The following is a 112,238-nucleotide window of genomic DNA, read 5'->3' as shown; positions in this document are numbered from 1 at the left end:
CGCAACGCGGCCTTGCTGGCGGGTTTCGTCACGAATGTCGAGTTCGGAATGCTCGCCGGGACGAGCCTGAGCGCACGGTGTCGGATTGTTCGCCGTGCATGCCGAACCCGGAGCACAACCGCTGCCTGGCCTGGCATGCACGACGGACGGCGCGTTAGCGCTGACCGGCACGAATTACGACCAGTGAGGTCATTGGCCACGATGCGGTGACGCGCTGGCGCGGTTGGCTGGTCCCGCTGGAAAGCTCTGGTGCCGTGGCCGCGGAGACGTTGTGCTGGAAAGCGTGTACCGGCGGGCTCTCGCCGGACGGACCGGAAGGATGAGGGAATGTTCGGCAAAGTGATGGTGCCCGCGTTCGTGCTGGCGGCGGGCGCGATGGTGCCGATGGCGCTGAGCGCGTCAGCGGATACCCACAGCGTCCAGGATTGTGTGTTTCATGCGGCGTATGAGGGAACGGCCGATCCGGATATCGCCGTTGACGCTTGCCGCCAAGACTCGCTCCTGGATTGCTACCGGATTTTCCGTGAGGAGTACGGCCGGCAGCAATGGGCGTTGGAAGCCTGCAAGCTTCGGGACTAAACCCACCGGGAACTCCCACTCCCGCCGACGTTGGTGGATCAAGGTCGGCGCGCCCGGTTTCTGGGTCCTGGCAGCGCTTAGGGCTTGACGACCTCGAGCGCGCGGTGCGGGACGGACCGCACGCCTACTGGCGGTTCATCGAACCCCTCGGCCTGGAACCGCGTCCTGCGCGACGCCACTCCTGTCACGCGTAGAGATAACTGGTGGGCACTTCCCACCCCGAGTTCCAGCCCGGTCACTGATCGAGGGCCCCAGGCGTTTCGACGGCGCTGCCAACCGGAACCGCTACCGTTCGCGCGGGCGAGTGTCCGTGCTCAACAGGCCGACTCACAATTGAGTCGACAGCCAGATCGCCATCCACAACAGGCATCCCAGCGCTCCGCCGACGCCGAAGGCGAGCAGCATTCGCCGGACGGCGGCGATGTTGCCTGCCCTTCCGGTTGTTTCGGTCATCCCCACGTGCGCGCTGGCTATCTGGGTCATGCACCTGGACTTCCCCGCCGAACCACGCCCTACACCTGAATCACCGTTTACGGTGAGGCTGATGGTGCGTGCGATGTCCCGCTGGTCTCCCCCGTGGACGCCGAGATCGATGTAATAGCCGGTGTCGCTGATCGGTAACGGCTGCTGGATGCGGTGCCGCCGCGGCGGCACCCCGTGCCCAGGCCCTTGGGGTGTTCGCGGCGGCAGCGACTCGGTCGTGGACCGGACACCAGAGAAGTCGTCGCCGGAGTACTTGCTGTGACAACACTGTCGGTGTCTGTTTCGTTCGCGATGGCGGTCGAGCCCGTGCCGCGCCCTGGCTCACTGCTCACAGCTTTGCATCCTGAGCCGGGACGGACACGTCAAAGACTCTTCCTGCGCGTTACTGCCCGCGACCAGTCTGGTTCTGGAGTTGATCGATCAACTTTGACGCTTGTGCCTTGGTCAAGTTCTCCGGGACGGTTTCGCCCGCCTCCTGGGCGAGTGTGCCCAGATAGGAACGCTGCGGTCCGGTCATCGGCTCGTCGCCGGTCGCCCAGTCTTCGCGGGGTTTCTCCGGACTCGGAGTGTCGCTCGGCTGCGTGTTGTCACTCATCTGATGTTCCTTCGGCTGGGCACACACGGTCGTGCGGTGGATACCCAGTCAGGGGCGAAAACACACCTCCAAGCGGTATGGACGGCAAGATCGAATCCCATGCTCGCGTACTCTCCGCACGTGGCGGGTGGATCGTGGCTGAGGCGCCAGGGCACGATGCCGTCGCGACAGCAGCCGGAGAATCTTTGGCATCGTGAGCAGGACGTGTTCACGGGCGAGGCGCGGTCGGGGTGGTGTCACTGGCGCCTGCGCCCGGTACCGCAGGCCCACGGACAAGGCGCGTGGACGTCCTGGCGATCACACCCCCCGGGGCACCGGATGGCGGCGGGCCGCCGCGGACGCGATGGCGCCGAGGGCGATCACGCCGATGGTGAGGCCGAGATGCAGCCGGTTGTCGAGCAGGAACACCGCACCGACAATGGCGGCATCTCCTCGGGCTCGATGACGGAACGGTCTCTGCCCCGCTGTACCAGTTCGTGTCCCCGTCGATCCATGCGATGACCGCATCACGGAAAGAATGTCACTGATGTCCGGCAGGTGAATTCGTCGCGGCGCGACTCAGCGGCCCCTGGGGTCGCTTCCCGGACCTTGGTCGTCCGGCTGGGTGGCCGCGGCGGCGAGTTCGGCCGGGTCCGCGACGTCCTTCGGATGTCCCGGACCGCGGTGGGCCTCCGCGCGTATACGTTCGATCATGTGCGGATAGTGCAGTTCGAAGGCGGGGCGTTCGGAGCGGACGCGGGGCAGGTCGAAAAAGTTGTGCCGCGGCGGCGGGCTGGTGGTGGCCCATTCCAGTGAGTTGCCGAATCCCCACGGGTCGTCGACGTCGACCGGTTCGCCGTAACGGTAACTTTTGACCACGTTCCAGAGGAACGGCAATACCGACAGTCCGAGCAAGAACGCGCCGATCGTCGAGACCATGTGCATGCCGGTGAACTGATCACTGTGCAGATAGTCTGCGTAGCGCCGTGGCATGCCGGCGTTGCCGAGCCAGTGCTGGACGAGGAACGTCGTGTGGAAGCCGAGGAACGTGGTCCAGAAATGCCATTTCGCGAGCCGTTCGTCGAGCATCCGGCCGGTCATCTTGGGGAACCAGAAGTAGATCCCGGCGAAGGTGGCGAACACGATGGTGCCGAACAGCACGTAGTGGAAGTGCGCGACCACGAAATAGCTGTCGTGCACATGAAAATCGAGCGGCGGGGAGGCGAGGATGATCCCGGTCAACCCGCCGAGCAGGAACGTCACCATGAACCCGACCGACCACAGCATCGGCGATTCGAAGGTCAGCTGTCCCTTCCACATGGTGCCGATCCAGTTGAAGAACTTGATCCCGGTCGGCACCGCGATGAGGAACGTCATGATCGAGAAGAACGGGAGCAGGACGGCGCCGGTGGCGAACATGTGGTGCGCCCACACCGCGATCGACAGCGCGGTGATCGAGATCGTCGCGAACACCATGGTCTTGTAGCCGAACAACGGTTTCCGGCTGAACACCGGAATGATCTCCGTGACGATGCCGAAATACGGCAACGCGACGATGTAGACCTCCGGGTGGCCGAAGAACCAGAACAGGTGCTGCCACAGGATCACCCCGCCGTTGGCCGGGTCGAAGACGTGCGCCCCGAGATGCCGGTCGGCCATCAAGCCGAACAGCGCCGCGGTCAGGATCGGGAACGCCAGCAGGATCAAGATACTGGTGAACAGGATGTTCCAGGTGAAGATCGGCATTCGCCACATCAGCATTCCCGGGCAGCGCAGGCAGACGATCGTGGTGATCATGTTGACCGCGCCCAGGATCGTCCCCAGTCCGGTCACTATCAGCCCGGCGATCCAGAGGTCACCGCCGACACCCGGGCTGTGCACGGCGGTCGACAGCGGGGTGTAGGCGGTCCAGCCGAAGTCCGGCGGTCCGCCGGGTGTCAGATAGCCGCTTAGCACGACCATCGCGCCGAACAGGTAGAGCCAATAGGAGAAAGCGTTCAACCGCGGAAACGCCACGTCCGGCGAGCCGATTTGCAGCGGTACCAGGAAATTGGCGAAGGCGAAGACGTTCGGCGTCGCGTAGAGCAGCAACATGATGGTGCCGTGCATGGTGAACAACTGGTTGTACTGCTCCGGGGAAAGGAATTGCAGGCCCGGCCGCGCCAGTTCGCCCCGCATCAGCAGCGCCGTGAGCCCGCCGATCAGGAAGAACCCGAACGACGTGACCATGTACAGCACGCCGATCGTCTTCGGATCGGTCGTCCTCATCAGCTTCAACAGGGTGTTTCCCCGCTTGCCTGACTGGCGAGGTGGGTGCTGGACCGGTGCGGCCCGTGCCGGCGTCTGGGTCATGGAACTACCTGTCCTTCGTCCCGGGGCGTCGCACGCGTGTACCCGGGTTTTTCGGCTTTCACACCTTCGCGGTGAGGTGTGCAGCAGGGTGATCCGGGAACCCTTCGGCAACCGGACATCCAACCCCGGACAAAGGAGAAGATGATGCCCGACAACGAAAACGAGGACGTCATCGCCCTGTTGCACCGGCAACACGACGAAATCCGGCAGTTGTTCACCGACCTGGAGACCGCGGAGGGAGAACGGCGCCGGGACCTGTTCCGTGACCTCGTCCGGCTGCTCGCGGTGCACGAAACCGCCGAAGAAGAGGTGATCCACCCGGAAGTGCGCCGCCTGCGGGGTGGCGAACATGTCGTCGAAGCCCGCGTGGGGGAAGAACACCGCGCCAAGCGATTGCTCGTCACCCTGACCGAGATCGGCCCGGAGGCCGAGGGCTTCGACACCTTGCTCGTCCAACTGCGCGAAGACGTTCTCGCGCACGCCGAACACGAAGAAAAGGAGGAATTCCCCCTGCTCCGGGCGGCACACGGGCCGGACCGGCTCCGCGCCATGGCCGCGACCGTCCGAGTGGCGGAGGCGATTGCTCCGACCCGGCCCCATCCCGGAGTGGAGAGCGCGACGGCGAACTTTCTGCTCGGCCCGCCCGTCGCGATCATGGACCGGGCCCGAGACGCCATCCGCGACGTCCTCGGCCGCTGAATCTCACGGCCGGTCAGGACCCATTCGGCTCTCTGGTCCTGACCGGCGTCGTAGGTGTCGTACAGAGCGGGGGCACGGTGCGAGTCCGCCGTGGGCTTCGGGCTCCACCGGGTAGGTGCATCGTCAGCGAGGTGGCTGAGCCCGGTCCAGTAGTTCCTGCAGCCGTAGTCCGTGCCACACGTCCAAGGCCGGAGGCCGCCCGGAGCGGACGGCGGCGGCGAACTCCCTCCGCAGAACCGGCCAGCATTCGGCGTGGTCAAGTTCGGCGGTGTCGTAGTGGAGCTGGCCGTCGGGCCCGAACAGGTCCACGACTGTGCTCGCGCGCCGCAGGCCGATGGAACCGGAGAGGGAGGCCTGGCTGACCACCCCGTTCTCGTGCTCACAGGTCAGTTCCAGCCAGTGGCGCGGATCCCCGGTGCCGCGGAGTGAGGCGATGGGACCCACCGCGGCTTCGAGCAGGTCGAGCAGATGCGGTCCCAGATCCAGCAACGCGCCGTGTTCCAAACGCCAGGACGTCGCTTGCTCGCCACCGAGAAAAGCTCCGTGCAGATAGCAGGAACGCGCACCGGTGGCGGTGAAGGTGGCGGCCCGTTCGAGGAAGTCCCGGGTCCGCGGGTGGTAGCGCTTGGTGAGAACCAGTTGCGACACCACCCCGGCTTCCCCGACGGCCTCGGCCACCCGGCGGGCGTCCGGCACGGTCAGCGCCACCGGCTTTTCCAGGAGCAGCGCCTTTCCCCGGTTCGCGGCGCGCACCGCCAGCACCGCTTGCACCGAGGGCGGCACGGCGAACGCGACGGCCTCGCAATGATCGAGCAGTTCGTCGAACGAGGCGACGGGAACGCTCCCGTGCGCTTTCGCGAGGGTCTCGGCGGCTTCCCGCCGGCGGGTCCACACCGCGGCGAGCGTGGTCTCCGGCCCCTTGGCCAGCGTCGGCGCGTGCATCGCCCCCGCCCACGGCCCCGCTCCGGCAAGCCCCACCGCGAGCGGTTTCATGCTTCGAGCGCGTTCATCAGTTCGAGCCGCTGGTCCACCTCGGCCGGTGAATACACGGAGTCCACCACCAGCGCGCTCAGACCGAGTACTCCGGCACGGTCACCGAGAGCGCTGGTCACCACTTCGAGGTTCCGCGTCGCTCTCGGCAGCGCACGCTGGTACAGCACCTCCCTGACTCCGGTGACGAACTGGGTGCCGGCGAGATCCCCGGCCAGCACGAGCACCTGAGGATTCACCAGACTGATCACCGTGCTCAGGACGACGCCCACCAGTTGCCCGGCTTCCCTCGCCAGCGCGGCGGCTTCGGGCCCGCCCTCCGTCAGCCGCGAGACGAATTCGCGGCCCGACGCGGCGGGAATCCCGGCGGCGGTGAGACGTTCGGCCAGCGCGGCACCGCTGGCCAGCGCGGCGAGGCAGCCGGAGGCACCGCACATGCACCGGGCTTGAGAGGTGGCGTCGACGCGGATGTGCCCGATGTCCCCGGCGCCACCGTCGATGCCGCGGTACACCGAACCGTCCAGGACCAGCCCGGCCCCGATTCCCGTGGCCACCTTCACCAGCACGAGTGACGGGCAGTCCGGGTAGGTGCTCGTGTACTCGCCGAAGGCCATGGCGTTGGCGTCGTTGTCCACCAGCACCGGCACGTTCCATCGCCGCCGCAGGGAATCGGCGATCGGGAAACCGTCCCAGCCCGGCATGATCGGCGGCTGGTGCACGACGCCGGTGGTGAACTCCACCGGGCCGGGCACGCCGATGCCCAGCCCGCGTACTTGGTCGTCGGCGTGCCCCGACCGCCGCAGCACTATGCGGAGTTCGCCGTCCACCCAGTCCAGTACCGGCTCCGGGCCGTCACCGATGTGCAACGGCATGACCGAATCGGCCAACAGGGCGCCGGCGAGGTCGAAAACCGCGAGCCGGGCGTGGGTGGCGCCGAGATCCGCGGCGAGCACCACCCCGTGCCGGTGGTTGAACTCCAGTCTCGACGGCGGACGGCCTCCGGTGGAGGTCGTCACCCCGTTGGCGTGCAGCAGCCCGGCGTCCCGCAAGGCGTCCAGCCGCTGCCCCACGGTGGACCTGGCCAAGCCGGTCCGCCGCTGGAGTTCCGCGCGGGTGGTGGCCCGGCCCGTCCGTACCAGCCACAGCAGGTGTCCCGCCGAATGCTGCGACGATCCGGCCGGTGGCCGGTCAACCCTTGTCAGCACCGCTGGTCAGCCCTTCGGTCAGCATCCGTTGCGCAGCGTAGAACAACAGCACGATGGGGACGGTCAAGAGCACCGAGCCCGCCATCAGCACGGTCTTCGGCACCTCGATGCCTCCCGAGAGCTGCGCCAGCCCGAGTGAGACCGTCCACTTCGAACGGTCCGCCACCAGGAAGAGGAGAGCGAACAGGAACTCGTTCCACGCGATCATGAAAACGTACAGTGCGTTGGCCATGATCGCCGGAGCGGCCAGCGGAACGGTGACCCGCCACAGCACCTGCCCGCGGGAACAGCCGTCGATCGCGGCCGCCTCTTCCACGCTCTCCGGGATCGTGGACAGGTAGTTGCGCAGCATGTAGATGGAGACCGGGATGGTCTGCGCGATGTAGACGATGGTCAGCCCGATCAGGGAGTCGCGCAGGCCCAGCTTGGTGAACAGCACGAACAGCGGCACCGCCAGCAGGATCGCCGGGAACAGGTAGACCGCCAGGAAGAGGAAGTGCACCTGCCGGTGCCCGGTGAACCGGAGCCGGGTGACCGCGTAGGCGCCGGGGATCGACACGGCCAGGGTGAGGAGCACCGTGCCGACCGAGACCAGTGCCGAGTTCACCAGCAGCGCCAGCATGCCCTGCCCACCGGACTCCTGGGAGACCAGGACCTCCTCATAGGTCGCGGTGGTCCAGTCGGCCACGCTCACCCACAGCGCGCCGGGATCGCGCAGCAGGTCCTCGATCGGCCGGATCGACAGCAAGACCATGTAGTAGAAGGGGAACAGGGTCATCAGCGCGAGTGCGGCGAGCACGACCCAGCGCAGGACCCCGAAAATCCTGGTCTCGATGGCGTCGCGGTTCATGACCTGGACTCCGGCTTCGGGGCGAAGAACTTCAGGTAGACCGCGAGGAACACCAGCAGCACCGCCGCCAGGGCGAGTGCCTGCGCCGAGGCGGCGCCCACGTCGAACCGTGCGGTGATGAAGTCGTAGACGCGCACGCTGGCCACGTCCGTGCCCGCGCCGCCGCCGGTGAGCAGGTAGACGTCGTCGAACTTGGTGAAGTTCATGACGAACCGCAACATCGCCAGCAGCGCCATCACACCGGCCAGTTGCGGCAGCAGGATGTGCCGGAATCGCTGGGTGGGGGTGGCTCCGTCGACGCGGGCGGCCTCTTCCAAGTCCGCCGGTACCGCCTGCAGCCGCGCCAGCAGGAAGAGGAAGGCGAACGGGAAGTACCGCCAGCCTTCGAACACGATGACCGTCAGCAACGCCACCGGCACCGGGATCTCCAAGCCCAGCAAGGAGATCGTGGTCTCCCGCTGGGTGAGGAAGGCGATCGGCCGGTCCCAGCCGAGCAGCCGGGTACCCCATTCGTTGATCACCCCGTACTGCGGGCTGAGCATCACTTCCCAGACGAAAGCCACCGCCACCACCGGCGCGACGTATGGCAGCAGCATCGTTCCGCGCAGGAAAGCCCGGCCACGGAACGGTTTCCGCAACGCCAGCGCCGCGACGAGCCCGAGTCCGAGCGCCAGCACCGTGCCACCGATCGCGTAGGCCAGCGTGGTGGCCACCGAGCTCCAGAAGCCCGGTGAGCCGAACACGGTGACGAAGTTGTGCAGGGTGTAGCGCTCGAACAGGCCGGTCTCGCGGACGTTGATCAGCCGGATGCGCTGGAAGGCCAGCACCAGCGTCCACAGCATCGGCAGGACCACGATCGCCAGCACCACCAGCAAGGTGGGTGAGATCAGGGCCAGACCGGCCCGGTTCTCCTGCTGCCGCAGCGTACGGCCGCCCTTCGGACGAGTTCTCCGCACGCCGCTCACCTCAGCGAAGTCTGAATGGAACGGACCTCTTCCGCGGCCTCTTCGGCGGCTTCGCCCGGCTCGGTGCCCCCGAGCATCGCGTCGACCGCCTTCGGCACCGGCATTTCCGCCAGCGTGGCTCCCATCAGCAACCCCTGTCCCTGGTCGAATCCCCAGCGGCGGAACCGTTCCGGGCTTTCCCGGAGCGCGCGCAGGACTTCCGGTGGATAGATCTCGGCCAGCGGTCGTTTGGTGTCCACGCCCGCCGGAAGCCGTTCCCACGCGTCGAGGAAGCGCTCCGGATCGGACGGATCACCGCGGCGGGCGGGGATCTTCCCCTCCGGGGCCATCCCCAGCCAGTCGACGTAGGCCTGGTTCTCCATCATGTACTGGACGAATCGCTGGGCCTCCTCGCGTTTTCCGCCCACCGGCACCGTCCACGAGGTGAGCTCGCCGTACTGCGCGGGTTCGGCCGCCGTCCCGGCGATCGCGCTGACCACCCCGCTGTTGCGGGCCAGGAAGCCGGGATCGCCGACGCATTCCGCGCAGGCGGGCAAGGCGTCTTCGCGCAGTCCGCCGAGTTCGTCGAGCAGGAACGAAGACCAGACGATCATCGCCGACCTGCCGGCGAAGTAGGTGGCCCTGGTGCTGTCGACGTCCTGCGCGCCGGGCGGGGAGTAGCGGGCCGCCAGCTCACCGAGGAACCGGAAGGTCTCGCGGCACGGTGGTGCGTCGAGCCCGATCGCGCCGTCCGCGGTCACCAGATCGCAGCCGTTGGCGACGGCGAAACCCTCGAAGGCCTGACCGGTGGCCGCGTCGTTGGCCGCGGTCGCCAACGAGATTCCGGTGAGGCGATCCCGCGAGAGCGCCGCCGCGGCCCGGCTGATCCGCTCATAGGTGTCCGGCGGAGCCAGCCCGGCGGCGGCGAACAGATCCTTGCGGTAGACGAGAAGCTGTGTCCAGCCGTCGGAGGGCACGGCCAGCTGCCGATCCCGGTCACGGGTCAGCTCCAGCGCGCGGCGCGAGAACGTGCCCGTGCCGAGCCGGTCGACCACGGCCTGGACCGCGCCCGCGTCCAGCAGCTCGTTGCCCGCCAGCTGCCAGATCGTGGTCAACGGCAGCGCGCCCATCACGTCGGGCAGCTTCCCGGCCGCCGCCGAGGACATCACGAGCTGACTGAACTGGTTCTCGTCCACTGCCACCAGCTCGACCGGGATACCGGTCCGCTCGGTGAACCCCGCGGCGAGTCGCTCGGTGACCCGGACCCGGTCCGGGAGGTTCTCCATGCTCCACACCACGAGTGGCGAGCCGGATTCGCCGGAATCCCCGCCGCAGCCGGTGAGCAGGCTCGTTCCCACCAGCGCGGTCAGCACCATGGCCGCGGCCCGCCGGGTGATCGACATCGGCCCTCCTGCGGTTTCGACTGCTGTGAAGCCTTTCACCCCCACTTATGTATGGCAAGCGGTCATAAGTGGGTATAGTTTCGTTCCTATGCGTTCAGAAGAGGAGCGTGCTGTGTCTCGTGTCGTCCAATTCACCGGGCCCCGACAGGTCGAACTCGCCGAGGTGCCTCCGGAACCTGTCGGTACCGGGCAGGTGCGGGTCCGGACCCGGTTCTCCGGTATTTCGGCGGGCACCGAGCTGACGGCCTATCGCGGCACCAACCCCTACCTCACGCGTTCCTGGGATCCGGAGCGACGGCTGTTCACCTCGGCGGCCGTGCCGGGCCAGCGCTATCCCGTCGTCGGGTGGGGCTATTCCGAGGTCGGCGAGGTCATCGAAGTCGCCCGTGACGTCCAAGACCTCGGCGGTCCCCGGGTCGGTGACACGGTGTGGGGAATCTGGGGACATCGCAGTGAGGCCGTCCTGCCCGCGGAAAAGGTCCGTCCGGTGCCGGACGGGGTGGACCCGCTGGCCGCTTCGTTCGCCAGGGTCGGCGCGGTCGCGCTGAACGCGGTGCTGGCCGCGGACATGCACCTCGGCGAGGTGGTCGCGGTGTTCGGCCAGGGCGTCATCGGGCTGCTCGCCACCCAGATGGCGCACCGAAGCGGGGCCGAGGTGATCGCGGTGGACGCGCTGGCGCCCCGGCGGGCCGCGGCGCTGAAGGCAGGCGCGGCACTCGGCCTGGACCCGGTGACCGATCTGGTCGCGGAGCGGGTCCGCGAGTACAGCGGAGGCTCCGGCGCCGACGTCGCCGTCGAACTCAGCGGCTCGTACCTGGCGTTGCACGAGGCCATCCGCACGGTGGCGCCCGGCGGCCGGGTGGTGGCCGCCGGTTTCTACCAGGACGAGGGACGGGGACTACGGCTCGGCGAGGAGTTCCACCACAACCGGGTGGAACTGGTCAGCTCGCAGATCGGCGGGGTGCTGGCCCGGCTCTCCGGCCGGTGGGACCAGGCCAGGCTGAACGACACCTTCCTGCGGCTCTGTGCACAGGGGCTGCTGGATCCGGCCTCGCTGGTCACCCATCAGCTGCCGCCGTCGCGCGTCGCGGAGGCGTACGAGGTCCTCGACGCCTCGCCCGCCGACGCCTTGCAGATCGTGCTCGATTTCGACCAGGAGTAGGACTTGTCACGCTTCGCCTGCCAGGAACAGCTCCTTCCGGGAGCCACACTGGAAGAGAAATGGGAGTTCGCCGTCGGTGCCGGCTTCCAGGCCATCGAACTGCGAGGGCGTGGTGGGTTCGCCTTCCGTGATCGCCTGCCCGAACTGCGCAGGGCGGCCGCCGCCGGGGTGGTGATGCCGACGGTGTGCGTGGAAATGGCACATTTCTTCGGTGCCTTCGATCCCGGGCTGCGGGCGGACGCCATCGAGCAGCTGAAATCGCAGTTGTCGGTGATCGCCGAGATCGGCGGCCAGGGGGCGATGACGCCGGCCTCGTACGGGATGTTCTCCCGGCGGCTGCCGCCCTTCGAACCACCGCGCGACGAAGCGGGTGACCGGGAAGTGCTGCTCGCCGGCCTCGCCGAACTGGGCGAGCACGCCGCCGCCGAAGGTGTCCGGCTCTATCTCGAGCCGCTCAACCGGTACGAGGACCACATGGTCAACCGGCTGGAGCAGGCCGCGGACCTGATCGAGGCCACCGGGCTGGATTCGATCCGGATCGCCGCCGACACCTACCACATGAACATCGAGGAGGACGATCCGGCGACCGCGCTGCTGCGCGCCGCCCGGTACGTGGGACACGTGCACGTCAGCGAGTCGAACCGGGCCCAGCCCGGTACCGGGCACATCGACTGGCCGGCGGTACTGGCCGCGCTGACCGCCACCGGCTACGACGGCTATCTCGTGCTGGAATGCCGTCTCCGGGGCGAGGCCGCCGCCGCGCTCGGCGAGGTGCCCACGTTCCTCCGGCGCGCGTCGTGACGGCGGCGCTGCACCGGCGCGCCGGCCACGTCCTCCTGGCGAACTGGCGCGGCCAGTCCACCGTGCCGGCCGCCGGTCTCTATCCCCATCAATGGAGCTGGGACTCGGCGTTCATCGCACTCGGCCTGCGGCACCTGTCGCCGCTGCGGGCGCAGAGGGAACTCGAGGCGCTTTTCGGGGCCCAGTGGCCGGACGGCCGGGTGCCGCACATCGTCTTCGACCGGATCGTTCCGGCGGTGGCGTACTTTCCCGGACCGGAGTTCTGGCGGTCCGAGAGGGAAACCGGCCCTCGGCACCCGGCGACGTCCGGGCTGATCCAACCGCCGGTCCACGCGCTGGCGGCGTGGAAGACCTTCCTCGCCGACCCGGGCCTGGCACGGACACGGGGGTTCCTGCCCAGGCTGTACCCACGCCTGCGGGCCTGGCACGCGTACCTCACCGGCCGTCGCGCGTTCGGTTCGCGTGGGCTGGTTTCCATCGTGCACCCGTGGGAGTCCGGAATGGACAACAGCCCGGCGTGGGACGTGCCGCTGTCGAGAGTGCGCCCGGTGCCTCCGGACCGGTTCACCCGCCGTGACCTCGGCCATGCGAGAGAGGCGGAGCGGCCGACCGACGACGACTACGGACGCTACGTCCGCCTGGCCGCCGCCTACCGCGATCACGGATACGCCGACGAGCTGTCCAGGCACGCCTTCGCGGTGGAAGATCCGCTGACCAACGCGTTGCTCGCCGCTTCCGAACAGGCGATGTCCGAGATCGCGGCCGAGGTCGGCGCGGATCCGGAGCCCCATGCCGCGGAACTGGAACGGCTGCGAGAGGCACTGGTTAACGGGCTCTTCGACGGGGGCGACGGCGTCTTCCACGCCCACGACGTCCACAGTGGACTCCCGCTGCGAAGCGGCAGCATCGCCGGGCTGACCCCCTTGGTGGTGCCGGGTCTCCCCGTCGCCGACGCGGTGGTGAAGACCGCGCTGGGGGACCGGTTCCGGCTCGGGGAGACCGGGTTGCCGCCGAGCTTCGACCTGACCGACCCGTTGTTCGAGGCACACCGCTACTGGCGGGGCGCGGTCTGGTTCAACATCGGCTGGCTGCTCTGGCACGGGCTGCGCCTGCACGGCGCGACCGAGGTGGCGGCCACGGTGCGGAACGCGTTGCTGACAGCCGCCGACAACGCCGGATTCCGTGAGTACGTGGATCCGCTGACCGGCAGCGGGCACGGTGTCCGCGACTTCAGCTGGACCGCGGCGGTCGTGCTGGACCTGCTGACACAGCGGGCGAACTGACGTGACGGAGCCGGTACTGACAGCGGGAACCACCTTCCTGCTCACCGACGAATCCGGGGACGTCCCGCCGGGCCGGACCACGGGCCTGTTCGCCGAGGACACCCGTCACCTCTCGGTCTGGCAGTTGCGCGTGGAGGGGCAGCGACTGGTGCCGTTGTCGGCGCGCCGGGACACCGAAAGCGCGGAAACCGTGCTCGTACCCTCGGCCGCGCGGGGTGGCACACCGCCGTTCGCCGTCTTTCGCACGCAGGCACTCGGGAAGGACGGACTGACCGAGCGGCTGCGCGTCCGGGAACTGCTCGGCCGTCACCAGACCATCGAGTTCGGCTACCGGGCCGAGGCCGACTTCGCCGACCAATTCGAGCTGCGCAGCGACCGGAGTTACGACAAGCCCGGCGGACGGCGCACCGCGGAGGTGACCGACGGCACCACGGTGTTCTCCTACCGGCGGGCGGACTTCGTCAAGGTGACCACCTTGTTCGCCGGAGCCGCCGCGACCGCGGCGCCGGGTGGGCTGCGCCTGCGCGCCGAACTGGCCCCACACGCCGAGGCCGTCTACGAGATCGGCGTCTCGGTCTCCGGTCACCGTCCGCCGTCCACCGCCCGGCTGCGCGCGGCCCGCCGTGCGGTGCACCAAGAGTTCCGTGCCGGGTTCACCTTGCCCGCGATCGGGGATCGGCATCTGCGCGAGGCCGTCCACCGGGGAGTGGAGGACCTCGCGTCGTTGCTGGTACCGGTACCTGGCGTGCCGGGGGCACGGGTCCCGGGCGCGGGAGCACCGTGGTTCCTCACCCTCTTCGGCCGGGACAGCCTCATCACCGCACTCGCCGCGCTGCCCTACGCGCCCGGGCTGGCCGTCACGACGTTGCGCGCGCTGGCCGCCTGTCAGGGCGCCGAACTCCGGCCGGACCGGTGCGAGGAGCCGGGGAAGATCCCGCACGAACTCCGCTCCGGAGAACTGAGCGTGTTCGGCCAGGTGCCCTACTCGCGGTACTACGGCACCGTGGACGCGACCCCGCTTTTCCTGGTCCTGCTGGGAAGACTGCAGGAACGGGGCCTGGCGGGAACGGCCGCCACGGAGCTGGAACCGGCGGCACGGGCCGCCCTCGGGTGGATGGAACGCCACGGTGGCCTCGACAGCCACGGCTATCTGGTCTATCCCACCGACACACCCGGGCTGATCCACCAGTGCTGGAAGGATTCCGCGGACTCGATCGCCTTCTCGACCGGGGAAGCGGCCACCGGCCCCATCGCGGCGGCCGAGGTTCAGGGTTACGCCTACGAAGCGCTCAAGCACACCGCCCGCCTCGCCCGCGAAGTCTGGCGGGACGCTGCGACGGCCGAGCGTCTCGAGAGAGCCGCCGACGACCTCCGCATCCGGTTCCGCACCGATTTCTGGCTCAGCGAAGCGGATTTCCCGGCCATCGCGCTCGACGGCCGATGGCGACGGGTGGACCGGCTCGGCTCGAACGCCGGTCACCTGTTGTGGAGCGGACTGCTGGACCGCCCGCAGGCCGCCGCGGTGGCCCGGCGCCTGTCGGCCAAGGAGTTCTCCAGTGGCTGGGGACTGCGCACGGTGGCCGCCGGACAGCCTGGATATCACCCGCTTTCGTATCACAACGGTGGTGTCTGGCCGCACGACACGGCGCTGGCCATCGCCGGACTCGCCCGCTACGGCTTCACCGCGGAGGCCGCCGCGATGGCCGGGGATCTGCTCGCCGCCGCCGCGCGATTCCAGTACCGGCTGCCGGAGGTGATGGCCGGTTTCGGCCGTGACGAGACTCCGGAACCGGTGCCCTACCCGCATTCGTGTTCACCGCAGGCGTGGGCGGCCGCGGCACCGCTGTTCGTCCTCGACGTGCTCGGAGGCGGGCAGGACTGAGCTTTTCGGAACCGGCGCGGTTGTCTCGTCCGGTGGCGGGTATCCGGAGACGATGACTGTCCATCGACCCCGGGGAGTTGCCGTGGCGGGATGCCGGATCGGTTTTGTGGGTGCGGGTGGGGTGGCCCGGCGGCATGCCGGGATGCTGGCGGAGTTCGACGACACGCGGCTGATCTCGGTGACGGATGTCGATCCGGACCGGGCCCGGTCCTTCGCCACGGATTTCGGGCTTCGTGCGGTTCCCGACGCCCAGGCGGTGCTGGACTCCGGTGTCGACGCCGTTTACGTGTGCGTGCCGCCGTTCGCGCACGGGCCGGTGGAACTCAGGGTGGCCGAAGCCGGCGCGGCCCTGTTCGTGGAGAAGCCGCTCGGCCTGGACGCCGCCACCGCCGAGACGATCGCGGAACGACTGGAGCAGACCGGGGTGGTGGCCTCGGTCGGACACCACTGGCGGTACTCGCCTGCCGTCGGCTGGGCTCGTGAAGTGCTCGCCGACCACGACGTGCGCTTACTGATGGGCGCCTGGCTGGACAAGATCCCTCCGGTGAGCTGGTGGGCGAACCGGAGCCGGTCCGGGGGGCAGGTCATCGAGCAGGCCATCCACGTGCTGGATCTGGCTCGTCTCCTGGTCGGCGAGGTGGCCGAGGTGCACGCCTTCGCCGACGGCAGGCCCCCGGATTCGCCCGGCACAACGGACTTCGACGTCGACGGTGCCACCGTGGCGAACCTGCGGTTCCGCGACGGCGCGGTCGGCACGCTCGCGGCGACCTGTCTTCTGCGCTGGAAACATCGGGCGGGTCTGGAGATCTGCGCGGACGGCTTGGCGCTGACGCTGACCGAGGACGCGCTGGAGATGCGGAACGGGGACGCAGCGCCCCAGATGCGGCCGATCGATCCCGAAGGTGCGAAGCGGGCAGCGGACCGCGCGTTCGTCGACGCCGTGCTCGGTCGCGGGGAAGACCTGCGCACACCGTACTCGGACGCGCTGCGAACCCATCGGCTCGCCTGCGCGATCGCTCGTTCGGCGCGCGAGGGCGCGCCGGTCCGGCTGCCGGAGGCCCACGATGTCCTCCGGTGACCGGGTACTGGTCGTGACCGGCCCGGGGGAGGTGGAACTGCGCACCGAACCGCCGCGTCCGCCGTTGCCCGAGGGCGCCTTCGACGTCCGGACGCTCTACAGTGGACTGTCCGCCGGTACCGATCTGAGTTTCTTCAAGGGCAGCCATCCGCAGCTGCATACTCGCTGGGACAGCGAAACCGGACTGTTCCACCGCGACGGCGCGAATTCCGCGGCGTTCCCGGTGCTGCGATGGGGATACATGCAGACCGGTCTGATCGCCGCCAGCAGAGCACCCGGTTTCGAGGCGGGCACGGTGGTGGCGATGACCTACGGCCACCGCGGCGGGCACCGAGCGGACCCGTTGGCCGAGCGGGCCGTGCCGGTGCCCCCGGACCTCGACCCGGTGCTCGGCATCTACATCGCCCATATGGGCCCGATTTGTGCCAACGGCCTGCTGCATGCGGCGGCGGACGTCCACGGTGGTGATGTCCGCTCCCTCGCCGACGGGGTCCTCGGCAGGCGGGTGGCCGTCACCGGAGCCGGCGTGGTGGGGTTGCTCACCGCCCTGTTCGCCCGGCGCCACGGGGCCGCCGAGGTGGTGCTGGTGGAGACCACCGCGCGTCGCCGGGAGGTCGCCGAGGCGCTGGGCTTCACCACCTTCGACCCGGGCGCGTGCGATCCGGCGGCCGAACTGAAGGCGCGCTGGCGGCACCGGCCCGGCGACCGCGGCGCGGACGTCGTGTTCCAGTGCCGGGGGCAGGCCGAAAGTCTGGCGACCGCGCTCCGGCTCCTGCGACCGCAGGGCACCGTGGTGGATCTGGCGTTCTACCAAAGCGGAGCGGACGCCGTCCGGCTCGGTGAAGAGTTCCATCACAACGGCCTCGCCCTGCGGTGCGCGCAGATCGGGCGCGTGCCACGCGGGCTCGGCCATCTGTGGGACCGTGAACGGCTGTCCGCGGAGACGATCGATCTGCTGCGTGCCGAGGGCCAGGGGATCCGGGACCAGGTCGTCACCGACCTGGTCCCGGTGGAGAAGGCGCCCGAACTGCTCTCCGACCTCGCCGAGCGACGACGGCACGTCCTGCAGGCGGTGTTCACCTTCGACTAGATGAGTGTGAAGTGCGGTCCTGCGGGGAATACCAAAGCGTGTGAAGGCCTTTTTCCTTGCGCCTGGCGCAAGGAAAAAGGCCTTCACACGTCGAACCGCTGATACTTACGCTCCGGCATTGGCCCTGAGCGTAGGCAACGAGGCCTTGCCGCACGGAAACACGGCCATCAGTAGAACGATTGGACTCGGAAAACTTCCTCACAGACAGTCACAGTGCCTACAGAGCTGCACATGATTCACTGATCAACCGTCTAAGGCGTGTCCGGTTGTCCGTGCCGAGGGAGGACGGCGGTCACGCCGGTGCCGCGACCGCCGTTTCCGCCGCCAGCGGGCTGCCGTCGGAGACGGCTGCCCGGTCCAGCACGGTTTCGTACAGCTCCAGATACCGTTCAGCCATCACACTCGGCGCGAAGCGACGGGCCGCCGCGCCCCTGCACGAGGCCGAGGTGAGCGCGGTGGCCGCTCTCAAACCGCGCACCAGCCCGTCCTCGTCGCCGGCGTCCACCAGGAAGCCGGTCCTGGCCTCGTCGATCAACTCCGGCAGGCAACCGCGGCGATAGCCGACCACCGGGGTGCCCAGCGCCAGCGACTCGACCACGGCGGTTCCTCCCGGCTCCTCCCACTCGAGCGGGAACACACTGGCCACCGCGCGGGTGAGCAGTTCGTCGCGTTCCCGCGCGGGCAGGGAACCGACCCAGCGGACACGAACGCCATCGACCCAGGGCCGCACCTCGTCGCACCAATACCGGATATCCGGATTGCTCGCGGCGTCGGGATCCGCGGCCAGCGCCGCGGACAGCTCGGCAGGCCCCCGGTAAGGGCCGACAGGTCCGGCGAGGATCAGGTTCAGCCCCGCCGAACGCGCCAGGCGTGCCGCGATGTGCTGCCCCTTGCCCGGAGTGATCCGGCCCAGCACCGTGAAGTAATCGGCCTTCGCGGGCTGCGGCTTGAGGTGGGCGTCCTCGGCCAGCGGCGTCGCCAACAGCACCGGCCCGAGACTGGCCGCACGCAGCGCTTCGGGCGCCCTGGCCAGCTGCGAGGCGGAAACACCGTTGACGAACATCCGGCCGCCACCGTCGAACGAGCCGTAGAACTCCGGATGTTTGGTCAGATCCCAGTGCAGGGTGTGCAGCACCGGCGGACCGGAGGCACCCATCGCCCCCAGCACCGCCGGGCCGACCGCCTCGAGATGGTCATGCACCAGGTCGATGTCCGCCCGCTCCCGCACTGTCGCGACCACGCGCTGCATATGGGCGGTGGCGCAGCCCATCACCCGGTTGTACGGCCGCTGCAACTGATGGAACTGCGGCTTGTCGTAGGCGGACACGACTTCGTCGACGGGCAGGCCGCCCTCGCCGACGGTGGCCAGCACGACACGCACCCCGCGCCGGCGCAGCTCCGGGACCAAGGTCGCGACGACGTTCTCGATGCCGCCGTATCCGTTGGGCGGGACGGTGAGCCAAGGCCCGGCGTTGATCAGCACTCGCATGGTCATGCCCTCACCGGTACTTTCGCCGCACGCTCTCGCACGGTGGCCAACGGGGGTCTTTCGGGTACTTCGATCTCGTTGAGCACCACCTGGCGTTCCGTGCCCCCGCCGGTGGTGGGGACGTGGCGGAACTGCGCGAGCGTCGCCGTCGCGGCATTCAGACCGTCCCTGCCCTCCCGCGCCAGGCGGGCGAAAGCGGTCAGCATGATCTGCGTCGACATCACCGCGAGCGCCTCGGTCTCTTGATGCCGATGCCGTCTCTGGCCCAGATCCACCTGGGCCAGCGCGTCGAGTCCGGCCCGGTTCAGCAGATCGATGAGCAGCCCGATCTCGACCCCGTACTGAGTGGCGAACGGCACCGACTCCAGCACTTCCCGGCGGCCGGCGTACTCACCGCCCAGCGGCTGGACGAATCCGGCCAGCCGTGGCCAATACAGGTTCAGCAACGGCCGTGCGACCAGTTCGGTGACGCGGCCGCCCCCGTCCGGCTCCACCCGCCCCTGGTGTACCAGCGGGCGGCGATAGCATCCCTTCACGTAGACGATGCCGGGATCGGCCAGCAGCGGCCCGAGCAATCCGGTGACGAACTCCGGCGGACAGCCGATCAGATCGGCGTCGATGAAGGCGACCAAGTCACCCGATGTGGAGGCGAGTCCCTTCCACAGCGCCTCGCCCTTGCCGCGTTGAACACCCAGTTCCGGTAGCGCCTCGTCCTGGCGCACGACGCGGGCTCCCGCCTCGGCGGCCACCCTCGCCGTCGCGTCCGTCGAGCAGGAGTCGACCACGACCAGCTCGTCGATGAGCGGGTACCGGCGCATCAGGGACTCTCGGATCATCTCCACGATCACCCCGACCGTGGCGGCTTCGTTGCGGGCCGGAAGCACGACGCTGATCGTGGTGTCGCCTTTGGCGGCCATCAACCTCGAGGCAGGCCAATCCGCGGCCGTGCTGGTGTGCGAGCGTAGCCAGTCCCGTACGTCGCCGGGCAGTGTCGCGGCGTCGCGAGTCGGTAGGTCGGCCATGTGGTCCTCCAGCGGCAGGCGAGTGGGGCAACTCTCTGGATTTACCCCGTGGTGAAGCGGATACTCCTGACCACCGGAATTGGTGGCCGGGGGGCGAATGCGCCTGGAGGCGTACGCCCGCGCTACGCCGGGCGGAGCCCGCCGAAGGCGATGGCCGATCGACCGGCCGGACCGCGTCGAAGCCGGAAACAGGCGATGGCAAACCGGCACGAACTCGCCACCGTCAAGCCAGTGGCATGCCGCTGCTGTCTTCGTTGCGGTCCTCTATTGATTCGGGGTTCTCGCCCGGATCCTGGTCGCCGAGGGTCGGTTCCGTGTGTTCCTCGTCTTCCTCCATGCTTTCGGCGGTGACGGGGTCGATTTCCGGGGTGCTCATGATTCCCTTCAGCCGAGACCGCGATGGTTCTGCTCGGCGGCGGTCGCCGTGCTCACCCGCGAGCCACCCGTAGGCGGCGGCGCGTTCTCCGGCTGCCGTCGCTGATCCCCGGCCGAAGGTGCATTTCGATGACCGCCGGGCGATCCGCGTGGCCGCGCTCGTAGTCCAAGATCCGCCGGACATCGTCGTCGTCCAGCGCGCGGACGCGATCTGCCAGGGAACCTTGCGGCAGATGGTCGTAGCCAGGAAGGGGCAAGTCCAGAGGCTGTGGCACAAAGCGATTCAAGTCATCCGTCGACGCGAACCAGCCCCCAGGCGATCAGTCCGGAAAGAGTGTGCCTCGACCGGAGGCCGAGCGGATGTTTTCCCGCCGCCGAGATGGGTAAACGCCGCTTATGACTCCAGCACATCCCTCCGCCCGACGGCATCCGCCCCAGAAAGCCGCGGTCGCCGTCGGCGCGGTCTTCCTGGTGATCGGCTTGGCTGGATTCGTCCCGGGCATCACGACCCATTTCGACCTGCTCGAGTTTTCCGGCTCGCATTCAGGCGCACGGTTGTTCGACGTATTCGCCATTTCGGTGCTGCACAACGTCGTGCACTTGGCCTTCGGCGCCATCGGGATTCTGGCGGGAGCCGCTTCGCCAGCAGCGTCCCGCGTGTTCCTCATGGTGGGAGGGGGGATCTACCTGCTCTTGAGCGTCTACGGCCTGGGCACGGCCGACCACCCCGGTGCCAACTTCCTGCCGGTGAACCACGCGGACAACTGGCTGCACCTCGGGCTCGGGGCCGGGATGATCGCTCTGGGTCTCCTCACCACCGCCATCGAGCGCAAGCGAGGCGATTACCCCGAACCCGAGATCCAGCACCAGTGACCATCCGTCCGTGCAAGATGGGCTCGGCCCTCACAGCAGCGGACCCGGCCCCCTCCACGTGTCGCGAAAGCCACTTTCGGAACATCTGATGTCCCGAAAGTGGCTTTCGCGACACGCGGCCACTCGGCATTGGACGCGGCGAAGGACGCCTTCATCCCGTCGCCAGCCTCGCCCACTAACACGGCGGCATCTGACTTACCCTCAATAACAGCCGACAAGGTGGCTCGTGCTGGGCGGGTGTTCTGCGCTGGCAGTCGTGCCCTGTCCCGTCGGGTGTCTCAGGCGAGTCCCCACCACCACGCGATGGCCGGTATCGGCAGGGGACCGGCGCGGTGGGTCGTCGGCTGGTCGGTGCACCCGACGAGGGGGTGCCGGGGGCCTGACTGGGCTGGAATGCCGTCGATGTCGTCGTAGCGTGGTGCCCCGAGTGCCCAGTCGATGTTGCCCCGGATCGCGTGGCCGAGACCTTCCAGATAGCGGTGCAGCGCGCGGCTCGCCGGGCGGCGGGTCCGGCATTCGCGCAGTTGCAGGAAATGGCTCATGACCTGGTCTCGCAGGACATAGGCCTCGTCGACGGCCTGCTCGGTGTCCCAGTCGTGGGCCGCTTTCAGGACGTTGACCAGGTTCTGGTCCGTGTTGGCTTCGTCGGCCTCTTTGGCGTAGGACTGCAAGTCGTTGTCCCACGACGCGACCAGGATCGCCATCTCCGTGAGGCCGCGGACGACGAGGCTGTCCATCTCGGCGGCGGGTACTTCCTCGCCGTTCGCGATTTCCAGCATCGCCAGTGTCGGCGGGCCACCCGCGCTGCCGAGCCGCATCGCGGTGTATTCGCCGAGGCTGGGCATCCGCCCGTGAGCGCGGTTCGCGAGCTGCCACGCGACACCGAACAGCCAGGTGCGGTGGGCGTCGGTGAAACGCCGTACCTGTACCGGGGTCGCGCATCGGTGGAAGTCCCGCCCGATGTCCTGCAGGGCGGTCACGAACCGGTCGTTCTCGCACACCGGGTCCCACGGGGCCTCCAGCGCGCGCTGCATCAGACCGGCCATCGTGAGGAACTCCGACGGGTCGGCACTCAATTCACCGCGTCCGCAGCGGGCATCGTCGAAGGCGAAACCCCAGTACACCCAGTGTGCCGCCACCTCGAGGCTCGCTTCGTCACCTGACGGGGCGAACCGGCAGTAGAATTCGGCGCTGTTGGTGCCGACGAGCCGGGCGCGTTGCCGCTCGTCCCGGTGGAGACGGACGCGGTCGAGCCACCCGACGCAGCGGCTTTCCATGGCGTCGACCGACGGGTGTATTGCGGGTTCGAGAGGGCAGAAGAAGGGGCGCAGGGCGAACTTCGCGCTTTCGCGGCGGGATGCCGGAGCGGGCCCGGCAGTCAGAGGCGCGAGCGCCACTGGCGCGCTGTTGTCCATGCGATTCCTTCCGGCGGCCCGGGAATGGTTCATTCCTGTGAATGACTTCGAATATGATCGTCAGCGTCGCCGAATTCAAGAGCCACGGCCTTTTTCACGGGAATGGGTGTCGGCGTGCACCGGGCGTCGAAGGTATCGGAAACGTTACCCCGCAGGAAAAAGCCCACAGCCGAAAACTGTTCGCAATCCTTTTTCGCGACAGGGCGACCCGAGTCGGGTGAAGTGGCCGGACCGTCGGTTGTGTGCGGTGAAATGGGTGACCGGCAAATCCGCGGTGCTGATGACCTTCACACGCGAACGGGCGAACTCACCCGAGCGAGAGGTGCTGGACGAGCCGCACGGGAATGCCAGTCTGGACGACGAGGGCGCGGGCCTGCTCCGCGCGATCATCCAGCGTACCGCGGCGGACACGGCGGTGGCGGAGCTGATCGACCACCGGGTGCGGTAGTGCCGGTCCGTAGTGGACGACGCACCCATCGCCGAATCGGTCCGGCATGCCCTCGCCGCACTGGTCGGCTTCGCGACCTAATGCGTGCACACCGGGGAAACCTGCCACCGTCGGGCGGGCGGCGCTGACGTGGGAGAGTTCGCGGCCACCGACCCTGTGATCCCTTTCGGGACTGCTTTCAAGGATCAGCCTCGTCGGAGGACCGCTTTGGCTTTGCCGATCACCGGATCGATCAGGTTTCGCGGGTGGAAACCTTTTTGTTTCGGTATGGCGGGTTTCGCGGGGCTGGGAAGTTCGTGGTCCTGCTCATCCGACACTCGCGCGGGTTCCGGGTCCACGGGCAGCTCCCCGGCGATCGCTCCCGTTGCCGCGGGCCGTTGCCGCGGCACCACGGTGTCGGCCCGAGGTTCAGGGTTGTCCGTCGGTGGTGACACCGCAGGGGTGGCTTCGTGGATCGGGGCGGTGTGCGCCGTGGGGTCCGGGCTCGCGGACGGTGGACGCGCGTGCGCGGCGGCCGGCCTGGGTGGCGTGAGTGGTCGCAGTTCGGCACCAGGTCGCGCGGGCCCGGGTGGCCGTTCTCGGTCCGGGGGAGGAGTCCGCAACGGTGCCTGGTCGGCAAGTGCCGCCGGGGTGATCGCCGGGGTCATCAGCGGAGTGTGCGCGGCGTCGGCGTTCGGCAACGCCGGTCCGCGGGCCAGGGGATAGCGCGCGAACACCTCCTCAGCCGGCTCGTGATGTCGAGCGTCGTTCCGCTGGCGGAATCGGACCAGACCGTAACCGCCGAGTAGCCCGAGCAGCCCGGCCAGGCCCCACCACGCTGTCATCGCCATCCTCACTTTCGTCGGTCACCCGTTCTGTCCAGGTTTCCCCCACACGGATCCTCGAACCCGAAATCCCCCGAGTAGGTGAGTCGGCTACCGCGCTAGACGTAGATTCCGTGAAAGTCGTGGAGGCCGTGAGGCGCTGCGACTGTCTATGGAGGAGACTTTTCGAGTCAAAGCGTCCTGTCGGCGGCCGTATGTCCGCACGTCAAGGCCTCGTTGCCCACGCTCAGGGCCAATGCCGGGAACGCAAGGTACAGCGGCTGCGGCTCTCGGACTATCCACAAAGGATGCCAAGGGAGCCCTGCGGGGGTAACCCGTCCAGGTTCTGTCGCCGTCCTCCTGAACGCCCGTCCGACCAGGAGAAACACGTCCGCGCCATCAACCTTCACGATCCTCGCATTGCCCCTCAAGGCAGGCCTCACGGCCTTGGTACGCGCCGAAGGCATTTCACGCGATCCCACGGAATTCACTCTTCTAGAGGTCGGGAAGGTCCTGCTCCACGCCGAGCAACGCCGCGAAGGGGTCGCCGCGTTCGGCCAGCCGGCCGGGCACGTCGCGGATCGTCCACCGATCGGGTGTGAGCCCGGGGTCGTCCAGTTCCTCCCAGTCGAGCGGGACCGATACCGGGGCGCCTGGCCGCGGACGTGCGCTGTAGGGCGCCACGAGTGTCTTGTTGACAGCGTTCTGTGTGTAGTCCAGCCGGGCGCGGCCCTCGCGTTTGTCTTTCGTCCAGGCCCAGCTGACCAGGTCCGGAAGGACCCGGCCGATCGTCTTGGACACGGTTTCCGCCCACTGCCGGGTCTGGGTGAAGGTCAGCCGCGGTCTGATCGGCACCCAGACCTGGATTCCGCGCTGCCCGGTGACTTTCGGCCTGCCGGTCAGGCCGAGATGATCGAGGGCGGTGCGATGCAGCCGCGCCAGCTCCAGCACCTCGTCGAAGGTCGTCGCCGGGCCCGGGTCGATGTCGAACAGCACCCAGGTCGGGTGGTCGACGTCGCCGCCGCGAGAGGTCCAGGCATGCAGTTCCAGCGCACCGTAGTTGGCGAGCCAGGCCAGCGTGGCTATGTCGTCGGCGACGACGTAGCGCCGGGTCTCCCCCTTCTTCGCACGTTCGTTGTGCCAGGTAGTCAACCAGTCCGGGGCGTGGGCGGGGACCTCCTTCTGCCAGAAGCCGGGTTCGGTGACGCCCTGCGGGAAGCGATGAGTGTTGAGCGGCCGGTCGGCCAGGTAGGGCAGCATCGCCGGGCCGACGGTGACGTAGTACCGGATGAGGTCACGCTTCGTGACCGGCTCGCCGTCGCCTGCCGAGGGAAAGAGCACCTTGTCGAGATTGGTCAGGGCCAGGTCCCGCCCGTCGACCGACCACTTTCCCTTCGTGCCGAGATCATCGAGGGCCGCCAGCTCCTCCTCGGTCGCTGCCTGCCAGGTCGTCCTCACGGAGACCTCCGCCTCCGCGGCGGGCCGGTCCCCATGCCACAGTGCGTCAGGTGCGGCAGCGACCTCGTCGTTGGTGCGGCCACTCTTCACCGAACGCGGATGGTCCTCGGCGTTCCATCCGGGCAGGGCGTGGTCATCGCGCTTGTGAAGGAGGAACCAGTGTTCCTTGTCGCCACCGCGATCGGATCGCACCAGTACGAACCGCCCGGTCAGCTTCTCGCCGTCGAGGTCGAAGTGGAGAGTGCCTGCTTCGATCGCGCGGGCCGGGTCGGCCTCGACCGGGTACCAGGTCCCGCGATCCCAGACGATGACGTCGCCGCCGCCGTACTCGCCACGGGGGATCACGCCCTCGAAGTCGGCGTATTCCACCGGGTGATCCTCGACGTGGACGGCCAGGCGCCTGGCCTTCGGGTCCAGCGTCGGTCCCTTCGGCACCGCCCAGCTCACCAGCACACCGTCGAGCTCCAACCGGAAGTCGTAATGCAGCCGCCGCGCCCGGTGCCGCTGGACCACGAAACGGTGCCCGTCCGACGGCGGCGCACCTCCACCCGCCGGTTCCGCGGTGCGGCCGAAGTCGCGCATGTCCTGGTAGCGCCGCAGCTTGCGAGCAGGTGCCGCTGTCATGGCAGGGGAATACCCATTCAGCACGCCGTCTCACCACGGACGGCCATCGGGAACGCGCGGACGCAGTGGCGATGGAGCTGCCTACGGTGTGCGATCTGGATGAGCTGGTACGCCTGTTCGAGTCCGAGGGGCGGCGAGGAACATTCGCTGTCCCAGGACTTTCGTCGGTTTCGGCTGGGTGGTCTGGTGATCGTGATGAAGGGGTGACGCGGCCGTTTTCGCGATCACGCTGGACGCTGCGATCGACGAGTCCGGGCTGTCCTCGGAACGACTTCGGCACCACCTCGCCACCCGTGGTGCGCGAGTGGGATGCCGGGTTGATCGACGCACCCCGTTCCGGCGGCGGCCGGGGTGGGCTGAATCGGAAGCCGCCCGGGGTGTCGTTCAGAAGCGCGGAAGCTCCAGCAGGTTGTTCTTCCAGATGCCGTCCGCCCGCGTGCGCAGGAATTCGGGCCCGAAGGTCGGCTTGATGATCTCCACGGCCACCCGGTGGATTCCTTCGTCGACGTAGGCCTTCCCGTCGTCGTCCTCGATCCACGCCACGATCGCCGAAACGAAACTCTCGCCGGTTTCGCCGCTGCCGGGGTTGGTCCAGCGCAGTTTCGTGATGTTTTCGTGGAACTTCCCACTTTCGAGCCGCGCTGCGATGATCTTGATGGCCATGGTGTTACCTCTTCGGCTGGATGCCCGCTAAGCGAACAGGGGTAATGCTGTACTCGCCACCTGTCCGCACCCCGTTACGCCGCCCCGGGGCCGTGCCTCGAACGTTACGAGTTCGAGCACGGGGCGTCCGTTCTGAGTCAGATGACGCAGACCTCGGCCGTTCCGCCGTGTCAGGGTCCTCCCGCCGGCGGGGAACACCAGCCGGCGGAGAGGGGAAAAAGGACATGTGCGCTGCCCACAAGACATCGGCCGGACTCCTGGGTGCGGCGGGAATCGCCCTGGTCGCGATGGTGCTGGCCGGTTGCGCGCCGGACCCGGCACCGCAGGCCGCCCCGGCGGCGCCTTCGCCGTCCGTCGCGGATTCCGCCGCCGCGGTGACCTGGATGAACGGATTCTGCGGCGCGGTCAAGGATTTCGTCGACGGCAACAACAAGATGCCCTCGGCGAGCGGGGAAACCGTTGAGGCCATCAAGAAGAGCACGAGCGATCAGCTCGGGCACTACGCGGCCATTCTGGCCAAGACCGTCGATGATCTCAATGCGCTGCCTGCCTCGCCGGTCCCGGCCGGAGAGGCCGCGAAGCAAGACTTTCTCGGGAAGTACACCTCGGCACGTGACAAGACCGTGAAGGCGAAGACCGGCCTGGACGCGGCGGGGAAGAACGACACGGCGGCGCAAGGTCGTGCGGTCGAGGGACTCATCGCCGCCCAGAAGGACACGCACAGCGCACTCGATCCGGTCGCGGCCGTTCTCGGGGCTCCCGAGCTGAAAACGGCCGCGGCGACCGCGGAACGCTGCCGCCCTTGAGCCGTGAGTGGTAAGGACGGTTCTGGTGGATCCGTACTCGCCTCCCCGCTCGACTGTGCCGGGCCCAAGCTTCGAGACCGGCGCGACCTCGTGGGGCCGGCTCAGGGAGGCGAATGCCGGTCCGCTCCCACCGTCCTCACCACTCGCGACTCACTCGGCCGAAGCGGTGAGCGCGGCCATCCCGGGTGTCGCGAAAGCCACTTTCGCGACGTCTGGTGTCCCGAAAGTGGCTTTCGCGACACGGCCACGGGGGAGTTGGCGAGGAGACCTCAGCAGTCCCTGCCCCTCACGGGTTTTCCATGAGGATCTTGCGGAGTCGCGTCAAAGCCCGGTGCTGGGCGACGCGCACCGCGCCCGCCGTCGAACCGACGGACTTCGCGGTTTCCTCCGCCGACAAACCGACGACGATGCGCAGGACGACGATCTCGCGTTGTCTGTCCGGCAGGATCCGCAGCAACTCGCCCATCCGGTCGCTCAATTCATTGTGCAGCACGTGTTGTTCCGGGCCCGCCGAATCCGAGACCCCGTCGGGGACTTCGGCGACGGGGTCGGAGCGGTTGCGGGCGGCGGCACGGCGGGCGTCGGCGACCTTGTGCTGGGCGATGCCGTAGACGAAGGCGAGGAACGGGCGGCCTCGTTCGTGGTAGGTGGGCAGTGCGCGGAGGATCGCCACGCAGACCTCTTGCGCGACGTCGTCCGCCGAGGCGTATGTCCGTTCCTGTCGGCCGATCCGCGCCCGGCAGTACTTGATCACGAGCGGGCGGATGGTGGTCAGCAGATGGTCCAGCGCCCGGCGGTCACCTTGTCCGGCGGCCGCGACGGGTGCGTCGAGCGAGTACCAGTGGGCGGGAGTCACCTGTTCGGGCTCTGCCTTCGCCGGTGCGCCCGGCTCCACCAGGGCGAGTTCCCGGACCATCGCGCGGTTCTTGATCCGGGACAGGGTGTCTTCGACGTCGAGCCCCACCCTCAGCGCGTCGACGAAGGCTTCGTTGGCGTTGTCCAGGCGGCCGACGAACTCGGGGTCGTCCTCCTCCAGTCTGCCGCGCGCGTGGCGCAACGTCGCGCTGACCGCCTCGTCCGCGATCCCGAGCACCCCGGAGATCTCCCGCGACGTGAAACCGTCCAGCGCCCAGGCCATGCCGAGTTGCTGGCGTTTCGGCAGCCTCCCCAGCATCGTCAGGACGGACGACGCCTCGTCGGCGAGAACCGTGAGTTTGTCCTCCCTGCCCGCGTCGGTGAAGGCCCAGTCCGCCCGGACGGCGGTCTGCTCCTTCGCTCGCCGGTGCCCGACGCGGCGGACCCAGATTTTCGGCTGGGTGATGGTCCGCCAGTCTTCGTAGGCGTTGAGCATCGCCTCCGCCGCCGCGTCCCGCGCCGGGTCGAGTGCGAACCCCGCCTTGCACAGGAAGCCGGTGAGCAGCGGAAATTCGGCGTGGAAGAACTCGTCGAACTTGTCGTGGCCCATCACCCGCACTCACCGCTCTCAATCGCCTGACGCGAATGCCCTCTCCAGAACAGGTGCAGTGAGCCGGCCGCTGAGTGTAACGATTCGGTCAAGGTGATGTTTGAGCCACCGCCGTGCGTGGTTAACCAGGTGCGAGCGGAAGTCGTTTGACGCGGAAGGGAAAATCGAAGAAAAGGAGGTGATAGGAAAATGGAAACGAGGATGGTGAGCGCCCTGAGCGAGGCCGCTTGCCGAGGTGAGGATCCCGAACTGTTCTTCCCGGTCACCGAAACCGGTCCCGGCGCACGGCAGGCTGCCAGGGCGAAGGCCGTTTGCGCACGCTGCCCGGTCACTTCGGCCTGCCTGGCCTACGCGCTGGACAACGGACTGGCCCATGGCGTTTTCGGCGGGCTGACCGGCAGTGAACGGCGCCGTCCGATTCGCGTCGGTAATGCCGCCTGAAACCACTCGAACGCGCGACTGAATTTGCCCCGGTGGTTTTCGCGCGCGAAAAAGAGGGGCCCGGTTCGGCGAACCGGGCCCCTCGCTTCGTGGTGGGTCAGGCGACCGCGTCGGCCGCGGTCTCCTCGGCCAGCCGCTCGTTACCCGACTGGGTCTTCAGCGGCTTGTGCTTGAGGAAGGCGACGGCGACGATCACCAGCAGCGCGATCGGCGCGCTGATCAGGAACAACTCGCTGGTCGCCTCGCCGTAGGCCTCGCGGACGACGTTCGCGACCGGCTCGGGCAGCGTGGCGATGTTCGGCACCGCGCCACCGCCTTCGCCGCCACCGGGCAGCGGTCCGAGCTTCTCGCTCATCAGCGCGACGACCCGGTTCGCGAGCACCGCGCCCAGCGCGCTCACGCCGATCGAGCCGCCGAGACTGCGGAAGAACGACAGCGTGGAGGTCGCCGTGCCGAGATCCTGCGCGTCGACGTCGTTCTGCGCCACCAGGACCAGGTTCTGCATCAGCATGCCGACGCCGACCCCGAGGACCACCATGTACGCGCCGAGCACGACGAGGTTCGTGTTCGCGTCGAGCGTGCCCAGCAGGGCCAGGCCCACGGTCATCAAGGCCGAGCCGAGCAACAGGTGGCTCTTCCACTTGCCGGTCCGGCTGATCAGCTGGCCCGAGATCGTGGAGGAGACGAGGAGGCCGAAGATCATCGGCAGGCTCAGCAGCCCGGCCACCGTCGGCGACTTGCCGAGCGACAGCTGGAAGTACTGCGACAGGAACACCGTCCCGCCGAACATCGCGACACCGACGAGGAAGCTCGCGAGGGTGGTCAGCGTGACCGTGCGATTGCGGAACAGGCCGAGCGGCAGGATCGGCTCGGCCACCTTCGACTCGACGTAGACGGCGAGGGCGAGGATGACCACGCCCGCGCCCACCAGGCCCGCCGTCCACCACGAGCCCCACGCGAACTGGTGCCCGGCCAGCGACGACCAGACCAGCAGTGTCGAGACACCCGCCATGATCAGGAACGCGCCGAGGTAGTCGACCTTCACGTCACGCCGGATCGTCGGCAGGTTCAGGGTGCGTTGCAGCAGCAGGATCGCCGCGACCGCGAACGGGACGCCGAGGAAGAAGCACCAGCGCCAGCCGAGCCACGAGGTGTCCACCATGACGCCGCCGATCAGCGGGCCCGCGATGGTCCCGACGGCGAACACGGCGCCGAAGATCCCCGAGTACTTCCCGAGTTCACGCGGCGAGACGATGGCCGCCATGATCACCTGTGCGAGCGCGGTGAGCCCGCCCGCGCCGATGCCCTGCGCGACCCGGCTGGCGATCAGGAGTTCGATGTTCCCGGCGAACCCGGCGACCAGCGAGCCGACCACGAACAGCCCGAGCGAGAGCTGGATCAGCAGTTTCTTGTTGTACAGGTCGGAAAGTTTGCCCCAGAGCGGAACCGTCGCGGTCATCGCGAGCAGTTCGGTGGTGACCACCCAGGTGTAGGACGACTGGGAGCCGCCGAGTTCGGAAACGATACGCGGCAAGGCGTTCGCGACCACCGTCGAGGCGAGGATGGCCACGAACATGCCCATCATCAGCCCCGACATGGCTTCGAGAACCTGTTTACGGCCCATCGTGCCCGGTGCGGCGTCCGGTTCTCGTGGTTCGGTCATGGATACGGACATGGCTGTCCCCCTTCGTGTTTCTGTGATGCCGGGCGCGTCAGCGCGCGCGGCCGCCGGGCTCCGGGAGCCCGGCGAGAAGCATTTCGACGGCTTCGTCCAGCAGGTCGAGCGCGGACATCCGGCCGTCGTGCTGGTACCAGAGGAGGAGTGCGGCGTTGACCGCGCCGCCGAGCGCGGACAGCAGCAACGTCGGGTAGAGATCCGCCTTGGAATCCACCCCGACGCGCTGCGCGATTGCCTCGATCGTCGGCGCGATGGTGTCGTGGTTCATGGCCACCGCGCGCGAATGCAGGGTGGGGTTCTCGTGGATCGCTTTCATCCGGCCGAGCCACTCTTCACGGTTCTCGTCGATGTGGACGATTTCCTCTTTCAACGCGTCGATGAGAGCGCGCGGAGCACTGACTTCCTTCGGTGTGGCAAGGAACTTTTCGATGATGCGCCGCGATTGCTCGGCGGTGTCGGCGTGCGCGATGACGACGGCGTCCTCTTTGGACGCGAAGTAGTTGAAGAAGGTACGCGGCGAGACCCCCGCCGCCGCGCTGATGTCCTCGACCGTCACCTGATCCAGACCGCGTTCGGCGACGAGCCGGACGGCGGTGGTCGCCAGCGCGCGATGGGTTTCCAGCCGCTTGCGCTCGCGGAGACCGAGGATGGGTTCGGACATGAGCACCACGATACGCACAAAGATGCAGAGACTGCAAAATTGCAGTTTGTGAACCGTGCCACTCGCAGGCGGGCAGATCCCGCCTGGCAGACTGCGGCGGGTGAGCGGAACGGTGCTGGTACTGGGCGGGCGCAGCGAGATCGGCCTCGCGGTCGCGGAGCGGCTCGCCAGAGGCGGGGCACGCGAGATCGTGCTGGCCGCGCGGCGGAGTGCGGACCTCGGCGCCGAATCGGAGCGAGTGCTGGCGGCGGGCGCGGAGAAGGTCGCCGCGGTCGAGTTCGACGCCGACGACCTCGCCGGGCACGGTCCGTTTCTGGAGAAGGTCGTCGCGGAGCACGGGCCGCTGGACGTCGTCGTCACCGCTTTCGGGATCCTCGGCGACCAGGCGCGTGCCGAAACGGACGCCGGCCACGCCGTCGCGATCGTGCACACGGACTATGTGGCTCATGTGAGTGTGCTGACTCAGGTGGCCACTGTGCTTCGTGAGCAAGGAAACGGGAGCCTGGTGGTGTTCTCGTCGGTCGCCGGGGTGCGGGTCCGGCGGGCGAACTACGTCTACGGATCGGCCAAGGCGGGCCTCGACGGCTTCGCGAGCGGATTGGCCGACGCCCTGCACGGCACCGGGGTGCACCTCCTGCTCGTCCGGCCCGGTTTCGTGATCGGCCGGATGACCGAGGGCATGTCTCCGGCGCCGTTCTCGAGCACGCCCGATCAGGTCGCCGACGCGACGGTCGCCGCGCTCCGGAAACGCCGGGACACGGTGTGGGTGCCGGGACTGCTGAGGCTGGTGTTCGCCGTGATGCGTGTGGTGCCACGGGCGATCTGGCGCCGGCTGCCCCGCTAGGAAGCGCAGCGCGGTCGGTCCGGCACTGGGTGTCGCGACGGGTTGTCTGCTTGCTCACTTCCGCTGGTCCGAACGGGCTTTAAGACCCGTTCATGACGAGTTTCTCAGGTAATTCCCAGCTAACGCGGTGATCCTCGATTGCGGGGGATCATTCACGGAAGCGGGGAGAAGGTCGTGCTGCTCACGTCGCGAGGACGGCGGATCGGCGGCCGCGTCGCACTGGGCCTGGTGTCGACAGCCGTACTGGGGATCACGGGGTACGCGTGGACCCAGTTGAGCCGTTTGGACGACGGGATCGTCACGGCCGACGTGATCGCGCCCTCCGCCCAGGTTCCCCACGGCCCGGCGGGTGAACCGCTGAAGGTGGCGCAGAACATCCTGCTCGTCGGCATCGACTCCCGCACCGACACCAACGGTAACCCGTTGCCGCAGAACGTCCTCGACACGTTGCACGCCGGCGCCGGCGATGACGGCGGCGACACCACCGACACGATGATCGTCGTCCACATCCCGGTGGGCGGGGCCGCGGCGAGCGCCGTCTCCATCCCGCGCGATTCCTATGTGGACATCGCGGGCGGCTTCGGCAAACACAAGATCAACTCGGCGTACAGCCGTGGCAAGAACGCCGCGATGAACTCGCTGCGCGCCCAGGGCCTGACCGGCGCGCAGCTCGAGGTCAAGGCCAACGAAGCGGGCGCCAAACTCACGATCCAGACGATCGAGCAGTTCACCGGCCTGTCCATCAACCACTACGCCGCCGTCAACCTCGCCGGGTTCTCCGCACTGAGCGAAGCCATCGGCGGGGTCGAGGTCTGCCTCAAGGAACCGGTGCAGGACAAGCGCTCCGGGGCCTCGTTCCCCGCCGGGAAGCAGCTGCTTTCCGGACCGCAGGCGCTCGCGTTCGTGCGGCAACGGCACGGGCTGCCCAGCGACCTCGACCGCATCGCGCGGCAGCAGGCGTTCCTTTCGAGTATGGCCAAGACCATGCTGGACGCCGGGACGTTCACCGACCCCACGAGGCTGAGCGCGCTGGTCGGCGCCGTCCAGGGTTCGGTCGTGCTCGACCGCGGCTGGGATGTGGTGAGCTTCGCGCAGCAGCTGCGGGGGATGAGTTCGGGTGCGCTGAAGTTCCAGACCATCCCGGTACAGAGCCTTTCCCTGCCGACGCCGTCCGACGGCGACGCGGTGAAGGTGGACCCCGCCGAGGTGAAGGCGTTCGTGGAGTCCGCGCTGACGTCGACGAACGTCGCCGCGGTGGGAGAGCCGACCGGCGGGATCGGGATCAAGCCGGTCGCGGCCACTTCCTCTGTCGCCGCTCCGCCTTCGCCGACGCCTTCCGCGCCGCCCGGCTGCGTGAACTGAGGAGTATGTGCCTGGCCGTCCGCAAGTAGTCCTCTACTTGCGGTCGGCCGGAGCCGCAAGTAGAGGACTACTTGCGGCTCAAGCGTCGACGGCAAGAACTTCAGTGACGACGAGCCGTCGCCGAGATGCTGACGCGGAACAGCCTGGTCGCCGGGGACGTCCGGGACGGGAAGTACCGCTGGCAAGTCCGTGAAGGCCTCCTTCCCTACCTCAAAGTAGGAGAGGAGGCCTTCACGGCAACAGTGCTTATACGAAGGCGCTCTGGCCGGTGATGGCCTTCCCGACGATCAGCGTGTTCATCTCCCGCGTGCCTTCGAACGAGTAGATCGCCTCGGCGTCGGTGAAGAACCGCATGATGTCGTTGTCGAGCACGATCCCGTTGCCGCCGAAGATCTCGCGGCCCCAGGCGACGACCTCACGCATCCGCGACGTCACGAACGCCTTGGCCAGCGACGAGTGCTCGTCCTTGAAGACCCCCGCGTCCTGCAACCGGGCGAGCTGCACGAGCATCCCCCACGAAGCGGTGATGTTGCCGAGGCTCTTCACCAGCATGTCCTGCACCAGCTGGAACCGTGCGATCGGACGGCCGAACTGCTTGCGCTCCTTGGCGTAGTCCAGCGCGAGTTCGTAGGCGCCGATCATCACGCCCAATCCCTGCCACGCCACGCCGCCGCGGGTCGCGCGCAGGATCTCCGCGACGTCGCGGAACGAGTCGATGCCTTGCAGCCGGTTGGCCTCCGGAACCCGGACGTCGGTCAGCGTGATCTCCGCGTTCTCCACGATCCGGAACGCGAATTTGTTCTCGATCTTCACCGGCACGAACCCTGGGGAGTCCTTCTCGACCACGAAACCCTTGACGTTGTTGTCTTCCTCGTCGCGGGCCCACACGATGACCAGGTCGGCGAAGGTCGCGTTCCCGATCCACTTCTTGGCGCCGTTGAGGATCCAGGTGTCACCATCGCGTCGAGCGGTGGTGCGCATGCCGCCCGCGACGTCGGAGCCGCCGAGCGGCTCGGTCATCGCGAACGCGCCGATCTTGTCCATCGCGGCCATCGACGGGAGCCAGCGGTCACGCTGTTCCTGGTCGCCGCCCGAATAGATGCTGTACATCGCGAGTCCGTTGTGGACACCGAAGAACGTGGCCACCGACGGGTCCGTGCGGGTCATCTCCATCGCCATCATGCCGCTGAGCAGGTGGCTGGTGGCCGGAAGGTGCTCGCCGTAGCCCTCGTAGGGCAGCCCGGCGAGACCTTGTGCGCGGAACTTGCCGACGAGTTCGTGCGGGAACTCGCCCTTCGCCCAGTACTCGTTCACGAGCGGCTTGACCTCGGTGCGCATGAAGTCGCGCGCCTTGAGCAGCAGCTTGCGCTCCTCCTCCGGCAGCAGGGCCTCGTAGTCGTAGAAGTCGGCGGTCATGTCAGTTCTCCTCCGTACGGGCACTGTCCAAAGCGGACAGCACCGCGAGCTGCTTGCGGTCGCGCGCCTCGGCGAGTTCCGAGTACGTGGAGGAGCCGTAAGCGGATTCCACGGCTTCGATGAGCCGTTCCTGTTCTTCCGGGTTCTGCGAGGGCTGGCCGAGGCCCGCCCACATCTTCTTCATCGACTTGCCGATGTGCTCGGCCATGTGCCGATAGCCGCCGGGGCCGCCGCCCAGATGCGAGCCGAGGAACGGCCCGACGGCCGACCAGCGGATGCCGAGCGAGTTCGTCATCACGGCGTCCACTTCGGACGGTGATACGACACCCTGTTCCACCAGGTAGATCGCCTCGCGGCTCAGCGCGTTCTGCAACCGGTTGCCGACGAATCCCGGGATCTCCTTGTGCTCCACCACCGGCGTACGGCCGACGAAGCGGTAGAACTCGACAGCCCGCTCGACCGACTCGGCGCTCGTGCGCTCACCGGGCACGACCTCGACCAGCGGGATCAGGTGCGGCGGGTTGAACGGGTGCCCGATCAGGACACGTGACGCGTCGCCGAGGTCCCCGGCGAACGCCGTTGAGGGGATCGCCGAAGACGAGCTGAGCAGCAGTGCGTGCGAGGGAGCCTCGCGGACCAGCGTCGCGAACAGGTCCTTTTTGAACTCGACGTCCTCAGGACCGTTCTCCTGCACGATATCCGCGTTCCGGACGGCTTCCTTGACGTCCACGGCGAGGTGGACACGAGGGGCGAGGTCCGCGGCGGCCTGGCCGAGGTGCGGGGCGAAGGCCTCCAGCGCGCCGGTGACAGCGTCGGCGAGGTCCGGCCGAGGGTCCGAGACCCGGACGTCCATCCCGTGCGAGGCGAACAACGCCGTCCACGAAAGGCCGATGGTTCCCGCGCCGATCACCGCGGCAGTGCGAAAAGTCATGACCGTGCTCCCTTCAAGTAGTCGAAGACCGGCTTGACCGGGGCGAGCGTCAGGTCGGTGAGGATGTGGCTCGCCGAAACGACCTTCAGCACCGGGAGATCGGCCAGCGGGGCCAGGACGTGCTGGAACAGTTGCAGCCGTGCCGGCCCGGTCCACGCTTCCTTGACGACCACGTCGGTGATCTCGGTGCGGACCAGTTCGAAGACCCGCGGCGAACCGTCGTAGTCCGGGATGGTCTTGAGCATGAACGTCGGCACGGTGATCTGCGCTTCGGCTTCGCGGGCGTCCAGCCGATGGTGCTTGTAGCCCATGGTCGCGGTCGCGACCCGCTGGCTGCCGTAGTCGAGCGTCCCGACGAGCGCGCCGTTCTCGGCGAACAACTCCGGTGAGCCGATCGTCTTCGGGTAGGCGCTGATCTCGCGGCCGGACGCGGTGGCCGGGAAGTTGTCGAGGTACATCGCGTGCAGGTACTCGCCGCGCTCGCCCTCGAAGCTCACCGGGATCGCCTGGCCGGACTCGGTGTACGGCCCGTAACCGCTGACGTCGCCCATCTTCATCACCTCGAACCGCACGAGTGGCTCGTCGATTTCCAGGGGCTCCGGGACGACGGCGCGCAGGGCGTCGGCGTCGGTGCGGTAGACGATGTTGAGGTACTCGCGGTTCGTGAACCGGGGCACCACCGGCGCGTACGCCGGATTGGTGAGCGGGGTGGTCACGTGCCGGAGGACTTCTTGCTGCTTCATGTCACTCACCTGTCCACTGTGGAGTCCGACGCTCGGCGAAGGCCCGCATGCCCTCGCGGACGTCGGCCGACTTCATCAGCGCCGGCAGTTCCGAACGCTGGGTGGCAAACGCTTGCGCGTCCGGGACGCCGTCGGCGGCGCGGACGATCTTCTTGACCAGTGCCAGCGCGAGGGGCGCGTTGGCGGCGATCTGTTCGGCGAGTTGCAGTGCGACGGCGGCGGCCTCACCGGTCGGGACGACGCGGTTCACCAGGCCGAGGTTTCCGGCGCGTTCGGCGCTGATCGGCTCGCCGGTGAGCAGGAATTCCATCGCCAGGTGGTGCGGGATCCGCTTCGGCAGCCGGATCACGCCACCGCCGGCGGCGATCAGCCCGCGCTTCACCTCGGGCAGCCCGAACCTCGCGTCTTCGGCGGCGACGATCAGGTCGCAGCCCAGCGCCAGTTCGAAACCGCCGCCCATGGCCCAGCCTTCGACGGCCGCGACCAGCGGCTTCGACAACTCGGCCTCGGTCAGCCCGCCGAAACCGCGGCCGGGGACCTCGGGCGACTCGCCCTTCAACGCGGCCTTGAGGTCCATGCCCGCGCTGAACGAACCGTCCGCGCCGGTCAGGACACCGGCTCGCAGCGCGGGATCGGCTTCCAGGAGGTCGAGTGCTTCGGCCAGGCCTGCCGCGACGGCGGCGTTCACCGCGTTGCGGGCCCGCGGCCGGTCGATCGTGATCAGCAGGGTGCCGCCGACCCGTTCTGTCCTTACTTCTGTGGTGCTCATGTTTCTTCCTCAGCGAGTGGTGGCGAGTTCGCGCAGGACGTCTTCGGTGTCCTGGCCCGGCAGGGGAGCCAGGCGCCGCACGGAACCTGGGGTCGCGGAGAACTTCACCGGGATGCCGATGGTGCGGATCGAGCCCTCGCTCGGGTGCTCGACGACGTCGAGCAGGTGGCCGTCGCGGACGTACTCGTCGTCCTGCGCGGTGTCCAGTTCCAGGACCGGGGCCATCGGGATGCTGTGCTTCGCGCAGACCTCGGTCCACTCTTCGGTGGTCAGTGCCGGGGCGCAGTCGGCGATCATCTCGGCGAGCGCCTCGTGGTCGGCGCCGTCGATGGCGTCGCCGTTGACCCGCGGGTCGACGGCCAGGTCCGGCCGTCCCGCGGCCTGGAAGAAGTCACGGAAGTTCCGCGGGTTGTACGGGATCACGCAGGCCATGCCGTCCTTGGTGTGCACGGCCTTGTGCCCCGGGTTCATCGACGGGCCGAAGCCGGTCGGGCTCTCCGCGGGCTCGAAAACGTGCCCGGCCAGGTGTTCGACGAGGTTGAACGCGATCAGCGTGTCGGTCATCGGGATCTCGACGCGCTGGCCCTCGCCGGTCTTGTCACGGTGCACCAGCGCGGCGAGCACGGTGTAGGCGATGGTCAGGGAAGAGACCTTGTCACCGATGATCGTCGGCAGGTAGACCGGCTTGCCCAGCGCGCGGTTCGCGACGTCGACCAGGCCGGACGCGGCTTGCACGGTCTCGTCGTAGGCGGCGTGGCCCGCGCGGTCGGAGTCGCTGCGGAAGCCCTGCGCGTGGGCGTAGACCAGGCCGGGGTTGCGCGCGGCGACGTCGGCGTAGTTCATGCCGAGCCTGCTCAGCGCGCCCGGTCGCATGTTGGTGATCAGGACGTCGGCGGTGTCGATCAGCTCGAGGGCCCGCTCGCGCTGCTCCTCGTCCTTGAGGTTGAGGGCGACGCTGCGCTTGTTGCGGTTCACGTTCAGGTTGAGCGGGGTCATGCCCGGCGTCGTGCGGAACTTGCCCACGCGCACGGTGTCGGCGGGGGACTCGATCTTGATCACGTCCGCGCCGAGGTCGCCGAGGATCTGCGCGGCGTACGGGCCCATGACCACCGTCGAGAGGTCGATCACGCGAACGCCGTCCAGTGGTCCGGTGGCGGTCTGAGTCATTTGCTTTCCCTTCGCCGTTGTTCGCTCTACCTTCCAAGTTAGGCTCGAATAGCGATAAAGGGAATGATCAAGAAAAGAAGAATGGTGTGACCGGGGTGGTCATACCATTCTTGTGTCCGTTTTGAGCTATGCGCCCAGCGGCTGTGTCGCGAAAGCCACTTTCGCGACATACCGGGTTCGCAGCCGAGGTGAAGGCGTGCGGTGCGGCGTCACCTCGATCAGGTCGAAAGCGGTTCGGCGAAGATCTCGCGGACGCCTTCGATGAGTCCGGCGAGGTCGCCGTCCTCGGCGCGGTCACGGCGCCAGACCAGGGCGGTCTCCAGCCGGGGCCGGAAATCCGCGAACGGCAGGATGGTGGCGCCGTCGACGAGGAAGAGATGCATCGGGCTGGCCGGATCGAGCATGGTGATCGAGAACGACGAACCGTTCGCCACCAATTCCGAGATACCCGAATATTCGGTTCCGCCGACTTTGAGCCTTTTCTTGATGCCCGCGTTCGACAATGTGCGGTCCATGTCGTCCGAATAGGCCGGAATGCTTTCCGAAGCCGACGGGATGTAGGACAGATCACTCAAATCGGTGATGTCCACCGTTTCCCGTCCGGCGAACCGGTCGGCGGGCACGACGGCGCCGAGCTGCTCGACCTGCACCGGGATCAGCTCCAGCGCGGGATCGGTCACCGGCATCCGGACTAGCGACAACGCGAGTTTGCCCTCGTGCACCGCGGCGACCAGATCGGGCGTCGTCCCCGGCCAGCGTTTGAGTTCGAACCGGTCGTGACAGCGTTCTCCGAGCCGTTTGACCCGTTCCCGCAGTGCCGGGTGCACGCCGGCGGGCATCCCGATGAACACGGTGCTCCGCCGCGGCTTCACCGCCTCCTGGAGCCGCCAGGGAATCGCGTTCACCTGGTCGAGGACGTCCCGCGCGATCGGCAGCAGCGCGGAACCCGCCGCGGTGAGCGTCACGTGGTGCGTGCTGCGGTCGAACAGTTTGTGCCCGAGTTCGTGTTCGAGGTCCTTGATGCGCTGGCTCAGCGGGGAGGCGGCCATGTGCAGCTTCCTGGCCGCCTGGGAGAAGTTCAGCTCCTCGGCGACGGCGACGAAATACCGCAGGTGCAACATCTCCACCTGATCACCCTAACCGCAACGCGAGCGTGAACGCGGCTCCACCCATCCGCGTGACCAGGCCGTGGGCCGGCGCGAGCCCGATGCCCGAACCGACCGGACGGCTGTCGCGATACCGCTTGTTCAGCACCCCGCGGTCGCACGCGACCGGGTAATCGTCCGGCGCCAGCCCACCGGCTGGTTCTTCCGGCGCTTCCTCGGCCACTTCATCGGGCGGATGGCCGAGAGCCTCGTGACGCGCGCCTCGCGTGGCGCCCCATAAAGTAGGCGCATGCCAGCCCCACGACGTACGCAGGAGGAACGCAGCGCCGCGATGCGCGTCAGGCTGCTCGACGCCACGATCGACTGTCTCGTCGAGTACGGCTACGCGGGCACCACGACCACTCGCGTCGCGGACCTCGCCGGGGTGACCCGCGGTGCGCAGGTGCACCACTTCCCAACCAAAACCGACCTCGTCACTTCCGCGATCCGGCACCTCGCGGCCAGGCGCACCGAGGTCGCGATGGCCGAGATCGACCGGCTCAAGGCGTCGGCCGACCCGGTCGGGGACGCGTTGCAGCTGATGTGGGAGATGCACCAGGGCCCGGTCTTCTCGGCGACCGTCGAGCTGTGGGTGGCCTCGCGCACCGACCCGGATCTGCGCGCGCAGATGGCGGTGGTCGAGCCGATCGCGACGAGCAGCCTGGTCGAGTTCGGCAAGGCGCTGCTTCCGGACCATTCGGCGCATCCGGAGTTCCTGCACGCGGTGTACACGGCGATGGACGTCGTCCGCGGCATCCTCATCGCCAGCTGGGCGACCCGTGACCAGGCCGAACTGGAGGCGCGCTGGGAGCGCGGCCGCCGTCACCTGATCCTGCTGTTCGAGGCGCTGATGCAGCCCGCTCCCTCTCGCTAGGCATGTTACTCTCCCGGGGAGAGTGAGGAGGTCACGTGCTCGGAAACCCGTACGACCCCGACTGCCCCACCCGCGCGCTGCTCGACCGCATCGGCGACCAGTGGACCGTGCTGATCGTCGGTGTGCTCGGCGACGGCCCGCTCCGGTTCACCGAGATCGGCAAACGCGTGCGCGGCATCTCGCAGAAGGTGCTCACCCAGACGCTCCGCAGCCTCGTCCGCGACGGCATCCTGACGCGCACCGCGTATCCGGAGATCCCGCCGCACGTCGAGTACGAGCTGACCGCGCTCGGCCGCGACCTCGCCGAACCGCTGGAGATGCTCGACCGGTGGGCGCGCGTCCACATGGGCGAGGTCCTCGACGCCCGCAAGAGCCACGACGACGCCAGTCTTTCGCGCGCCGACGGAAACGTTTCGCACGGCGCCGGAGCGCGGGCACCTCGCGTCACCGCTTGAGGCGTCCTCGGGAGACAGCTCAGCGCTTGACCAGACCGGCCTCGTGCGCCAGCAGCCCGGCTTGCGTCCGGTTCGCGCAGTCCAGTTTGACCAGCATCCTCGACACGTAGCTCTTCACCGTCGCCTCGGCCAGATGCAGCTGCGCGGCGATGTCCGCATTGGACAGTCCTTCGCCGAGACAGGCCAGGACATCCTTCTCCCGCTCCGTCAGCCCCTCGGTCTTCCGACGCGCGTCGTCGCCGCGACGCCGTCCGTCGGCCGACATCGCGACCAGTCGTTGCGCGGCCTCGGGGGACAGGACGGTGTGCCCGTCGGCGGCGACGCGGACCAACCCGATGAGGTCCTCGGGCGGCGTCGACTTCACCAGGAACCCGGCCGCGCCCGCCCGCAGCGCGCGGATGACGTAGGTGTCCGCGTCGAACGTCGTCAGCGCGACGACGGCGGGTGGTTCCGGGAGGTTCGCGATCCGTTCGATGGCGGTCAGCCCGTCGACGCCGGGCATCCGCAGGTCCATCAGCACCACCCGCGGCCGGTGCCGGACCACGGCTTCGACCGCCTCGGCGCCGTCCTGCGCCTGCGCCACCACCTCGATGTCGGCCGCGGAACCGAGGATCGTCCGCAGATGCGCGCAGACCATCGGTTCATCGTCGACGACGACCACCCGGATCACGCGTTTCCTTCCGCCGTCGGGACGTAGGCGGGCAGTATCGCACTGACGCGGTACCCGCCGCCCGTCCTCGGGCCCGCGTCGAACCGGCCGCCGATCAGCTCGACGCGTTGCCGCAGCCCGGCCAGCCCCGCGCCGGACCCGCTGCCAGCCAGCGCCGGATCCGGCGTGGCGCCTCGTCGCGTGTTCTCCACGGTGATCTCCAGACCGTCCGCGTGATGGCGGAGTTCGACGGTCGCGGTCGAGCCCGGCGCGTGCTTGCGGACGTTCGTCAGCGCTTCCTGCACGACGCGGTACGCGGTGCGGGCGACGGCCGGGGAGATCCGCCCGGGATCGCCGTGCACGGTCAGTTCGGTCGGGATGCCCACCGACGTCGATTCCGCGACCAGCGTCGCCGGATCGCCCGCCGCGCCGCCGGTGAGGGTGCGCGGCTCGGCGTTCGCGCCGTTGCGCAGCACACCGACGAGATCGCGCAGTTCGTCCAGCGCCAGCGCGCCCTCGCGCCGGATGTCCTCGGCGGAGGTCCGCACCGCCTTGTCGGCCGAGACGACGCCGAGCGCGCCGGCGTGCAGCACCATCAGGCTCAGCCGGTGCGTGACGACGTCGTGCATCTCCTCCGCCAGCTTCCGCCGTTCCTCGGCGCGGGCGCGTTCGGCGAGCAGGTGCTGTTCGCGTTCGGCGCGTTCGGCACGGTCCCGCAGTGAGCGCAGCAGCTGGCGCCGCGCCTCGAAGTACAGCGAAATCGCGGTCGGGAACGCCGTGCTGAGCAGCCCGAACGGAGTGGTGTTCCACTGCGCGTCCCACGGCCGTGACGCGCAGACCACCAGGATCGCGGTCAGCCAGAGCACGGTCCGCCGGTCCATCAGCCGGGCCAGCTGGCTCAGTACCACCGGGGTGATCGTCGGGACGGTCATCAGCGTCAGCTGCCGCTCCGGCACCAGCAGCCCGGGGGAGAACAGGTCCGAGGCGAGCATCAGCAGCGCACCCACCGTGATCAGGCCCCCGACCAGCCGCGGGAACCGGAACAGCAGGATCAGCGAGAGATCGAACAGCACCTGCATGGCGACACCCGCGGCCGGTCCCGCCCACCCCGTCGTCGGTTCGCCGAACACGTACAGCGAGATGTCCAGTCCCGCGAACGCGAGCGCCGCCAGCGTGAGCCACAAGGTGTCGACCGGACCGGGCCGGAACGGCCTGCTTTTCTCCACGCGACGACGGTAACCAGCAGGGGACGAAGCCGCCCGGGATCCGCAACTTTCGTCTATCCGGTCACCCTCCTTACCCGGTTTCCCGACGGTGGCCGCCCGCGGTGGACTGGGGAACATGAGCAACGCGACCCAGACAGTCCAAACAGGACAGGATCGGGAGGCGGTTTTCGCCCGCCTGCCGGTGTTCGCCGTCGCCGCGCTGGCCGGAGCCGCGCTACTGGCCACGAGCGGCCGGTACGCGCACGGTTTCGACGAGCTGTACTTCCTGATGGCGGGCCGGGAGCACCTGGCGTGGGGCTATTTCGACCAGCCGCCGCTGATCCCGGCGCTGGCCGGGGCGATGGACTCGCTGTTCCCCGGTTCGCTGGTGATGCTGCGCCTGCCGATGACGCTGGCCGCGGTGGCGGGGGTGGTCGTCACCGCCCTGATCGCCAGGGAACTGGGCGGTGGACGCGGCGCGCAGGTGCTCGCGGCCGGGTTCTACGCCACGTCCGGGGTGATCATCGTCAGCCACTGGATCGGCACCTACGTCCTCGATCCGTTCCTCTGGACGGTGATCGTCTGGCTGGTCGTCCGCTGGGTCCGTGTCCGCCGTGACGGGCTGCTGGTCTGGGCGGGTGTCGTCACCGCGATCTCGCTGGAGACGAAGTTCCTCATCCCCGCGTTCTGGGGGCTCGCTCTCCTGAGCGCTCTGGTGTTCGGGCCGAGGGAACTCCCGCGGCGCCCGAAATTATGGCTGGGCGCGGGGATCGCCGTCGTCGTCACCGTGCCGACGTTGCTCTGGCAGGCGGGCAACGGCTGGCCGTACCTGGTGATGACCGACGTCGTGGCGGCGGAATTCCCCGGCACGTGGGCCTTTCTGCGTGACGGCTTCCTGACGGCGGGTGTCGGGGCCGGGGTGCTCGCGTTCGTCTACGGCCTCGTCCGGCTGAACTTTTCCCGTGCACTCCGCGGCTATCGCTTCCTGGGGGTGGCGATAGCCGCGCTCATCGTCGCGTTCCTGCTGCCGCACGGGCGTTCCTACTATCTGATGAGCGTCTTCGCGCTGCCGTTCGCCGCCGCGGCGACGGGTTTCGTGCAGCACGTGCCCCGGTGGCGGCTGATCGCCTGGCCCGCGATGGTGCTTTCGGCGGTGATCACCCTCGCCGGCCTGCCGGTCTATCCGGTGGGCATGACGCGGACCAGCCTCGGGCCGATCACCCTCGGCAGTTCCTTCGCCGGTGGAGAACTGCCGCAACAGGAACTGGTCAAGGCGGTCGGCGAGACCTATGCCGCCCTGCCGCCGGAGCAGCGAGCACGCACCGCGGTCTACGCCGAGATCTACCCGTTCGCCGCCGCGACGGAGTTCTACGGCCCGCGGTACGGCATCCAGCACGTCTACAGTGGCCACCGCGGCTACTGGTACTTCGACAGGCCACCGGAGTCCGCGGACAGCGTGTTGTTCCTCGGGTTCGATCCGGGCCTGCTCGAGCCGTACTTCGCCACGGTGACGCCGGTGGTGGAAGGGCTGCTGTGGCGGTATGACGGCAGACGGGGGTCGTGGGACGAAATCTGGCCGAAGCTGGAGAGGCACTGACGATGACCGAACTTTCCCTACCCGCCAAGGCGTATCTGCTCGCCTGCGACGTCGGCAAGGGCAAACTGCGGGACCGGCACCGGGCGGGCCTGCTCGTCAGCGGCGCCGCGATGACCGACCTCGCGCTGCGCGGGCGCGTCGCCGACGAGGACGGCCGGGTCGCGGTTTCGGGCGCCGGGCCGACCGGCGACCTCGTCCTCGACGAACTGCTCACCGAGATCGCGGGGGAGCGCCCCCGCAAGTGGAAATGGTGGGTGCGCAAGGACGCGCGCGGCACCTTGGAGGCGGTGGAGTCCCAGCTCGACGCGGCGGGCGTGATCGAGATGAAGACCGGCCGGACGCTGGGCCTGTTCCCGTCGCGCCACCCGATCGTGCGGGATCCTGCCGTGGTCGACAGGCTGCGTGCCTTGGTCGATCAGGCGTTGCGCGGGCCGGCGCCGTCGTCCGATGTGGACGCGCGCGATGCCGCGCTCACCGCGCTGGTGGCCGCCGTCGAACTCCGTGACGTCATTCCCGGCCGGGACAAACGCCGGTACAAGGACCGGATCGAGGAGCTGACCGAACGGGGCGGGGACGCGGTTCCCGCGTTGCGGAAGCTGTTCCGTGAGCTGCGGGCGATACGGGCGTCGGCGGCGTCCTCATCCGGCGGGAGCTGAGCCGAACAGCCGGTCGAGGTAATAGTCCACAGTGGACATCGCCTCGTCCGGCGTCCGGTGCTTCATCACGATGTTGGTGCCCTGCGAATCCGCGAGCGCCCAGAGGATGGTCGCTTCGTGCATCGCGTCGGCCGACTTGTCGACATCGCCCGCTTCCTGGCCCTGGCGGATCAGCACGGCGAACAGTTCGAACAACTGGGGAACGCCTTCGGTGAGCGCGACCCCGAAGGAGGGATCGGCAATCGAGCGGATGAAGAACGCGACGCCCATCAGCCAGTCGCCGCGGCGGCGTTCGTCGAGCGGCAGGATCTCGGCGATGATCGCGCGCAGGATGGACTTGGGAGTCGAAGGCACTTCACCCGTTTCCAGCCGGGCTTTGAGGCGCTCCTCGTACACCTGCGAGCGGCGTTCGATGGCGAAGAGCAGCATCTCGTCCTTGGTCTTGAAGTAGTGCTGCACCAAGCCCATCGACATGCCCGCTTCGGCGGCGACGTGGCGGAGGCTGACTCCTTCGAGACCGCGCGTGGCTGTCAGCCTCGTCAGCGCCTCGGCGATCTCCGCGCGGCGCGCGGCGTGATCCACCTGCTTCGGCACCTTCACCATCCGTTCCGCCGTTTGCCATGCGATCGCATTGCCACTACTGTCCCACGCTATTACGATGCGATCGCATTGTAAACGACCGTCGGGGGTGAAGTCGGTGGAAGCCGATCGGGGGAAGGTGCGGCTGAGGCCGCCACGGAACGCGTTGGATCAGCGGGTTGTGGGCTGGTGGCGCTTGCAGGGAACACTCTTCTGGGTCTTGCCGGTGCTCGTGCCGGCCCTGCTCGGGCTGCTCATCGAGCCCGCGCGGTTCTGGCTGCTGACACCGGCGGCGGTGTTCGCGGTGCTGGGCGTGGCCTGGGTGATCGCGATGCCGTTGTGGTGGTTCAAGGTGCACCGCTGGGAGGTCACGGAAACCGCGGTGTACACGCGTTCCGGGTTCTTCTGGCAGGAGTGGCGCGTCGCGCCGATGTCGCGGATCCAGACCGTGGACACCCTGCGCGGACCCTTGCAGCAGGTGTTCAAGCTCGCGACCGTCACGGTCACGACGGCGTCCTCGCGGGGCGCGGTCAAGATCAAGGGACTCGACCACGAACTGGCCGCGAGCCTCGCGGAGCAGCTCACCGAAACGACGCAGGCGACGCCGGGGGACGCGACATGACCTCGGGCGAGTTCGAGGGCTGGAGCACGCTCGACAAGCGGACGCTCGCCGTCACCGCGCTGACGTTCGCGGGCGCGGCCGTCAGCGCGGCGATCCCGGTCACGGTCGCGATCGTCGGTGGCGGCGCCAGGTTCTGGGTCGCGCTCGCCTGGGTCGTGGCCGGTGGGGTGGTGCTCGTCGGCGGTGGCGTGCTGATGGAGCTGTTCTACTGGAAGGGGGTGCGGTACCGGGTCACGCCGGACCGGCTGGAGACGGCGTTCACGCTGATCTTCCGGTCGCGGAAGTCCCTGCAACGCGAACGGATCCGCAACGTCGACCTGACGGCGAACCCGGTGCACCGCCTGCTCGGCGTCGCCGTGGTGACCATCGGCACCGGCTCGCACGAGTCGGGCGGGCAGGGCCGGATCAAGCTCAACCCCGTCTCACGCGCCGAGGCCGAGCGGCTGCGCGCGGACCTGCTGCGCCGCGCGGAAATCGCGGAGACCGACGAGGACGCCCCGCTCGCCGAACTGGACCGGAGCTGGATCCGCTACGCGCCGATGTCGTTCCTGACCCCGGCACTCGGCCTCGCCGCCGGCGGCGGGCTCATGCAGGTCTCCGAGTGGATGGGGTTGCAGAAAGGCCTGATCGACTGGGTGATCGGCCTGTTCCGCGGGATTCCGCTGGTGGTGGCGATCCTGATCCTGCTGGCGCTCGCGATGGTCGTCGGCCTGGTCGGCGCGCTGGGCCTGTGGGTGGAGATGTGGTGGAACTACCGGCTCGACCGCGAGCCCGGCGGCACCCTGCGGGTGCGCCGCGGACTGTTCACCACGCGCTCGATCTCGATCGAGGAACGCCGCCTGCGCGGCATCGACCTCGTCGAGCCGCTCGGGAACCGGATCTCCGGCGCGGCACGCGTCGACGCGATCGCCACCGGCATGCGGCAGAGCGACGACAAGGACCAGACCGACTACCACACACTCCTGCCCGCCACGCCGGTCGCGACGGCCAACCGAATCGCCGCCGAAGTGCTGCGCGAACCGATTTCGCCGACCCAAGCCGTCCGGCTCACCGGACATCCCCGCGCCGCGCGGGGACGGCTGCTGCGCTGGTGGGCCGGCTCGGTGGTGGTGCTGCTGGCGATCTTCGCGATCCTCGGCTTCCTGCTAACCGACGTCCTGCTGGTGATCGGCGCCGCGCTCGGTGTCGTGCTGCTGCCGGTTTCGGTGCTGCTGGCGCTGGACGCCTATCGCAACCTCGGGCACGGAATCACCGGCCGGTACCTGGTGGGGCGGCACGGGACCGTACGGCGGAGCACGTTCGCACTGGAACGCGACGGCGTGATCGGCTGGACGGTGAAGCAGTCGGTATTCCAGCGGCGCAAGGGTTTGCTGACCGTCGTCGCGACCACGGCCGCCGGTGGCGGGGCGTATTCGGTTTACGACGCGGGGGAGGAGCAGGGCCTGCTGTTCGCCGAGGAGTCCGTTCCGGAGCTGCTGACGCCGTTCCTGGAACGGGTCTGACCCGCGGTGGTCGTGGGCGCGCCTACCGCGTGAAGGCCCCCTTTCCTCGGCTCAGCCGAGGAAAGGGGGCCTTCACGCGGTTTCCAGGCCTGGCATGTGGGCCTGGGTGGTCGTGAGATGGCGTGTCGCGTCACCCGGCGGACACGCTCGCCTCCCCGCTCAGGGCTCCGCCACCGGTGCCCGCTGGGGACACTCGACGTCCCGATTCCTCCATCGCGAGCCTCACACAGCGACGAGTAACCGCCTGACCTGAAAGATCCCGACTGCGCCGGGACCCTGCGCCTAGGTACAGGAAGGGGGCCTTCCTGTACTTACGCCCGACACGTCGGCCGTCGCCGAAGCGTCCGCTGGCTACCGTCGTGTCATGACCGCCTTCGCCGCACTGCACGTCCCCGGTTCCCCGCTGCTCCTGCCGAACGTCTGGGAGTTCGGCGCGGCCGCCTTCCTGTCCGCGCAAGGCTTCCCCGCGCTCGGCACGACGAGCCTCGGCGTTTCGGCCGCCGAGGGCGAGCCGGACGGCGCCCCGTCCTCGAAGGACGCCACCGTCCGGCTCGCCAGGCGGCTCACCGGGCTGGACGCGCTGATCAGCGTCGACCTCGCCGACGGGTTCAGCGACGACCCCGGCGAGGTGGGGGCACTCGCCGCGGAACTCGCCGAAGCCGGTGTCGCGGGCATCAACCTCGAAGACGCCTTGGGCGACCCGGTGCGGCACGCGGCCAAGATCACGGCGGCGAAGGGACGCGCTCCTGGCCTCTTCGTCAACGCGCGCACCGACACGTACTGGCTGGGAGAACCCGGCATCGAAGCCACGATCGAGCGCTCACTGTCCTATGTGGACGCAGGAGCTGACGGCGTGTTCGTCCCCGGGCTCGCCGGACCCGCCGACGTCGAACGCTTGGTGAAGGCCACCGCGAAACCGCTGAACCTGCTGTTCCTTCCCGGCAAGGTCACCGTCGCGGGGCTGGCCGAACTCGGCGTCGCCCGGATCAGCCTCGGTTCGCTGCCGTACCGGATGGCGCTGGCGGCCACGCTGCGCACGGTGGAGGCCGTCCGCGACGGCGGCGAACTCCCGCTGACCCCGCCCTCCTACAACGACGTCGCGGCCCTGCTCCCGGAAGCTCGTTAGCCTCGGGAGCATGCGGACCTTCGGAGCCGAATTCGCCGTTCCGCCCGGCTACTCAGCCCCATCGGTGTCGCGGTCGGCGGAACCGGACCGCGGCGAAGTAGACCCGATTGTCGGCGTCCGGAGCCGCGTTCGCTCGATACCTTGGTCGTAGCCGGATCCAGGAGGGGCCATGAAAGAGCGCGTATCTCCAGGGCAAGCGCGAGCCAGACTCGCGGCGGAGCGGGCCCGTAACGACCCCACGACGTACACGGCAGATGTGGGAACGCACTACGCCGTGGGATTCGACCGGCTGGACGAGCCGCAGGGGATCACGAACCTCGGCGACGGTCGAGTCCGGTTCACCGCCTACGCCTACACCTACCTCCGCAATGTGACGGGCGATCGGGACAACTCCATCGATGCCAGTGGGCAGATCAAGCTTGGCGGAGATTACTTTCCGGTGATCCGTGAACGGTGAAGTCGGCCGCTCGTCCGGTCCGTGCCGAGCCATAGCCGGTGAAAGCCGCGGCTTCCGGTGATGCGTCGCGATCCCAAGACGAACGAGCGGGAGTGGAGTTGCGGACAGAGTCGAGAACACCTGTCATGGGAAACGGTCAATTCGCCGTCCCGCCCGGATATCTGAACACCCCGAGCATCGGCGTCCCGCCGTCGCACGTGGCCGACGCGGTGGCGGAAGCGGTCGAGCGGTGGCGGCGCGGCGAGGCCCGCCCGGCGGACTTCGACGAGCCCGTCGCGCGGACCCGCGCCGGGTTCGGCGCGATGATCGGGGTCCCGGCGGACCGGGTCGCGGTCGGGGCGTCCGTCTCGCAGCTGATCGCGAACGTGGCGGCCGGGTTGCCTGAGGGCGCCAGCGTGCTGGTCGCGGGGAACGACTTCACCAGCGTCACCTTCCCGTTCGCGGCACAGGCGCACCGCGGGGTGAAGGTCACGGAAGTCCCGCTGGCCGAACTGACCGAACGTCTCGAAGGGCACGACCTCGTCGCGGTCAGCGTCGTCCAGTCGGCGGACGGTGCGCAAGTCGACCTCGACAGGCTCCGCGCCGCGGCCGAGGCGGCGGGCGCGGCCGTCCTGCTCGACGCCACCCAGGCCGCGGGCTGGCAGCCGCTCGACCTCGACTGGGCCGACTGGGTGGTCGCCGCCGGCTACAAATGGCTGCTCGCGCCGCGCGGGGCGGCCTGGCTGGCCGCGCATCCACGGGTGCTGGGGCGGGCGCTGCCGGTGGCCGCGAACTGGTACGCCGGGGAGGAACGCTGGCAGACCGTTTACGGCCTCCCGCTGAGGCTCGCGGAGGGCGCCCGGTCGCTCGACCTGTCCCCGGCCTGGCTCTCGTTCGTCGGTGCCGCCGCCTCACTGGACTACCTCGGGTCCTTGGACCTCGACGCCGTCCGCGCGCACTGCGTGGGGCTCGCCGACTCACTCCTCGAAGCCCTCGGTTCACCCGTTCAGGGGAGCGCGATCGTCTCGCTCGCCGTTGACGCCGACCGAGTGAAGAAAGCGGGCGTCGTGGCCGGTACCCGGGCCGGAAGGCAGCGATTCGGGTTCCATCTCTACAACACGGCTGACGACGTGGAACGGGTGATAAGCACGTTCAGGTGAACCGCCGGACCGGAGTGAACTACCGTATGTTCCCGTGGTTGGTGCGCAATTTACCCCGGGAGTGACGGAAACGGCCCGGCTTCAGCCGGTGCGACCGGCAGGGCCGGGCGGGCCGCCGCCTGCGCCGAAGCCGCCGAGGGACACCAAGACCCTGGCACTGAAAGGTGCCGGACTGGTCGCCATCGCGGTCGTCTCGTGCCTGCTCTGGTGGCTGATCCGGCACGAGCCGGAGACGACCCCGGTCGCGGACACGCCGTCGAAGAACGGCCAGTTCCAGTACACGCTGATCGAGGGCCCGCAGGTCACCTCCGACTGCGCGAGCAAGTCCTACGGCGACACCAAGGCGTTCTTCACCGAGACGCCGTGCACGCGGCTGTCACGGGCGCTGTACACGACCGAGACCGGCGGGAAGAAGGCGCTGGTGTCGGTCGTCCTGGTCACCATGCCCGGCGAGGTCACCGCGACCCAGCTCAAGGCGCTCACCGACAAGGACGGCACGGGCAACGTGTCCGACCTGGTGCGTGACGGCACCTTCAAGGAACAGGGCGTCCCGAAGATCTCCGGGCAGGACGCGGCCTACGACTCCCACGTCACCGGGCCCGACGTGGCCATCGTGCTGGCCGGGTTCTACGACAAGAAGACCGACAAGCCGGTGCTGGAGCGGATCGCGACCGACGCCCTGCGGCTTTCAGGTGACCTGCGCCGCTGAGTTTTGAAGTACATGAAGGGTCCGTGAAGGACTCCTTGAGGGACTCTGGGTCCCTTAAGGAGTCCTTCACGGACCTGCGGGCGCAACCGCCGCGCGAAAAACCTCAGGTCGCTTGACCCGGCATCGCGATCGCCACCGGCGTGGCGCCGAACTCCGCCCGCCAGGCCGTCCCTCGCCGCGCCGAGCCGATCAGCGCGTTCAACGCCGTCGTCCGCAATGCCGCGTCGTCGGTCCGGTCGATCACGCCGAGCCAGGCGGCCGACGCGTCCGATTCGGCCGTCGCGACCAGTTCCATCGCCGTGCCGGCGTCGGTCACCGGCTTCGGCGGCACGTACGCGGCTTCCGGCCCCGTGGGCGTCTGGCCTCCGGCGGAAAGCATGCGCTCGCAGACGTTCCGCCGCTTGACGTGCTCGGCCGCCCCTCGCGTCACGGCGCCGGTGAAGGCGGCCGGCAGGTAGGCACTGACCAACCCGTACACCCAGACCGCCGCGTGTTCGGCCGCCAACGCCTGCTGCACGGCCTCCGCGGTCTCCTGGCCCAGCGGGGCTCCGGCGGGCACTTCGACGGCTCCGGCGTCGTCACCGCGGCCGAGTTTGTCCGAACTCTGCTGCAAGGCCGCGCAGCCCGCCGCGATCGAGGCGACCATCCCGGCGCGGTAGCGGGGCAGCGACGGTACGAGGCCCTCCGCCTGCTTGCGGGCCTGGGAGAGCCGTTCCTTGAGCCCGTCGACCGACGACGGCGGGTCCTCCGCCGGTCCGGCCTGCGTCGGCCTGGGCCGGTTGAGCCGATCCACCTCGGTCTTAAGTGCTGCCGCGTGCGCGGCCCGCGCGGTGGCGACCGACTCGGCTTCGGCGCCGGTCAGCGCCTTCGCGCCCGCCGCGTCGGTCTCGGCCGCGCGCAGCAGCGGTCCCAGCGGATCGGGGCTTTCGTCGTACCCGGGGCCGCAGGCGGCGGCCAGCGGCACGGCCATCGCGGCCAGCGCTCCCCTTCGCAGGAAAGTACGACGGCTCTGCATGGTGGGCTCGGTCGGTCTTCCGGTCACGCCGCCCCATCCTGCCAGTACCCCGTGCGGGGCCGCCGCTCGCGCGTCACGCGAGGGTCACCAGATAAGCTGGTCCACTACCGAACCCGGGATCCACGCCGCCGGGTCGCCCACAGCCGGACAGGAGCGCTTCACCGTGCCCAACGACCTCGCCAGCAGGCTGGAGCCCATCGTGGCCGAAGCCGTCAAGGCCGCGGGTTTCGATCTCGATTCCTTCGAGGTCCAGCAAGCAGGCCGCCGTCAGCTGGTCAAGGTCGTCGTCGACGGGAACGACGGCGTCGGGCTGGACGAGGTGGCGAGCGTCAGCCGCGCCGTCTCCGCCGCGCTCGACGAGAACGAGCACGTGATCGCCAGCGCGTACACGCTCGAAGTCACCTCGCCGGGCCTCGACCGGCCGCTGACCGTGCAAAGGCACTGGCGGCGCGCGAAGTTCCGGCTCGTCAAGGTCACCCCGGCCGAGGGCGCCGCCTTCATCGGCCGCGTGGGACACGCGGGCGAGAAGGCCGCGCGCCTGCTCGTCGACGGCGAGATCCGGGACGTCCCTTACGCCTCGGTGGCCAAGGCGGTCATCGAGATCGAGTTCAAGCAACCACCTGCCGAGGACCTGAAACTGTTGGAAACCGATGCGTCGGCACTGAACGCCGCCACCACCGAACCGAAGGAGGAGCCGAAGTGAACGTCGACATCGCCGCGCTGCGCGCGATCGAACGGGACAAGGACATCCCCTTCGAGACGGTGATCGAAGCGATCGAGACCGCGCTGCTCACCGCGTACAAGCACACCGAGGGCCACCAGCCGCACGCCAGGATCGACATCGATCACAAGAGCGGGCTGGTCCGCGTCCTCGCCCACACCCTCACCCCGGACGGCCAGACCGACGAGGAATGGGACGACACCCCCGAGGGCTTCGGGCGGATCGCCGCGACCACCGCCCGGCAGGTCATCGTGCAGCGCCTGCGCGACGCCGAGCACGAGAAGACCTTCGGCGAGTTCTCCGCCAAGGAGAACGAGATCGTCGCCGGCGTGGTGCAGCGCGACGCCCGCGCCAACGCCCGCGGCATGGTCGTCATCCAGGTCGGCGACATCGAAGGCGTGCTGCCCTCGGTCGAGCAGGTGGCGGGCGAGTCCTACGAGCACGGCAGCCGGATCAAGGCCTACGTCGTCACCGTTTCGCGCGGCAACCGCGGCCCGCAGATCACGCTGTCGCGTTCGCACCCGAACCTGGTGAAGAAGCTGTTCGCCCTCGAGGTCCCCGAAATCGCCGACGGCACGGTCGAGATCGCGGCCGTCGCGCGCGAACCGGGACACCGCACCAAGATCGCGGTCCGCTCGACGGTGCCAGGCGTCAACGCCAAGGGCGCGTGCATCGGCCCGGTCGGTGCCCGCGTGCGCAACGTGATGAGTGAACTGGCAGGCGAGAAGATCGACATCATCGACTTCTCGGAGGACCCGGCGAGGTTCGTCGGGAATGCGCTGTCGCCCGCGAAGGTTGTATCGGTTCGTGTCGTCGACGAGCGGGCGAAGACCGCTCGCGTCGTCGTCCCGGACTTCCAGCTTTCGCTCGCGATCGGCAAGGAGGGCCAGAACGCCCGCCTCGCCGCGCGCCTCACCGGATGGCGGATCGACATCCGCAGCGACGCCGCCCCTGAGCAGGGTGACGAAGCACACGCCGAGCAGGCGCGGCCCGCTGCGGCAACCGGTTCGGCTGAGTGAGGGTCGAAGCGCTAGACTTACGAGTGGTTCAGAGCCCGCGGCCGGGAACCGACCTCCAGTATGACCGGGAATCCCCGGTCCGCACCTGTGTGGGTTGCCGTCGGCGGGCCTTGATCGGCGAGTTGCTGCGAGTGGTCGCGGCGGATGGACGGCTGATCGTCGACGAACGTCGGCGGTTGCCGGGCCGGGGTGCCTGGTTGCACCCCGTGCCGGACTGTCTGGCCAAGGCCGAGCGGCGCAGGGCGTTTCCCCGAGCACTTCGTGTTCCGGGGTCGCTCGACGCCCAGGGTGTCCACGAACGCCTGGAGCGACTCGCCGAAGGCTAAGGGCGCCGGGACATCCCCGGCGCCGGATGGAATCAGGAAGCAGGTCGACCCGTCATGAGTCAGCCGTGAAGCTGAATCAATGAACGCGCGACAATAGGACGAGGTCTGCGGGTCTGCCGCCGGCCTCCCCAGATGAGGAGAGCTGTGCCAGGCAAGGCCCGAGTACATGAGCTCGCGAAAGAGCTCGGCATCACCAGCAAGGAAGTTCTCGCCAAGTTGAAGGAACAGGGCGAGTTCGTGAAGTCCGCGTCGTCCACCGTCGAGGCGCCGGTCGCCCGCCGTCTCCGTGACGCGTACCCGTCCAAGGACGGCAAGAAGAAGTCGGTTCCGACCCCCGGCCCGCGCCCTTCGCCCGCGCCTCCCGCGAAGCCCGCTGCCCCGGCTCCGGCCGCGAAGCAGGCTCAGCCGGCGCCCGCGGCGAAGACCGAGGCTCCGGCCGCTCCGGCGGCCTCCGCCCCCGCGGCGTCCGCTTCGTCGGCCCCGGCTCAGCAGCCGTCCCGCCCCTCCACCCCGGGTGTCCGCCCGGGTCCGCGCCCCGGCCCCCGGCCGCCGGCGCCCAAGGAAGAGGTGGCTCCGGCGGCGAAGGCCGCTCCGGCGGCCGAGCCGAAGCAGTCCGAAACCAAGGAAGCCCCGGCAGCACCGGCCACCCCGCCGGCGTCCTCGACGCCGTCGCAGGGTTCGGTCGTGCCGCCGAAGCCGCAGGGCCCCAAGCCCGGCGGCCCGAAGCCCGGCCCGCGCACCCCGCGTGTCGGCAACAACCCGTTCGGCGTGGGTTCCGGTTCCCCGGCCCAGCGTCCGTCCGGTCCGCGTCCCGGTGGCGGCCAGCAGGGCGGCGACAACCGCCCGCCGCGTCCCGGTGGCGGGCAGGGCGGCGACCGGCCGGCCCCGCGTCCCGGTGGCGGCGCTCCCGGCGGTAACCGGCCGAACCCGGGCAACATGCCCCCGCGTCCGAACCCCGGCATGATGCCGGGCCGCCCGGCCCGTCCGGCCGGTGGCCCCGGCGGCGGCCGTGGTGGTCCTGGCGGCGGAGCCCGTGGTGGCCCCGGCGGCGGCGCTCGTGGCGGTCCCGGTGGCGGCGGCGGAGGTTTCCGCGGCGGTCCCGGTGGCGGTAGCGGCGGTGGCGGTGGCGGTTTCCGTCCCGGTGGCGGCGGTGGCGGCGGTTTCCGTCCCGGTGGCGGTGGCCCCGGTGGCGGCGGCGGTGCCCCGGCCGGTGGTGGCGGTTTCCGTGGCGGCGGCGGCCGTGGTGGCCCCGGTGGCCGTGGCGGTACCGCGGGTGCCTTCGGGCGTCCCGGTGGCCCCGCTCGCAAGGGCCGGAAGTCCAAGCGCCAGAAGCGCATGGAGTACATGGACAACATGCAGGCGCCCAGCGTCGGCGGCGTTCGCCTGCCCAAGGGCAGCGGCGAAACGATCCGCCTGCCGCGTGGCGCTTCGCTGACCGATTTCGCCGAGAAGATCGACGCCAACCCGGCTTCGCTGGTGCAGGTGCTCTTCCACCTCGGTGAGATGGTCACGGCGACGCAGTCCGTGTCGGACGACATCCTCGAGCTGCTCGGCGGCGAGATGAACTACGTCGTCCAGGTCGTCAGCCCGGAGGAAGAAGACCGCGAGCTGCTGGAGACCTTCGACATCACCTACGGCGAAGACGCGGGTGAAGAAGAGGACCTGCAGGTCCGTCCGCCGGTCGTGACCATCATGGGTCACGTCGACCACGGTAAGACCCGACTGCTCGACACGATCCGCAAGTCGAAGGTGCGCGAGGGCGAAGCCGGTGGCATCACCCAGCACATCGGCGCCTACCAGATCGAGACCGAGCTCGAGGGCAGCCCGCGTCTCGTGACGTTCATCGACACCCCGGGTCACGAGGCGTTCACCGCCATGCGTGCTCGTGGTGCGAACGCCACGGACATCGCGGTCATCGTGGTCGCGGCCGACGACGGCGTCATGCCGCAGACGGTCGAGGCGATCAACCACGCGCAGGCCGCCAAGGCCCCGATCGTGGTCGCGATCAACAAGATCGACAAGGAGGGCGCGAACCCGGACAAGATCCGGCAGCAGCTCACCGAGTACAACCTCGTGGCCGAGGAGTACGGCGGCGACACGATGTTCGTCGAGATCTCGGCGCGGGAGAACATCAACATCGATGGTCTCCTCGAGGCGATCCTGCTGACCGCGGATGCCGCACTTGACCTGCGGGCCAACCCGAACATGGAGGCGCAGGGTGTCGCGATCGAGGCGCACTTGGACCGCGGTCGCGGTCCGGTCGCCACGGTGCTGGTCCAGCGCGGAACGCTGCGCGTCGGTGACTCCGTCGTCGCCGGTGACGCGTATGGCCGCGTGCGGAAGATGGTCGACGAGCACAACGTCAACATCACCGAAGCGACCCCGTCGCGTCCGGTCCAGGTCATCGGGTTCACCTCGGTGCCCGGCGCCGGTGACACGTTCCTCGTCGTCGACGAGGACAGGGTCGCCCGGCAGATCGCCGAGCGGCGTTCGGCCCGTACTCGCAACGCGCTCAACGCGTCGCGTCGTAAGCGGGTCAGCCTGGAAGACCTCGATGAGGCCTTGAAGGAGACGAGCACCCTTAACCTGATCATCAAGGGTGACAACTCCGGTACGGTCGAGGCCCTCGAAGCCTCGCTGATGCAGCTGGATGTCGGCGAAGAAGAGGTCGAACTCAACGTGGTCCACCGCGGTGTCGGTGGCGTCACGGAGTCCGACATCGACCTGGCGACCGCGTCCAACGCGATCGTCCTCGGCTTCAACGTGCGGGCACAGGGCAAGGCGACCGAGCGGGCCACCCGCGAGGGCGTCGACGTCCGGTACTACACGGTCATCTACCAGGCGATCGACGAGATCGAAGCCGCGCTCAAGGGCATGCTCAAGCCGATCTTCGAAGAGGTCGAGCTTGGCAAGGCCGAGATCCGCGGGATCTTCAAGTCGTCGAAGGTCGGTACGATCGCCGGTTGCATGGTCATCTCGGGCGAGATCCGGCGTAACGCCAAGGGACGTCTCCTCCGTGACGGCAACGTCATCGTCGAGAACCTGCCGATCAACTCGCTGAAGCGCGAAAAGGACGACGTCACCGAGGTCCGCGAGGGCTTCGAGTGTGGTCTCACCTTGGGCAACTACAGCGATTTGAAGCTCGGCGACGTCATCGAGACGTACGAGCAGCGCGAAAAGCCGCGTGCGTAAGTGACACGGCGGCGCTCCCTCGCAGCTGGGCGGGGGAGCGCCGCTTCACTGCTATCCAACCCAGAACTCCCATGTTCGTAGGAGCTCTTGAGCTCGACATCCTGCTGGGCGACGTCCACTCGCTCAAGCAGAAGCGATCCGTGATCAAGCCGGTGCTGGCCGAGGTACGCAGGCGTTTCGACGTCTCCGTCGCCGAAGCCGGTCAACAGGATCTGCACCGGCGGGCGCTGATCGGTGTGGCCGTGGTCGCGGCGACTGGCGAGCACGTCCGTGACGTGCTCGACTCGTGTGAGCGCTTCGTGGCCGGAAGGCCGGAGTTCGAACTGCTCTCCGCCCACCGCCGGTTGCTCGGCCCGGATGACTGACGGAAAGATCTTTCGAGGAGACGAATCCCCATGGCCGACCCCGCTCGGGCTCGCAAGCTCGCCAAGCGGATCTCACAGATCGTCGCGCACGCGATCGAGCACGACATCAAGGATCCGCGGCTCAACCATGTGACGATCACCGACACGAAGATCACGGCGGATCTGCACGACGCCACGGTCTACTACACCGTGCTCGGCGAAAACCTGGAGTCCACACCCGATCACGCCGGTGCCGCGGCGGCGCTGGAATCCGCTCGTGGCGTTCTGCGCACGAAGGTCGGGCAGGGCACGGGGGTCCGCTACACGCCGACGCTGGCCTTCGTGGCCGACAGCATTCCCGAGGACGCCAAGCGCATCGAGGACCTCCTCGCGAAGGCCAGGGAAGCCGACGCGGAGGTCGCCCGCCGGGCGACCGGCGCGCAGCACGCCGGTGAAGCCGACCCGTACAAGCCGCCGCGGGAAGAGGCCGAAGACGATGAGTTCGCCGATGAGGAGACCCGGAGCTGACGGAGTGGGCCACGCCGTGAGCCGGCGTGGCCTGCTGCTGGGGGCCACCGCGCTGACGCTCCTCGCGGGGTGCGGCACGGAGAAACCACCGCTGATGGGGCCGCCGCCGGTGGCCCCGCCGAACAGCCCGACGCCGCTGACCGAAGCGGTCACGGTGCAGAAGATGCGGTCGGCGGCCCGGAAACGGGACGTCAACCTCGTCATCATCGCGCCCGATCGCGGCTCGCGAGTCGGGATGCCGGTCTGCGTCGCCCTGCACGGGCGCGGCGCGGACGCCCGGACGTTCCTGAACCTGGGGGTGCAGGAAGCGCTGAACCAGGTCGTCGCGGCCGGACTGCCCGGTTTCGCGGTGGCCGCCGTAGATGGTGACAACTACTGGGTCGATGTCGGCGAGGGCGACGACCCGCAGCGGATGCTGACCGGCGAACTGCCCGGCTGGCTCGCCCAGCGTCAGTTGCGGCCGCCGTCGGCGATGTTCGGGATCTCGATGGGCGGTTTCGGCGCGCTGCGCTACGCCCGCGAGCACAAGGATCTCAAAGCCGTCGCCGTCGCGAGCGCCGCGCTGTTCGTGAGCTGGCCCGATGCCAAGTCCCGCAAGGTTTTCGCGGATCGCGGGCACTGGGAATCGCATGAGCCGCTGCTGCACACCGGCGATCTCTCGGCGTCGTCGACCGGGGTGTGGTGCGGGAACTCGGATCCCTTCGCCCGCGCCGACCGCAAACTCATCAAGGCGCTCGACCCCGCCGTCGCGAAGATGTCCCCCGGCGAGCACAACGACGACTACTGGCGCGGCATCATGCCCGAAGTCATGAAGTTCGTGGGGGAACGCATCGCCTGACCGGGGTCACGCGGGGCTGATCACGTGAGTTCCGGGTTTGCCGAGGGCGGTCGCCTCGGGACAGTGGCCGCGGAGCGTTTCCTGTGTCTCGAAGGCCACCGTTGAGACGTTGATCGTCTCAGCGGTGGCCTTCAGGACAGCTCAGTTGAGCAGCACTTCGGCCGGGGCGAGAGCTGGGCGAAGTGACGCGAGCAGGGAACCAGCAACAAGAGGACTACTTGCGGGGGAGGCCCTGGGGGTTGATCTCCGAGGTCGCCACCGCCTCGTTCCCCAGGTTCCACCGCTTGAGCACCTCGGCGTACCGCCCGCTCGTGAGGACCGACTGGATGGCCTGGCGCAGCGGTTCGGCCAGGCCGTTGCCCTTCTTGGTCATCGCGGCGATGTCGGCCGGGATCTGACCACCGCCGGAGACCGTGCCGACGATCTTGGTCTGCCCGTCGACGGTGACGTGGTACGCGGCCGTCGGGTTGGGACCGGCGTAGGAGTCGATCCGGCCGGATTGCAGCGCGAGGTAGTAGTCGGTGGTGTTCTGGAAGTACTGGAACTCCACCGGTTTCAGGCCCGCGGCCTTGTTCTGTTCGTCCCAGCGCACCAGGATCTGCTCCTGGTTCGTCCCGGAGCCCACGCCGATCTTGAGGCCCGCGATGTCCTTGGGCTCCTTCACCGTGAGGTCGCGGTTCTTCTTGACCTCGAAGGCGATGGTGTCCTTGCGGTAGGTCGCGAAGTCGTACTTGTCCTTGCGTTCCTCGGTCACCGTGATGTTGGAGAACCCGGCCGCGTATTGGCCGGTCTCCACCGACAGGAAGAGGTTCTCCCAGGACGTGGCCTGGATGTCGAGTTCCAGTCCCAGCACGTCCGCGACCAGTTGCGCGATGTCGACTTCGACGCCGATCACCGTCTTGTCGTCGTCGGCGCGGAACGACAGCGGGGGAGTGCCGTTGCCGGTGGTGCCGATGGTCAGTTTGCCGGTGTCGCGCACCGCCTTCGGCACCAGGTTCGCGACGGCGTCGACCTTCTGCGCGCGGATCCGGTCCTGGTGCGCGGTGATGTTGATCCCCTCGGAACCGGGCCGAGGCGCGGCGGGGGCAGCGGCCTCGGTCGTCCCACACGCGGCCAGCGCGACCGTGGACAGGAGCAGGATCGGGTACAGGAGCTTTCTCACGGTGGTACTCCCAGCTTTCTAAAGGACTTTTTCGAGGAACGCCTTGGTGCGGGGATGGGTGGGCGAATCGAGGATCCGCGCGGGCGCGCCCTGTTCGACCACGCGGCCGGCGTCCATGAACATCACGGTGTCGGCGACTTCCCTGGCGAAGCCGATCTCGTGGGTGACGACGATCATGGTCGTGCCGTCGTGCGCGAGCTTCTTGATCACATCGAGCACTTCGCCGACCAATTCCGGGTCGAGCGCGGACGTCGGTTCGTCGAACAGCAGGACTTCCGGTCGCACCGCGAGCGCGCGGGCGATCGCGACCCGTTGCTGCTGCCCGCCGGAAAGCTGCCGCGGATACGTGTCGGCCTTGTCTTCGAGGCCGACCTGCGCGAGCAGTTCGCGTGCGTGGCGGGTCGCTTCCGAGCGGGACCGGCGTTGCGCGGAAACCGGTGCCTCGACGATGTTCTCCAGCGCGGTGAGATGCGCGAACAGGTTGAAGTTCTGGAACACGAACCCGATTTTGGTGCGCTGCTTGAGGATTTCGCGTTCGCGCAGTTCGTGCAGCTTGCCGCCCGCGCGCCGGTAACCCATCAGTTCGCCGCCGACGCTGATGAATCCGCGATCGGCGCGGTCGAGGTGGTTGATCAGCCGCAGCAGCGTGGATTTGCCGGAGCCGGACGGGCCGAGCACCACGGTCACCTCGCCGGGGCGGACCTGGAGGTCGACCCCGTCGAGCACGGTCAGCGTGCCGAAGGCCTTGTGCACGCCGCGGACGTCCACCTTGAAGTCGTCGCTCATCGGGCCGCCTTGAGTTTGGCCAGCCCGGCGCGGGCCTTCTGGAGGGGAGTGGGCGGGACGGTGCGCAAGGCGCCCTTGGCGTAGTGGCGTTCGACGTAGAACTGCGCCACCGAAAGGAGCGTGGTCAGCAGCAGGTACCAGGCGGTGGCCACCAGCAGCAGCGGGATCACCCTGCCGTTCCGGCTGTAGATCACCTGGACCTGGTAGAAGAGTTCCGGCAGCGCCATCACGTACACCTGCGAGGTGTTCTTGACCATGCCGATGATCTCGTTGGCCGCGTTCGGCACGATCGAGCGCATCGCCTGCGGCAGCACGATCCGGCGGAACTGCCTGCCCGCCGGGATGCCGAGCGCCGCGGCCGCCTCCCGCTGTCCCTGGTCGACGGCGAGGAAACCGGCGCGCACGATCTCCCCGGAGTAGGCGGCCTGATGCAGGCCGAGGCCGAGCCCGGCGGCGAGGAACGGCGGGATCAGGCTCATCGTGTCGATCGAGACGAAGGAAGGGCCGAACGGGATCCCGAAGGAAAGCTCGTTGTAGAGAATGGCGAGGTTGTACCAGAAAAGCAGTTGGAGAATGAGCGGGACCGAACGGAAGATCCAGGTGTAGGTCCAGCTGGCCGAACGCAGAAGCGGATTCCGGGAAATGCGCATGAGTGCCAGGATCGTGCCCAATACGAAGCCCGACACCACGCCGAACACCGTCAATTCGACCGTCAGCACGATCGAGGAGAGAACGGCGTCGGCGAATACGTAATCGGCGACGACCGACCAGTCCCATGCCTGGTTGGTCACCAGCGCGTGTCCGGCCATGGCCACCAGAACGGCGACGATCGCCGCGGCCAGCCAGGTCAACGGCCGCCGGGCGGGCACGATTTTGAGCCGCTCCTCCGGCCGGGCAGGTGCCGGCGGTGGCGCCGGAGGCGCGTCTAGGTCACTGGTCATACGACACCTGTCTCGCGGGAAATGGGCAGCCTGAATCCGGCTCGAGCGGAAAGATCGAAAAGGAATGCCGTCGGGGCGGCATTGATCGCCGATTGCGTTCTCGTCGAGCCGACTTTAGGAAGGCGTGCCCGTTCCGGTCAACGAACCCGGCTCCGGTTCCAGATGCTGGAAGCCCGACCACCGCAAGTAGTCCTCTACTTGCGGTGGTCCGCGATACGAACTACCGCAAGTAGAGGACTACTTGCGGTGGTTGGCGGTACGAACTACCGCGAGTAGAGGACTACTTGCGGGAAGGGGCGGGGTTCAGACGGGTTTGGACGCGACGATCAGGTCCCGCACGATCGCCTGGTCCACCCGGTGCGAGAACTCCGCGAACGGGCCGTCCTCCCGGACCTCCAGTCCCGCCTTGTCCAGGATCGCGGCGAGTTCTTCGCGCGGCGCGACGTTGGTGTTCCAGGAGACGCCGAGCGCGCCGCCGGGCCGCAGCACCCGCGTCCACACCGGCACCGCGGCCGCGAGCAGGTCCCGCGGGCTGCGCGCGAGCGACGCGTCCTGGGTGCGATGGCTGCCGTGCTGCACGCCGTACGGGGCGTCGGTGACGATGAGGTCGACCGAGTTCGGCCGCAGCAGTTCGTCCGTGGTGAGCGTGTCGCAGTTGAGGTAGCTCAGCCTGCGGACCTCGCCGGCCTTGTACCGCTCCTTGGTGATCCCGAAGCCGATGTCGAGCCGCCTGCCGAGCCGGACCTTGTTGCGCCGCACCTGCCCGGCTTCGGCGGTGTGCTTGATCCGCTTCTGCTTCAGCCAGGTCTTGACGAACAGCTCATAGGAGTCGAAGTCCTTGCCGTCGACGTCGAGGCCGGTCGCGTCGAAGCCGTACATCATCGCCTGGTTCAGCGTGGTGCCGCGGCCGCACAGCGGATCCAGCAGGTGCAGCGGTTTGTCCAGCATCGCGGCCGGGTCCGCCGTCGTCAGCAGGGTGACGTTGACGAGGAGTTTGGTGAACAGTTCGTTCGTCTTGCCCGGGTACTTCTGGATGGTCAGCAGATCCGAGTCGAAGTTCGCCAGCGGGCTGATCGTGACCGGTTTCAGCACACCGTCCCCGAGTTCGAACAGCGCGTACAGCGCGGAAAGGTTCGACAGGAGCGCGAGATCGCGTCCGCTCAGCGGGGCGGGCGTGCTGAAGGTGAGATAGCCGACGCCGCCGAGTGTCGTGTCCCCGATCTCGGAGATCTCGGTCTCCAAAGCGGACAGGCCGAACACCGCCAGCTCCGCGCGCAGCAAGGCCGGGGTGGAATCGGTGTACACCCGGTTGGCGGACGGGTAGACCAGGATCGCGTACTCGGACATCCCGCAGAGCGTAGCTTGACTGCTTGTGACGACCACTTTGGCGCAGGACCTCAAGGACGCCGCCGCCCTGCTGGCGCGTGCGAACGACGTGACATTGCTCGGCCACGTGCGCCCGGACGCGGACGCGCTGGGCAGCGCGCTCGCGCTCGGCAGGGCCCTTCAGCTGAGGGGAGGCGCCAAGGTCCGTGTCTCGGTCGGCGAGCCGGAGGAGATGCCCGAAACCCTGAGTGGCCTGGACGTCGGCGGGCTCTACGTCCCCGCGAGCGAGCTTCCGGAAAGTGAACAGCTGCTGGTCGCGCTCGACACCCCCACCCCGGGCAGGCTCGGGAAACTCGCGCCGCGCGTGGACGCCGTCCGCGCGGCAGGCGGCGACGTCCTGGTGATCGACCACCACGCGTCCAACGTCTTCTACGGCACCAAGCACGTCGTCGACGACACCGCCGAGGCGACCGCCGTCCTCGTTTTCGCGTTGCTCCAGGAACTCGGCGCCGAGATCGACGAGCCGATCGCGCGCTGCCTGTATGCGGGACTGGTCACCGACACGAGCGGGTTCCGCCGGGCCCGGCCGTCCACCCACCTGATGGCGGCGAAGCTGCTCGAAGCCGGTGTCGACCCGGACAAGGTGGTCCGCGAGATCGTCGACGATCACCCGTTCGCGTGGCTGCCGATGCTTTCCGACGTCCTCGCGGGGGCCCGGCTCGAACCGGAGGAGGCGCGCGGCTTCGGGCTCGCGTACGCGGTCGTGACGCTCGACGCCGCGCGAACCGTGCGCGGGGAGGAGGTCGAAGCGGTCATCGACGTCGTCCGGTCCACTCGCGAGGCCGGGGTCGCCGTGGTGCTCAAGGAAACCGAACCGGCCGGGCCGCGGCAGCGGTGGACGGTCTCGCTCCGTTCGGCGGGCGGTGTCGACGTCTCGGCCGCGGCCGGGGAACTGGGCGGCGGCGGACATCGCCAGGCGGCCGGGTGCACCGCGGAGGGCACGGCGGGCGAGGTTCTCGACAAGCTGAGGGCGGCACTGTCGAGGGCGCCGCTGCTGTAACCCCGGGCGGGCGGTGTCATCGGAATTTCATCCGTGGTTCCTAACGTGATCCCCACGATGAACGACCGAGCCTCCCTCCGCCGCCGGATCCTGGTCACGCTGGGCGTGATCGTGCTGTTCCGGCTTGGCCAGAGCCTGCCAGCGCCCCACGTGACCGTCCGCGCGCCGGAAGACGATCCTCCGCTGCGCTGGATCCTCGACCTTCTCACCGGTGGTGGCCTGTCCACACTGCCGGTGTTCGCGTTCGGCGTCCTTCCCTGCCTGGTCGCCCCGCGTCTCCTGCGAGCCCTGATCGTCCTGAGCCCGAGGTTGGCCGCGCTCCGGGCCGAAGGCGAGGCCGGCGCCCGGGTGCTGACGAGGTACCGGCGCCGGCTCACCGTCGTACTCGGCCTGGCGGGCGCCATCTGTGTGCTCGGGTTCCGCGGTCAGGACGTCCTCGACGGACGCGGCGCCGTCGCCGTGGCGTGCCTGACGGCGGGCACCGCGCTGGTTCTGCGGCTGACCGAGGTGATCACCGACCGGGGGTTCGGTGACGGCGTCCGGATCCTGCTGCTCGCGCAGGTCCTCGCGGTGCTGCCGCCGGAGTTCCTGCGCCTCTGCGAAAGGACGGGCTGGACCGCCATCGTGGTCATGGCGGTGGTGACGTTGTCGATCACGGTGATCACGATCGTCGTCGCGCAGGGACAGCGCCGCGTCCCGGTGCAGTACGCCAAGCGGATGATCGGCGTGCGCACCTACGGCGGATCCCCGACCTACCTTCCCCTTCGGTTCCCCCAAGCGAACAGCCCGGCCGTCCTCGCCGCGGCGCTGCTGTCCGTGCCGGTGCTCTGGCCAGGCGTGAGCCGGCTTGGGTGGCTGCGTGACGAGGGAGATCCCTGGCGGATCGCGGTCTACTTCGTCCTGGTGTGCCTCTTCGCCTTCATCAGGGCCGCCGCGTCGCAGGACATGGACAAGGTGGCCCGCGACCTGGTGCGGGTCGGCGGCTTCGTCCCCGGGATCCGGCCGGGAAGCCCGACCGCCGACTATCTCGGGTACGTGAACCACCGGGTCATCGGTTTCGGGGCGGTCTGTTCCGGAGTGGTCGCGCTGATCCCGGCCCTCGGCCTTGCCCTGCTGGACGCGAGCCCGAGGATTCCCGTCGCCGGGGTGACCCTGCTGGTGGTCCTCGTCTTCCTCGTCAGTGTCACGCTCGACACCACGCGGCAGATCGAGTCACTACGCCGGCAGCGACGCTACGCACCGTTCCTCCGCTGAGCGGAGGATGGGACTGTCGTACCAGACCTTTAGTCTGCGGTGGTGCCTGAAGCTTCTGAAACCGACGAGCGCATTCCGCCGAAACGCGTGCTCGGGCTCGCCTTGCCCGCGCTCGGCGTGCTCGCCGCCGAACCGCTGTACGTCCTGGTGGACACGGCCGTCGTCGGGCATCTCGGCGCGTTGCCGCTGGCCGGGCTCGCCGTCGGCGGTGTCGTGCTCTCGCAGGTTTCGAGCCAGCTGACGTTCCTCTCCTACGGCACCACGTCGCGGACGGCGCGGCTGCACGGCGCCGGACGTCGTGGCGAGGCGGTCCGCGAAGGTGTCCAGGCGACCTGGCTGGCGGTGATCGTCGGCCTGGTGGTGATCGTCGCCGGGCAGCTGCTGGCCGCGCCCATCGCCCGGGTCCTCTCCGGGGACGCCGCGATCACCGACGCCGCCGTTTCCTGGCTGCGGATCGCGCTGTTCGGGACGCCGTTCATCCTGATCACGATGGCCGGGAACGGCTGGATGCGGGGCGTGCAGGATTCCGCGAAACCGCTGCGTTATGTCTTGGCGGGCAACGGGATCTCGGCCGTGCTGTGCCCGGTGCTGGTGTACGGCGCGGACTGGGGGCTGGAGGGCTCGGCGATCGCGAACGTCGTCGCGCAGGTGATTTCGGCGTCGCTGTTCATCGTGGCCCTGGTGCGGAAGCGGGTCCCGCTGCGCCCGGAGCCGAAGGTGATGCGCGCCCAGCTCGGCCTCGGCCGGGACCTGGTCCTGCGCAGTCTCGCCTTCCAGGCGTGCTTCGTCTCCGCCGCGGCGGTCGCCGCGCGGACGTCCACCGAGGCGGTCGGCGCGCACCAGGTCGTGTTGCAGCTGTGGACGTTCCTCGCGCTCGTGCTGGACTCGCTCGCGATCGCCGCGCAGTCGCTCGTGGGGGCCGCTCTCGGCGCCGGGGCGAGCAAACGGGCGCGCGGGGTGTCGAACCAGATCACCGCCTACGGACTGGTGTTCGGCTGTTTCCTCGGTGTCGTGTTCGCGTCGGTGGCCGGGGTACTTCCGCAGGTGTTCACTTCCGACGCGGCCGTGCTCGGCGAGATCCCGCACGCGTGGTGGTTCTTCGTCGCGTTGCAACCGATCGCCGGGGTGGTGTTCGCGCTGGACGGCGTCCTGCTCGGCGCGGGCGACGCCGCGTTCCTGCGCAACGCGACACTCCTGAGCGCGGCGGCGGGATTCCTGCCGCTGATCTGGTTGTCGCTCGCGTTCGGCTGGGGACTGGCCGGGATCTGGACCGGACTCTCGCTGTTCATGCTGCTGCGGCTGGCGACCTTGCTGGTGCGGTGGCGGTCGGGGCGGTGGGCCGTGGAAGGCGCCGTCCGCGCGGCCTGACCCCCGCCGCGTTTCGTCCTCTAGTTGCGGTACTTGCACGCGCAACTACCGCAACTAGAGGACGAAACGCGGGGGAGGGGGAGGGGGGAGGGGGGAGGGAGCGGGAGCGCGGGCGTGTGGCGAAAAGCACCCGGGTAACGGGTGGGTTTCGCCGTTACTTAGGGGCTACAACTATATGAGGCGGCAGCGCGGGCGTCTCGTCTCGCCCGAAACCGTTCTCGAGGAGGAAACACTGTGACAGGCCGAGCCACTCGCCGGTCCTGGTTCATCTGGTTCGCCGCCGTCACCGTCTATCTCCTCGCCGTCTTCCACCGCACGTCGTTCGGCGTCGCCGGGCTCCAGGCCGCCGACCGTTTCGGCGTCGGCGCGGCCGCGCTCGGCACGTTCACCGTCTTGCAGGTCGGCGTCTACGCCGCGATGCAGATCCCCACCGGCGTCCTCGTCGACCGCTACGGCCCGCGCCGCGTGCTCACCGCCGCCGTGTTCTTCCTCGGCCTCGGCCAGATACTGCTCGCGGTCGCCGATTCGTACCCGCTCGGCCTGATCGCCCGCGCCGTCGTCGGCTTCGGCGACGCGCTGACGTTCGTGAGCATCATGCGGCTGATCGCGGCGCACTTCCCCGGCCGCCAGTACGCCCTGCTCGCCGCGCTGACCGGGGCCATCGGTTACGTCGGCAACCTCGCCGCGACCGTCCCGCTCGGCCTGCTGCTCGACGGCCCCGGCTGGACCCCGACGTTCCTGGCCGTCGGCCTGGTGACCGCGCTGTACGCGGCCGTCGTCGCCCTTCGCGTCAAGGATTCCCCGCCCGGCGGGCCGGCGCCCGTGCGCGGACGGGTGCACCCGAAGCTGCTGGGCCGCCAGGTCGCCGAGGCATGGCGCACCCCAGGGACCAGGCTGGGATTCTGGGTCCACTTCAGCACGATGTTCGCGCCCAACGTGCTGACCATGCTGTGGGGTGTCCCGTTCCTGGTGCAGGGACAGGGCTACCCGAAGTCCACCGCGAGTTCGCTGCTGATCGTGTTCGTGTTCGGTTCGATGATCGGCGGCCCGTTCGTCGGCGGCCTGATCGGACGGCGCCCGTCGCTGCGGATGCCGCTGGTCGGCGGGTACATCGGTGTCGCCGCGGTGATCTGGGCGGTCCTGCTCGGCTGGAGCGGGACGACTCCGATGGCGGTCCTCGTCCCCGCGTTCGCCTTCCTTTCCCTCGGCGGCCCCGCCTCGATGATCGGCTTCGCGCTGGCGCGGGACTACAACCCGCTCTCGCGCGTCGGGACCGCGACCGGTGTGGTGAACGTCGGCGGGTTCGTGGCCACGACGATCTCGGCGCTCGCGGTCGGCGTACTGCTGGAGTGGACCGGCGGCGCGTTCCGGCTGGCGCTGCTGTCCGTCATCGTGGTGCTCGCGCTGGGCACCTTCCGGATGCTCGTGTGGTGGCGGCGTACCCGCGCCGTGCTGTTCGAGGCCGAGGCGCGTGGCGAGCGGATCCCGGTGCAGATCCGGCGCCGTCGCTGGGACGCCGGAGCGCCGCTGCCCGTCTCGTCCTAGGGGCAGGCCCGAAAGATAGGGTTCGGCGCGTGTCGCGCTCCGATCAAGCCCCCGCCAGGAAACGTCCCGCCCCGCCGCCCGGTCTCGTCATCGTCGACAAGCCGTCCGGGATGACCTCCCACGACGTCGTCGCCAAAGCCCGGCGCTTCATGGGCACCCGCAAGGTCGGGCACGCCGGAACCCTGGACCCGATGGCCACCGGCGTCTTGGTGCTCGGCATCGAACGCGCGACGAAACTCCTCGGCCATCTGGCACTGGACCGCAAGACCTATCTCGCGACCCTCTCCTTGGGACTGTCCACCACGACCGACGACGCCGAGGGCGAGCCGATCGCCGAAGCCGCCCCGGAAGCCGTCGAGAAGATCACCGACGACGCGATCGCCGCCGGGATCGCCGCGCTGACCGGAGCCATCCAGCAGGTGCCGAGCGCGGTCAGCGCGGTCAAGATCGACGGGAAGCGCGCGTACGCCAGGGTCCGCGCCGGCGAAGAGGTCGTGATCCCGCCGCGTCCGGTCACCGTGCACCGGTTCGATCTGCTCGCCACCCGCCGCGAGGCGGGCCGGATCGAACTCGACGCCGTCGTCGAGTGCTCGTCCGGAACCTACGTCCGGGCACTGGCCCGCGATCTCGGCGCGGGACTGGGCGTCGGCGGACATCTGCTCGCGTTGCGGCGCACCACGGTCGGGCCGTTCACGCTCGCCAAGGCCCGCACTCTCGACCAGCTCGAAGACAAGCCGGAACTGTCGCTGGACCTCGACGCGGCCGTCGCCGCCGCGTTCCCGCGCCGCGACCTGGACGCCCGCATGGCGCAGTCGGTCCGATATGGACAGAGGGTGCCTTCGGCCGGGATCGAGGGCACGTACGGGATGTTCGGACCGGACGGCCGGGTGCTCGCGCTCGCCGCCGACGAAGGGGAACTGGCCCGGTCGGTGGTCGTGTTGCTTCCCGCCTAGGCTGGTGCACGAAGCGGGCCTGGAGGAGACGGGGCTACAAGTGCAGCGTTGGCGTGGTTTGGGTGACCTTCCCGGGAGCTGGGGACGGTGCGTGGTGACGATCGGCGTCTTCGACGGCGTGCACCGCGGACATCAGGAGCTGATCTCGAGGACGGTCCGCGCCGCCGCCGAACGCGGTGTGCCGAGTGTGGTGCTGACCTTCGACCCGCATCCGTCGGAGGTGATCCGGCCGGGCAGCCATCCCGCGCAGCTGACCACGTTGCGCCGCAAGGCGGAACTGGTCGAGGGCCTGGGCGTGGACGTCTTCTGCGTGCTGCCGTTCACCCTGGAGCTGTCGCGGCTGACGGCGCACGAGTTCGTGCACGAGGTCCTGGTGGACAAGCTGCACGCGGCCGCGGTGATCGTGGGGGAGAACTTCACCTTCGGCGCCAAGGCCGCCGGTGACGTCGGTCTCCTGCGCACGCTGGGGAAGCGGTTCGGCTTCGTGGCGCACGGCGCGGAACTCCAGGGGCTGCTCGCGCAGCAGCGGTCGGAGAACGAGATCACCTTCTCCTCGACCTACGTCCGCTCGTGCATCGACGCCGGGGACGTCGTCGCGGCGTCCGAAGCGCTGGGCAGGCCGCACCGGCTGGAGGGCATCGTCGTCCGGGGCGACGGCCGGGGGCACGATCTCGGCTACCCGACGGCGAACCTGTCGACGCCGCGGTTCGCGGCGGTGCCCGCCGACGGCGTCTACGGCGCTTGGTTCACCCGTTCGTCGGATCCTGGCCGACGGCTGCGCGCCGCCGTCTCGGTCGGGACGAACCCGACGTTCTCGGGGCGGGAACGCACCGTCGAGGCCTTCGTCCTCGACATCGACGAGGACTTCTACGGGCAGCACGTCTCGCTCGATTTCGTCGCCAAGCTACGGGATCAGGTCCGGTTCCCGACGTCGGAAGGTCTGGTGAAGCAGATCGACGAGGACGTCGCCCGTACCAGGGACCTGCTGGGCGAGCAGGGCTGAGGAGACCCGGCCGCGGCCGGGCGACAATCGGCAAACACGCCCGTCAAGGTGTGTCGCGGTGGCAGGATGTCACGGACCGCAGAGGCGTTCGATGGGGTTAGGGGAGCGGGCCAGGTGGAGGACCACAAGATCGTCCAGCGGAACATCGCGCTGCAGAGGGAGTGGTACGGGGAGCCGCTCGGCGATCGCGTGCGGAGACTGGTCGTCGCGTTCGACATCTCCCAGGCCTTCCTCGCCGAGGTCCTCGGGATCAGCGCGCCCATGCTCAGCCAGGTGATGAGCGGCCGCCGCGCGAAGATCGGCAACCCGGTCGTACTCGCCAAGATGATCATGCTGGAGCGCAAGGTGCTGGTCCCGGCGGTCGCCGCGGGCGACCGCAAGGCCATGCAGGAGGCCCTGGAAGACGTCCGCGACTCGCGGCCGACGGTGGGCCGCGACAGCATCCCGGTCGGCGCCGTCGCCGATGACCAGGGTGTGCTCGCCGCGCTGCGGGACATCGGCGAGGACGAAGACCTCACCGAAGCCGCGAAGCTGCTCGACGACGACTTCCCCTCCCTCGCGGACCTGCTGCGCCGGGCGGCCAAGAATTCCTGATGAACCTCTTCAGTGCCCTGGTCCCGCCGGACGACGTCCTCGATGAGATCGCCGCGGCGCTGGGCACTCCCGAAGACGGCGATCTGCGCTGGTCGCGGCGCGAACACTGGCACGTCACCCTCGGTTTCTATGGTGAGGACGACGCTGAAGAACGAGGCGAGTGGCTGGCCGGACGGCTGAGGAGGGCGGCCGCGATCGACGTCTCCCTGGAAAAGGCCGCGACATTCCCCGGGGTGCTGTGGTTGAGTGTCACCGGAACCGGGCTTCACGAGCTGGCCACGAAGGCCGGCGCGGGGAACGAGGGCAGGCCGTACGTGGCCCACCTGACACTGGCCCGCTTCCCCCGCGACCGGCCCGGAGCCGCGAGCGCGTGGGCGGAGCGGCTGGCCGGGTTCACCGGCAGAACTTGGACGGCCACCGAAGCCGTGCTGATTCGCAGTGACCGTGAGCAGGACGTTTCGCACTACCGGGTGATCCGGTCGTACGAGTTGGCCGACGCCCGCGCCTGAAGCCGCTGATCACGAGACTGGTAACCTCGATGATTGGGTCCGGCTGCAGTCCGTGGCGGCCGTGACCGTCTCACCCGGCGTGAAGACATCGTCCGGGCCGCACGGCACAGAATATCTAGGAGCACCACTGTGGCTTTGTCCACCGAAGAGAAGAAGTCGATCCTTGCCGAGTACGGCGTGCACGACTCGGACACCGGATCCCCCGAGGCCCAGGTCGCGCTGCTGACCAAGCGCATCGTCGGCCTCACCGAGCACCTCAAGGCTCACAAGCACGACCACCACTCCCGTCGCGGGCTTCTGCTGCTGGTCGGCCGCCGCCGCCGGCTGCTGAACTACGTGATGAAGGTGGACATCGAGCGTTACCGTGCGCTGATCCAGCGTCTCGGCCTCCGCCGATAGCTTGAACCCGAGGGGGAGTGACCACGACGGTCGCTCCCCCTCGGTCCAAGAACAAAGAACCACGCGGCGCGAGCGCGCATGGGGAACCGTCCGCCGGTCCTCGGTAGTGGTTCCCGGGCAACGGCCCGGGGGCTTCGATCGAAGACCGGCCTCACTCCTCGAGCGTCCGCAGGCGAAACAGGTCCCAGGGTGGGAGACTCGCGCCGTTACAGAGGATCAAAAGAGGAGATACACCCTATGACCGACTCCACCGGAGTCACCGTGCACGAAACCGAAGCCGTGATCGACAACGGCCGTTTCGGCACCCGCACCGTCCGCTTCGAGACCGGCCGCCTGGCCCGTCAGGCCGCCGGCGCCGTCGTCGCGTACCTCGACGAAGAGACCATGCTGCTCTCGGCGACCACCGCGTCGAAGCACCCGAAGGACCACTTCGACTTCTTCCCGCTGACCGTGGACGTCGAGGAGCGGATGTACGCCGCCGGACGCATCCCCGGCGCGTTCTTCCGTCGTGAAGGCCGTCCGTCGACCGACGCGATCCTGACCTGCCGCCTGATCGACCGCCCGCTGCGCCCGTCGTTCACCGACGGTCTCCGCAACGAGATCCAGGTCGTCATCACCGTCCAGAGCCTCAACCCGGACGACCCGTACGACGTGCTCGCGATCAACGCGGCTTCGGCCTCGACCCAGATCGCCGGCCTGCCGTTCTCGGGCCCGGTCGGCGGCGTCCGCGTCGCGCTGATCGAGGGCCAGTGGGTCGCGTTCCCGACCTGGAAGCAGCTCGAGGACGCCACCTTCAACATGGTGGTCGCCGGCCGCATCGTGGGTGACGACGTCGCCATCATGATGGTCGAGGCCGAAGCCACCGACCGCACCCTCGACCTGATCGCCGACGGCGGCAAGTCGCCGGACGAGATCGCCGTCGCCGAGGGTCTCGAGGCCTCGAAGCCGTTCATCAAGGTGCTGTGCGAGGCCCAGCAGCAGCTGGCCGACGTCGCCGCCAAGCCGACTGGTGAGTTCCCCGTCTTCCTCGCTTTCGAGCAGGACGCGTTCGACGCCGTCGCCGCCATCGCGACCGACGACCTCGCCAACGCCCTGACCATCGCGGGCAAGCAGGACCGTGAGAACGCGACCGACCAGGTGAAGGCCGCGGTGCTGGAGAAGATCGGCCTGGGCGAGGGCGAAGCCTTCCAGGGCCGTGAGAAGGAGATCGGCGCGGCGTTCAAAGCCCTGTCGAAGAAGATCATGCGCAAGCGCGTCCTCACGGACAAGATCCGCATGGACGGCCGCGGCCTGACCGACATCCGGTCGCTCGCCGCCGAGGTCGCCGTGATCCCGCGGGCGCACGGTTCGGCGCTGTTCGAGCGCGGGGAGACGCAGATCCTGGGCGTCACCACGCTGAACATGCTCCGCATGGAGCAGCAGATCGACTCGCTCTCCCCGGAGACCACGAAGCGGTACCTGCACCACTACAACTTCCCGCCGTTCTCCACCGGCGAGACCGGCCGCGTCGGTTCGCCGAAGCGGCGCGAGATCGGCCACGGCATGCTCGCCGAGCGCGCCCTGGTCCCGGTCCTGCCGAAGCGGGACGAGTTCCCGTACGCGATCCGCCAGGTCTCCGAGGCGCTGGGCTCCAACGGCTCCACCTCGATGGGCTCGGTCTGCGCGTCGACCATGGGCCTGCTGAACGCGGGTGTCCCGCTGAAGGCGCCGGTCGCCGGCATCGCCATGGGCCTCATCTCCGACGAGGTCGACGGCGAGACCCGCTACGTCGCGCTGACCGACATCCTCGGTGCCGAAGACGCCATGGGCGACATGGACTTCAAGGTCGCCGGCACCAAGGACATCATCACCGCGCTGCAGCTCGACACGAAGCTCGACGGCATCCCGTCGGAGGTCCTCGCGGCCGCGCTGAAGCAGGCGAAGGACGCTCGCCTCACCATCCTGGAGGTCATCGCCGAGGCGATCGACGGCCCGGACGAGATGAGCCCGTACGCCCCGCGCGTCACCAGCGTGAAGATCCCGGTGGACAAGATCGGCGAGGTCATCGGCCCGAAGGGCAAGATGATCAACTCGATCACCGAGGAGACCGGCGCCGACATCTCCATCGAGGACGACGGCACGATCTACGTTGGCGCGGCCGACGGCCCGTCGGCGGAGGCGGCGATCGACAAGATCAACGCCATCGCCAACCCGCAGCTGCCCAAGGTCGGCGAGCGCTTCCTCGGCACCGTGGTGAAGACGGCCGCGTTCGGCGCGTTCGTCTCGCTGCTGCCGGGCAAGGACGGCCTGGTGCACATCTCCAAGCTGGGCAACGGCAAGCGGATCGCCAAGGTCGAAGACGTGGTCAACGTGGGCGACAAGCTCCGCGTCGAGATCGCCGACATCGACAACCGCGGCAAGATCAGCCTGATCGTGGTCCAGGAGGACGACGCCGCCTCGGCGGAGAAGCCCGCCGAAGGCGCCGAGGCCGACGCTCCGAAGGCCGACGCGTAGCAGTTCCGGCAAGACCGGTGTGAAACGTCAGAAAAGGGTCGTTCGGGACGGTTTCCGTCCTGAGCGACCCTTTCCTGACATGTGAGTAAGGGATCCGTTGGCACGTCAGATCTCCGGGCACGAACAGCCCGTCGGCAGCACCCGCACGCTGGAGTCCACTTCAGACGGTGCGGTGGTCAAGCGCAGTGTGCTCGCCGGAGGGCTCCGGGTCATCACCGAGCACGTTCCCGCCTCCCGGTCGGCGACGGTCGGACTATGGGTCGGCGTCGGATCGCGCGACGAACCGTCGTCGGTCGAAGGCGCCGCGCACTACCTCGAACACCTGCTGTTCAAGGGCACCACGAACCGCGACGCCACCCAGATCGCCGAGGAGATCGACGCGGTCGGCGGTGAATTCAACGCGTTCACCGCGAAAGAGCACACCTGCTACTACGCGCAGGTGCTCGATGAGGACCTGCCGCTCGCGATGGACCTCGTCACCGACGTCGTGTTCGAGGCCCTGTGCACGGACAAGGACGTCGAGACCGAGCGCAGTGTCGTACTCGAAGAGATCTCGATGCGTGACGACGATCCCGAAGACCTGCTGCACGAGACGTTCGTCGGCGCGATCTTGGGTGACCACGCGCTCGGCCGTCCGGTGCTCGGCAGCGAGAAGTCCATCATCGAGATGTCCGCGTCGGCGCTGCGGGGCTTCTACCGGCGCCGTTACACGTTGCCGCGGATGGTGCTCGCCGTCGCCGGGAACATCGAGCACGGTCAGGTGCTTCGCCTGGTGCGCAAGGCTTTGCGGAACCGGCTGACCGGGACCGCGACGCCGGTGCCGCCGCGCGGCGGGCGGGCGCGGATCGCGATGGCGCCGAAACTCGCGCTGCACACCGACGACACCGAGCAGGCGCACGTCATGCTCGGCCTGCGTTCGCTGTCGCGGCACGACGACCGGCGGTTCGCGCAGTCGGTGCTCAACGCCGCGCTCGGCGGCGGGATGAGTTCGCGCCTGTTCCAGGAAGTCCGCGAGAAGCGCGGGCTGGCGTACCAGGTGTACTCGTCCGTCGCGAGCTACGCCGACGCCGGGCACATGGCTGTGTACGCGGGCTGCCAGCCGGAGAAGCTCGGCGAGGTCGCCGGCGTGATCCGCGAGGTGCTCGAACTCGTCGGCAAGGACGGGCTGAGCGAAGCCGAGGTCGCGCGCGCGAAGGGGCAGTTGCGGGGCGGGCTCGTGCTAGGTCTCGAAGACACCTCCTCGCGGATGTCGCGGATCGGCAAGAACGAACTGAACTACGGCCGGTACCTCGGCGTCGACGACACGGTGGCGCGGATCGACGCCGTCACCACCGAAGAGGTCTGTGCGCTCGCTCGCACTCTGCTGCACCGCCCTGGTGGCGTGACGGCGGCGGCGGTGGTCGGGCCGTACGCTCACGCCGACGACCTTCCGGACGATCTGCACGAGGTGATCGCATCATGACCACGGGAATTCGCGTCGGCGTGCTGGGCGCACGCGGCCGGATGGGCCAGGAAGTCGTCGCCGCCGTCGACGGCGCCGACGACATGGAACTCGTCGCCGCGCTCGACGCCGGTGACGACTTCTCGGCGCTCAAGCAGGCGCAGGTCGTCGTCGACTTCACCCATCCCGACGCGGTGATGGACAACCTGGAGTTCCTCACCGGCAACGGGATCCACGCGGTCGTCGGCACCACCGGCTTCAGCGAAGACAGGCTGGAGAAGCTGCGTACGTGGCTTGCCGCCGACCCGTCGCTCGGCGTGCTGATCGCGCCGAACTTCGCGCTCGGCGCGGTGCTGGCGATGCGGTTCGCCCAGCAGGCGGCGCGGTTCTACAACTCGGCCGAGGTCATCGAACTGCACCACAACCGCAAGGCCGACGCGCCTTCCGGTACCGCCGCGCACACCGCGCGGCTGATCGGCGAGGCCCGTGCCGCGGCCGGTCTCGAACCGGGTGACGACGCGACGACGTCCGAAGTGGACGGTGCCCGCGGCGCGCTCGTCGAGAACGTCCGCGTGCACTCCGTCCGGCTGCCCGGTCTGGTGGCGCACGAGGAGATCCTGTTCGGCGGCGAGGGGGAGACCCTCACCATCCGGCACGATTCGCTGCACCGCACGTCGTTCATGCCGGGAGTGCTGCTGGGAGTGCGCTCGGTGCTCACGCGACCCGGCTTGACGGTCGGTCTCGAGAACATCCTCGACTTGTGAGGGCCCGCAATTTCGCGCTGGTGATGACGGCGGCGCTCGCGGTCTACGTCGTGCTGCTGGCAGGCCGCGGGATCGCGTTGCTGCGCACCGGCGAGACGGTGCCGGTGATCTTCGGCATCGGTGTCCTGCTGCTGCCGCTGCTCGGGATCTGGATCATCGTGACCACCTGGCGCTCCGGCGTCCAGATCCAGCGGCTTTCGCGGCGGCTGGACGAAGAAGGCGGCCTGCCCGACGTGTCCGATCTGCCCCGTCGTCCCTCGGGACGGGTGGATCGCGACGCCGCGGACGCGTGGTTCGACGAGCGCCGGGCCGAAGTCGAGGCGGACCAGGAGAACTGGCGCGTCTGGTACCGGCTGGCCTACGCGTACGAGATCGCCGGTGACCGGAAGCGGGCCCGGGCGACCATGCGGCGCGCCGTGGAGCTGGAAGCGACCTCCCGCAACTAGAGGACTAAACGCGTTCCGTGACTCCCGCGTTTCGTCCTCTGGTTGCGGTACATGCACGTGCAACTACCGCAACTAGAGGACGAAACGCGGCCCGTGACGCGGCGGACTCAGTAGTGGAACCAGCCGGCGAACAGGGCGGGGGAGGCGGCCAGCAGGCTGAACCGCAGCCAGCGGCCCAGGAAACCGGTGGCCAGGAAGCTCGCCAGGGGCATCTTCACCAGCCCCGCGAGCACGCTCGTGGCCATGTACGGCGGCAGGCCGATGACCGAACTCACCCCGTACGTGCCCGCCATCCAGTGCGGATGCCGGTGGCAGCGTTCGCGAAGGGCGTCGAGCCGGGCGCGCATCTTCTTGGTGCGCGCCTGCCATCTTTCCCGGCGCGGGGTGGGCGGCCGCTCCCGGTGGAGCCGGTCGTGCAGGGGTTTCGGCAGCTTGATCGTGCCCTTCGCGGCGAGGTAGTAGAGCGTCTTCCCGCCGACCTGACCGGCCGCGACGACGGCACCGAGCAGCAGCCACGGCAGCGTCGGCTCGCTCGCGCACAGGCCGATGAGGAACATCTCGATGCTGACGATGGGAAGGATCGCCGAGCCGAAGGCGACGCCGAACGACAGGAGCAACCAGCCCACCATCGTTGCCTCCCCGTTATCTTCGTCTTCTCCAAGCTATCAGTTGAAAACCAGGACGCACTGGGGATAACCCCCGTTCCCGGTTTCGGGGCCGCACCAGAAGATCACCTCTTCGTCGGCTCGCGGCCATCTGGCGCTGCCATGCTGGATCCGTGGCCGACGTGCACGACGCGGTCCGCGGCAAGGGTTTCGCGGATCGCTTCGCCGACTTCTGCGCGGCCGTGGTCCGGCGCCTCCCCTTCGGGCTTTCCCGGCTGGTGGCGCCGAGTTTCCTCGGTTTCGCGCTCATCAACGGGTTCACCTTCGGGGTCGACCTGCTCCTGCTGACCCTGCTCCGCGGCTGGCTCGGCCTGCCGGTGTGGCTGGCGATCACGCTCGCGTACGGGGTCGCGTTCGGGCTGAGTTTCGTGCTGAACCGCAGCATGAACTTCCGCTCGCACGCGCCCGTGGGCAGGCAGGCGGTGCTGTACGTCGTCGCGATCGTCATCAACTACGTGGCGTTCCTGCTCGGCGTCGGCGCGGGACTGGCCGCGTTGGGCGTCGACTATCGCCTCTCCCGGCTGATCGCCGGGGCGTGCGAAGGCGTCTTCATGTACTCGGTGATGCGCTGGGTCGTGTTCGCGAAGTCAGGGAGTGAGCTCGAGGGCGAGGGTGCCGGTGAGCCGGACTTCGCGCACGTTCGTGCTTCCGGTGTCGAGGATGCGGACGGTTCCGTCGGGGGACCAGCCCGCGCGGCGGAAGAAGCCCAGTGACGCGTGATCGGTCTGGGCGGCCCAGCTGATCCCGCGCGTGGCGCCGTCCTCGCGCAGCCAGGTGGACGCGTTCGCGAGCAGCCGGCCCGCGTGCCCGCGCCGTCCCCAGCGCGGCTCGACCAGCAGGGACGCGATGAGCGCGGTCGTCGCGGCGTCGTCGGGCAGCGATCCGTCCGCGGCGGCCACTTCGCTCTCCGGCGCCCTGCCCGCGACGCAGAAGCCGACGGTGAACTCGCCTTCGGTGGCCAGGAAGACACGCGTCCCCGGGTATTCGATCGTCTCGGCCCAGGTCTTTTCGAGCTCCACGACGTCGAGTTCGGCGACAGCTGCTTCGCCGAGCAGTTCCGTGTAGGCGCTTCGCCAGGTGTCGTGCTGGATGCGGGCGATCTCGGGAGCGTCGGACACGACGGCGGGGCGGACTTCGGCGGCGGCCATGAGGAGAACCTACAGCGGAGCGAAGCTCCTCCGGTGAGGGCGGTAGCGGGGAGGAATGCGGAGAATCCACTGATACCGCCGGAAACTGTCGGTGGCGGATGGCACCATTCCGACGATGAGCACTACGACCCTCAGCGGGCCGGTCGCGCGCCGGATCGCGTTGGCCGCACAAGGGTTCGCCGACGCGCGGCCCAGCGGCGCGGTGACCAGGCGGCATCTGCAACGCGTGCTGTCGCGAACCCAGTTGCTGCAGCTGGATTCGGTGAACGTCGCGGTCCGCGCGCACTACATGCCGATCTTCTCGCGTCTCGGCGCGTACGAGCCCACGTTGGTGGACGACGCGGCCTGGTCGCATTCCGCGCGCAAACCCCGGCTGCTGGTCGAATCGTGGGCGCACGAGGCGAGCCTGCTGCCGGTGGAGGACTGGCCGTTGCTGCGGTCCGGGGCGAAGCGCATGGGCTGGTGGACGAACTACGCGCGTGTGCTGGAGCAGACACCGCGGCTGGTGGACGACATCCTCACCGTGGTCAAGGAGCGGGGGCCGATCGGCGCGGGTGGCATCGAGCGCGCCCTGGAAAGCGACTCGGGCGGCTACAGACCCGGCTCGTGGTGGGAGCGCTCGGAGGTCAAGAAGGCCTGCGAGTGGCTCTTCGGCATGGGGCAGCTGACCACCGGCACGCGCCGGTCGTTCGAGCGGTTGTACGACCTGACCGAACGCGTGGTGCCGCCGGAGATCCTGTCGCGCCGGGTGAGCCCGGAGGAGGGCGCCCGCGAACTGATCACCCGGGCGGCCGTCGCGCTGGGCGTCGGCACCGAGCCGGACCTGCGGGACTACTACCGCCTGGGTCCCGACGTCAGCAAGCGAGCGGTGGCCGAACTGGTCGACGCGGGGGTGCTGGAACCGGTGACCGTGGACGGCTGGCCCGCGCCGGCGTATCGGCACATGGCGGCGAAGACACCTCGCACGGTCACCGGTCGCGCGTTGCTGTCGCCGTTCGACCCGTTGATCTGGGAACGCGCCCGGACCGAGCGCATCTTCGACTTCTTCTACCGCATCGAGATCTACGTCCCCGAGCCGAAGCGGATCTATGGCTACTACGTCTTCCCGTTCCTGCTGGACGGCGAACTCGTCGGCCGCGTCGACCTCAAATGCGATCGGGCCGCCGGAGTGCTTCGCGTTCAGGGCGCCTTCGCCGAGCCTGGGGTGGACGTCGCCCGGGTCGCGAGTGAGCTGGCCGGGGAGCTGCGGCTGATGGCGGAGTGGCAGGGGCTGGACGGGGTCGTGGTGGGGGAGCGGGGCGCCCTCGCTCCGGTGCTCGCGCGACTGGTGCGCTGACGGGCTTCATGGCATCCGGTTTCTCAGGAGCGCCCGCGAAGGCTTCCTTCGCCACTCACGCCCACCCCGAGCCTTCCGGCACCGACGCCCTGGTCACCTGAAGTACATGAAGGACCCCTTCACTGCGCTAGGCGCAGTGAAGGGGTCCTTCATGTACTTCGGGAAGGTGTGAAGGTCGAGTTTCTTCGGCTGAGCCGAGGGAAGGGGGCCTTCACGCGCCATCGACGTGACTGGTGGAGCAAGGGACCTTTGCTCCCACCCCCGTGGAAAAGTGAGAGCAAAGGTCCCTTGATCCCCCCCCGCAGCTCGCGGCCTCACCTGGCCGCGCTGGTCACCACCGCGTCGCCGGTCCCGGTCCGCGCCCGCACCTTCAGCGAGACCTCGGAAGGGGCGCTCTCCGCGACATCCAGCTCACTCGACACCGAGCCGGTCGTCGAAGACAGGTCGATTTCGGCGGCGACACCGCCGCGGATCCCGACCCGGACCTCGCCCGATCCGGTGGTCAGCTCCAGCGATCCGGAGGCGGCGTCGGCCACCGAGAGGTCGCCGCTGCCGGTGCGCGCCAGGACCTCGCCCGCGACCTCGCCGAGCCAGACGTTGCCGGTACCGGTCGCGACCGTGGCCGAACCGCTCACCGAGGACGCCTCGACGTGGCCGCTGCCGGTGCGGAGTTGCAGGCCGGACAGGGTCGGGCCGAGCTTGATGTCGCCGGTGCCGGTGCGCACGATCGCCGAGCCGTCCGCCCGCTCCAGGCCGACGTCGCCGGATCCCGTGAGGATGTCGGCCCGCCCCGCGGACCCGGTCACCGTGACGGCGGCCGCCCCGGCCCGCACCTCCAAGTGCGAACCGGCGGGGGCACGGACGGTCACGGCGAGCGGGACGTTCTTCAGTTGCCAGGCCTTCGGCGCCTGGACGACCAGCCGGTTGCCGACCTTCTCGATCCGCGTCTGCGCCACGGCGTCGCCCGCCGACGCTCCCTGCGGGCCGCCGAGCTGGTCGCCGAAGCGTTCCCCGACCCAGCTGAGCAGGCTCGTCATCCCGTCGACCCACGGCTGCTGCTCGCCGCCGTCACGGCGGACCTCGGCGTGGATACCGCTCTCACCGGTCAGGTCGACGGTCACTCGGCCGATGGCCACGCTCACGTCGATCTCGATCGGGCCGTCGGCCTCGAAGTCTTCGACGCGCACGGTCTCTTCACCGGCGGGAATGCTTTCCTCGGTCATTTCGTCCCCCTCAGCCCTGGACCCAGCCGTGCAGGTGCGAACCGGCACCGCCGCCCGGCTTCTGCTTGTACTGCCAGTGCTCGCTGCCGCTCTTGCCCAGCGCCCCCTGGACGGCCTGCGAGACGAACGTGTTCAGCGAAACGCCTTGAGAGGCGGCCGCGGCTTCGGCCTGGCCTTTGACCTGCTCGAACAGGCGTAGCGTGATTCGTGTGATGTCGCCCGTGTCCACCTTGGGGGCGCGCGGAGCCTCTCGCGGCGCCTCGTTGCGGGGTGCGGACTGCTCAGTGGTCTCGCCGGAGCCGGTGACGACGACGCGCACGTCGCGGCCATCGAGCCGGACGTCGACGACATGCCCCGGCAGCGCCGAGGTCACTTCGGCGGCCAAGTCCGCGAGGGCGTTCATGATGGTCAGTCGGGCGGCAGGCTCCAGTGCCGACGACAGCAGCGCGGCAGCGCGCCGCGTCTGCTCGTCGCCGGCCGAAGCCGTGTTCGCGAGGTCCTCGCGAAGGCTTGTGATGTACGGCGTCAGATCCATGACACCACTATGACGTCACTTGTGATGTCAGTCAAGGAGCCAATGACGTCACCATGATGTCGCCGAGGTGTCAGAGATGGCTGCGGTTACGCTGCCCGGAGTCGTGGAGCAGGGGTCGAAAGGGAGTGCGAACGTGGCCGAGACCGTGTCACCCAAGGTTCAACTGATCGCGAAGACGGAGTTCTTCCCGCCGTCGGACGTACCGTGGTCGACCGATGCCGACGGTGGTGAGGCGCTGGCCGAATTCGCGGGCCGGGCCTGCTACCAGTCCTGGAAGAAGCCGAACCCGAAGACGGCCACCAACGCCGGCTACCTCGAGCACATCATCGACGTGGGCCACCTGTCGGTGCTGGAGCACGGATCCGTCAGCTTCTACATCACCGGCATCTCCCGGTCGCTGACGCACGAGCTGATCCGTCACCGGCACTTCTCCTACTCGCAGCTTTCGCAGCGCTACGTCCCGGAGCGCGACGCCGCGTTCGTCGAGCCCGACGTCATCGCGCAGGACCCGGAGCTGCACGCGAAGTTCCTCGCCGCCTCGCAGGCCGCCGTCGACGCCTACACCGAGTTGCTCGCCGGGCTCGAGGAAAAGTTCGCCGACGTGCCGAGCGCGACCCTACGCCGCAAGCAGGCCCGCCAGGCCGCCCGAGCCGTGCTGCCGAACGCGACCGAGACCCGCATCGTGGTCACCGGCAACTACCGAGCCTGGCGCCACTTCATCGCGATGCGCGCCACCGAGCACGCCGACGTCGAGATCCGCGCCCTGGCCATCGACTGCCTGCGCGAACTGCAGAAGGCCTCGGGCAACGTGTTCGCGGACTTCACCATTTCCGCGCTGCCCGACGGCACCGAGGTCGCGTCCAGCCCGAAGGTCCTCGAGGGCTGATGCGACGCCTCGCGATCGACGTCCGGCCAGGCGAATACGCGGTCGCCCGCCTCGCCCCGGACGCGCCGATTCCGGCGAACCTGCTCGATCCCGGCGAGCCTGTCCTGATCTCCATCACGCGGACGCCGGAGGAGCTGTCGGTGATCTGCCCGGCGGGTCTCGCGCCTGCCGGTGCCACCGTCGAGGACGGCTGGCGGCTGCTGTCGGTCCGCGGGCCGCTGGCCTTCACGCTGACCGGCATCATCGCGGCGCTGTCGAGCGAACTGGCCGCCGCCGGGGTGGCGCTGTTCTCGATGTCCACTTTCGACACCGATCACGTGCTGGTCCGGGCCCCTGAGCTGGAGCGCGCGGTGAAGGCGCTCCGGGAGTCCGGGCACGAGGTCACGGTCTGAATCCCGGCGATAGGAAGAAGGAACCTTTCGGCGCGCGAACAGGTCCGAGTTAGCATCCTGCGCGAACCGAAGGAGCGCCGAAACCTTGACCGACGAAAAGACCCGTCCGTACGGGCCGCCGCCCCAGCAGACGTATCAGGCCGCCGGCGCGCGGATCGTCGCAGGCCGTTACGCCCTGCTGGGCGAGCTCGGCCGCGGCGGGATGGGGATCGTCTGGCGCGCTCAGGACCAGGTGATCGGCCGTCAGGTGGCGATCAAGGAGCTGAAGTTCCCGAACGCTCCCGAGGACGCCTCGGTGCTCACGGAGCGGATGCTGCGCGAGGTCCGCTCCGCCGGGCGTCTCAACGACCCGGCCGTGGTCACCGTGTACGACGTCGTCACCGAGAACAGCGCCACGTACATCGTGATGGAGCTGGTCGAGGCGCCGACGCTGGCCGATCTGGTCCGCGAGCGCGGACCCCTGCCCGCCCAGCAGGTCGCGCTGGTGGGGGAGCGGGTGCTGTCCGCGCTCCGGGCCGCGCACGCCGCCGGGATCGTGCACCGCGACGTCAAACCCGCGAACATCATGGTCGCGCCGGACGGCCGGGTGAAGCTGACCGACTTCGGCATCGCGCACGCCACCGACGACCCGCGCCTGACCACCAGCGGCATGATCGTCGGCTCGCCCGCGTTCATGGCGCCGGAGCGGGTCGAAGGCCGCGACGCGATGCCCGAATCCGACCTCTGGTCGCTGGGCACGACGCTGTTCTTCGCCGCCGAGGGCATCGTCGCGTTCGAACGGTCGACCACGGCGGCCACGCTGCACGCGATCATGACCGAGGCGCCGTACCTGACCCGGGTCCAGGGCCCGCTGGCCGCCGCGATCCTCGGCCTGCTGGTCACCAAACCCGAAGCGCGGATGTCGTACGACCAGGTGCGCAGCCTGTTCGCGGCCGCGCAGGGCGTGCAGGCCCAGCCGACGCCGCCCTCCGGCGGCACCGCGATGATGCAGCCCGGCCGGCCGATGACCCGGCTCGCGCCCGCGCCCGCCAAGCGCAACCTGCGTCCTTTGTGGATCACCCTGGCCGCGGTCGCGGTGATCGGCGCACTGGTCGGCGGGATCTTCCTCGGCCGCTGGATGGCCACGCCGGAGGGGAACAACCAGGCGCAGCCCACGCTGACCTACGGCATCAACGGCCAGGTCAAACTCGGTTCCTCCGGCGACTGCTACAACGTGCCGCTCAAAGAGGGCATCAACCTGAACAACGGGACCAGCTGCAGCGACGACCACCTGCTGGAGGTCTTCGCCAAGGGAAGCCTGCTCGACGTCGAGTCCTCCTCCGATGACGATGCCCAGGAAGCCGGGTATCCGGGCGCCGAAGCGGTCAACCGGATCGCCGAAGCGCTGTGCTCGGTGACGTTCAACTCGAACGTCGTCCCGGCGGAGCAGCGGTCGTCCCTGATCTGGCGTCCGGTCGTCCCGACCGAGGCCGAATGGCTCCGTCCGCCCAATGAGGAGAATCGGAACTACTCCCGCGGGTTCCTCTGCCTGCTGGCCAAGGTCGACGGCAGCCAGATCCCGAAGCAGATCACCACCAAGGTCAAATAGGTCACAAAGAGTTTGCGCCGAGTTCGCCTTCGCCACGGAAAATCTCCCGCATTTCCGGGAACGACCACGTCGGCAAGGGGACAGACGGCCTCAGGAGGTACCTTCACACCATGTCCACTCCACCAACCGCAGCGCCGGGAAGACCGTTCGGGCGCGTGCTCACCGCGATGGCCACCCCCTTCGACGCCGACGGCGCGCTGGACCTGAAGCGGGCGCAGGAGCTGGCCGAACACCTCGTGGAACTGGGCAACGACGGTCTCGTCGTGAACGGCACGACCGGGGAGAGCCCCACCACGACCGACGCCGAAAAGGCCGAGCTGATCCGCGCGGTCGTCGAGGCCGTCGGCGACCGGGCGACCATCGTCGCGGGCGCGGGCACGAACAACACCGCGCACAGCATCGAGCAGGCGAAGCAGGCCGAAGCGGCGGGCGCGCACGGCATCCTCGTCGTCACGCCGTACTACTCCCGCCCCAGCCAGGCCGGGCTCTACGCGCACTTCACCACGGTCGCCGACGCGACCGGCCTGCCGGTGATGCTCTACGACATCCCGCCGCGGTCGATCGTCCCGATCGAGGTCGACACGCTGCTGCGACTTTCGGAGCACCCGCGCATCCTCGCGGTCAAGGACGCCAAGGGCGACCTGATCGCCGGCTCCGAGGTCATCGCGAACTCGCCGCTCGCCTACTACTCCGGTGACGATGGCCTCAACCTGCCGTGGATCTCCGTCGGTGGCGCGGGCGTGGTCAGCGTGATCGGGCACGTCGCGGCGGGCCGCATCCGCGGCATGATGGACGCCTACGAATCCGGCGACACCTCCACCGCGCGCACCAACCACCGCGGCATGCTGCCCGTCCTGCGGGCGATGTCCCGCGTCGGCGGCGTCGCGTTCTCGAAGGCGGCCCTGCGGCTTCGCGGGTTCGACATCGGCGACCCGCGACTTCCGATCGTCCCCCCGAACGAAGAGCAGCTCCAGGCGATTTCCGCCGATCTCGCCCAGGGTGGCGTGCCGCTCGGCGAAAGCGCCGCCGGCGACTGGCATGGTGCTCGGGTGGCACAAGCAGATTCAGCGGCGGCCTACACGGCGCCGACCTCACATACCAGCGTTGGGACCATGCCTCGGTGACTTCATTGCCAACCGGACCCGGACCGACCACCCCGCCGCCCGCGCTGCCCGAAGGCGCCTTGCGCGTCGTGGCGCTCGGCGGGATCGGCGAAGTCGGCCGCAACATGACCGTCTTCGAATTCGGCGGCCGTCTGCTGATCGTCGACTGCGGTGTCCTCTTCCCCGAAGACGACCAGCCCGGCGTCGACCTGATCCTGCCCGACTTCCGCGCGATCGAAGACCGCCTGGAGGACATCGACGGACTCGTCCTCACCCACGGGCACGAGGACCACATCGGTGCCGTCCCGTTCCTGCTGCGGCTCTTCCCGGACCTGAAGATCTACGGTTCGCGGTTCACGAACGCGCTGCTCGCGGCCAAGGCCAAGGAGCACCGTCAGCGGCCGAACCTGATCGAGGTCCGCGAGGGGGAGCGCCGCACGGTCGGCGCCTTCGACCTCGAGTTCTTCGCGGTCAACCACTCGATCCCGGACGCGCTCGCGGTGGCCATCCGCACGCCCGCAGGGGTCGTGCTGCACACCGGTGACATCAAGCTCGACCAGCTCCCGCTCGACGGCAGGCTGACCGACCTCGCCGGGTTCTCCCGGCTCGGCGACGAGGGCGTGGACCTGTTCTGCGTCGACTCGACCAACGCCGAGGTGCCCGGGTTCGTCATGCCGGAACGCGACATCGGCCCGGTGCTCGACGACGTCGTCCGCAAGGTCGGCCAGCGCGTGATCGTCGCCTGCTTCGCGAGCCACGTGCACCGCGTCCAGCAGGTGCTCGACGCCGCCGTGCGGCACGGCCGCCGGGTCGCCTTCGTCGGCCGGTCGATGGTCCGGAACATGGGCATCGCCGCCGACCTCGGCCTGCTGAACGTGCCGGACGGCCTGCTGGTCAACCTGGACCAGGCCAGCGACCTACCCGAGAGCAAGGTGCTGTTCGTGTCGACCGGTTCGCAGGGCGAGCCGCTGTCGGCGCTGTCGCGGATGGCGCGCGGCGAGCACCGGCAGATCTCGATCCGCGCCGGTGACACCGTCGTGCTGGCCAGCTCGATGATCCCGGGCAACGAAACCGCGGTCTTCGGCGTCGTCAACGGCCTCACCCGGCTCGGCGCGAACGTCGTCCACCAGGGCAACGCCAAGGTGCACGTGTCCGGGCACGCGTCGGCGGGCGAGCTGCTGTACCTGTACAACGCGGTGCGCCCCAGCAACGTCATGCCGGTGCACGGTGAGTGGAAGCACCTGCGCGCCAATGGCGAACTGGCCGTGCGCACCGGTGTCGCGCCGGAGAACGTGGTCATCGCCGAGGACGGTGTGGTGGTCGACCTCGTCGACGGCAAGGCCACGCGGACCGGCCGGGTCGAGGTCGGGCACGTGTACGTCGACGGCCTCTCGGTCGGCGACGTCGGCGAGTCGACCCTGTCCGACAGGCTCGTGCTCGGCGAAGGCGGTTTCATCGCGATCACCGTCGCCGTGGACACCAGCACCGGCCGCGCGGTGACCCGGCCGACCGTGTCCGGGCGCGGGTTCTCCGACGACCCGAAGGCACTCGACGCCGTGCTGCCGATGGTGGAGATGGAACTCGCCAGGACCGAGGCCGAGGGCATCACCGACACGCACCGCATCGCGCAGGCCGTGCGCCGCGTCGTCGGCCGCTGGGTCGCCGACACCTACCGGCGCCGTCCGATGATCGTGCCGACGGTTATCCCGGTCTAGCCCAGACGCTGGGTGCAGGTCCGTGAAGGACTCCTTGAGAGACTCTGGGTCCCTTAAGGAGTCCTTCACAGATCCCGGAAGAGCCAACTCGGTCGAGGACGGGCCTTCACGCGCATAATCGCCTCATGATGGTGGGGGTACACGTCGTGGCGGCGCTGGCGGGCGTCGCACTCGGGATCGGGGCGGTCTACGTCGCCCGGATGGTCATCGAAGGCGTTCGCCGCGACCGGCGGGAACGGCCCGAACAGATCGCCGTCGGCCGCCGGCGGGAGCGCTGGGAACGTGCTGCCGGAAAGCTGGAGAGCGAGGCTGCCGCGGAGCGCCTGGAAGGCTTCGCGGAACTTGATCAGTACGGGCGAGAAGACGCCGACGCTCACGAAGACGTCATCGAGCTGACCTGCGCTTACCTGCGCAGGCCCTTCCTGTTCCCCGTCGAAGACGAGGAGGAGTTCGCGATCCGCCTCGTCGCGCAGAGCCTCCTCACCCGGCATCTCCGGCGATCCGGTGGCCCCGAATTCCGGGAAGTCGAGGAGCTGGAACTCCAGGACGCGGTCCTCGTCGAGCCGGACTTCGCGGACTGCGACCTCGTCGGTGCCGACTTCCGGGACGCCGCGATCGTCGGCGGGAACTTCCGGCGTGCCCGATTCCCGCGCTTCGCGAACTTCGATCGCGCGCACTTCACCGGCGACACCGACTTCCGCGAGGCGAGCTTCCCCCACTACGCCAGCTTCAGCGGCGCGCTGTTCGCCGGGACGATCACGTTCGCCGACGCCGATTTTTCGGAAGTCCCCGACTTCTCCGACGCCCGGGTGGAGCGGCCCGGCGACGCGGACTCGTGGCCGTCGTCCTGGTATGTCCAGGCGGCTTCGCCGGTCGCTCAGGGACGCCTTCTGCCGCGCAAGGACTAGCGAGTCGCCGCGACCATCAGCAGGGCGAAGGCGACCGTGATCAGTTGACCGAAGAGGGCGTTGCGGGCTTTGCGCTGTTCGGCGCGAGTGGGCCGGTTCATCACGGATTCCCCCGGTTTCGAGTGTTTCCTTACGGGGCAAGTGTTCCGCGATCCGCTCCCGGGCACCTCCCGCCTCGGGAGGGTTCGAATACGCCGCAGGTCGCAGCCTTCCCTTAAGGGAGGGGCAGACCGGACTCTATGACCGACGCGAGCCAGAACTCCGTCTCCCCGAACGAACGGGCCGAGGCGAGGTTGGCCGCGGTCAGCAGCAGCATCAGCACGAGCGAGAAGATCCATTGCGGTACAACGGGAATCCAGGTACAAGTACAGCCAGCCGACGGTGAAACCCGCTCAGCCGTCGAGCGAGGTCCGCGCGTACTCCATGAAGGAACCCTGTGACGGCGCGGCCGTCGCCATTTCGCCGAGCATCCGCATCACCAGCACGACGATCAAGCCGCCGATGGCGTAGGAGAGGACGGCGGCTCGCGCCGATGATGCCGCCGAGCGCGATCATCCGGACGTGGCGTTGCCGCAGGTCCGCCCGCTCGGTGGTCCGGTCCGGAGTGGTTTTGCGCCCATTCGCGGTCACCTCCTGACACCATGGCGGTGAATCGCGGAATTTTCGCACCGCAAGGACCGGAGGAAAAGTGTTTGCGCAACCCCCGGTGAACAGGCCGATGCGGGCTCTGCGAACCTAGGCACCTCCACCGCGCGTTCCGAGGAGCACTTCGATGCCGCACGCCGTCCTCCGGTTACTGCCTGCCGTCGCCCTGGCCGCCGTGCTGGCCGGCTGCTCGGACGGGGCACCCCAGTCGCAGACGGCGCCTCCCGGGTCGTCACCGCCGGCGCAGCAGGCCGCCGTTCCGTTCAACGACGCCGACGTCGCGTTCGCGCGGCAGGCCCTCGCGCATCACCAGCAGGGTGTGGATCTGGCTTCCCTGGCGGAAACCCGCGCCGAGAACGCCCAGCTGAAGGCCCTCGCCAAGCGGGTCATCGACACACACGAACCGGAGATCGCGCGGCTGTCGGCGCTCATCGAGTCCTGGGGCCAGCCGGCGCCGGACGACCCGAACCTCGAACACGTCCAGCGCGACGGCTACCTCGGCCCTGACGACATGGCGGAACTGGCCGGACTGTCCGGAAAGGACTTCGACCGCAAGTTCGTCTCGCGGTTGCAGAAGCAGCGCGAGGCGGGCGTCCGCATCGCCGACGCCGAAACCCGGCACGGCCGCAACCCCGACGCCCGCGACCTCGCCGCGACGACGTCGCGTTCGCAACAGCAGGAGATCAGCGACCTACGGGGCTTCCAGCAAGGTTGAGTCCGTCTGGACCACGTGGGAATTCAGCTGGACGATGTACGCGCCGGTCAGCAGCACCACCGCGCCCGCGGCTTGGATCCAGCTGAGCGCCTCACCCAGCAGCAGCCAGGCCGCCGTGGCGGCGACCAGCGGCTCCACCAGCCCCACGACGCTCGCCACCGACGCCGGAAGATGGCGCAGCGCGGTCATACCGGTCGCGTAGGCCAGCACGGTCGCGATCAGCACCAGCGCGATCAGCAGCGACCACACCGGCGGCCGCCACGGTCCGAACGAGGTCGGCGCGGCGAGGACTTCCCACGGAATCGTCCACGGTGGCGCGACCGCGCAGACGAGGACCGCGCCGATCGTCATCCCCCAGGTCACCATGCCGAGCGGATCCCGGTTCGCGACGCCGCGCTCCCCGAGCAGGAAGTACCCCGCCGAACAGAACGCCGCGCCGAGCCCGGCGAGCAACCCGAGGACGTCCAGGGTGAGGCCCTCCCAGACCTGCGCGACCAGGACTAACCCGGTCATCGCCAGCGCGATCCCCGCCCACATCGCCCTCGGCAACCGCACCCGCCGCACGAACCGGACCCACAGCGCGATCAGCACCGGCGAGGTGAACTCGAGCAGAATCGCGATCCCGACCGGGATCCGGCCCGCCGCGAGGAAGTACATGAGCTGCACGCCCGCCACGCCGAGCGAGCCGTACGCCAGCAGCAGCGGCCACTCGTGTTTCGCCACTTTGAGCAGTCTCGGCCGGAACACCGCGACCAGCGCGAGCAGCACGATCGCCGACAGCCCGATCCGGATCGCCGCGACCTGCTCCGGCGACAGCCCCGCCCGCATCGCCGGTTTGCCCAGCACGCCCGACGTCCCGAAGAAGAGCGCGGCGAGCAGGATGAGCACGATGCCCCGGCCGCGGCGCGCGACGTGCCGGGAGGGGGCGGCGAGTTCGGCGGTCACGGCCGGAGGGTAGAGGCCAGGTGGTGGCGGCGCCAGCCGTTTTCCCACCGGCTGGGTCGCGCCGGCCTGCACCCGATGGGGCATCGGGCGCACTCAGCGCACCCCATGCCACATCGGGGTCAGGCCGAAGAGCGACGTGCTGTTCCGATGGCCGTCCATCGTGGACTGCGACGTCAGAAGGAGGTGCCGCCGTCGGCCCAGTCGGTTTGGTCGAAGTCTGCATCGTCGACGGGAGCGCGGCGGGGCTTGCGGGCCGGAGCGGGTTCGGGTTCCGGCTCCGGGGGAGCGGCGGCAGGTGCCTCGGGAGCTTGCGGTTCGGGAGTGCCGTTCGGCCAGACGCAGGGGGAGGTCGCACCGACATAGAACTTGCCGAGATCGTTCGCCTTGAGCGACATGTCGAAGGCATCGCCGGTGTTGCGCGCGAAGAGGTATTGAATTGTCGGCCGCGAGTCGGTCAAAACCTCGAAGTCGTGCGATTCCCACCATTTGCTGATCGCCACGAAGTGCTCGGGGAACCGCGCGGAGTCCAGTCCGACGACCTCATAAGTAGCGGAGATCTCGAAACGGCCCTGCGGGCCCTTGTCGGTGGGGTCGGTGCACTCCGAACGGTTCCGCGTGAACAACTTCAACTCGGCGGGGGCAGGCAAGGCCGCGAACGCGCCCTGAATGTAGTTCTCGACCTTGTCGTAAGCCTGCTGCTCGGTGATCGTCGATTTCATTTCGCTCCCACCTCCAGGGGAACAAGCCGCCGAAAGTATCAGCAGGACGAGGATGGCCGGAAGAGCCCGGTTGTTCATGTCGTCGGCAATCCGGCGATGATCTGGCCGAGGTTGGTCAACGAAGGGTTGTTGTCTTCCCAGTATTCGCTGTGCGCTTCCTGGCTGTACCCGCCGAACCCGTCCGTTCCCGGCGCCGAGGTGAACACCTGCCCGCCGAAGTCCGCGTCGGTCGGGTCCTGCCCGAGCACCAGGTCGTACCCGGCGACCTCGAGGTTCGCCAGAGCGATCATGTCGTGTTCGGCCACCGTCGCGTGCACATGCTTGCCGACGTCGCCCTGGCCCACCCCATCGAGGTGCAGTTCGCTCACGTCGTGCGCGCCGACACCCGGGCTCGCCACGAAGACGAGTTCGTCCGCGGCGAGGCCGCCGTCGCGGGCGGCGTGGCCGACGACCGTCGTGCCGTAGCTGTGGCCCAGCACCGTGTTGTGCGACGGCGGCCCTTGACGCGTTTCCCTCAGCCCGTCCTGGAATCCGGCGAGCGCGGCTTTACCGCCATCGGCGTACTTCTCGCTCGCGGCGTCGGTGAGCCCGTCCGGGGCGTCGTAGCCGAGCCAGGTGATCACCGCGGTCGACGGGGAGCCCGCGGTCGTCGCGGTGGCCCACATCTTGTCGGAGCGGTTCAGGTCGCCGCCGATCTTCGCCAGTTCCGACCCGGTCCCCGGCACGTACGTCGCCACGTTCGCCGCCACGTTCGCCGCCGTGTCCGGGTTCCCGGCGGACACGATCGCCTTCCCGTCGCCGCCGGTGTCCAGCCCCAGCAGGAACGCCCGCGGTTCCGGCTGGTCCAGCCGCCGCGCGATGGCTTCCAGGCCTTTCACCTTCGGATCGCTTTGGAACCGCGCGATTTCACTGGCGAGGACGGCACGGTTGGCGGCGTCGCGGTCGGTGGCCGGGATACCGTCGAGATTGCGATGAGACCCGGATTTCCTTGCAGCACAGCGACTTTCGCCGTATCCGACAGGCTGTCCCACCAGGACTTGTTGTCGCCGGGGGAGCCGTTCTCCGGCGGCCCGATGATCGACAGGCCACTTTGCGCGGCGCCGGCGTCCGCGGCTTGGGCGAGGGTGCCGACTCCCTGTTCGGTGTTCTCCCCGCGAAGGGCCCGCCGCAGGATGGCGGCGAAATCGGCGTCGACGTCGGTGGCGCGGCGCAGGATCTGCTCGATCCGGTCGGCGAGTTCCGCCATCACCCGCGGCTCCGAAGGCCCACCGGAAGAAGTGATCTCCCCACCGGCGCCGATGGTCAGGCCGTTCCGGGAAGCGAGTTCGTCGGTCTCCCGCACGAACGCGACGATCCGGTCCAGCGCGATCTGCACCTCGTGCGCGCCCCGCCGGACCGCGGCCGCTTCGACCACCAGTTGTTCCAGGGTGGAAGTCAGCGATTCGGCCCGCGTCGACGCGGCGGTGGCGGCCTCGCCGGTCCAGCCGGGGAACCGCGCCATGGACTCGACGTCGTCGTTCACGGCGATGATCCGGGTGCAGCCGTCGCCGAGCGCGTCGGCGACAGCGCCGATCGCGGCCGGATCCCATCGGCGCACGTCGCCCCAGGCGAGCATCAGACGGGGAGTTCCCGGGACGCCGCCAGCTCGTTCGAGCGGTAACGGACGGCGGCTTCGTCGAGTTGCGCGGCGTACTCCGAGGCGTTCGCCGCCCAGCCGGGCACCGCGCGGCCCCAGGCGTCCGCGAGCAGTCGCGCCGCTTCGCCGGACACACCGCCTGGCAGGACTGCCGCCACATCGGCGAGTGTGGCCGCGAGGTTCACCTGCCCGACGTCGCCCGAAGCCCGTTCCGCCGCGTTCGACGCGGCGCCGATCGCTTCCAGGACCACCTCGTACCCGCCGGTCATCCCGCTTCCTCCCCGTAGCGTGACGTTGTGTGACCACCCTACGACGCGGGAGACGGGCGAGCGGTTCCCTTCACCCGTCCTTGAGGAGGCCGTCGGCGATATAGCGCGAGACGGTGGCGAGCCGTCGCCCCTGGAGGCGAAGGGCGTCCAGGGCGAGGTCGTCGGGTTCGGCCGACTTGCGCGAGACGAACGAGCCGCCGTACGGATTGCCCGATTCGAGCAGCCGCGGGTCGGTGTAGCCGAGCGGCAGGACGATGGCGCCCCAGTGGTAGAAGATGTTGTTCGTCGCCAGCACCGTCGCTTCGAGCCCGCCGTGCGCGGTGGACGCGGTGGTGAACGACGTCGCGACCTTGTTCGCCAGCTTTCCCTTGGCCCACAGGCCGCCGGTACTGTCCAAAAAGGACTTCAGCTGGGCGGCGGGGCCACCGAACCGGGTCGGGCTCCCGGCCGCGAAACCGTCGGCCCACTCCAGGTCTTCCAGTGTCGCGAGGGCATGGTGCGGACCGGCGTCCATCCAGGCCTGCCAGCGCGGATTGCTCGCCACCGCATCGGGCGGGGCCGTTTCGGGAACCGTGCGGACACGGACTTCGGCGTCGGTTTCACGGGCGCCGCCTGCCAGCGCCGACGCCAGTTTCGCGGTGTTGCCGGTCGCGCTGTAGTAGACGACGAGGATGCGGGTGCTCACGTCCGCCGACCTTAGGCGAGGGTGAGCACCCGTCCCAGGATCCGGAACTCAGTACTTCTTCCAGGGGCTGACGGTGTCGGTCGGCCGCGTCGGGTCGTGGAACTGCGGCTTGTCCAGCTCGCCGCGGCGCAGCGGCACCAGGCCGTCGGTGATCGCCTGCATGATCTCGGCGTGCGCGCGGACACCGGCGCCCGGCCGCTCCGGCTCGACCTCCGAGAGGTCCACCGGATCGCCGAAGTGCACCTGGAAGCGGGGACGGCGCATCGGCGCGCTCAGCCCGGACTTCGCCAGCGGCACCAGGTCGGCGGGGCCGTTGATGGTCTCCGTCCCCCAGTAGACGGCTTCGTGCGCGCCCCACTGGCTGATCGGGATCACCGGTACCCCGGCAGCCAGCGCGAGCCGGGCGGCGCCGGTCTTGCCGCGTTCGGGCCACAGGCCGGGATCGTGGCTGATCCGGCCCTCGGGGTAGACGATGAGCGGGTCATGGGTGGTGCGCAGGGCCTCGGTCGCGTCGGCGAACTGGCCGATGGCCGTCGACGCCTGCTTGCGGTCGACCCGCAGGTGGCCGCTGACCCGCAGCGCCGGGCCGATGACCGGCGCGTCGAGGATGCCGCCCGCCAGCATGAACCGCGGGTTGATGCCGATCCGTTTGCAGGCCGCCATCAGCACGAACGCGTCGAACACGCCGATGTGGTTGGCCGTCATGAGCAAGGGTTTCCGGCGCAGGGCCGCCGGGACACCGCCGGTGACGGTGAGTTTGCCGACGAAATTGACCAGCCCCCGGTCGATGTTCAGCATCGTGCGCCAGATCGCTGGGGCGCGGCGAGCCGAATTCTCATCCTGATGCAGCGCGAACATGGGGCAGAGCATGTCATGAACCGCGTTTCACCCGGATGGCCGCTCAAGCTGTGACCTGAGACGAATGTTCCGACTGTGCTCCGAGTGGCACCCGGGGCCGGCGGGTCGAGACGGTTACCGTGGAGACATGGCTAGCGGGTCGACGACCAGGAAACGGAGTACGGCGCGAAGCGGCGGCAGCAAGGGGCCGGCGCGAAAGCCGCGTACCCCGGCGAAGCCCAGGACAACGGCGGCGAGGAAGCCCGCTCCACGGCGCCCGGCGCCGAGGAAGAAGTCTTCCGGCACGTTCGCCAAGGGCGTGCGCGGCACCTGGAACCTGCTCGCGAAGGGGCTCGGCACGCTCGCGAGGACGGTCGGCCGCAGCCGCGAGCTCGAACCCGAACACCGCCGCGACGGTCTCGCACTCGGCTTGATCGCGCTGGCGCTGGTGATCGCGTTCGGCGTCTGGTGGCGGGCCGCGGGCCCCGTCGGCGGCTGGGTGGAGGTCGGCACCCGCTCGGTGCTGGGGGCCGGGGCGGTGACGCTGCCGCTGGTCCTGGTCGTGGCGGCCGTCGCGCTGATGCGGTCGGAACCGGTGCCGGAAGCCCGGCCGCGGATGGTCATCGGCACCCTCCTGGTCATCTTGTCCGTGCTCGGCCTGCTGCACATCTTCACCGCGCTGCCCCAGACCAACGACGCGCGGATGTACGCCGGTGGGGTGATAGGCGCGTTCTCCGGCGGCCTGCTGACCATGGGCGTCACCACCTGGGTCGCCGTACCGCTGCTGGTGCTGGTGCTGCTGTTCGGCACGCTCGTGTTCACCGGGACCCCGGTCAGGGAGATCCCGCACCGGCTGCGCAACTGGGGCCTCGACCCCGAAGAGATCGAAGAGGCCGAGGCCGAGCGCAAGGCCATCCACGACGAACGCGAAGCCGTCACCGAGGCCGACCCGAAGTCGGTCCGTCTCCGGAAACCGTCGCGGCGCCGCCAGGGCGCCGGCGACAACGCGGCGGAGCAGCTCGACATCGAAGCCGCGCTGGCCGAAGCGCCGACGCCACTGCGCCCGCCGAAGCCCGCTCCGCAGAGTTCATCCAAAAAAGCTGTCGAAGAAAAGAAGCCGAAGAAGGCCGAGCCGCCCATGGCGGTCACCCGGACCGTCGAAGGCGACTACAAGCTCCCGCCGCCGGATCTGCTGAAGCTCGGCGACGCGCCGAAGTCCCGCAGCAAGGCCAACGACGCCATGATCGAGGCGATCACCGGCGTACTGGACCAGTTCAACGTCGACGCGCAGGTCACCGGCTTCACGCGGGGCCCGACCGTCACCCGGTACGAGGTCGAACTCGGCCCCGGCGTGAAGGTCGAGAAGATCACCGCGCTGACCAAGAACATCGCCTACGCGGTGGCGACCGACAATGTCCGGCTGCTGGCGCCGATCCCCGGCAAGTCCGCGGTCGGTATCGAGGTCCCGAACTCCGACCGCGAGATGGTGCGCCTCGGCGACGTGCTGCGCGCGCCGTCGACGGTCAAGGACAACCACCCGATGGTCATCGGGCTCGGCAAAGACATCGAGGGCCACTTCGTCACCGCGAACCTGACGAAGATGCCGCACCTGCTGGTGGCGGGGTCCACCGGTTCCGGTAAGTCGAGCTTCGTGAACTCGATGCTGGTGTCGCTGCTCGCACGGGCGACGCCGGACGAGTGCCGGATGATCCTGATCGACCCGAAGATGGTCGAACTGACCCCGTACGAGGGCATCCCGCACCTGATCACGCCCATCATCACCCAGCCGAAGAAGGCCGCCGCCGCGTTGGCCTGGCTGGTGGAGGAGATGGAGCAGCGGTATCAGGACATGCAGGTCAACAAGGTCCGGCACATCGACGACTACAACAAAAAGGTGCGCTCGGGCGAGATCACCGCGCCGCCCGGCAGCGAGCGCGTGTACGCGCCGTATCCGTACATCATGGCGATCGTCGACGAGCTCGCCGACCTGATGATGACCGCGCCACGCGACGTCGAGGACGCGATCGTCCGGATCACCCAGAAGGCGCGTGCCGCCGGTATCCACCTGGTCCTGGCGACCCAGCGCCCGTCCGTCGATGTCGTGACCGGCCTGATCAAGACCAACGTGCCCTCGCGGCTGGCGTTCGCGACCTCCTCGCTCACCGACTCGCGGGTCATCCTCGACCAGCCGGGCGCGGAAAAACTCATCGGTATGGGTGACGCGCTGTACCTGCCGATGGGTGCCGGGAAGCCGGTCCGCATCCAGGGCGCCTTCGTCGGCGACGAAGAGATCGCGTCCGTCGTCAACTTCGCGAAGGAGCAGGCGCAGCCGGACTACCAGGACGGCGTCACCGCGGCGAAGGCCGGCGAGAAGAAGGAGATCGACTCCGACATCGGCGACGACCTCGACGTCCTCCTCCAGGCCGCCGAGCTGATCGTCACCTCGCAGTTCGGCTCGACGTCGATGCTGCAGCGGAAGCTGCGCGTCGGGTTCGCCAAGGCCGGACGCCTGATGGACCTGCTGGAAAGCCGCGGCGTCGTCGGGCCTTCGGAGGGCTCGAAGGCGCGGGACGTGCTGATCAAGCCGGAGGAACTGGAGTCGGTGCTGTTCATGATCCGCGGCGGCGGGGACGGGGGAGGCGGAGACGCCTCCGACGACGACTGATCCGGCCTTGGATGAAACTCTGCCAGGGAGGTGGTCAGGATGCTGCGCGGCTTCCGGTTGGTCACCATCATTTGTTCCGCGACGAACAGGAAATGCTCCTGAAGCCCGCCATGCCGGGCGACGAGCGCGCCGCCGTCCGGTGGCGGCGATCTAGGGAGCGAACGCCTCCGGCAAGTCGAACTTGCTCAACGGGCTCGTGTACATGGCCGCTGCGGTGGTCGGGTTGAGGGTCGTCGGCTCTGGCAGGGGTGTCTTCCGGCTCGATCCCGAGGCAGCGACTCGGCCGACGACGTTCGTGGTCCGACTATCGGCCGAAGGGCCGCGGTACACCTATGGCTTCAGCGTCGACGCCGACGGAATCGACGAGGAGCGGTTGTACTCCTACCCCGAAAAGCGACGGCGAGTCTTGTTCGACGGAGTCGGCGTGACCTCAAGTTCTGGCTGCTGCTGCATTCCGAGGCGTGCTCGGCGCTGCTGACATGGTACGGCGACGGGGCCAAACGCCTGCGCAAGCACGTTCCGGGAGTCAGCAAGTCGGCGTTGCGGTTCGCGGACTACGAGAGCGGATCGGATCCGCGGTCCTGCGCGCGAGGAAGCCCGACAAGATCAACTGAAGGGCCGATGCAACGGACCGCGGGCTCCGTTACGTCCAGAACTCGTGGACACCAAGAAGCTGCTCGTCGTCCTCTGCGCCCTGGCCGGTCTCGCCTGCGGGTCCGGCAGCTCCGCCGCGCGCGAACAACCCGCCGCGACCCAGCCGTCGACGACCCAGCCCGCGCCGGTGCAGCAGCCTCAACCCACCACGAAGCAACCCCAGAGCACCGTGGAGCTGGGAGAGACCGTCGTCCTCAATGTCGGTGACACGACCGAGGTCGCGTCGAAGGACGTCAGTGTCCGCTTCACCCGGCTGGTGTCCGATTCCCGCTGCGGCGCGGGCATGGTCTGCGTTTGGGAAGGAGAGGCCGTGGTCGAGCTGACCCTGGCCGAACCCGGACGCGGTGAGCGGACGACAGCGGAGGTCGCCTCCACCGGACGGGGCGGCAGGCAGTCCGTCGAGTTCGCCGCCTGCCGGGTGGACCTGGTCGCCGTGAGTTCGGGGGGCGACCAGGTCACCCTGCGGGTGTCCAAGGCTTAGAGCGTGTTGCCCCAGCCGTCGAGATACGCGATTTCCGACAGCGGCACGCGCGACGCGGGCTTGAAGTCCGGCACCGTCGTGTAGGCGACCGGCACCAGCCCGATCTGCGTGACATCGGAGGGGATGCCGAGGATCTCGGCCGCTTCCGCCTCGTGGGTCAGGTGATACGTCGTGAGCGTGGAGCCGAGGCCGCGCGACCGCAGCGCCAGCTGGAAGTTCCACACCGCCGGGAAGATGCCGCCGTAGAACGCGGCGTCGGTCGCGTTGTCGCCGCTCGGCCTGCCGGTCAGGCACGGGATGACGTACACCGGCACCCGGTCGATCACGTCGATCAAGTGCTGCCCCGAGGCGAACGCCCTCGCCACGGACGGCTCGGTGATCGCTTGACCCAGCGCGGCGGCGTTCGCCTCCAGGTAGGCGTTCCCGGCTCGCCGGAACAGCTCCGCGAGCTTGTCCTTCACCCCCTGGTCGCGGACGACGAGCCAGCGCCAGGCCTGCTGGTTGCCCGGCGTGGGTGCCTGCAACGCGAGCCGCAGGCATTCGTCGAGCACCTCCGGTTCGACCGGCCGGTCCAGGTCGAGTTTGCGGCGGACCGACCGCGTCGTGCTGAGCAGGTGGTCGGTGACCGAGGTGTCCATACCTTGCCTTTCAGTGATGCGCCGCCAGGAAGCGGTCGATCAGCTCGCTGATCGGTTCGACGTCCTCCTCCAGCGCGAAATGCCCGGTATCGAAGAAGTGAACCTCCGCCGAGGGGACATCATTCCGGAATGCTTCGGCTCCCGCCGGGACGAAGAACCGGTCGTTGCGCCCCCACACCGCGAGTACCGGCGGCTGTGCTTCCCGCAGCCATGCCTGGAACTTCGGGTACACGGGCGGGTTGTTCCGGTAGTCCCACAACAGGTCCTGCATCGCCTCCGTCCTACCGGGACGGTCGAGGAAGTACCGGTCCAGCAGGTAGCTCGACGGATCGATGGTCTCCGGATCGCGCGCGCCTTCGGTGTACTGCCACTTGATCTGTTCCAGCCCGAGGATCTCCGCGAAGCCGCGCTTCGCCTCGGCCTCGTCGGTCAGCTTCGCGAAGTCCGGCATCGCGGGCCCGAGTCCTTCGACGTAGGCGTTGCCGTTCTGCGTGATCAGCGCCGTGACCTGCGAAGGGCGTGCGACAGCCAGCCGCAGGCCCGCCGGAGCACCGAAATCGAAAACGTAGAGCGCGTACCGGCGCAGCCCCAGCGCTTCGACGAAGTCGCCGAGTACCTCCGCGAGCCGGTCGAAGGTGAACGGGAAGCCTTCGGGGGTCACGGTCTGCCCGAACCCGGGCAGGTCCGGCGCGACGAGCCGCCATCTCCCGGCGAGCCGTCGCATCAGCCCCGCGAACTGGTGCGACGAGGTGGGGAAACCGTGCAGCAACAGCAGGACGGGCGCGTCGGGATTGCCGGCCTCCCGGTAGAAGACCTCGACGTCGCCGAGCTGGACTGAACGGTGCCGGATGGCCGCCATGAGCGCTCCCTAATGGTTAGAACTGCCTTGAACCATTAGTACCTGATAGTGTCAAGGCATGCTCGATCTCGACTCGCTTCCCGGTGACGATCTCGCGGTGAACCTCGCGGACACCGTCCTGCTGGCCGCCTCGCCGTCGATCGACCTGCTCGACGACGGTCACGACTGGTTCTGGGCGACGCAGGCGTCCCGGCTGCCTAAAGGCGCTCGGCCGCCGTCGGCCGAGCAAACGCGGCGGTTGCGGTCAGCGGTGCGAGAGGTGCTGGAGGCGGCCGTGGCCGCGCGGGAGCCCGAGGCGTGGGCGGTCGAGCGGGTCAACGCGGCCGCGGCCGCTGTCCCGGTCAGCCCACGGCTCACCGCCCGAGGGGCCGAGACGACCTGGCACAGCGAGGACGGTGGTGAGATCGCTCTCGCGGCTGCCGCGGTGGCCGCGATCGACCTCGTTTCGGGGCCGCGCGCGAACCTGCTCAAGCGCTGCGGTGCGCACGACTGCTCGATGCTGTTCGTGGCGGCCAACAGCAGGCGGGTCTGGTGCACGCCGTCGCTGTGCGGCAACCGGGTCCGGGTCGCCCGTCACGCGAAGAAGGAAAATTGAGTCCTCACCGGTCGTGATGGCGGTTACCTGCTGTCGGCGGTCACGCGTGACTGGATGGACGACACGCGTAACTGGGTGGCTCCCGGCGAGTGTTCCGGGGTCCCCCTTCGGCTACAGCTCCAGCAGCATCCGGCTGTTCCCCAAGGTGTTGGGCTTCACGTACGGCAGGTCGAGGAACTCCGCGACACCCGGATCCGCCGAGCGCCGCATTTCCTCGTAGACCTCTTGCGTCACCGGTGTCCCGTCGATCTCGACGAAGCCGTGGCCCGCGAAGAAACGAGTCTCGAAGGTCAGCACGAACAGCCGTTTCAGCCCGATCTCGCGGGCGAAGTCGATCAACTGCTCCACCAGCGCGTGTCCGATGCCGTGACCCCGGGCCTTCTTGTCGACCGCGATGGTGCGCAGCTCGCCGATGTCCTCCCACAGCACGTGGAGGGCGCCACAGCCGAGTACGTCGTCACCGTCTTCGACCACCCAGAACTCCTGGACGCTCTCGTAGAGGGTGACGAGCTCCTTCTCCAGCAGCACCGTCCCCGCGTCGGAGTCGACCAGCGCCTTGATCTTGCGGACGTCCGCGATCCGCGCTCGGCGGACGCTCGGATGGCGGCGAAGGAGAGGGTCTGAGGGCACGTCCACCATTAAGCCATCCGCGAGGCGCCGCCCGGCCGAGGGCTCGCCCGAGCGAGCGATCGCCGACCCCGAGAGCAGGCCAGCTACCCTAAGGCACGTGCCTTCTCCCACCACTGATCCTGTCGCCACCCGCCGCGTGTCCTTGCTGACCCTCGGTTGCGCCCGCAACGAGGTCGATTCCGAGGAACTCGCCGGACGGCTGGCGGCGGGCGGCTGGGAGCTCGCCGCCGAGCCCGAGGACTCCGACGTCGTGGTGGTCAACACCTGCGGCTTCGTCGAGTCCGCCAAGAAGGATTCGGTCGACACCCTGCTCGCCGCGGCCGACACCGGCAAGAAGGTCGTCGCCGTCGGCTGCATGGCCGAGCGCTACGGCAACGAGCTGGCCGAGAACCTGCCCGAGGCCGACGCGGTCCTGGGGTTCGACCACTACGCCGACCTCTCCGACCGTCTCGACGACGTCGTGGCGGGCCGCAAGGTCGAGTCCCACACCCCCTCCGACCGTCGCAAGCTGCTGCCGATCAGCCCGGTCCAGCGCCCGACGGCCGCCGAGACGGTCGAGGTGCCGGGGCACGCGCAGCGTGGCTGGGGGCCGCGGGTGCTGCGGACCCGGCTCGACACCTCCCCGGTGGCCGCGCTGAAGATCGCGTCCGGCTGCGACCGCCGCTGCTCGTTCTGCGCGATCCCGTCGTTCCGGGGTTCCTTCGTGTCCCGGCAGCCGGACGAGATCGTCGCCGAGGCGATGTGGCTCGCGGAGAACGGCGTCAAGGAGGTCTTCCTCGTCTCGGAGAACTCCACCTCCTACGGCAAGGACTTCGGCCGTGACGGCGCCCGCGCGCTGGAACTGCTGGTCCCGCGCCTGGCCGCGGTGCCCGGTATCGAGCGGGTCCGCGTCTCCTACCTCCAGCCCGCCGAGACGCGCCCCGGCCTGGTCAAGGCCATCGCGACCACGCCGGGTGTCGCCGACTACTTCGACCTGTCCTTCCAGCACTCCAGCGAGACCGTGCTACGCCGCATGCGCCGCTTCGGCTCCACGGACTCGTTCCTCGCGCTGTGCGACCAGATCCGCGAGTACTCGCCCAACGCGGGCATCCGCACCAACGTCATCGTCGGGTTCCCCGGCGAGACCGAAGCGGACGTCGCCGAGCTGGAGCGCTTCCTGACCGGCGCGCGGCTCGACGCGGTGGGTGTCTTCGGTTACTCGGACGAGGACGGCACCGAGGCCGAGACCTTCGAGGGCAAACTCGACGAGACCGTGGTGGCCGAGCGGGTCTCGCGGATCTCCGCGCTGGTCGAGGAACTGACGTCGCAGCGGGCCGAGGACCGCATCGGTGACTTCGTCGACGTGCTGATCGAGCAGGCCGAGGACGGCGAGGACCCGATCGGCCGCGCCGCGCACCAGGCGCCCGAGGTCGACGGCGAATGCGTGCTGATCGAGACGGACGGCCTGCCCTCGCCGGCGGTCGGTGACTTCGTGCGCTGCGAGGTCGTGGACTCCGAGGGTGTCGATCTGATCGTGCGGCCCGCGCCGCTCGAGGCCGACCGGTGAATGCCGCCCCGAGCGACGCCGGGGCGGGCGAGGGGACCGGCGGTGAGCACGCCAGGGTCCCCGAGGCCACCCCGGTCCCGACACTGAACCTGGCGAATCTGCTCACGATGTCGCGGCTGGTGCTGGTGCCGCTGTTCGTGGCGGCGCTGTTCACCGGCGACGGGATGGACACGTTCTGGCGCGCGATCGCCACCGCGCTGTTCGCGATCGCGTCCTTCACCGACCAGGTCGACGGCTGGGTCGCGCGCAAGTACGGGCTGATCACCGACTTCGGCAAGATCGCCGACCCGATCGCGGACAAGGCGCTGATCGGCGCCGCGCTGATCGGGCTGAGCGTGCTCGGCGAATTGGGCTGGTGGGTCACCATCGTCATCGCGATCCGCGAGATCGGCGTGACGCTGCTGCGGTTTTGGGTGATCCGGCACGGCGTCATCCCGGCCAGCCGCGGCGGCAAGGCCAAGACACTCGCGCAGATCGCGGCCATCACCGCGTACCTCCTGCCCCTGCCCGCGGCGGCCGAGCCGGTGCGGTGGGTGCTGATGGGGCTCGCGCTCGTGCTGACCGTCGTGACCGGGCTCGACTACGTCGTGCGCGCGGTACGGCTGCGCGCGGCCGGAAGGCGCGCCGCGGGGGCATGAAAGTTGAGACCTTGATCACTCACCTGATCGAGCGAGGGGAGACGGTGGCGACGGCCGAGTCGCTGACCGCCGGACTGGTCTGCGCGACGCTGACCGAGATCCCCGGATCGAGTGCCGCCGTCCGGGGCGGGCTGATCGTCTACGCGACCGACCTCAAGGCTTCGCTCGCCGGAGTCGACGAAGACCTGCTCGCCGCCCACGGCGCCGTTCATCCCGAGGTCGCGGCTCAGTTGGCCGCCGGCGCCAGGGACCGCTGCGGCGCCACCTGGGGTCTCGGTTTGACCGGTGTCGCGGGTCCCTCGGGGCAGGACGGCGCCGCACCCGGCACCGTCCATGTCGGTCTCGCCGGACCGGGCGTGCTCACCGTCCGTACGCTGGGCTTGAGCGGTGATCGAGCTTCGGTCAGGGCCGGGGCCGTCCGCGGCGCGTTCGCCCTGCTGGGGGAACATCTCGCTTGATCGCCGCGTTCGCCCTTGGCGTATTGCCGTGTCAACACCTGCGCCCGGGGCACCGCACTGGGTAACGTAGGGGACAGTCAGTCCTGGAAGGGAGGCGCGTGATGACCGTGCTGTTGCGCGAGGCGATCGGCGACCGGCTCCGACACGCCCGCACGAACCAGCGTCGAACGCTGCGGGACATCTCCCGCGCCGCCAGGGTGAGCCTCGGCTACCTTTCCGAGGTCGAGCGCGGGCAGAAGGAGGCGTCCAGCGAGCTGCTGGCCTCCATTTGCGAAGCTCTGGAGCTTCCGCTCGGCGAACTCCTGCACAAGGTCGCGGCGGACGTCTCGGCGATCGACAACGTCGAAGTCGCCCCGGTCGAAGAGAAGGTCGAGGCCGGCAAGCGCCGGGCCCCGGAGCGCGAGAGCGCCGAGGCGGGGCTGGAAGGCGGCCGCCTGGTCTCCGAGCTGATCGGCAACGACCTGGCCGACCTGCGGATCTCGCCGCCACCGCGGATGAGCCCCGCGCTGCGGACGACCATCTCCGCACCGAAAATGGTCGCCGCCTAGCGGCTGTGCCGTGAGAAGAGGCCCCAGGCGATCCGCCTGGGGCCTGTTCCGTTTTCCCAGGTCAGTCGTCGAACGTGCCCGTCTGGTAGGAACCACCCTTGGTGTGCGTGATCACGAGCAGCCGGTTGGCGGCGTTGATCATCGCGACCAGGTAGACCAGCGCGGCGACCTGGTCGTCGTCGTAGTGCTCGCGCACCCGCGACCAGGTCTCGTCCGAGACACCCTGGTGCGCGTCGGCGACGCGGCTGCCTTCCTCCGCGAAGGCCAGCGCGGCCCGTTCGGCCTCGGTGAACACGGTCGACTCGCGCCAGGCGGCGACCAGGTTGACGCGGACCGCGGGTTCGCCGGCCGCCGCCAGGTCCTTGGCGTGCGCGTCGACGCAGAACCCGCAGCCGTTGAGCTGGCTGGCCCGCAGCGACACCAATTCCTGGGTGACCTTCGGCAGGGTCGACCCCTTGATGACCAAGCTGACGGCGGCGAACCGCTTGCCGAGTTTGGCGCCGAGCTCGTTGCTGTTCAGATCGAAACGGCTGTCCATGACTTCGTCCTCGTTCATGATCGGTGGTGGAGCGAACGACCACCAGACGCCGCTGACCCGTGCTTTCTGACAGCACGGTCACGTGACGTGAAACACGCCCGAGAGGTGTCAGAAACCGGCGTCCTCCGGTGTCTTGTGCGCGACCACCGTCGAGGGAGACAGGAGCCACCCATGCCCGCCCCGGACCCCGCCACCGAGGCGTTCGTCGCCCACCGGAACCTGCTGTTCACCGTCGCCTACGAGATGCTCGGCTCGGCCGCCGACGCGGAGGACGTCCTCCAGGAAACCTGGCTGCGCTGGTCGGGTGTCGATCTCGGCACCGTGGAGAACCCGCGGGCCTACTTGGTCCGCGTCACCACCCGGCAGGCGCTCGGCAGGCTGCGCACCCTCGGCCGCCGCAAGGAGTCCTATGTCGGTCCTTGGCTGCCCGAACCGCTGCTGACCACGCCCGACGTAGCCGAGGACGTCGAGCTGGCCGACAGCGTTTCGATGGCGATGCTGCTGGTGCTGGAGACCCTCGCGCCGACCGAACGCGCGGTGTTCGTGCTGCGCGAAGTGTTCGACGTGGCCTACGACGAGATCGCCGAAGCCGTCGGCAAGACCCCGGCCGCGGTCCACCAGATCGCCCACCGGGCCAGGGCGCACGTCGCCGCCCGGCGGCCGCGCGGTGCGGCGTCCCCGGCCGAGGCCCGGGACGTGCTCGACGCGTTCCACCGGGCGGTCCGGACGGGAGACCTGCAAGGACTGCTCGACGTCCTCGCACCGGACGTCGTCTTCCTCGGCGACGGCGGCGGAGTGGTGCAGGCCGTGCTGGAACCCGTGGTCGGGGCAGTCCGCGTCGCATCGCTGCTTGCCACGAGCCGCCCGGCCACGGACGGGGCGGCCATCATGCGGACGGCGCAGGTCAACGGCCATCCGGCGCTGATCCTCCGGCTCGGCGGCGAGGTCGACACCGTCGTCGCGGTGCGTGTCGACGACGGCCTGATCACCGGCCTCTACGCCGTGCGCAACCCCGAGAAGCTGTCGCGGATCGAGCGGGCGATCACCCTCCGCCGCTGATTCCGGGCCGCCTGCCCGGGCCGTCTTCACCCAGGGTCACCGGCCGGTGAAGCCCAAAGGTCGTGAACATCACAGTCAGGGGGATCCCTGAATTCCGTCGGGGTCGCCTGGAACGCGGGACGCCGACCTGACACGATGGAACTCAACGCCGGGGTCGGGACGTTGCAACATCACAAGAGGGGACGCCCCACCTCGAGGTAACAGCCCGTGGGATGCGAGAAGGCAGGCGGAGGAGATGGCCAACCCGTTCGTGAAGTTCTGGAAGTACATGATGGCGGCGTTCTCGTCGAAGATCGACGAGCACGCCGACCCTAAGGTACAGATCCAGCAGGCCATCGAGGAGGCGCAGCGCAATCACCAGTCGCTGACCCAGCAGGCCGCCTCGGTGATCGGTAACCAGCGTCAGCTGGAGATGAAGCTGAACCGCCAGCTCGGCGACGTCGAGAAGCTCCAGGCCTCGACCCGCCAGGCGCTGGTGCTCGCCGACGAGGCGCGTGCCAAGGGCGATGAGCAGAAGGCGACCGAGTTCGAGAACGCGGCGGAGAGTTTCGCCGCGCAGCTCGTCACCGCCGAGCAGAGCATCGAGGACCTGAAGACCCTGCACGACCAGTCGCTCCAGGCTGCTGCGCAGGCGAAGAAGGCCGTCGAGCGCAACGCGACCATGTTGCAGCAGAAGCTGGCCGAGCGCACCAAGCTGCTCTCGCAGCTGGAGCAGGCGAAGATGCAGGAGCAGGTCTCCGCTTCGCTGAACCAGATGAGCGAGTTGGCCGCGCCGGGCAACACCCCGTCACTGGAAGACGTTCGCGACAAGATCGAGAAGCGCTACACCACCGCGCTCGGCTCGGCCGAACTCGCACAGAACTCCGTCCAGGGCCGGATGATGGAGGTCCAGGCCTCGACGACGCAGCTCGCCGGACACTCGCGTCTGGAGCAGATCCGCGCCTCCATGAAGGGCGACTCCGTCGCGCAGGTCACCGACGGCAAGACCGCCGCTGCCGCGCCGAAGGCGTCGAGCGGTGCGGACATCCAGCGTGAGATCCAGGCACGGGTTCAGGCCGAACAGGGCAAGAACCCCGCCTGACACACCACCTAGAGCCGGTCCCGCATCCCGCGGGGTGCGGGACCGGTCTCACCGATCAGAGGGGCGAGGGCAATGGGTCAGGGCAGGCGCAAGGACTTCGGGGAGTTCACCGCCAAGCTTGAGAAACACATCGAAAAGCTGCCCGACTACGCCCAGCGCGCGCAGGAGAAACTCCAGCGCTACATCCCGCCCTCCGAGCAGGGTTCCCGGCCGCCGGCATCCACCCCGTCCACCCCGTCCACGCCGTCCCGGCCGCGGCCGGTCATGCCGAAGCTGCCCCCGATGCCGAAGATGTCGCAGCAGCTGACGTCCATGGCCGCGGGGCAGATCCCCGTCGTCGCCGAGGCGAAGGCCAAATGGGCCCGCTGGAACGAGCCCGCCGCCAAACTGGAGAGACAGAAACGCCGCACTTCCCGTGCGATGACGTTCTGGATCCTCCTCACCATCCTCTGTGGACTGCTCGCCGTCGTCGCGGGCACCGGCCTGCTGAGGGCGGGACAGGCCGACGTCCTCCAGGCCATCGCGGGTGGCGCGTTCACCATCGTGTTCGGCACCTTCGGTGTCCGGTCGGGACTGCGGTTGCGGACGCTCAAGCGCACCGTGCTGCCCGCCGCACCCGTCACTCCGCCGCCGCTGCCCCCGGCGCGGTCCGTCGCGCGGGAGCCGATGGAGCGCCTTGTGGAGAGCGAGGCTTCGCTGACGGAGCTGCTTCGCCAGCTTTCGCAGCCGACGTCGCTCGGCACCATGCCGGTGTCGGAAATCGCCGTGGCCGATGCGCGGACCACCGCCGCCGAGGCGGCACAGGCCCTGCGTGGTCTCGCGGGCCGGATCCAGGCCATCGAACGCGGCCGTGACGCCGCCCCCGAGCGCGAACGGGGCGCTCTCGACGCCGCCGTCAAGCAACTGCGCGTGCAGCTCGACGACGGCCTCGACGGCTACGGCGGTCTCGTCGCCGCGGCCGGGCACACCGTCGCCGCGAGTTCGGACGGCATGACGTCGTCCAAGGAATCGCTCTCCGACGCGACCGACAAGCTCGCCGGACTGGCCATGGCGCTGCGCGAGCTTTCCTGAGGTGCGAGTCCGGCCACGCCGCTGATCCGGCTACCTTCCCTTCCGGGTGCCGCGAAAGCCACTCTCGCGATGTCTGACGTCCCCAAAGTGGCTTTCGCGACACGGCCGCTGGGTATACGGACCGCCTAACCCGAGTCGCCACTCACGATCCCGGAGACGACGCAGTCTCGGTGAGAGAGTGGACCTGAGCAGGCGCTTTCCTGGACAATCGTCCCATTCGTCGTCGCTAATACTCCATTGCGTAACGACTTGCTCACTGTGTGGTACCGAAACGCTCGCGTGACCCGAAACCGCTGGTGACGGCCACCCCCGGTGCCTAACGTTTCTCTCATGCACGCAGTGCTCCTCCCAGCTCGGGCCTGAACCCAGCCCGCGTGAGCGGGCGTTCCAGGGTGGCGGACCGGACACAGTGGATCTCGCGCAGTGGTCTTTCTCGTCCCCACCGAGGAAAGGACGCCCAGTGACGACGCTCCCCCCGGAACCAGAGCCGATCCCCACCCCGCCGCCCAGCTCTTCTCAGCGCGTCATCGCGGCCTACGACCGGATCACCGAGGTCGACCGCCCCGACGTCTGGATCATGCTCCGCCCACTGGAAGACGCCCTCGTGGACGCGAAGGCGGTCGATGAACGCGTGCGCGCCGGGACGGACCTCCCGCTCGCCGGGACCCTGGTGGCGGTCGCCGACGTCATGGACGTCGCCGGTCTTCCTTCGGCGGGGGAGGACGTCTGCTGCGCCGGCGCCCCCGCGGTATCCCGGCTGACCGCCGCCGGAGCGGTGGTGGTCGGCAAGACCAACTGCGACCGGTTCGGCAGCGACCTCGAGCACACCCACAGCCCGTACGGTGCCGTGAGCGCCGCCCTGAACACCGCCAGGGTCTCCGGGAGCGCGAGCAGCGGCGGGGCCGTCGCCGTCGCGCTCGGCCTGGTCGATCTGGCGGTCGGCACGGACACGGCGGGGGCGGGCCGGGTGCCCGCCTCGCTCAACGGGATCGTCGGCCTCAAGCCGACATTGGGCCTCGTGCCCAAGACCGGTGCCGCGCCCTGCGGCGGGATCGCGCTGTTCGCGCGCAGCCTCACCCTGGGCCAGCGCGCGCTCGGACTGATGACCGGCCCTGACGGGAACGACCCGTTCGCGCGGGACTGGCCGCCCGACGTCCGGCTCTCCGCGGGGGATCGGCCGCGGGTGGCGATCCCGGGCGCCGAAACCCTCACCGCGCTCTCCTTGCGGTCCAGGTCCGCTTTCCTCGGCGCGGTTTCGGCGCTGCGGGCGTCCGGGGCCGTCGTGGAGACGGTGGAGGTTTCGGCGCTCCTGGCGGTCGGCGAGCTGATCCACGACGACGGCTTCACCGCCGATCGGCAGCGGGTCGCCGAGGCCGGGATGCTCGCGCTCCGGACACTGTCCGAGTACGACGCCCTGGTCCTCCCGACCGTCGCGGACCATCCCGAGGTCGCCGAGGCGCTGTCCGATCCGGACGGCGTCGCGAACCGGCTGGAGCGGTTCACGGCGTTCGTCAACCTGCTCGACCTCGCCGCGGTCACGGTGCCGTCGTCCCCGTCGGATCTCGGGCCGTACGGGGTGTCGGTGGTGGTGCGGCCGTTCGACGACCAGATCGCCATCGACCTCGCCGCCGTGCTCACCGACGAACAGGCTGATTTCCCTTATCCCGCACCGGGCGCGGATCTCGTGGTGTTCGGCGCGCATCTGCGCGGCCAGCCGCTGAACGGACGGCTGGTCGCCGCGGGCGCGCGGTTCACCGGCCCGGTCCGGACCGGCGAGGGCTACCGGATGCTGTTGCTGCCTGCCGATCCACCCCAGCCGGGTGTGGTGCCGGTGAGTGCCGCGGGCGAACACACGATGCTGTCCGGGGAACGGTGGCGCCTGTCGCCCGCCGCCCTCGGCGCGTTCGCCGCCACGCTGCCCGAACCGTTCGTGCTCGGCCGGATCCGGCTGGACGACGGGGAAACCCCGCTGGCCGTCCTCTGCGACCAGTCGGCCACGGCGACGGCCACCGAGTTGACGCGGTACCGGTGCTGGCGTGCCTACCTCAGGTTCGTCAGTACGGCCGGGCCGCGAGACCTCGGGCGACCCGCTTGACCAGGCCGGGACCGTGCAGGGCGAAACCGGAGTAGAGCTGGACGAGACCGGCGCCGGCGTCGAGCATCCGGGCGGCGGCGCCGTCGTCGAAGATCCCGCCGACACCGATGATCGGCAGCTTGCCGCCGGTCTCGTCGTGCACGAACCGCACCACCTCGGCCGAGCGGGCGGTGAGCGGACGGCCGGAGAGCCCGCCAGCCTGCCCGCCGATGGCGGCTTCGGTGGGTGCGATCCCTTCGCGGGACAGCGTCGTGTTGGTCGCGATCAGCCCGGCGACACCGTGTTCGAGGCAGACCTCCAGCAGTTCCGCGAGGGCTTCGTCGGTGAGGTCGGGGGCGACCTTCACCAGCACCGGCGTCGGCACGGCGTCGCCCGCGAGTTCGATGGAGGTCTTGCGGAGCTCGCCGAGCAGTTCGGCCAGCGCGGACTTGTCCTGCAACGCCCGCAATCCCGGCGTGTTCGGCGAACTGACGTTGATCGCGAAGTAGTCGGCGTACGGGTACAGCGCCCGCAGTGAAAACCGGTAGTCCTCGACGGCCTCGTCGAGCGGGGTCACCTTGGACTTGCCGATGCTGACACCGAGCGGCACGCCCGGTTTCCCGCCCGCGGCGAGCCGGGCGGCGAGTGCTTCGGCGCCTTCGTTGTTGAAGCCCATCCGGTTGATCACCGCGTCGGTCTCGGCGAGGGTGAACAGCCGCGGCTTGTCGTTGCCCGGCTGCGGATGCCGGGTCACCGTGCCGACCTCGACGAAGCCGAAACCGAGCGCCGGCCAGGCATGCAGTGCCCGGCCGTTCTTGTCCATCCCGGCGGCGAGGCCGACCCGGTTCGGGAAGCGGAGCCCGAGAAAGGTGACCGGATCGTCCGTCCGGTAGACGCGGCCGAGCGCGCCGAGCGCGGGGGAGACCCGGCTCAGCCTGGCGAGCGTGCCGATGGTGCGTTCGTGCACGGTTTCGGGGTCGCTGCCGGAAACCCGGTAGAGAGCGGGGCGGACGATCTTGTCGAAGAGCACGCGCCCATCATGCCTGGTGGCCGCCGTGTGGCTCGACCGTGCTCGCCTAACGCCGGTAGCGACGCTCGCCCGTGCCGAGACGGACATCACCCGTGATTGAACGGACATCACCCGTGATCAGAGGGAGAACACGTCGATCTTCCTTGGGTCACG

The 112,238-nt window shown here is 69.0% G+C and carries 115 protein-coding genes and 3 pseudogenes (1 of these 118 running past the window's edge); 65 read left to right on the top strand and 53 right to left on the bottom strand.

The genetic code is table 11. The features are described 5' to 3' along the window. The first annotated feature begins 327 nt into the window (after positions 1-327). Positions 328-579 (top strand): hypothetical protein, encoded by a 252-nt coding sequence (locus tag BS329_RS01645; protein WP_076155017.1) that lies wholly within the window; start codon positions 328-330, stop codon positions 577-579. 327 nt (positions 580-906) lie between these two features. Here the strand turns inward: BS329_RS01645 and BS329_RS43750 are convergent, their stop codons facing one another. The 3 genes from BS329_RS43750 to ctaD all read right to left on the bottom strand — a co-directional run bounded on the left by BS329_RS43750 (position 907) and on the right by ctaD (position 3,988). Next, positions 907-1,062 (bottom strand): hypothetical protein, encoded by a 156-nt coding sequence (locus BS329_RS43750; protein WP_167479978.1) that lies wholly within the window; start codon positions 1,060-1,062, stop codon positions 907-909. Positions 1,063-1,444: 382 nt separating this feature from the next. Continuing rightward, the gene (locus BS329_RS01635; RefSeq protein WP_076155014.1) at positions 1,445-1,657 is read right to left on the bottom strand and encodes a DUF3072 domain-containing protein; all 213 of its coding nucleotides are present in this window, start codon (positions 1,655-1,657) and stop codon (positions 1,445-1,447) included. 558 nt (positions 1,658-2,215) lie between these two features. Then, the gene (gene ctaD / locus BS329_RS01630) at positions 2,216-3,988 is read right to left on the bottom strand and encodes an aa3-type cytochrome oxidase subunit I (protein WP_076155013.1); all 1,773 of its coding nucleotides are present in this window, start codon (positions 3,986-3,988) and stop codon (positions 2,216-2,218) included. Between the two features lie 144 nt (positions 3,989-4,132). Between ctaD and BS329_RS01625 the strand changes: the two genes are divergently transcribed. Continuing rightward, positions 4,133-4,687, top strand: a complete 555-nt coding sequence (locus BS329_RS01625) for a hemerythrin domain-containing protein (RefSeq protein WP_076155130.1) — start codon at positions 4,133-4,135, stop codon at positions 4,685-4,687. 123 nt (positions 4,688-4,810) lie between these two features. Here the strand turns inward: BS329_RS01625 and BS329_RS01620 are convergent, their stop codons facing one another. The 5 genes from BS329_RS01620 to BS329_RS01600 are packed head-to-tail and all read right to left on the bottom strand — an operon-like array spanning position 4,811 to position 10,079. Further along, positions 4,811-5,680 carry a Gfo/Idh/MocA family protein gene (locus BS329_RS01620; protein ID WP_076155011.1) on the bottom strand — a complete coding sequence of 290 codons (870 nt, stop codon included), beginning with the start codon at positions 5,678-5,680 and terminating at the stop codon, positions 4,811-4,813. Beyond that, positions 5,677-6,882, bottom strand: a complete 1,206-nt coding sequence (locus BS329_RS01615; RefSeq protein ID WP_244196990.1) for an ROK family transcriptional regulator — start codon at positions 6,880-6,882, stop codon at positions 5,677-5,679. The genes BS329_RS01620 and BS329_RS01615 overlap by 4 nt, the downstream gene beginning before the upstream one ends. Next, the gene (locus BS329_RS01610; protein ID WP_076155009.1) at positions 6,866-7,732 is read right to left on the bottom strand and encodes a carbohydrate ABC transporter permease; all 867 of its coding nucleotides are present in this window, start codon (positions 7,730-7,732) and stop codon (positions 6,866-6,868) included. Before BS329_RS01610 ends, BS329_RS01615 begins: the two co-directional genes overlap by 17 nt. After that, positions 7,729-8,688 carry a carbohydrate ABC transporter permease gene (locus tag BS329_RS01605; RefSeq protein WP_208619123.1) on the bottom strand — a complete coding sequence of 320 codons (960 nt, stop codon included), beginning with the start codon at positions 8,686-8,688 and terminating at the stop codon, positions 7,729-7,731. Before BS329_RS01605 ends, BS329_RS01610 begins: the two co-directional genes overlap by 4 nt. 5 nt (positions 8,689-8,693) lie before the next feature. Then, positions 8,694-10,079, bottom strand: a complete 1,386-nt coding sequence (locus BS329_RS01600; protein ID WP_076155006.1) for an ABC transporter substrate-binding protein — start codon at positions 10,077-10,079, stop codon at positions 8,694-8,696. 112 nt (positions 10,080-10,191) lie between these two features. Here BS329_RS01600 and BS329_RS01595 point away from each other — a divergent pair, with 112 nt between their 5' ends. The 6 genes from BS329_RS01595 to BS329_RS01570 are packed head-to-tail and all read left to right on the top strand — an operon-like array spanning position 10,192 to position 17,375. Further along, a complete protein-coding gene (locus BS329_RS01595) occupies positions 10,192-11,241 on the top strand; it encodes a zinc-binding dehydrogenase (RefSeq protein WP_076155005.1) in 1,050 nt (349 codons plus the stop codon). Positions 11,242-11,244: 3 nt separating this feature from the next. Next, entirely contained in the window at positions 11,245-12,042 is a 798-nt protein-coding gene (locus BS329_RS01590) for a sugar phosphate isomerase/epimerase family protein (RefSeq protein WP_076155003.1), read from the top strand. After that, positions 12,039-13,325 carry an MGH1-like glycoside hydrolase domain-containing protein gene (locus tag BS329_RS01585; RefSeq protein WP_076155002.1) on the top strand — a complete coding sequence of 429 codons (1,287 nt, stop codon included), beginning with the start codon at positions 12,039-12,041 and terminating at the stop codon, positions 13,323-13,325. The genes BS329_RS01590 and BS329_RS01585 overlap by 4 nt, the downstream gene beginning before the upstream one ends. A 1-nt stretch (position 13,326) precedes the next feature. Then, complete coding sequence (locus BS329_RS01580; protein ID WP_076155000.1) at positions 13,327-15,207, top strand: amylo-alpha-1,6-glucosidase; 1,881 nt, start codon at positions 13,327-13,329, stop codon at positions 15,205-15,207. A 52-nt stretch (positions 15,208-15,259) separates the two neighbouring features. Beyond that, positions 15,260-16,285: a Gfo/Idh/MocA family protein gene (locus BS329_RS01575; protein ID WP_076154998.1), complete on the top strand. Its 1,026-nt coding sequence runs from the start codon at positions 15,260-15,262 to the stop codon at positions 16,283-16,285. Next, positions 16,272-17,375, top strand: coding sequence for a zinc-dependent alcohol dehydrogenase (locus BS329_RS01570; protein ID WP_076154997.1), 1,104 nt, complete (start codon positions 16,272-16,274; stop codon positions 17,373-17,375). Before BS329_RS01575 ends, BS329_RS01570 begins: the two co-directional genes overlap by 14 nt. A gap of 292 nt (positions 17,376-17,667) precedes the next feature. Here BS329_RS01570 and BS329_RS01565 read toward each other — a convergent pair whose 3' ends face one another. The 4 genes from BS329_RS01565 to BS329_RS01555 form a co-directional block, all read right to left on the bottom strand. Then, the gene (locus BS329_RS01565; protein WP_076154995.1) at positions 17,668-18,870 is read right to left on the bottom strand and encodes a glycosyltransferase; all 1,203 of its coding nucleotides are present in this window, start codon (positions 18,868-18,870) and stop codon (positions 17,668-17,670) included. Beyond that, complete coding sequence (locus BS329_RS01560) at positions 18,867-19,886, bottom strand: glucosyl-3-phosphoglycerate synthase (RefSeq protein WP_076154993.1); 1,020 nt, start codon at positions 19,884-19,886, stop codon at positions 18,867-18,869. Before BS329_RS01560 ends, BS329_RS01565 begins: the two co-directional genes overlap by 4 nt. Before the next feature lie 223 nt (positions 19,887-20,109). Beyond that, complete coding sequence (locus BS329_RS43245) at positions 20,110-20,262, bottom strand: hypothetical protein (RefSeq protein WP_158075740.1); 153 nt, start codon at positions 20,260-20,262, stop codon at positions 20,110-20,112. Positions 20,263-20,314: 52 nt separating this feature from the next. Then, a complete protein-coding gene (locus BS329_RS01555) occupies positions 20,315-20,518 on the bottom strand; it encodes a hypothetical protein (RefSeq protein WP_208619121.1) in 204 nt (67 codons plus the stop codon). A gap of 139 nt (positions 20,519-20,657) precedes the next feature. Between BS329_RS01555 and BS329_RS01550 the strand changes: the two genes are divergently transcribed. Beyond that, positions 20,658-21,134 carry a DUF4383 domain-containing protein gene (locus BS329_RS01550; protein ID WP_076154990.1) on the top strand — a complete coding sequence of 159 codons (477 nt, stop codon included), beginning with the start codon at positions 20,658-20,660 and terminating at the stop codon, positions 21,132-21,134. A 278-nt stretch (positions 21,135-21,412) separates the two neighbouring features. On the opposite strand, the gene BS329_RS01545 is transcribed toward BS329_RS01550, so the two are convergent. Further along, the gene (locus BS329_RS01545; protein ID WP_208619120.1) at positions 21,413-22,549 is read right to left on the bottom strand and encodes a terpene synthase family protein; all 1,137 of its coding nucleotides are present in this window, start codon (positions 22,547-22,549) and stop codon (positions 21,413-21,415) included. Between the two features lie 256 nt (positions 22,550-22,805). Here BS329_RS01545 and BS329_RS01540 point away from each other — a divergent pair, with 256 nt between their 5' ends. Beyond that, positions 22,806-22,997: a P-loop NTPase family protein gene (locus tag BS329_RS01540; protein WP_143252789.1), complete on the top strand. Its 192-nt coding sequence runs from the start codon at positions 22,806-22,808 to the stop codon at positions 22,995-22,997. 185 nt (positions 22,998-23,182) lie between these two features. Here BS329_RS01540 and BS329_RS01535 read toward each other — a convergent pair whose 3' ends face one another. From BS329_RS01535 to BS329_RS01525, 3 genes are all read right to left on the bottom strand, one after another. Next, complete coding sequence (locus BS329_RS01535) at positions 23,183-23,821, bottom strand: hypothetical protein (protein WP_143252788.1); 639 nt, start codon at positions 23,819-23,821, stop codon at positions 23,183-23,185. A gap of 474 nt (positions 23,822-24,295) precedes the next feature. Further along, positions 24,296-25,882: a non-homologous end-joining DNA ligase gene (gene ligD / locus BS329_RS01530; RefSeq protein ID WP_076154986.1), complete on the bottom strand. Its 1,587-nt coding sequence runs from the start codon at positions 25,880-25,882 to the stop codon at positions 24,296-24,298. 384 nt (positions 25,883-26,266) lie between these two features. Then, positions 26,267-26,545, bottom strand: coding sequence for a DUF3892 domain-containing protein (locus BS329_RS01525; protein WP_076154984.1), 279 nt, complete (start codon positions 26,543-26,545; stop codon positions 26,267-26,269). Positions 26,546-26,769: 224 nt separating this feature from the next. Between BS329_RS01525 and BS329_RS01520 the strand changes: the two genes are divergently transcribed. Continuing rightward, on the top strand, positions 26,770-27,351 hold the full coding sequence (locus BS329_RS01520) for a hypothetical protein (RefSeq protein ID WP_076154983.1): 582 nt from the start codon (positions 26,770-26,772) through the stop codon (positions 27,349-27,351). A 286-nt stretch (positions 27,352-27,637) separates the two neighbouring features. On the opposite strand, the gene shbA is transcribed toward BS329_RS01520, so the two are convergent. Next, positions 27,638-28,816: an RNA polymerase sigma factor ShbA gene (gene shbA, locus BS329_RS45100; RefSeq protein ID WP_279628120.1), complete on the bottom strand. Its 1,179-nt coding sequence runs from the start codon at positions 28,814-28,816 to the stop codon at positions 27,638-27,640. A 189-nt stretch (positions 28,817-29,005) separates the two neighbouring features. On the opposite strand from shbA, the gene BS329_RS01510 reads away from it, so the two are divergent. Beyond that, entirely contained in the window at positions 29,006-29,257 is a 252-nt protein-coding gene (locus BS329_RS01510; RefSeq protein WP_076154981.1) for a WhiB family transcriptional regulator, read from the top strand. Positions 29,258-29,354: 97 nt separating this feature from the next. Here BS329_RS01510 and BS329_RS01505 read toward each other — a convergent pair whose 3' ends face one another. Continuing rightward, on the bottom strand, positions 29,355-30,881 hold the full coding sequence (locus tag BS329_RS01505) for an MDR family MFS transporter (protein ID WP_076155123.1): 1,527 nt from the start codon (positions 30,879-30,881) through the stop codon (positions 29,355-29,357). Positions 30,882-30,969: 88 nt separating this feature from the next. Beyond that, entirely contained in the window at positions 30,970-31,596 is a 627-nt protein-coding gene (locus BS329_RS01500) for a TetR/AcrR family transcriptional regulator (protein ID WP_076154979.1), read from the bottom strand. Between the two features lie 100 nt (positions 31,597-31,696). Between BS329_RS01500 and dprE2 the strand changes: the two genes are divergently transcribed. Together dprE2 and BS329_RS01490 are read left to right on the top strand one after the other, a co-directional pair. Further along, on the top strand, positions 31,697-32,440 hold the full coding sequence (dprE2, locus tag BS329_RS01495) for a decaprenylphospho-beta-D-erythro-pentofuranosid-2-ulose 2-reductase (RefSeq protein WP_076154978.1): 744 nt from the start codon (positions 31,697-31,699) through the stop codon (positions 32,438-32,440). Positions 32,441-32,614: 174 nt separating this feature from the next. Then, the gene (locus BS329_RS01490) at positions 32,615-33,802 is read left to right on the top strand and encodes an LCP family protein (RefSeq protein WP_076154976.1); all 1,188 of its coding nucleotides are present in this window, start codon (positions 32,615-32,617) and stop codon (positions 33,800-33,802) included. Positions 33,803-34,048: 246 nt separating this feature from the next. On the opposite strand, the gene BS329_RS01485 is transcribed toward BS329_RS01490, so the two are convergent. From BS329_RS01485 to BS329_RS01455, 7 genes and pseudogenes are all read right to left on the bottom strand, one after another. Beyond that, positions 34,049-35,218 carry an acyl-CoA dehydrogenase family protein gene (locus BS329_RS01485; protein WP_076154974.1) on the bottom strand — a complete coding sequence of 390 codons (1,170 nt, stop codon included), beginning with the start codon at positions 35,216-35,218 and terminating at the stop codon, positions 34,049-34,051. A gap of 1 nt (position 35,219) precedes the next feature. Beyond that, entirely contained in the window at positions 35,220-36,149 is a 930-nt protein-coding gene (locus tag BS329_RS01480) for a 3-hydroxyacyl-CoA dehydrogenase NAD-binding domain-containing protein (RefSeq protein ID WP_076154973.1), read from the bottom strand. Further along, on the bottom strand, positions 36,146-36,892 hold the full coding sequence (locus BS329_RS01475) for an acetoacetate decarboxylase (protein WP_076154971.1): 747 nt from the start codon (positions 36,890-36,892) through the stop codon (positions 36,146-36,148). The genes BS329_RS01480 and BS329_RS01475 overlap by 4 nt, the downstream gene beginning before the upstream one ends. A 1-nt stretch (position 36,893) precedes the next feature. Further along, on the bottom strand, positions 36,894-37,661 hold the full coding sequence (locus BS329_RS01470) for a crotonase/enoyl-CoA hydratase family protein (protein WP_076154969.1): 768 nt from the start codon (positions 37,659-37,661) through the stop codon (positions 36,894-36,896). Positions 37,662-37,670: 9 nt separating this feature from the next. Then, a complete protein-coding gene (locus BS329_RS01465; protein WP_076154968.1) occupies positions 37,671-38,828 on the bottom strand; it encodes a CaiB/BaiF CoA transferase family protein in 1,158 nt (385 codons plus the stop codon). A gap of 218 nt (positions 38,829-39,046) precedes the next feature. Further along, the gene (locus BS329_RS01460; RefSeq protein WP_076154966.1) at positions 39,047-39,955 is read right to left on the bottom strand and encodes a LysR family transcriptional regulator; all 909 of its coding nucleotides are present in this window, start codon (positions 39,953-39,955) and stop codon (positions 39,047-39,049) included. 4 nt (positions 39,956-39,959) lie between these two features. Beyond that, positions 39,960-40,163: pseudogene (locus BS329_RS01455) on the bottom strand (two-component sensor histidine kinase); the annotation flags it as partial. Between the two features lie 102 nt (positions 40,164-40,265). On the opposite strand from BS329_RS01455, the gene BS329_RS01445 reads away from it, so the two are divergent. Both BS329_RS01445 and BS329_RS01440 read left to right on the top strand, forming a co-directional pair. After that, positions 40,266-40,847 (top strand): TetR/AcrR family transcriptional regulator, encoded by a 582-nt coding sequence (locus BS329_RS01445; protein ID WP_076154963.1) that lies wholly within the window; start codon positions 40,266-40,268, stop codon positions 40,845-40,847. Between the two features lie 35 nt (positions 40,848-40,882). Next, on the top strand, positions 40,883-41,302 hold the full coding sequence (locus BS329_RS01440; protein ID WP_076154961.1) for a winged helix-turn-helix transcriptional regulator: 420 nt from the start codon (positions 40,883-40,885) through the stop codon (positions 41,300-41,302). Positions 41,303-41,321: 19 nt separating this feature from the next. Here the strand turns inward: BS329_RS01440 and BS329_RS01435 are convergent, their stop codons facing one another. Together BS329_RS01435 and BS329_RS01430 are read right to left on the bottom strand one after the other, a co-directional pair. Continuing rightward, positions 41,322-41,972: a response regulator transcription factor gene (locus tag BS329_RS01435; RefSeq protein ID WP_076154960.1), complete on the bottom strand. Its 651-nt coding sequence runs from the start codon at positions 41,970-41,972 to the stop codon at positions 41,322-41,324. Further along, complete coding sequence (locus BS329_RS01430) at positions 41,969-43,177, bottom strand: sensor histidine kinase (RefSeq protein WP_076154958.1); 1,209 nt, start codon at positions 43,175-43,177, stop codon at positions 41,969-41,971. Before BS329_RS01430 ends, BS329_RS01435 begins: the two co-directional genes overlap by 4 nt. Positions 43,178-43,292: 115 nt before the next feature. On the opposite strand from BS329_RS01430, the gene BS329_RS01425 reads away from it, so the two are divergent. Both BS329_RS01425 and BS329_RS01420 read left to right on the top strand, forming a co-directional pair. After that, on the top strand, positions 43,293-44,753 hold the full coding sequence (locus tag BS329_RS01425) for an ArnT family glycosyltransferase (protein ID WP_076154956.1): 1,461 nt from the start codon (positions 43,293-43,295) through the stop codon (positions 44,751-44,753). A 2-nt stretch (positions 44,754-44,755) separates the two neighbouring features. Next, entirely contained in the window at positions 44,756-45,409 is a 654-nt protein-coding gene (locus BS329_RS01420; RefSeq protein ID WP_076154955.1) for a GOLPH3/VPS74 family protein, read from the top strand. Here the strand turns inward: BS329_RS01420 and BS329_RS01415 are convergent. Then, positions 45,392-46,012: a TetR/AcrR family transcriptional regulator gene (locus BS329_RS01415; protein WP_076154953.1), complete on the bottom strand. Its 621-nt coding sequence runs from the start codon at positions 46,010-46,012 to the stop codon at positions 45,392-45,394. The two genes, BS329_RS01420 and BS329_RS01415, sit on opposite strands and share 18 nt — an antisense overlap. 55 nt (positions 46,013-46,067) lie before the next feature. Here BS329_RS01415 and BS329_RS01410 point away from each other — a divergent pair, with 55 nt between their 5' ends. The 6 genes from BS329_RS01410 to BS329_RS01385 all read left to right on the top strand — a co-directional run bounded on the left by BS329_RS01410 (position 46,068) and on the right by BS329_RS01385 (position 51,543). Further along, positions 46,068-46,610 (top strand): PH domain-containing protein, encoded by a 543-nt coding sequence (locus BS329_RS01410; protein WP_076154952.1) that lies wholly within the window; start codon positions 46,068-46,070, stop codon positions 46,608-46,610. Continuing rightward, on the top strand, positions 46,607-48,112 hold the full coding sequence (locus BS329_RS01405) for a PH domain-containing protein (RefSeq protein ID WP_076154950.1): 1,506 nt from the start codon (positions 46,607-46,609) through the stop codon (positions 48,110-48,112). Before BS329_RS01410 ends, BS329_RS01405 begins: the two co-directional genes overlap by 4 nt. A 364-nt stretch (positions 48,113-48,476) precedes the next feature. Next, positions 48,477-49,238 (top strand): isocitrate lyase/PEP mutase family protein, encoded by a 762-nt coding sequence (locus BS329_RS01400; protein WP_076154949.1) that lies wholly within the window; start codon positions 48,477-48,479, stop codon positions 49,236-49,238. A 169-nt stretch (positions 49,239-49,407) separates the two neighbouring features. Then, the gene (locus BS329_RS01395; RefSeq protein WP_143252787.1) at positions 49,408-49,695 is read left to right on the top strand and encodes a hypothetical protein; all 288 of its coding nucleotides are present in this window, start codon (positions 49,408-49,410) and stop codon (positions 49,693-49,695) included. 125 nt (positions 49,696-49,820) lie between these two features. Continuing rightward, positions 49,821-50,834: an aminotransferase class V-fold PLP-dependent enzyme gene (locus BS329_RS01390; RefSeq protein ID WP_076154945.1), complete on the top strand. Its 1,014-nt coding sequence runs from the start codon at positions 49,821-49,823 to the stop codon at positions 50,832-50,834. 88 nt (positions 50,835-50,922) lie between these two features. Further along, positions 50,923-51,543, top strand: a complete 621-nt coding sequence (locus BS329_RS01385) for a hypothetical protein (protein WP_076154944.1) — start codon at positions 50,923-50,925, stop codon at positions 51,541-51,543. 103 nt (positions 51,544-51,646) lie between these two features. Here the strand turns inward: BS329_RS01385 and BS329_RS01380 are convergent, their stop codons facing one another. Next, entirely contained in the window at positions 51,647-52,585 is a 939-nt protein-coding gene (locus BS329_RS01380) for a ferritin-like domain-containing protein (protein ID WP_076154942.1), read from the bottom strand. A 136-nt stretch (positions 52,586-52,721) separates the two neighbouring features. Between BS329_RS01380 and rimP the strand changes: the two genes are divergently transcribed. The 7 genes from rimP to BS329_RS01345 all read left to right on the top strand — a co-directional run bounded on the left by rimP (position 52,722) and on the right by BS329_RS01345 (position 59,526). Beyond that, positions 52,722-53,261, top strand: coding sequence for a ribosome maturation factor RimP (gene rimP / locus BS329_RS01375; RefSeq protein WP_076154941.1), 540 nt, complete (start codon positions 52,722-52,724; stop codon positions 53,259-53,261). Then, a complete protein-coding gene (gene nusA / locus BS329_RS01370) occupies positions 53,258-54,298 on the top strand; it encodes a transcription termination factor NusA (protein WP_076154939.1) in 1,041 nt (346 codons plus the stop codon). Before rimP ends, nusA begins: the two co-directional genes overlap by 4 nt. A 23-nt stretch (positions 54,299-54,321) precedes the next feature. Further along, positions 54,322-54,624: a YlxR family protein gene (locus BS329_RS01365; RefSeq protein WP_143252786.1), complete on the top strand. Its 303-nt coding sequence runs from the start codon at positions 54,322-54,324 to the stop codon at positions 54,622-54,624. A 144-nt stretch (positions 54,625-54,768) separates the two neighbouring features. Beyond that, entirely contained in the window at positions 54,769-57,816 is a 3,048-nt protein-coding gene (infB, locus tag BS329_RS01360) for a translation initiation factor IF-2 (protein WP_076154938.1), read from the top strand. A 71-nt stretch (positions 57,817-57,887) separates the two neighbouring features. After that, the gene (locus BS329_RS01355) at positions 57,888-58,181 is read left to right on the top strand and encodes a DUF503 domain-containing protein (RefSeq protein ID WP_076154936.1); all 294 of its coding nucleotides are present in this window, start codon (positions 57,888-57,890) and stop codon (positions 58,179-58,181) included. A 30-nt stretch (positions 58,182-58,211) separates the two neighbouring features. Beyond that, entirely contained in the window at positions 58,212-58,688 is a 477-nt protein-coding gene (rbfA, locus tag BS329_RS01350; RefSeq protein WP_005168622.1) for a 30S ribosome-binding factor RbfA, read from the top strand. Continuing rightward, positions 58,669-59,526 (top strand): alpha/beta hydrolase, encoded by an 858-nt coding sequence (locus tag BS329_RS01345; RefSeq protein ID WP_076154934.1) that lies wholly within the window; start codon positions 58,669-58,671, stop codon positions 59,524-59,526. Before rbfA ends, BS329_RS01345 begins: the two co-directional genes overlap by 20 nt. A gap of 214 nt (positions 59,527-59,740) precedes the next feature. Here the strand turns inward: BS329_RS01345 and BS329_RS01340 are convergent, their stop codons facing one another. From BS329_RS01340 to BS329_RS01325, 4 genes are all read right to left on the bottom strand, one after another. Beyond that, on the bottom strand, positions 59,741-60,688 hold the full coding sequence (locus BS329_RS01340) for an ABC transporter substrate-binding protein (RefSeq protein WP_076154933.1): 948 nt from the start codon (positions 60,686-60,688) through the stop codon (positions 59,741-59,743). An 18-nt stretch (positions 60,689-60,706) separates the two neighbouring features. Continuing rightward, on the bottom strand, positions 60,707-61,474 hold the full coding sequence (locus BS329_RS01335) for an amino acid ABC transporter ATP-binding protein (protein WP_076154931.1): 768 nt from the start codon (positions 61,472-61,474) through the stop codon (positions 60,707-60,709). Further along, positions 61,471-62,415: an amino acid ABC transporter permease gene (locus BS329_RS01330; protein ID WP_076154929.1), complete on the bottom strand. Its 945-nt coding sequence runs from the start codon at positions 62,413-62,415 to the stop codon at positions 61,471-61,473. Before BS329_RS01330 ends, BS329_RS01335 begins: the two co-directional genes overlap by 4 nt. 303 nt (positions 62,416-62,718) lie before the next feature. Then, positions 62,719-63,762: a TRM11 family SAM-dependent methyltransferase gene (locus tag BS329_RS01325; protein ID WP_076154928.1), complete on the bottom strand. Its 1,044-nt coding sequence runs from the start codon at positions 63,760-63,762 to the stop codon at positions 62,719-62,721. 25 nt (positions 63,763-63,787) lie between these two features. On the opposite strand from BS329_RS01325, the gene BS329_RS01320 reads away from it, so the two are divergent. The 13 genes from BS329_RS01320 to BS329_RS01260 all read left to right on the top strand — a co-directional run bounded on the left by BS329_RS01320 (position 63,788) and on the right by BS329_RS01260 (position 77,570). Continuing rightward, positions 63,788-64,801 (top strand): DHH family phosphoesterase, encoded by a 1,014-nt coding sequence (locus BS329_RS01320; RefSeq protein WP_076154926.1) that lies wholly within the window; start codon positions 63,788-63,790, stop codon positions 64,799-64,801. Positions 64,802-64,858: 57 nt separating this feature from the next. Next, positions 64,859-66,055, top strand: coding sequence for a preprotein translocase subunit SecY (locus BS329_RS01315; RefSeq protein ID WP_084749297.1), 1,197 nt, complete (start codon positions 64,859-64,861; stop codon positions 66,053-66,055). Positions 66,056-66,097: 42 nt separating this feature from the next. After that, a complete protein-coding gene (locus BS329_RS01310; RefSeq protein ID WP_076155117.1) occupies positions 66,098-67,423 on the top strand; it encodes an MATE family efflux transporter in 1,326 nt (441 codons plus the stop codon). A 234-nt stretch (positions 67,424-67,657) separates the two neighbouring features. After that, on the top strand, positions 67,658-68,968 hold the full coding sequence (locus tag BS329_RS01305; RefSeq protein WP_076154924.1) for an MFS transporter: 1,311 nt from the start codon (positions 67,658-67,660) through the stop codon (positions 68,966-68,968). 29 nt (positions 68,969-68,997) lie between these two features. Next, positions 68,998-69,921: a tRNA pseudouridine(55) synthase TruB gene (gene truB / locus BS329_RS01300; protein WP_076154923.1), complete on the top strand. Its 924-nt coding sequence runs from the start codon at positions 68,998-69,000 to the stop codon at positions 69,919-69,921. 40 nt (positions 69,922-69,961) lie between these two features. Then, positions 69,962-70,924, top strand: coding sequence for a bifunctional riboflavin kinase/FAD synthetase (locus BS329_RS01295; protein ID WP_076154921.1), 963 nt, complete (start codon positions 69,962-69,964; stop codon positions 70,922-70,924). Between the two features lie 114 nt (positions 70,925-71,038). After that, the gene (locus BS329_RS01290) at positions 71,039-71,518 is read left to right on the top strand and encodes a helix-turn-helix domain-containing protein (protein WP_076154920.1); all 480 of its coding nucleotides are present in this window, start codon (positions 71,039-71,041) and stop codon (positions 71,516-71,518) included. After that, positions 71,518-72,027, top strand: coding sequence for an RNA 2',3'-cyclic phosphodiesterase (thpR, locus tag BS329_RS01285; protein WP_076154918.1), 510 nt, complete (start codon positions 71,518-71,520; stop codon positions 72,025-72,027). Before BS329_RS01290 ends, thpR begins: the two co-directional genes overlap by 1 nt. A gap of 129 nt (positions 72,028-72,156) precedes the next feature. Further along, entirely contained in the window at positions 72,157-72,426 is a 270-nt protein-coding gene (rpsO, locus tag BS329_RS01280) for a 30S ribosomal protein S15 (RefSeq protein ID WP_003084034.1), read from the top strand. A gap of 237 nt (positions 72,427-72,663) precedes the next feature. Continuing rightward, a complete protein-coding gene (locus tag BS329_RS01275) occupies positions 72,664-74,919 on the top strand; it encodes a polyribonucleotide nucleotidyltransferase (RefSeq protein ID WP_076154916.1) in 2,256 nt (751 codons plus the stop codon). 97 nt (positions 74,920-75,016) lie between these two features. After that, positions 75,017-76,381, top strand: coding sequence for a M16 family metallopeptidase (locus BS329_RS01270; protein ID WP_076154915.1), 1,365 nt, complete (start codon positions 75,017-75,019; stop codon positions 76,379-76,381). Continuing rightward, complete coding sequence (dapB, locus tag BS329_RS01265) at positions 76,378-77,124, top strand: 4-hydroxy-tetrahydrodipicolinate reductase (RefSeq protein ID WP_076154913.1); 747 nt, start codon at positions 76,378-76,380, stop codon at positions 77,122-77,124. Before BS329_RS01270 ends, dapB begins: the two co-directional genes overlap by 4 nt. Continuing rightward, complete coding sequence (locus BS329_RS01260; protein WP_076154912.1) at positions 77,121-77,570, top strand: tetratricopeptide repeat protein; 450 nt, start codon at positions 77,121-77,123, stop codon at positions 77,568-77,570. Before dapB ends, BS329_RS01260 begins: the two co-directional genes overlap by 4 nt. Before the next feature lie 107 nt (positions 77,571-77,677). Here the strand turns inward: BS329_RS01260 and BS329_RS01255 are convergent, their stop codons facing one another. Next, complete coding sequence (locus BS329_RS01255) at positions 77,678-78,199, bottom strand: YqaA family protein (RefSeq protein ID WP_076154910.1); 522 nt, start codon at positions 78,197-78,199, stop codon at positions 77,678-77,680. Positions 78,200-78,348: 149 nt separating this feature from the next. On the opposite strand from BS329_RS01255, the pseudogene BS329_RS44305 reads away from it, so the two are divergent. After that, positions 78,349-78,756, top strand: a pseudogene (locus tag BS329_RS44305) (GtrA family protein); the annotation flags it as partial. A gap of 66 nt (positions 78,757-78,822) precedes the next feature. Here BS329_RS44305 and BS329_RS01245 read toward each other — a convergent pair. Then, positions 78,823-79,383 (bottom strand): GNAT family N-acetyltransferase, encoded by a 561-nt coding sequence (locus BS329_RS01245; RefSeq protein ID WP_076154907.1) that lies wholly within the window; start codon positions 79,381-79,383, stop codon positions 78,823-78,825. A 115-nt stretch (positions 79,384-79,498) separates the two neighbouring features. On the opposite strand from BS329_RS01245, the gene BS329_RS01240 reads away from it, so the two are divergent. Further along, complete coding sequence (locus BS329_RS01240) at positions 79,499-80,719, top strand: winged helix-turn-helix domain-containing protein (protein WP_076155115.1); 1,221 nt, start codon at positions 79,499-79,501, stop codon at positions 80,717-80,719. Between the two features lie 314 nt (positions 80,720-81,033). Here the strand turns inward: BS329_RS01240 and BS329_RS01235 are convergent, their stop codons facing one another. Together BS329_RS01235 and BS329_RS01230 are read right to left on the bottom strand one after the other, a co-directional pair. Beyond that, positions 81,034-81,942, bottom strand: coding sequence for a DUF4097 family beta strand repeat-containing protein (locus BS329_RS01235; protein ID WP_076154905.1), 909 nt, complete (start codon positions 81,940-81,942; stop codon positions 81,034-81,036). A gap of 10 nt (positions 81,943-81,952) precedes the next feature. Beyond that, positions 81,953-82,477, bottom strand: coding sequence for a toxin-antitoxin system HicB family antitoxin (locus BS329_RS01230; RefSeq protein ID WP_076154903.1), 525 nt, complete (start codon positions 82,475-82,477; stop codon positions 81,953-81,955). A gap of 133 nt (positions 82,478-82,610) precedes the next feature. On the opposite strand from BS329_RS01230, the gene thyX reads away from it, so the two are divergent. From thyX to BS329_RS01200, 6 genes are all read left to right on the top strand, one after another. Then, entirely contained in the window at positions 82,611-83,363 is a 753-nt protein-coding gene (thyX, locus tag BS329_RS01225; protein WP_005156312.1) for an FAD-dependent thymidylate synthase, read from the top strand. After that, positions 83,363-83,755 carry an ACT domain-containing protein gene (locus tag BS329_RS01220; RefSeq protein WP_076154901.1) on the top strand — a complete coding sequence of 131 codons (393 nt, stop codon included), beginning with the start codon at positions 83,363-83,365 and terminating at the stop codon, positions 83,753-83,755. Before thyX ends, BS329_RS01220 begins: the two co-directional genes overlap by 1 nt. Before the next feature lie 85 nt (positions 83,756-83,840). Further along, positions 83,841-85,343, top strand: a complete 1,503-nt coding sequence (locus BS329_RS01215) for a serine/threonine-protein kinase (RefSeq protein ID WP_076154899.1) — start codon at positions 83,841-83,843, stop codon at positions 85,341-85,343. 110 nt (positions 85,344-85,453) lie between these two features. Then, positions 85,454-86,467 carry a 4-hydroxy-tetrahydrodipicolinate synthase gene (gene dapA / locus BS329_RS01210; RefSeq protein WP_076154897.1) on the top strand — a complete coding sequence of 338 codons (1,014 nt, stop codon included), beginning with the start codon at positions 85,454-85,456 and terminating at the stop codon, positions 86,465-86,467. Beyond that, positions 86,464-88,161, top strand: coding sequence for a ribonuclease J (locus tag BS329_RS01205; RefSeq protein WP_076154895.1), 1,698 nt, complete (start codon positions 86,464-86,466; stop codon positions 88,159-88,161). Before dapA ends, BS329_RS01205 begins: the two co-directional genes overlap by 4 nt. A gap of 125 nt (positions 88,162-88,286) precedes the next feature. Next, a complete protein-coding gene (locus tag BS329_RS01200) occupies positions 88,287-89,069 on the top strand; it encodes a pentapeptide repeat-containing protein (protein ID WP_076154893.1) in 783 nt (260 codons plus the stop codon). Positions 89,070-89,310: 241 nt separating this feature from the next. Here BS329_RS01200 and BS329_RS01195 read toward each other — a convergent pair. Then, positions 89,311-89,624: pseudogene (locus BS329_RS01195) on the bottom strand (GABA permease); the annotation flags it as partial. A 217-nt stretch (positions 89,625-89,841) separates the two neighbouring features. On the opposite strand from BS329_RS01195, the gene BS329_RS01190 reads away from it, so the two are divergent. After that, a complete protein-coding gene (locus BS329_RS01190; RefSeq protein WP_076154891.1) occupies positions 89,842-90,429 on the top strand; it encodes a DUF305 domain-containing protein in 588 nt (195 codons plus the stop codon). Here the strand turns inward: BS329_RS01190 and BS329_RS01185 are convergent. From BS329_RS01185 to BS329_RS44290, 8 genes are all read right to left on the bottom strand, one after another. Continuing rightward, a complete protein-coding gene (locus BS329_RS01185; RefSeq protein WP_076155113.1) occupies positions 90,406-91,374 on the bottom strand; it encodes an EamA family transporter in 969 nt (322 codons plus the stop codon). The genes BS329_RS01190 and BS329_RS01185 overlap by 24 nt on opposite strands. A gap of 173 nt (positions 91,375-91,547) precedes the next feature. Continuing rightward, entirely contained in the window at positions 91,548-92,093 is a 546-nt protein-coding gene (locus BS329_RS01180) for a hypothetical protein (protein ID WP_076154889.1), read from the bottom strand. Between the two features lie 74 nt (positions 92,094-92,167). Then, positions 92,168-92,971 (bottom strand): alpha/beta hydrolase, encoded by an 804-nt coding sequence (locus tag BS329_RS44300; protein ID WP_244196988.1) that lies wholly within the window; start codon positions 92,969-92,971, stop codon positions 92,168-92,170. Next, positions 92,968-93,708 carry a hypothetical protein gene (locus BS329_RS44295; protein WP_244196987.1) on the bottom strand — a complete coding sequence of 247 codons (741 nt, stop codon included), beginning with the start codon at positions 93,706-93,708 and terminating at the stop codon, positions 92,968-92,970. The genes BS329_RS44300 and BS329_RS44295 overlap by 4 nt, the downstream gene beginning before the upstream one ends. After that, the gene (locus tag BS329_RS01170; protein ID WP_076154887.1) at positions 93,708-93,998 is read right to left on the bottom strand and encodes a hypothetical protein; all 291 of its coding nucleotides are present in this window, start codon (positions 93,996-93,998) and stop codon (positions 93,708-93,710) included. The genes BS329_RS44295 and BS329_RS01170 overlap by 1 nt, the downstream gene beginning before the upstream one ends. 70 nt (positions 93,999-94,068) lie before the next feature. Next, the gene (gene wrbA, locus BS329_RS01165; protein ID WP_076154885.1) at positions 94,069-94,683 is read right to left on the bottom strand and encodes an NAD(P)H:quinone oxidoreductase; all 615 of its coding nucleotides are present in this window, start codon (positions 94,681-94,683) and stop codon (positions 94,069-94,071) included. Positions 94,684-94,731: 48 nt separating this feature from the next. Beyond that, positions 94,732-95,541 (bottom strand): lysophospholipid acyltransferase family protein, encoded by an 810-nt coding sequence (locus BS329_RS01160; RefSeq protein ID WP_076154883.1) that lies wholly within the window; start codon positions 95,539-95,541, stop codon positions 94,732-94,734. Between the two features lie 114 nt (positions 95,542-95,655). Beyond that, positions 95,656-95,850 carry a hypothetical protein gene (locus BS329_RS44290; protein WP_076154881.1) on the bottom strand — a complete coding sequence of 65 codons (195 nt, stop codon included), beginning with the start codon at positions 95,848-95,850 and terminating at the stop codon, positions 95,656-95,658. Here BS329_RS44290 and BS329_RS01150 point away from each other — a divergent pair. From BS329_RS01150 to BS329_RS01140, 3 genes are all read left to right on the top strand, one after another. Then, a complete protein-coding gene (locus tag BS329_RS01150) occupies positions 95,840-98,185 on the top strand; it encodes a DNA translocase FtsK (RefSeq protein WP_076154879.1) in 2,346 nt (781 codons plus the stop codon). The two genes, BS329_RS44290 and BS329_RS01150, sit on opposite strands and share 11 nt — an antisense overlap. 202 nt (positions 98,186-98,387) lie before the next feature. Then, positions 98,388-98,663, top strand: a complete 276-nt coding sequence (locus tag BS329_RS45460) for a hypothetical protein (RefSeq protein ID WP_143252783.1) — start codon at positions 98,388-98,390, stop codon at positions 98,661-98,663. 180 nt (positions 98,664-98,843) lie between these two features. Continuing rightward, the gene (locus BS329_RS01140) at positions 98,844-99,320 is read left to right on the top strand and encodes a hypothetical protein (protein WP_076154875.1); all 477 of its coding nucleotides are present in this window, start codon (positions 98,844-98,846) and stop codon (positions 99,318-99,320) included. Here BS329_RS01140 and BS329_RS01135 read toward each other — a convergent pair. Both BS329_RS01135 and BS329_RS01130 read right to left on the bottom strand, forming a co-directional pair. After that, the gene (locus tag BS329_RS01135) at positions 99,317-99,958 is read right to left on the bottom strand and encodes a nitroreductase family protein (protein WP_076154873.1); all 642 of its coding nucleotides are present in this window, start codon (positions 99,956-99,958) and stop codon (positions 99,317-99,319) included. The two genes, BS329_RS01140 and BS329_RS01135, sit on opposite strands and share 4 nt — an antisense overlap. Before the next feature lie 10 nt (positions 99,959-99,968). Then, positions 99,969-100,817 carry an alpha/beta fold hydrolase gene (locus BS329_RS01130; RefSeq protein ID WP_076154871.1) on the bottom strand — a complete coding sequence of 283 codons (849 nt, stop codon included), beginning with the start codon at positions 100,815-100,817 and terminating at the stop codon, positions 99,969-99,971. Between the two features lie 58 nt (positions 100,818-100,875). Here BS329_RS01130 and BS329_RS01125 point away from each other — a divergent pair, with 58 nt between their 5' ends. Beyond that, on the top strand, positions 100,876-101,412 hold the full coding sequence (locus BS329_RS01125; RefSeq protein WP_076154869.1) for an ABATE domain-containing protein: 537 nt from the start codon (positions 100,876-100,878) through the stop codon (positions 101,410-101,412). A gap of 111 nt (positions 101,413-101,523) precedes the next feature. Here BS329_RS01125 and BS329_RS01120 read toward each other — a convergent pair whose 3' ends face one another. Next, positions 101,524-102,051, bottom strand: a complete 528-nt coding sequence (locus tag BS329_RS01120; RefSeq protein WP_076154867.1) for an amino-acid N-acetyltransferase — start codon at positions 102,049-102,051, stop codon at positions 101,524-101,526. An 88-nt stretch (positions 102,052-102,139) separates the two neighbouring features. Between BS329_RS01120 and rimO the strand changes: the two genes are divergently transcribed. The 4 genes from rimO to BS329_RS01100 all read left to right on the top strand — a co-directional run bounded on the left by rimO (position 102,140) and on the right by BS329_RS01100 (position 105,232). Beyond that, the gene (rimO, locus tag BS329_RS01115) at positions 102,140-103,588 is read left to right on the top strand and encodes a 30S ribosomal protein S12 methylthiotransferase RimO (RefSeq protein ID WP_076154865.1); all 1,449 of its coding nucleotides are present in this window, start codon (positions 102,140-102,142) and stop codon (positions 103,586-103,588) included. After that, positions 103,585-104,226 carry a CDP-diacylglycerol--glycerol-3-phosphate 3-phosphatidyltransferase gene (pgsA, locus tag BS329_RS01110; RefSeq protein WP_076154863.1) on the top strand — a complete coding sequence of 214 codons (642 nt, stop codon included), beginning with the start codon at positions 103,585-103,587 and terminating at the stop codon, positions 104,224-104,226. The genes rimO and pgsA overlap by 4 nt, the downstream gene beginning before the upstream one ends. Continuing rightward, positions 104,223-104,684 carry a CinA family protein gene (locus tag BS329_RS01105; RefSeq protein WP_076154861.1) on the top strand — a complete coding sequence of 154 codons (462 nt, stop codon included), beginning with the start codon at positions 104,223-104,225 and terminating at the stop codon, positions 104,682-104,684. The genes pgsA and BS329_RS01105 overlap by 4 nt, the downstream gene beginning before the upstream one ends. A gap of 101 nt (positions 104,685-104,785) precedes the next feature. Beyond that, complete coding sequence (locus tag BS329_RS01100; protein WP_076154859.1) at positions 104,786-105,232, top strand: helix-turn-helix domain-containing protein; 447 nt, start codon at positions 104,786-104,788, stop codon at positions 105,230-105,232. A gap of 61 nt (positions 105,233-105,293) precedes the next feature. Here BS329_RS01100 and BS329_RS01095 read toward each other — a convergent pair whose 3' ends face one another. Then, positions 105,294-105,770 (bottom strand): carboxymuconolactone decarboxylase family protein, encoded by a 477-nt coding sequence (locus tag BS329_RS01095; protein ID WP_076155111.1) that lies wholly within the window; start codon positions 105,768-105,770, stop codon positions 105,294-105,296. Positions 105,771-105,941: 171 nt separating this feature from the next. Between BS329_RS01095 and BS329_RS01090 the strand changes: the two genes are divergently transcribed. The 4 genes from BS329_RS01090 to BS329_RS01075 all read left to right on the top strand — a co-directional run bounded on the left by BS329_RS01090 (position 105,942) and on the right by BS329_RS01075 (position 111,076). Beyond that, complete coding sequence (locus tag BS329_RS01090; protein ID WP_076154858.1) at positions 105,942-106,829, top strand: RNA polymerase sigma-70 factor; 888 nt, start codon at positions 105,942-105,944, stop codon at positions 106,827-106,829. Between the two features lie 235 nt (positions 106,830-107,064). Then, positions 107,065-107,910, top strand: coding sequence for a PspA/IM30 family protein (locus BS329_RS01085; RefSeq protein ID WP_076154857.1), 846 nt, complete (start codon positions 107,065-107,067; stop codon positions 107,908-107,910). A gap of 72 nt (positions 107,911-107,982) precedes the next feature. Further along, positions 107,983-108,981, top strand: a complete 999-nt coding sequence (pspM, locus tag BS329_RS01080) for a phage shock envelope stress response protein PspM (RefSeq protein WP_076154856.1) — start codon at positions 107,983-107,985, stop codon at positions 108,979-108,981. A gap of 460 nt (positions 108,982-109,441) precedes the next feature. Continuing rightward, a complete protein-coding gene (locus BS329_RS01075) occupies positions 109,442-111,076 on the top strand; it encodes an amidase family protein (protein WP_076154855.1) in 1,635 nt (544 codons plus the stop codon). Here BS329_RS01075 and BS329_RS01070 read toward each other — a convergent pair. Together BS329_RS01070 and BS329_RS01065 are read right to left on the bottom strand one after the other, a co-directional pair. After that, positions 111,036-112,085, bottom strand: coding sequence for a quinone-dependent dihydroorotate dehydrogenase (locus BS329_RS01070; RefSeq protein ID WP_076154854.1), 1,050 nt, complete (start codon positions 112,083-112,085; stop codon positions 111,036-111,038). The genes BS329_RS01075 and BS329_RS01070 overlap by 41 nt on opposite strands. Before the next feature lie 148 nt (positions 112,086-112,233). Further along, a protein-coding gene (locus BS329_RS01065) for a GNAT family N-acetyltransferase (RefSeq protein WP_076154853.1) crosses the window boundary here: on the bottom strand, positions 112,234-112,238 show its end. The gene runs 559 nt beyond the window's last position; the window shows 5 of its 564 coding nt (coding positions 560-564); the start codon falls outside the window, past its right edge — the gene reads right to left on this strand; the stop codon is at positions 112,234-112,236.

It is taken from the genome of Amycolatopsis coloradensis (assembly GCF_001953865.1).
In the GTDB taxonomy this organism is placed as follows: domain Bacteria; phylum Actinomycetota; class Actinomycetes; order Mycobacteriales; family Pseudonocardiaceae; genus Amycolatopsis; species Amycolatopsis coloradensis.
This window is presented reverse-complemented; position numbering and strand designations above follow the sequence as displayed.

Bases quoted from the DNA above. Each gene is read 5' to 3' on its own strand.
- BS329_RS01645 (WP_076155017.1), top strand. From the start codon at position 328: ATGTTCGGCAAAGTGATGGTGCCCGCGTTCGTGCTGGCGGCGGGCGCG.
- BS329_RS43750 (WP_167479978.1), bottom strand. From the start codon at position 1,062: ATGACCCAGATAGCCAGCGCGCACGTGGGGATGACCGAAACAACCGGA.
- BS329_RS01635 (WP_076155014.1), bottom strand. From the start codon at position 1,657: ATGAGTGACAACACGCAGCCGAGCGACACTCCGAGTCCGGAGAAACCC.
- ctaD (WP_076155013.1), bottom strand. From the start codon at position 3,988: ATGACCCAGACGCCGGCACGGGCCGCACCGGTCCAGCACCCACCTCGC.
- BS329_RS01625 (WP_076155130.1), top strand. From the start codon at position 4,133: ATGCCCGACAACGAAAACGAGGACGTCATCGCCCTGTTGCACCGGCAA.
- BS329_RS01620 (WP_076155011.1), bottom strand. From the start codon at position 5,680: ATGAAACCGCTCGCGGTGGGGCTTGCCGGAGCGGGGCCGTGGGCGGGG.
- BS329_RS01610 (WP_076155009.1), bottom strand. From the start codon at position 7,732: ATGAACCGCGACGCCATCGAGACCAGGATTTTCGGGGTCCTGCGCTGG.
- BS329_RS01600 (WP_076155006.1), bottom strand. From the start codon at position 10,079: ATGTCGATCACCCGGCGGGCCGCGGCCATGGTGCTGACCGCGCTGGTG.
- BS329_RS01575 (WP_076154998.1), top strand. From the start codon at position 15,260: ATGACTGTCCATCGACCCCGGGGAGTTGCCGTGGCGGGATGCCGGATC.
- BS329_RS01570 (WP_076154997.1), top strand. From the start codon at position 16,272: ATGTCCTCCGGTGACCGGGTACTGGTCGTGACCGGCCCGGGGGAGGTG.
- BS329_RS01565 (WP_076154995.1), bottom strand. From the start codon at position 18,870: ATGACCATGCGAGTGCTGATCAACGCCGGGCCTTGGCTCACCGTCCCG.
- BS329_RS01560 (WP_076154993.1), bottom strand. From the start codon at position 19,886: ATGGCCGACCTACCGACTCGCGACGCCGCGACACTGCCCGGCGACGTA.
- BS329_RS43245 (WP_158075740.1), bottom strand. From the start codon at position 20,262: ATGAGCACCCCGGAAATCGACCCCGTCACCGCCGAAAGCATGGAGGAA.
- BS329_RS01550 (WP_076154990.1), top strand. From the start codon at position 20,658: ATGACTCCAGCACATCCCTCCGCCCGACGGCATCCGCCCCAGAAAGCC.
- BS329_RS01545 (WP_208619120.1), bottom strand. From the start codon at position 22,549: ATGGACAACAGCGCGCCAGTGGCGCTCGCGCCTCTGACTGCCGGGCCC.
- BS329_RS01535 (WP_143252788.1), bottom strand. From the start codon at position 23,821: ATGACAGCGTGGTGGGGCCTGGCCGGGCTGCTCGGGCTACTCGGCGGT.
- ligD (WP_076154986.1), bottom strand. From the start codon at position 25,882: ATGACAGCGGCACCTGCTCGCAAGCTGCGGCGCTACCAGGACATGCGC.
- BS329_RS01525 (WP_076154984.1), bottom strand. From the start codon at position 26,545: ATGGCCATCAAGATCATCGCAGCGCGGCTCGAAAGTGGGAAGTTCCAC.
- BS329_RS01520 (WP_076154983.1), top strand. From the start codon at position 26,770: ATGTGCGCTGCCCACAAGACATCGGCCGGACTCCTGGGTGCGGCGGGA.
- shbA (WP_279628120.1), bottom strand. From the start codon at position 28,816: ATGGGCCACGACAAGTTCGACGAGTTCTTCCACGCCGAATTTCCGCTG.
- BS329_RS01510 (WP_076154981.1), top strand. From the start codon at position 29,006: ATGGAAACGAGGATGGTGAGCGCCCTGAGCGAGGCCGCTTGCCGAGGT.
- BS329_RS01505 (WP_076155123.1), bottom strand. From the start codon at position 30,881: ATGGGCCGTAAACAGGTTCTCGAAGCCATGTCGGGGCTGATGATGGGC.
- BS329_RS01500 (WP_076154979.1), bottom strand. From the start codon at position 31,596: ATGTCCGAACCCATCCTCGGTCTCCGCGAGCGCAAGCGGCTGGAAACC.
- BS329_RS01485 (WP_076154974.1), bottom strand. From the start codon at position 35,218: ATGACCGCCGACTTCTACGACTACGAGGCCCTGCTGCCGGAGGAGGAG.
- BS329_RS01480 (WP_076154973.1), bottom strand. From the start codon at position 36,149: ATGACTTTTCGCACTGCCGCGGTGATCGGCGCGGGAACCATCGGCCTT.
- BS329_RS01475 (WP_076154971.1), bottom strand. From the start codon at position 36,892: ATGAAGCAGCAAGAAGTCCTCCGGCACGTGACCACCCCGCTCACCAAT.
- BS329_RS01470 (WP_076154969.1), bottom strand. From the start codon at position 37,661: ATGAGCACCACAGAAGTAAGGACAGAACGGGTCGGCGGCACCCTGCTG.
- BS329_RS01465 (WP_076154968.1), bottom strand. From the start codon at position 38,828: ATGACTCAGACCGCCACCGGACCACTGGACGGCGTTCGCGTGATCGAC.
- BS329_RS01445 (WP_076154963.1), top strand. From the start codon at position 40,266: ATGCGCGTCAGGCTGCTCGACGCCACGATCGACTGTCTCGTCGAGTAC.
- BS329_RS01425 (WP_076154956.1), top strand. From the start codon at position 43,293: ATGAGCAACGCGACCCAGACAGTCCAAACAGGACAGGATCGGGAGGCG.
- BS329_RS01420 (WP_076154955.1), top strand. From the start codon at position 44,756: ATGACCGAACTTTCCCTACCCGCCAAGGCGTATCTGCTCGCCTGCGAC.
- BS329_RS01415 (WP_076154953.1), bottom strand. From the start codon at position 46,012: ATGGTGAAGGTGCCGAAGCAGGTGGATCACGCCGCGCGCCGCGCGGAG.
- BS329_RS01410 (WP_076154952.1), top strand. From the start codon at position 46,068: ATGCGATCGCATTGTAAACGACCGTCGGGGGTGAAGTCGGTGGAAGCC.
- BS329_RS01405 (WP_076154950.1), top strand. From the start codon at position 46,607: ATGACCTCGGGCGAGTTCGAGGGCTGGAGCACGCTCGACAAGCGGACG.
- BS329_RS01400 (WP_076154949.1), top strand. From the start codon at position 48,477: ATGACCGCCTTCGCCGCACTGCACGTCCCCGGTTCCCCGCTGCTCCTG.
- BS329_RS01395 (WP_143252787.1), top strand. From the start codon at position 49,408: ATGAAAGAGCGCGTATCTCCAGGGCAAGCGCGAGCCAGACTCGCGGCG.
- BS329_RS01390 (WP_076154945.1), top strand. From the start codon at position 49,821: ATGGGAAACGGTCAATTCGCCGTCCCGCCCGGATATCTGAACACCCCG.
- BS329_RS01355 (WP_076154936.1), top strand. From the start codon at position 57,888: ATGTTCGTAGGAGCTCTTGAGCTCGACATCCTGCTGGGCGACGTCCAC.
- rbfA (WP_005168622.1), top strand. From the start codon at position 58,212: ATGGCCGACCCCGCTCGGGCTCGCAAGCTCGCCAAGCGGATCTCACAG.
- BS329_RS01345 (WP_076154934.1), top strand. From the start codon at position 58,669: ATGAGGAGACCCGGAGCTGACGGAGTGGGCCACGCCGTGAGCCGGCGT.
- BS329_RS01335 (WP_076154931.1), bottom strand. From the start codon at position 61,474: ATGAGCGACGACTTCAAGGTGGACGTCCGCGGCGTGCACAAGGCCTTC.
- BS329_RS01330 (WP_076154929.1), bottom strand. From the start codon at position 62,415: ATGACCAGTGACCTAGACGCGCCTCCGGCGCCACCGCCGGCACCTGCC.
- BS329_RS01325 (WP_076154928.1), bottom strand. From the start codon at position 63,762: ATGTCCGAGTACGCGATCCTGGTCTACCCGTCCGCCAACCGGGTGTAC.
- BS329_RS01315 (WP_084749297.1), top strand. From the start codon at position 64,859: ATGAACGACCGAGCCTCCCTCCGCCGCCGGATCCTGGTCACGCTGGGC.
- thpR (WP_076154918.1), top strand. From the start codon at position 71,518: ATGAACCTCTTCAGTGCCCTGGTCCCGCCGGACGACGTCCTCGATGAG.
- BS329_RS01275 (WP_076154916.1), top strand. From the start codon at position 72,664: ATGACCGACTCCACCGGAGTCACCGTGCACGAAACCGAAGCCGTGATC.
- dapB (WP_076154913.1), top strand. From the start codon at position 76,378: ATGACCACGGGAATTCGCGTCGGCGTGCTGGGCGCACGCGGCCGGATG.
- BS329_RS01255 (WP_076154910.1), bottom strand. From the start codon at position 78,199: ATGGTGGGCTGGTTGCTCCTGTCGTTCGGCGTCGCCTTCGGCTCGGCG.
- BS329_RS01245 (WP_076154907.1), bottom strand. From the start codon at position 79,383: ATGGCCGCCGCCGAAGTCCGCCCCGCCGTCGTGTCCGACGCTCCCGAG.
- BS329_RS01240 (WP_076155115.1), top strand. From the start codon at position 79,499: ATGAGCACTACGACCCTCAGCGGGCCGGTCGCGCGCCGGATCGCGTTG.
- BS329_RS01235 (WP_076154905.1), bottom strand. From the start codon at position 81,942: ATGACCGAGGAAAGCATTCCCGCCGGTGAAGAGACCGTGCGCGTCGAA.
- BS329_RS01230 (WP_076154903.1), bottom strand. From the start codon at position 82,477: ATGGATCTGACGCCGTACATCACAAGCCTTCGCGAGGACCTCGCGAAC.
- BS329_RS01220 (WP_076154901.1), top strand. From the start codon at position 83,363: ATGCGACGCCTCGCGATCGACGTCCGGCCAGGCGAATACGCGGTCGCC.
- dapA (WP_076154897.1), top strand. From the start codon at position 85,454: ATGTCCACTCCACCAACCGCAGCGCCGGGAAGACCGTTCGGGCGCGTG.
- BS329_RS01200 (WP_076154893.1), top strand. From the start codon at position 88,287: ATGATGGTGGGGGTACACGTCGTGGCGGCGCTGGCGGGCGTCGCACTC.
- BS329_RS01190 (WP_076154891.1), top strand. From the start codon at position 89,842: ATGCCGCACGCCGTCCTCCGGTTACTGCCTGCCGTCGCCCTGGCCGCC.
- BS329_RS01180 (WP_076154889.1), bottom strand. From the start codon at position 92,093: ATGAAATCGACGATCACCGAGCAGCAGGCTTACGACAAGGTCGAGAAC.
- BS329_RS44295 (WP_244196987.1), bottom strand. From the start codon at position 93,708: ATGCTCGCCTGGGGCGACGTGCGCCGATGGGATCCGGCCGCGATCGGC.
- BS329_RS01170 (WP_076154887.1), bottom strand. From the start codon at position 93,998: ATGACCGGCGGGTACGAGGTGGTCCTGGAAGCGATCGGCGCCGCGTCG.
- BS329_RS01160 (WP_076154883.1), bottom strand. From the start codon at position 95,541: ATGTTCGCGCTGCATCAGGATGAGAATTCGGCTCGCCGCGCCCCAGCG.
- BS329_RS45460 (WP_143252783.1), top strand. From the start codon at position 98,388: ATGGCCGCTGCGGTGGTCGGGTTGAGGGTCGTCGGCTCTGGCAGGGGT.
- BS329_RS01135 (WP_076154873.1), bottom strand. From the start codon at position 99,958: ATGGACACCTCGGTCACCGACCACCTGCTCAGCACGACGCGGTCGGTC.
- BS329_RS01130 (WP_076154871.1), bottom strand. From the start codon at position 100,817: ATGGCGGCCATCCGGCACCGTTCAGTCCAGCTCGGCGACGTCGAGGTC.
- BS329_RS01125 (WP_076154869.1), top strand. From the start codon at position 100,876: ATGCTCGATCTCGACTCGCTTCCCGGTGACGATCTCGCGGTGAACCTC.
- BS329_RS01120 (WP_076154867.1), bottom strand. From the start codon at position 102,051: ATGGTGGACGTGCCCTCAGACCCTCTCCTTCGCCGCCATCCGAGCGTC.
- BS329_RS01105 (WP_076154861.1), top strand. From the start codon at position 104,223: ATGAAAGTTGAGACCTTGATCACTCACCTGATCGAGCGAGGGGAGACG.
- BS329_RS01100 (WP_076154859.1), top strand. From the start codon at position 104,786: ATGACCGTGCTGTTGCGCGAGGCGATCGGCGACCGGCTCCGACACGCC.
- BS329_RS01095 (WP_076155111.1), bottom strand. From the start codon at position 105,770: ATGGACAGCCGTTTCGATCTGAACAGCAACGAGCTCGGCGCCAAACTC.
- BS329_RS01090 (WP_076154858.1), top strand. From the start codon at position 105,942: ATGCCCGCCCCGGACCCCGCCACCGAGGCGTTCGTCGCCCACCGGAAC.
- BS329_RS01085 (WP_076154857.1), top strand. From the start codon at position 107,065: ATGGCCAACCCGTTCGTGAAGTTCTGGAAGTACATGATGGCGGCGTTC.
- pspM (WP_076154856.1), top strand. From the start codon at position 107,983: ATGGGTCAGGGCAGGCGCAAGGACTTCGGGGAGTTCACCGCCAAGCTT.